Origin of the sequence: Streptomyces sp. NPDC088261, assembly GCF_044740805.1 — a bacterium.
Taxonomy (GTDB): Bacteria; Actinomycetota; Actinomycetes; order Streptomycetales; family Streptomycetaceae; genus Streptomyces.
Genome location: NZ_JBIURL010000023.1, coordinates 1 through 102,075, shown reverse-complemented (window position 1 = coordinate 102,075; position 102,075 = coordinate 1). Strand labels below are relative to the sequence as shown.

The window sequence follows — 102,075 nt, the reverse complement described above, 5'->3', positions numbered from 1 at the left end:
TCGCGGCGTCTGGTGCGTGCGATCGCAAGGCGGAGGACCCACCCCGTACCGGACGTACGGGGTGGGTCCGACAACGCCGCGAGCGCGCGTGCCGGACGCCGCGAGCCAGACCCCACTTTGCGGACACGCCCTAGGAGACTCCGCTCGGCGTCGGGGCTCCGTAAGGTGCGGTGGAACGCACGCGTGCACAGGGGGCCATATGCGTATAGCCGTGTATCTCGCGCATCCGCGGGTGGGGAGTTTCAACCACGCCGTGTTCGGCGCGGTGGTCGAGGAGTTGCGGGGGCGGGGGTGTGAGGTGTTCGCGCACGACCTCTGTGCCGAGGGGTTCGAACCGGTCATGAGGGGCGACGAGACCGGGACCGTTGAGGGGGTGCATGCGCGGGACTCGCAGGTGGCCTTGCATCGGGGGGAGGTGGCCGTCGTGGATGCCTTGGTGTTCATTCATCCGAACTGGTGGGGCATGCCGCCCGCCGTTCTCACCGGCTGGGTGCAGCGTGTGCTCGCGCCCGGGGTCGCGTACAAGCTCGGTACGGCGGAGGGGGAGCCCGCCGGGCTCCTCAAGGCCGGCAAGGCGCTGGTGCTGAACACGTCCGACACTCCCGCCGGGCGGGAGGAGAGTGAGTTCGGGGATCCGCTGCAACAGATCTGGGCGGCGTGCGTCCTGCCGTACGTGGGCGTCGCCGACGTGCGCCGGGTCGTCTTCCGTACCGTCACCGACTCGTCCGACGCGGCCCGCGCCGGCTGGCTCCGGCAGGCACGTCAGGAGGCCGCCGCGTTGTTGCTCCGGTAGGGGGCGGAATGGTCGACGTCGGTGGTTGAAGGGCCGTCGGAATCGTGTGGGCCAAATGCTCCACTTTCTCCACCGGAGGGGTGAATCGCTGGGCCATGCCGGTGATGTCGGCAATCCTTCCCCGTCCTCCTCGCGAATGTGTCGGTGTAAGGGCCCGCGACCGCGTGGGCTCCGGGACGAGATGGGGCGTGATGGGCGCAGAACGCGTCGACACCCGGCTGCTCGAACAACTCACCGAGCAGTCGCAGGACTTGAACAGTGATGCGGTGAAACTGACCCGCAGCGCGCTGGCGGACTTCGCCGGGGCGGCCGAGCCTCCGGCGCGCTGGTGGCGGCGGGGCGGGGCGTTGGCCGGGGCGATCGGGGCGGCCACGCTCCTCGGCTCCGCCCGGGCGGCCGCGGCCACCACGAAGGACGACATCATGGCGCTCCAGACGGCCGCGTCGATCGAGAACCTCGCGGTGAGCGTCTACCAGACGGCCGCCGGGCTGTCGTTCATCAAGAACGGCAACAAGACGATCGCGACGTTCATCGCCAAGACCACCCAGCAGCACCAGGCGCACGCGAAGGCCTTCAACGCCGCCGCCACCCAGGCCGGCGGCAAGGCGCAGACGGGTACGGACCCGAAGTACGCCGCCGTGGTGAAGCAGACCCTTCCCACGATCAAGAACTCCGCCGACGTGGTCAAGCTGGCCATCACGCTGGAGGACGTGGCGGCGCAGACGTACACGAAGAACGTCGGCCAGGTCAGCAGCGCCCAGCTGCGCCAGCTCTTCGCCTCCGTGGCGCCGGTCGAGGCCCAGCACCGCGCGACGCTGCTGGCCGTGCAGTCCCTGCTCGCCTCGGGTGACGACAGCCTGATCGCGATCCCGACGGACGTCGCGAAGCTGCCCGCCGCCGTCGGCACCGTCGGCATTCCCGACACCTTCTACCCGACCACCAACGCGTCGCCGATCACCGAAGGAGCCGTCAAGTGAGTACGACACAGCGCGGCTGGGAGCTGCCTCTCAGCGAGGCTCAGCTCGACCGGCTGACCAAGGACATGGACGAGGCGCATCGCGAGACGCTGCCCGCGATGCGGGCCGGTGCCGCCGCCCTCACCGAGCAGGTCAGGGACGCGGAGAGGCCCGCCGACCGGGGGCGCCGCAGCTTCCTGCTGGGCGCGGGTGGCGTCGGCGCCGCGTTCGTCCTGGCGGCGTGCTCCAGCGGCAAGGGCTCGTCCTCGTCGTCCGCGCCGACGGACCTGGACTCCCCGGCGGTCGCCGCGAAGGCGGAGACGTACACCGGGGACCTGCGGATCGTGGCCCTGGCGGTGGCGCTGGAGAACCAGGCCGTGGGCGCCTACAAGGCCACCCTCGCGGCGGCGAAGGCGGGCAAGCTCGGGACCGTGCCGCCCGCCGTGGCGAGCTTCGTCACCAAGGCGATGGCCCAGCACGCCGACCACGCCAAGGCGTGGAACGCCGTCCTGACCAACGCGGGCAAGCCCGCCATCAACAATGTGCCGCTCTCGAACCAGTCGCAGGTCACGGCCGCGCTGGGCAAGGCGAAGAACGTCGGCGAGGTGGCCTCGCTCGCCCTCCAGCTGGAGGACCAGGCCGCCGAGACGTACCTCTTCGCGACCTTCAACGTGAAGAGCCAGGGCGCGATCGAGACGGCCGCGACCATCGCGCCCGTCGAGGCGATGCACGCGGCGATCCTGCACTTCGTGCTGGGGCAGTACCCGGTGCCGGACGCGTTCCTGCCGGTGAACCAGGCGGCGAAGACCAGCCTGTTGACCGTCTAGACGGGGAGGCCGGGGCGGGTGCCGTACGGCCCGTCGCCGTCGGTCGCCGGTCGGTCGATCTTCGTGGGAGTGGTACGGGGGCGTCGGGCACGGCGTCGCGGACTCGCGGAGATCGGCCGGGCCGGGCCCGGCTCGTACCGGCTCGGGCCGGCCCGGCGCGTACCTCCGCCGCGCCCCCTCAGGCGGTGGGCGGGCCGAACCACCTCGGGAGGTGGTCGAGCAGGTCAGCCTGGTCGTCGCCCGCCCAGGCCACGTGGCCGTCCGGGCGCAACAGCACGGCGGGCACGTCGAGTTCGTCGCTCACGTCCACCACGTGGTCGACGCGGTCCGTCCAGCCCGTCACGGAGAGGCGGCCGGTCCGGTCCAGGAGCAGGCCCCGGGCGTGGTGCGTGAGGGCGTAGAGGCGGCCGGACCGCTTCAGGGTCACGTCGCGCAGGCGGCGGCCCAGGAGGGCGTTGCCTTCTTCTCCTTGGTCGTGGCCGACGTCGTGGCGGCCGTTGTAGCGGACCTCGTGGCCGACGTCGTAGCGGACATCGACCGCGGTGATCATCCCGGTGACGTACCGGTTCACCTCCTCGAAGTCCATCAGCTTCGCGAACAGCTCGCGCAGCGCGGTGGCCCCCGGGTCGGTCCCCAACAGCGTCATCTGCGCACGGGTGTTGTCCAGGACGGCGGCGCCCACCGGGTGCCGTTCGGTGTGGTAGCTGTCCAACAGCCCTTCCGGCGCCCAGCCGTTGGCCTCGGCGGCCAGCTTCCAGCCGAGGTTGAACGCGTCCTGCACTCCGAGGTTGAGGCCCTGCCCGCCGGTCGGCGGGTGGATGTGCGCCGCGTCGCCGGCCAGCAGCACCCGGCCCACCCGGTAGCGCTCGGCCTGCCGGGTCGCGTCGCCGAAGCGGGACAGCCAACGCGGTGTGTGGACACCGAAGTCGGTGCCCGCCGTGGCGCGCAGCCGCTGCTTGAACTCGTCCAGGGTCGGCGCGGCCGTACGGTCCTCCGCGACGCCTTCGGCCGGTACGACGACGCGGTACACGCCCGCCTTCCCGTCCACGTCGGGGATGACGCCGAAACGGAGTTGGGTCGTACGGACCTCCGCCACGACGGCGGCGATCGTCTCCCGGTCCTCCGTCGCCTCCATGTCGCCCAACAGCGTCTCCACCGTGGCGGGTTGGCCGGGAAAACCGACCCCGATCAGCTTGCGGACCGTACTGCGGCCGCCGTCGCAGCCGACGAGGTAGCGCGAGCGGAGGCGCGTACCGTCCGCCAGCTCGACGGTCACGCCGGGGGCGGGGCTCTCCTCGTGCCGCGTCAGCCCGACCACGTCGCTGCCGCGCCGGATCTCGGCGCCCAGTTCGAGAGCGCGCTCGGTGAGCAGCCGTACGGTGTCCGTCTGCGAGGTGGCGAGACCGTACGGGTGCGCCGTGTCCAGACCGTCCGGCCACGGCTTGTGTACGCCCCCGAAGAAGCCGCCGACCCTGAACGTCTCGCTCACCGCGAGGAACCGGTCCAACAGGCCCCGCTGGTCCAGGAGTTCGACACTGCGCGTGTGCAGGCCGCGCCCGCGCGACTGCTCGGTCGGCTCGGTCAGCCTCTCCAGTACGACCACACCCACTCCGGCCAGCCGCAACTCGCAGGCCAGCATCAGACCGGTCGGCCCGGCGCCGACCACCGTCACGTCCGTCACAAGAACCCCCAACGTCGTTGTGTTTGTTGCTGATTGGCGTCTGCGGCACGATGAGCCCCATGCCGAGCGAGCATCGACGCGGCCTACGCGTTCGCCGCGGGCGAGCGGCGTACGGGCGCGCTGCGGCAGGCCGCGTGGGCGGCGTGCCGAGCGGCCCAGGAGGCCTCCGTAGCCGCCGCAGCCGACGCGGCGCGGGCGGCGAGCCACGCGGCAGCCGCCGCGTACCTTCATCCGAAGGCGAGCGCGCACCAGGTGAAACACATTCTCGGCGCGGCGGCGCACGCGGCCCGGGCCGAGGAGCTGGCCTCCGGCGACCGCCCCCGTGTCCCCACCGAGACCCTGGAGTGGGCGCGCCTGCACGCCCCCGCCTCCGTCACCGCCGTGCTCCGCCGGCTGCCCGCCGCGTCTCCCGGAGGCGGGCGGGTGGGAGAGCTCCTGCGTGATCTGGATGCCGCTCTCCGCGCCGGTCTCCGTCCCTGAGACGCCCCCGTACCTCAGCCGCTGGTGAGGATCACCAACTGCTGCGTCGCCCGGGTCATCGCCACGTACCGGTCCACCGCCCCCTCGATCCCCCGGCCGAACTCCTCCGGATCGACCAGCACCACCAGGTCGAACTCAAGTCCCTTCGACAGCACCGGAGTCAGCGACCGGACGCGGGACGTCGCGGAGGTCGTACGGAACGTCGGATCGCCGATCACACACGCGATCCCGTCGTCGTGTTCCGCGAGCCAGCGGTCGAGGATCACGTCCCGGTCCGAGGCGGGACCGTGGACCACGGGCAGGTCACTGCTCCGGATCGACGTCGGCACGTTCGCGTCCGGCAGTACGGCCCTGATGACCGGCTCCGCCACCGCCATGATCTCTTCCGGCGTACGGTAGTTGACGCTCAGCGTGGCCAGCTTGATCCGGTCGAGCCCGACCCGCGCGAGCCGTTCCTGCCACGACTCCGTGAACCCGTGCCTGGCCTGCGCGCGGTCCCCGACGATGGTGAAGCTCCGGGACGGGCACCGCAGCAGGAGCATCTGCCATTCCGCGTCGGTGAGTTCCTGCGCCTCGTCCACCACGACATGCGCGAACGGCCCGGCGAGCACGTCCGGTTCGGCACTCGCCGGTGTGTCGCCCGACGGCGTGTTCTCGTCGATCAGGGCGTCCTGCATGTCCTTCCCGTACAGCATCGTCACCGCCCCCTCCCCGTCGTCGTCGGCGGCGAGCAGGGTGTCGACCACCTTGGCCATGTGCTCGCGTTCGGCGGCGACGGCCGCCTTGTGCCGGCGCCGGCGCAGCGACTCCTTCGGGTCGCCGAGCCGCTGCCGCGCCGCGTCCAGGAACGGCAGGTCGGACACGGTCCAGGCCTGCGGGTCCGCGCGTTGCAGCAGATGTACGTCGTCCCGGCTCAGCCAGGGAGCGCACTTGCGCAGGTACGCGGGTACGGTCCACAGGTCGCCGACCAGGTCGGTCGCTTCGAGGAGGGGCCACGCCCGGTTGAAGGCGGTGCGCAACTCCCGGTTCCGCGGAAGGGACTTGCGGAGCTGGACGGCCGACGCCTCGTCGTCGTGCTTGTCGACCAGGATCGTGAGCAGTTCCTCCCAGATCTGGTCGCGGGCGTCGTTGTGGGGAGTGCCGGGCTCGGCCGCCTCGAACGCGTCGGCCCAGTCGTCGGCGCTCAGGTGGATGTCGGACCAGTGGGTCGTGACCGTCATGCCCTGGGTGGGCGGCTCCTCGTAGAAGCGGACCGCCGTCTCGATCCCCTTCACCAGGTCCGCCGACGCCTTCAGGCGCGCCACGGCCGGGTCCGCCTCGACCGCCGCCGCGGCGCCCTCGGCGACGAGGTCCCGGAGGGTGCAGGTCTGGACGCCCTCCTCGCCCAGGCTGGGGAGGACGTCGGCGACGTACCCCAGGTACGGCTGGTGCGGCCCGACGAAGAGGACTCCGCCCCGGCGGTGACCGAGGCGCGGGTCGGAGTAGAGGAGGTACGCGGAGCGGTGCAGGGCGACGACCGTCTTCCCCGTACCGGGACCGCCGTCGACCACCAGCGCGCCGCGCGACCCCGCGCGGATGATGGCGTCCTGGTCGGCCTGGATGGTGCCGAGCACGTCGCGCATCCGGGGCGAGCGGTTGCTGCCCAGGCTGGCGATGAAGGCGGACTGGTCGTCGAGCGCGGCGTGCCCGGCGAAGCCGTTCGCCGTGAACACCTCGTCCCAGTAGTCACTGATCCGGCCCCGGGTCCAGCGGTACCTGCGGCGGCTGGCCAGGCCCATCGGGTTGGCGTGGGTGGCGCCGAAGAACGGCTCGGCGGCGGGGGAGCGCCAGTCGACGAGCAGCCGGCGCCCGGTGCTGTCGGTGAGGCCGAGCCGTCCCACGTACACGGGCTCGGGGTCGTCCGTACCGACCATGCGTCCGAGGCACAGGTCCAGGCCGAAGCGGCGCAGGGCGCGCAGGCGGGCGGTCAGCCGGTGGACCTCCGTGTCCCGGTCCATCGCGTGCCGGCCCACGCCGCCGGGCGATTTCAGCTCGGCTTCGAGGAGGGCGGAGAGCTCGGCGATCGACCGGTCGAGGCTCTCGGCGATGGCGGCGAAGTGCTGCTCGTCGGTGGCGATCAGCGCGGGGTCGGCCTTGGGGGACAGGCGGTCGGGGAGGTTGAAGGCGCTGGGGGGCGGGGGTGAGAGCGGGGACGAAGGGTCGGTCGGCGGGTGGGTCGGCGGGTCGGACGAAGGGTCGGTCGGGGGGTTGTTCACTTCAACTCCGATGTGGGGCCGCTTGCGGCCGGGCGCCCGGGGTGCGATCTGGCCCCGGCCGACGATTCTGCGGCATGACCGGGGCCTTGCCGCAAGGCCCCCCATGCGCTATAGGTTGAAAGTGGAAAGAGGTGAGTACTCCCCTTTCCCCTCCCCCCTCGGCGGGCTCTCGCGGAGCCGGCCCGTCATCGGGGGAGCCCCGGCGTCTCGGCGGTCGCCCGGCCCGGGCACTGCGCCCAGACCGTCTTTCCGTCGTCCTGGAAGCGCGTGCCCCACTCTTCGGCGAGGTTCGCGATGATGAAGAGTCCCCTGCCCGTCTCGTCCACGGTGCGGGCGTGTTTCCCATGCGGTGCGCTGGCCGCGCCGTAGCGGATCGCGTTGCCGACCAGTTCGCTAACGACCAGTTCGCTAACGACCAGCTCGGTCGTGAACGCTGCCGCCGGGCCGCCGCACGGGCGATCGGGGCGGCCTCGGGGTCGGCGGGCAGGTCCCGGGTCAGTACGCGGTCCTGGGCAGCGCCTTCGTACGGGCCAGCAGCATCAGCGCTTCGCCGGTCCTCGGCCGGGCGCCGGTGGTGAGGGCGGACGCGAGGTCGTCGCACACCTGCGGCAGGGCTCTGGTCGCGGCGGTTTCCAGGAGCGGGCGCCGCAGGCCGGACGGCGCCAGGACGTCGTCCGCGAGCGCGGCCGTACCCGTCGCCAGGGTGCTTCCTTCGGGGAGGCTGACGGTGGTCGCGGGGAAGGGGGCGTTGTCCGTCCCCGCGAGGAGGGGACCCGGTGGTACGGACAGGGTCTCCGCGCTTCCGTCGGGGAGGACCACCACCGGCTCGGGGAGGCCGGCGCGGGCCAGGGTGCAGGTCAGCTCCACCGGGTCGTAGAGGGCGACGGCGCACCCGGCGGTGAGGGGGGTGGCGGTGGTCGTGGGGTGCCACGTCGGGACCGCCAGGGGCGCCGCCGCGAGCCGGACCGCCGTGTCGTTCAGGCGGGCGAGCAGTTCGTCGGGGCCCAGATCCAGCGCCGCCAGGGTGTGGATGGCCGTCCGCAGCAACCCCACCGCGCCGGCCGCGGTGATGCCCCGCCCCACCACCTCGCCCACGATCAGCGCGGTCCGCGCGCCGGGCAGGGCGATCGCGTCGAACCACGCGCCGCCGCCCTCCGGGTCCGGAAGATGCAGGTGGGAAAGGTCCACCGTGCCCTGGGTGGTGGGCGGACTGGGCAGGAGCCTGCGCTGGACGGTCAGCGCGACCATCCACTCCCGCATGTACCGGCCGGCGTTGTCGACGCAGAGCGCGGCGTGCGCGCACACGGTGGCCGCCACCTCGGCGTCCTCCTCGTCGAAGGGTTCCTCCCCCGGGAGGCGGTAGAAACTGGCCACCCCCAGTGCCCGGCCGCGCGGCGCCAGCGGTGCCACGATCAGGGAGTGGGCGCCGGTCCGCCGGACGACCTCGGCCCGGACCGGGTCCGCGGCCGGCCACGCGCCGTCCTCGCCGATCTGCGCGAGGCGCGCCCGGAGGTCGGACAGCAGGCGGGAGAAGGGGGCGCCGGCGGGCAGCGGACGTACGTCCCCGACCGGGTAGTCCGGGTAGTCCGGGTAGTCCGGGTAGTCCGGGTAGTCCGGGTGGTCCGGGTGGTGCCGGGAACCCGCGCGCGGTCCTCCCCCGTGCGAGGGCAGAGACCCCCACGGCGGCAGAGATCCCTACCAGGGCAGAGATCCCTACCAGGGCGGGGACCCCTACCAGGGCAGGGACCCCGCCGCGTCGAAGTAGCCGCCCGTCGGGCCGTCGGCGCCGATCCGTGCCATCCGGACGATGATCTCGGCGCCCTCCTCCACGGTCTGCGTGCCCCGGTGGCCGTTCAGGTCGGTCGCGGTGAAGCCCGGCTCCACCGCGTTGATCCGGATCTCCGGGAACGCCTTGGCGTACTGCACGGTGATCATGTTGACCGCCGCCTTCGACGCCGGGTAGGCGACGCCCGGGTATCCGTACGTCGGCGTGCCCGAGGCGGCGACCAGGGTCGCGGACCCGAGGGAACTGCTGACGTTCACCACCACGGGGGCGGTGGAGCGCCTGAGCAGCGGCAGAAACGCGTGGGTGACACGTACCGTCCCGAAGACGTTCGTCTCGAACAGCGGCCGCAGGTTGTCGGCGGTCGTGTCCCCGGCGCCGATCACGGTCCCTTCGATCCCCGCGTTGTTGATCAGCACGTCCAGGCCGCCGTCGGCCTCGACGGTCTTCGCCGCGGCCTCGACGGAGGCGTCGTCGGTGATGTCGAGGAGGACGAGCCGCGCGCCCAGCCGCTCGGCCGCCCGGCGGCCCCGTTCGGCGTCCCGGCTGCCCAGGTAGACGGTGTGCCCCGCCTCGACGAGTCGGCGGGCCGTCTCAAGACCCAGCCCCTTGTTCGCTCCGGTGATCAGTGTGGTTGTCATGGATCCAGACTCCGCCGCGCCGGAGGGGACAACCAGGAGTCCCGTCTTCCTGGGACTGACGGTGCCAGGCAGATGCCCCGCGGAAGGGGTTCACTGGTGGCATGACGAGCGAGGGCGCGACCGAATTCGGGCAGGCGGTACGGCGCTGGCGCGACCGCGTCGCCCCCGACACGGCGGGGCTGCCCGCCGGCGGACACCGGCGCGCGGCCGGGCTCCGCCGCGAGGAACTGGCCCTCCTGGCCGGGATCTCCGTCGACTACGTGACCCGCCTCGAACAGGGCCGCGCCACCCACCCGTCCGCGCAGGTCGTCGAGGCGCTGGCCCGCGCGCTGCGGCTGTCGGCGGACGAGCGCGCGTACCTGTTCCGGATGGCCGGGCTCGTCCCGTCCGGGCCCGACACCGTGCCCGCGTACATCACCCCGAGCGTCCAGCGCCTGCTGGACCGGCTGGTCGGCAGTCCCGTCGGGGTGTACGACGCGGCCTGGACGCTGCTCCTCGCGAACCCGTTGTACGCGGCGCTGATGGGCGATCCGTCCGGGTGGCGCGGCCACGAACGCAACGGGGTGTGGCGCAACCTGGTCGGCCCCGGCAGCCGCGTCCGGCACACCCCGGAGGCGCGGCGGGCGTTCGAGGCGGCGCTGGTGGCGGACCTGCGGGCGACGGCGGGACGCTATCCGGCCGACCGCCAACTCCGGCGGCTGGTCGCGGAGTTGCGCGCGCGGAGCGACCGGTTCGCCGAGCTGTGGGACACGGGGGTCGTCGGCCGGCACGAGGCGGCGCGCAAGACCGTCGACCACCCGGACGTGGGTCCAGTGACGCTGGACTGCGACGTGCTCAGCGTGGCGGGCAGCGACCTGCGCCTCATGATCTACACGGCGGAACCGGGCACGGAGGACGCGGACCGGCTGGCGCTGCTGGCGGTTCTGGGGACGCAGAAGCTGGTGGGATAGCGGGAGGGGCGACGGGGTCTGGGGCGCATCTCCCGGGGGAGAAAAAACCCCTGGTCGGAGAAACCCGCACCGGTCTAAGCTCGCCGGATGACCTTGGAATGGGAACAAGTCATCGTTCACTCGGTGGATCCGGCGGCCCTGGGGCAGTGGTGGGCCGACGCTCTCGGCTGGGTCGTGGTGCACACCTCCGACGACGAGTTCGAGATCCGCCCGGCGCCCGATCGGGTTCCGGGGATTGACTTCGTCCGGATCGAGGAGCCCAAGGAGTCCAAGAGCCGGCTGCATCTCGACTTCCGGCCCGACGACCAGGACGCCGAGGTGGCCCGTCTGGTGGCTCACGGCGCGCGGCGGGTCGACATCGGTCAGGGGGAGCAGTCGTGGGTCGTCCTGGCGGATCCGGAGGGCAACGAGTTCTGCGTCCTCGGCCACCGGCGCCCGCAGGCGAGCGAGTAGGTAGGTAGGTAGGTAGGTAGGCGGGGCTCACGCCGGGACGGCGGAGGCGGCGCCCGTCGTCGGCGCCGCCTTCCCCCGTACCTCCGCCACGCACTCCGCCAGCGCGTCCCTGTCGCGGGTCAGCCAGGTGATGCGGGCCGACAGGCCCGCGACGATCAGTCCCTGTTCCTCGTAGGACCGCGGCAACCGGCGCGGGGCGCCGGTGCGTTCACGCGTACGGGCCGAGGCGGGCGCACGCTCCGTGGCCCGGATCGCCGGCGCTTCTCTGTGACCTGGATCTCCTCGGGCAACCGGACCGCTCCCCCATCCTGTTGACCAGGATGTGAAGGAACAGTCATGGACAGAGGTGCGATGGCAAGGACCGGGCGGTGACGGGGTCGACGCGGGACTTCGAGGAGTTCGTCACCGCGCGTGGGCCCCGGCTGCTGCGGGTCGCCTGGCTGCTGACGGGCGACGCGCACCTGGCGGAGGACCTGTTGCAGACGGTCCTCGCCAAGGTGTGGCCGAAGTGGCCGCGCATCGCCGACGAGAATCCGGAGGCGTACGTACGGAAGGCCCTGGTCAACACCTCGGCGTCCTGGCGCCGGCGACGCTGGCGGAGCGAGGTCCCGCACGACGACCTGCCGGAGGTGACGGCCGCCGACGTCTTCGCGGCGGTCGACCTGGAGCACTCGCTGGCGTTGGCGGTACGGCGGCTGCCGGCGCGGCAGCGGGCGGTGATCGTGCTGCGGTACTTCGAGGACCTGAGCGTCGAGGAGACGGCGAAGGTGCTCGACTGCCGGCCCGGCACGGTCAAGAGCCAGGCCGCCAAGGCGATGCGCGTGCTGCGGGAGCGGCTGGCAGTGCCCGCGTCGGTATCGGCGTCCGCGTCGGTACGGGCGTCCGCGGCGGTACCGACGTCCGCGTCGGACGAGGGCGGTGACACATGACGCGCCGACACTCTGACGGGTACGGCTCCGGCGACCGCGACGCGACTCCCCCCGTACCCGATCAGGAACACGACCTGCGGGTCCTCCTGGAGCGCGCCACCCCGCACCTCGGCGCGCCCGCCGGGCGGATGGGCCAGGTGCGCCGCCGTGTGGTGCGCCGGCGGCAGCGCCGTGCCGCGCTGGGGGCGGCCGTGACGGGCGTCGCGGCGGTGGCCGTACTGGTCACGTTCCTGCGCCCGTTCGCCCCCGACGCGTCCTCGGCCCCGCCGGCTCCCCTCGGATCGTCCCTGCGCGCCGACCCTTCCGACGGCCCGGCGCCCCCGCCCGCCCCGCACGACCCCACGTCGTCGCCCACGTCCTCCTCCGGCACCTCGCTCACCGGCTTCCCCGGCCTCGGGGTGAAACTGACCCTGTCCCCCGGGTGGCACGCGAAAAGCGTCCGGCCCAAGACGCCGTCGGCCGCCGACTTCGTCACCAATCAGCCCGTGGTGTCCCGGGACACCTGCCCGGACCTGATCACCGGTGTCTTCGCGTGCGCGCCGGTGTCCCCGCTCGGCGAGGACGGGGTGGTGATCGCCTTCCAGGAGACGAACAAGCCGCACGCCCCCCTCGGGAAGAAGACGTTCACCCTCGACAAGCCCGTCCGGGCGAGCAAGAGCTGCCAGTTGCTCGGCGGCGACCTGGAGTTCCCCGCCTGGGGCATCGCCCGCACCACCGGCGACAACAGACCGGTCGCGGTGGACGCGTTCGTCTGCCTCAAGAACGCGTCGCCGTCGACGGTCCTCGTCGTCGAGAAGTTCCTGACCCGGGCCGTCGTCTCCACGCCCGAGTCCACCCGCGCCCCGGACGGTCAGGCCGGCTGACCGGCCCCCCTCATCTCCCCTTCTGCCGTCTCCCCCTCCGCCTGCCGGCCCACCGGCCGCGAAAGGTAGCTCCACACTCATGCCCGCGATACTGTCCGCACGCCCGCACCCGCGCCCGCGCCCCCGTCCCCGCGTACGCCCCGGCCTCCACGTCCTCGCCCTCACCGCCGTCACCGCCGTCACCCTCGCCACCGTGACCGGCTGCGGCGGGACCGCCGGGGCGCGCGACCGGCCGTCCCCGCCGCCCGCCACGACCGCCGCCAAGAACGCCCCGGGGTCCCCCGCCGCCCCCACGCCCACCGCCGAGGCACTTCCCCGCGAACTGCCGGGACTCGGCCCCCGGACCCTGGCCGACGTGCCGGGAAACGCCGGCCAGGTCGTCGTGGTCACCGGCGCGGGCAAGGACTCACCGCGCTCGGACGCCGTGCTGTACGCACGCACCCCGGCCGGCTGGCGGGCCGGGGACACCTGGGCCGCGCACAACGCCCTGCGCGGCTGGACCGACCACCACCGCGCCGGTGACCTGCACTCCCCCATCGGGGTGTTCGGCCTCACCGACGCCGGCGGCCTGCTCAAGAACCCGGGCAGCAAACTCCCGTACGACCGCTCCGGCGCCTTCACCATCGGCGGGACCGGCTTCGAGGGCGAACCGCTCGCGGGCTCCTTCGACTACGTCGTCGCCATCAACTACAACCGGCAGCCGGGCCGCACACCGCTCGACTGGACGCGGCCCCTGGGCGGTTCGAGGGGAGGCGGCATCTGGTTCCACGTCGACCACGGCGGCCCGACCCACGGCTGCGTCAGCCTCTCCGAGGCGCACATGAAGGAGCTGCTGCGCACCCTCGATCCGGCCCGGCACCCCGTGGTGGTCATGGGCGACGCCGCCTCCCTGGCCCGCTGAGGCCCCCGGGCGGCCCGGCGCCGGCTCAGCGCCCCGTGAGGTGGACCGGCAGTTCGCGGTGGCCGTTGGAGATGAACGACTCCTGCGGGCGCAGCTCGGCGGCCGGTACGGCGAGGGTCAGGTCGGGGAAGCGGTCGAACAGCGCGGACAGCGCGATCTTCGCCTCCACCCGGGCCAGTTCGGCGCCGAGGCAGTAGTGCACGCCGTAGCCGAAGGCGAGGTGTTCCTTGCGGGTGGTACGGGTGACGTCGAAGATCTCCGCGTCGTCCCCGTGCACCGCCGGATCGCGGCCCATGGCACCGTAGTTCATGACGATCGGCTCGTCCTGACGGAACGTCAGACCGCTCTCCTCGTCCTCGATGTCCGTGACCGCGAACCGCATCAGCATGCTGGCGAGGGGCGCCTGGTGGCGAAGGGCCTCCTCCACGACGTCCCCCCAGGCGACCCGGCCGTCCTTCGCGCTCGCCAACTGCTCCGGGTTGTCGAGGAGATCGGTGATCGCGTGGTCGAGGAGATTGACGGTCGTCTCGTGGCCGGCGCCGATCAGGAGCAACAACGTGTCCAGCAGCTCCTGTTGGGCCAGGCCCGTACCGGTCTCGTCGTCCTTGGCGTTGACGAGGTCGCTGGTGACGTCCTCCCCCGGATGGAGCTGCTTGACGGCGACGAGGGCGGCGAGCTGCTCGTACGCCGCGACCACCCCCGCGACGGCCTCCTCCGGGGTGTGGTCGGTGGCGAACAGGCCGCCCATCGTGGTGCGGAACGCCTCGTGCATCTCCTCCGGCACCCCGAGGAGCGTGTTGACCACCCGGAGCGGCAGCAGCCAGGCGAACCGGGCGCGCAGGTCGACGTACCCCTCCGGGCCCTCGGGCAACGCGGCCAGCTCGTCCAGCAGTTCCGCGACGATGCCCTCGATCGCGGGCGTGAGCGCGCGGACCCGGCGAGCGCTGAACGCCGGGCCGATGAGCCGGCGCAGCCGGGTGTGCTCGTCGCCGTACGCGGTCAGGGCGTTGCGTACGTCCACCCACAGGCGCAGCGGCCACCCCTCGGCTATCTCCCCGCGGATGTACGCCGGCCAGTGCTGGTGCGCGTCCTTGGACACCCGGTCGTCGGTGAGGAGCCGCTTCGCGAGCGCGGTCTCGGTGACCGACCACGCCACCACCCCGCCGGGCAGCTCCACCTGGACGGCGGGGCCGCCGGCACGGAGCGCGGCGGCCTCGGCGTGGATGTCCGACGCGGCGGGGTCGATGCGGAAGGGGCAGCCTGCGGCGGGGGTGGCGGTGGGGCCGGGGGTGGGCTGGGCGTCCATCAATGCACTCCTGGGTGTGGTGCGGAGAGGGGAGCCACGGCGGTGTGGACCACGGGTAGGGCGGTCCAGCCGGAGTGGAAGGTGCCGGGCCTGCGGGTCAGGTCCTCGCGGTCGCAGGCCAGCCTGAGGTCCGGCAGACGGTCGAGCACACGCTCGACCGCGGTCTCGGTGATGATGCCCGCCAGATCGGGCGCGGGGCAGCCGTGGACACCGGCGCTGAACGCGAGGTGCGCGCGGTTGCCGGCGCGCCGGTGGGTGGCGTGGTTGAGGGCGGGGTCGGAGTTGGCGGCGGCGAAGCTGACCAGGATCGGGACGCCGGGCTCCAGCCGTACCCCTTCGTACGTCTCCGCCCTGCGCGCGTACAGCGGCGAGTAGTTGGCGAGGGGCGGGTCCTCCCAGAGGACCTGGTCCATCGCCTCGGAGACCGAGTGGACCCCTTCGTACACACTGCCGCTGAACCGCTCGTCGTCGATCATCAGCAGCAGGGCGTTGGCGATGAGGTTCGAGCTGGGGGTGGTGGCGGCGCCGACGACGAGGAGGATCTGCTGGATCATCTCGACGTCCGTCAGCTGGGCCGGGTGGGCGATCAGCCAGGAGGTCGCGTCGCTGCCGGGTTCGGCGCGCTTGAGACGGGTCAGTTCCAGGCAGGCGGTGGCGACCTCGGCGCTGGCCTCGGCCGCGTCCGCGCCGGCGTCGAAGAGCCGGCCGATCGCTTCGATGATCCTGCGGCCGAGGTCGGGCGGGCAGCCGAACAGCTCGATGAGCACCTGCATCGGCAGCGGGTCGGAGAAGTCGGCCACGAGGTCGAACTCGGGGCGCCTGGCGATCGCGTCGATGAGGGTGTCGGCGATCCGGGTCACCGTCGCCACCAGCGCGTGGGTGTCGATGAGGTCGAGGGTGTCGGTGATGGACTTGCGGAGCCGGGTGTGCGGCATGCCGTCCATCCACAGCGCGTTGTCGCGCGGCTCCATCATGGCGGCGGAGGGGGTGCCGGGAGGGACCTGCCCGGTCCGCAGCGCCACCCAGTGGCGGGGGTCCTTCGCGAACTTGTCGGGGGTGTTGCGCAGGAGGTGGAGGGCGGCGCGGTACGTGGTGGTGAGGTACCCGTACATCCCCTCGGCGATCTCGATCGGCACGATCGGGCCCTGCGCGCGGAGCTTGTCGTACGTGGCGTGCGGGTCGGCGCTGAACTCCGGGCCGTGGATGCGCGGGAGGTCGCCGAGCCCGCCGGCGGCGGCCCGCGCGGCGAACGGGCAGCCGCCGGAGGGGACGTGGATCGGGACGGAGGCCGGGGAGTCGCCGGGCGTGAGGGTGTCCGGGGCGAGGGGCACGGGCGCGGAGAGGATCGCGGATGCGGGTGCGGGTGCGGAGGCATGGGCGGTCGCGGGCCGGGTCGCGGCGGCGTCCTGGGGCGCGGGCGGGGTCGCTGGCGCGGGCGGGGTCGCGGGTGCGTCCGGGGTCGCGGTCGCGGGCGGGGTCGCTGGCGCGTCCTGGGTCGCGGTCGCGGAGGAGTCCGGGGTGACGGGCGTGCTCATCGTGCGGGCTCCGGGGTCAGGGTGAGGAGGTGGGTGACCAGTTCGACGAGGGCGTTCTTCGCGCTCGCGTGGTCGCGGGCGTCACAGATCACCAGCGGCGTCTCCGGCGCGAGGTCCATCGCGTCCCGGAGCTGGGGGAGTTCGTACGCGGGCGCGCCGTCGAAGAGGTTGACCACGACCGCGTACGGCAGGCCGAGGTCTTCCATCAGCCCCAGGACCGGGTAACTGTCCCCGAGCTTGCGGGTGTCGGCCAGCACGAGCGCGCCGAGGGCGCCGCGCGACAGGTCCGCCACGACGGACCAGAAGCGTTCCTGCCCGGGCGCCCCGAACAGGTACAGCACCAGGTCGTCGCTGAGCGAGAGCCGCCCGAAGTCCATCGCGACCGTCGTCGTGGTCTTGCCCGGCACCGCGCTGAGGTCGTCGGTGCCCTCGCTCGCGGCGGTCATCAACTCCTCGGTGAGCAGGGGGCGGATGGCCGACAACGTTTTCACGTACGTCGTCTTGCCGACCCCGAAATGGCCCGCGACCAGGATCTTGACGGCCGTCTCGTCGCCGCGCAGATGGGTGCCGGCGGCGGATTCAAAGCGCTTGGAGTCCAGCAAGGACCGCCTCCAGGATGTCTCGGTCGAGCGTCCTCGCCGTCAGGATCGTCGACCGTGTGGTGATGTGACCGCTCTCCATCAGGTCGGCGAGCACGATACGCAGCACGCTGAGCGGGAGTTCCAGGTGGCTCGCGATCTCCGCCACCGAAAGGGCGCCCTGGCCACAGAGGTTGAGCACCCCGCGCTGCTCCGGGGTGAGTTCGGCGCGGGACAGGTCGCTCTGGAGGATCATGACGAGGGTGACCGCGTCGAACGTGTTGCGGCTGGGCGCGGACCGGCCGCCCGTGACGACGTACGGGCGCACCAGGCCGCTCCCCCGGCCGCTGCCCCGGCCCTGCCGGGCCGGCGGCGTCACGAGCCGGCGCCTGTGACGACCCGCGAGGCGATCCCCAATTGCTGGCCGAGCCGGTCGACCGTCTCCTCCATCGCGTACGACACGTTCTCGACGTCCGCGTCCCCGTCGGCGGAGACCGCCAGGTAGGAGCCGTCGCCGGCGGCCATGGCGAAGAGGTAGCCGCCCCGGTACTGGATCATGGTCATCTCCCACGCCCCCTCGCAGTCGGCGAATTCGGCCGCCTCACGGCTGAGCGCCTGCATGCCGGAGACGGCGGCCGCCATCCGGTCGGCCATGTCGCGCTCGACCCCCTCGGAGGAGGCGGACATCAGACCGTCGGAGGACAGCAGGATCGCGCGGAGGGTGTGGGGGGTCCTGAGCAGCTCGTCCAGAATCCAGCCGAGGTCACCCACCTTGGAAACTGAGTTCGTCATGGGTCAGTCGTCCTCTCGTTCTGATTCCGAAGTACGGCGGTCTTGTGCGTTGCGTACGCCCCGGGCGAAGGCCCCGACGTTGCGGCTGGTGCGGACGGGGGGCGCGGGCACGGAGCGTTCCTCGGGGAGGGCGCGTGCGGTGGTACGGCGACGGCGCTGCGGGAGGCCGTCGGGGCGGAGGAGGAGTTCGTCGGGGTCGTCGGAGCTTTCCGCCCGCTCGGGCGGGTTCTTGGCGGCGGCCCTGCTCGCGCGTTCGTCCGCGCCGGGCCTCTCGGCGGACTTCCTGGCGGGCTTGTCGGCGGGCTTCTGGGCGGGCTTCTCGGCAGGCTTGTCCGCGGACTTCTCGGTGGCCTGGCCGGTGGTGGTGTCGGCGGACTTCTCGGGGGCCTTCGCCGGCCGCTCCTCGGTGTCCACCGTGACCAGCAGGGCCGACGGCAGGAAGAGCCCGGCCCGTACGCCGCCGTAGATCGACTCCTGGTCGACGGCGACCCGGAACCCGTACCGCTTCGCGAGGACCCCCACCACGGGGAAGCCGAACTTGGGCCGGCTGCCCAGCTGCGTGAGCCGGACCTCCTCCTCGCCGCTCAGCATCCGGGCCGCCGCCTCCTTCGCCTCCGGCTTGAGGCCGACGCCCGAGTCGTCGATCATCACGCTGACGCCGTTGTGCGCCTGGACGAACCAGACCTGGACGTCGGAGCCGGGCTCGGAGTGGCGGGCCGCGTTGTCGAGCAGCTCGGCGATGGCCAGCACGACGGGCTCGACCGCGCCGCTGACCACCCCGTACGCGGGCTCGCCGGTGATCTTGACGCGGTCGTAGTCACGGATCTTCGACACCCCGCCGCGGACGACGTCCAGCAGCGGCGAGTCCCGGCGCTGGCGTCCCGGCCAGGAGCCGGTCAGGACGTTCACCGCCTGGGCGCGGCGCACGAGCTGGCTGCTCGCGTGGTCGATGTCGTTGGCGTCGGCCAGGACGGCCGGGTCGTGGTGCCGGCGCAGCATCGCGTCGATCGCGTTGGTCGTGTCGTTCAACAGCCCCTGCATGGAGCGGGTCACGGTGGAGACGGCGGCCTTGGCGCCGTCCTCGGCGCGCCCGGTGGCCTGGGTGGTGACCTCGCGGAACTGCTGGAGCACCGCCTCGTGCGTGGCGAGGAACGGGGTCCCCGCCAGGTCCGGGTGGAGCGCGGGGGGCACCTCGTCGGTGTCGCGCCCCTGCCAGATGCCCCGGAGCAGCGTCGGTACGCGCGTGTGGGCCAGGTGTCTGGCCTCGGCGTCCCGGATGTCGATCTCGCGGTGGAGGGCCCGGATCCGTTCTTCGGCGCCCCGTGCGGCTCTGCGGTACCGGCGGATCAGCACCCCGGATCCGACCAGGACGACGGCGAGTATCAGCGCCCAGAAAAGCGGGTCCTGTGGGGAGGGAGTCACAGGCGGATACTACCGATCACTGTGTCGCGCATGAAGCGCGAGAGGCAGCCGGTCCCGTCATATTCCTTTGCCGCCATGCCATTTGAGTGGTCGTCACCTCACGGAGCGTCAGATCACTCGTCGGCCGAGGTGCCTCCGTACGGTGTCCTGCACCGCGAAAGGGGTCCTGCCGGACCCCCGGTCGGCCCGGCCCCCGGCCCGCCCGACCCCGGGCGGAAGCGGGCCCCGTACCGCCCTGCCGGGGCGCTCCGCCGGTGGTTCGCTGGAGGGGTGGGACTCCCGGGAGTACGGGAGAGGTACGGCACCCCGCACCGGCACCCCGCAGGCAGCACACCCCGCAGGACAGCAGGCGGCAAGCAGCAGAGAGGCAGCACCATGACCGAGCCCGCACCACGCATCACCACCCCGTTCGACGCGGAGTCCACAGCGGCCGAGGTGGTCGCCGGCACCGACCTCACCGGCCGTCGCGCGATCGTGACCGGCGCGTCCTCCGGCATCGGCGTCGAGACGGCCCGCGCCCTGGCGGGGGCGGGCGCCGAGGTGACCCTCGCGGTACGGGACGTCACGGCCGGCGAGCGGACCGCCGGCGACATCGCGTCGACCACCGGGAACAAACACCTCGCCGTCGCCCCGCTCGACCTCGCCGACCAGGGCTCGGTCGCGGCCTTCGTCGCCGCCTGGCACGGCCCGCTGGACATCCTCGTCAACAACGCGGGCGTGATGATGACACCCGAATGGCGGACGCCGGAGGGGTGGGAGATCCAGTTCGCCACCAACCACCTCGGCCACTTCGCGCTCGCCACCGGCCTGCGCCCGGCGCTCGCGGCGGGAGACCGGGCACGGGTCGTCGCGCTCAGCTCGCGCGGGCACGTACGGGCCGGGGTGGACTTCGACGACCTCCACTTCCGTACCCGGCCGTACGACCCGGTGGTCGCGTACGCCCAGTCCAAGTCGGCCGTCGTCCTCTTCGCGGTCGAGGCGAACCGGCGGTGGGCCGGGGACGGCATCACCGTCAACGCCGTGCATCCCGGCCCGATCCTGTCGAACCTGACCCGGCACATGAGCAAGGAGGACCTCGACGCGGCGGTGGCCGTGGAGGGCGCGTTCAAGACCCCGGAGCAGGGGGCGGCCACGGCCGTCCTGGTCGCGACCTCGCCGCTGGTCGAGGGCGTGGGCGGCCGGTACTTCGAGGACTGCGAAGAGGCGGTGCGGTACGTACCGGGGACGCCGCCCGGCGGGGTCGCGGACCACGCGCGCGACCCGGAGGCGGCGGCGCGGCTGTGGCAGGTGTCGCTGGACATGATCGAGTCCTCGCGGGCGTCCCGGGCGGCGTGACCTCCCGGCCGCCCCGCCGCCCGTACCGACCGCGCCCCTCCTCGCCGTACCGTCACTGGCTCCCGCCCGCCCGCCGTACGACCTTGAGCAGGTACTCCTTGCGGTCGAGCGGGTTGTGGTCCGCCCGCGACCGTACGGGGACCGCCCCCTGGACCGGCCGGTAGTGGTCGAAGGCGCACTCCAGCACGCCCTCGCCGTGCGTGAGGGTGGGCAGTCGCCGCTCCAGCTCGTGCACCCGGGCCGCCGGGATCGCACCCGACAGCAGGCACACCGCGCCCCGCGTCTCCGGCGCGTACGGTACGGCCCCGAGGCTCGTCAGGACGGGCAGGACCGGGCCGAACGCGTCGGCGGGGATCTCGAGTTCGAAGCGGTGCATCGGCTCGAACACCCCGCACCCCGCCTCCCGCAGGGCGGCGACCAGGACCAGCGGCGTCAGGTTCCGGAAGTCCCCCGACGTGCTCGACATGCTCTTGTCGAAGACGGCGTGGGCGTGGCTCTGGCGCGGGGAGTAGCCCGACCTGGTCAGGGTGACCACGCAGTCGGTGACCTGCCATCCGTACAGGCCCTGCCGCAGGGTGTCGTGGACGGTCTCCTCGATCGCCCGGATGAACGAGAAGGGCAGGGATCCCAGCTCGATCTCCCGCCGGAATACCACCCCGGAATTGACCGGCGCGGGATCCACGCGCAGTCCGATGGTGGCGAGAAAGGGGTTGATGTCCTTTCCCTTGACCTCGACCGCCTCGCCCGTCGCGAGGGGCCGTTCGATACAGACGGTGGTCGTCTCGCGGAATGCGACCTCGATACCGAAGTCGTCGGCGAGAGTGGCCTGGATGACTTCTTTCTGCACCTCGCCGTAGAGCGAGACGAGGACTTCCTGGCGTACGTCGTCCTGGCGGAGGTTGATCAGCGGGTCCTGCTCGGCGAGTTGGCCGAGCGCGACGTGCAACGCGCCCTTGTCGGCGGGGCGGGTGGGGACGACGACGGCTTCCAGTGCGGGCGGCGCGAAGATGGGGCCGGGGCCGGGGTCGCCGCCGGGGTCGCCGTCCGGGTCTCCGACCGCGTCACCGATCCGGACGTCGCCGAGCCCCCAGAGCTTGCCGATCCGTCCGGCGGTGACCTCGTCGCGGCGTTCGGCCGCGCCCTGCTCGAAGACGCTGATCGCGGTGACCTTGCCCTCGTCGTCCGCCGCGCCGCCGGCCCGTCCTCCGGCCCGTCCGAAACGCAGCCGGTCGCGCACACGCACCGTCCCGGAGAAGAGGCGTACGTACGCGATCTTCTCCCCGGCCGGCCCCCGCTCGACCTTGAAGACCGTGCCCGCGACCGGGCCGTCCGGGTCGCCGCCGGCGGGCGGCAGCAGCTCCCTGATGCCGGCGGTCAGCGCGTCCACCCCGGCGCCGGCGACGGCGGACCCGAAGTACACCGGATGCACGAGCCCCCGCCTGACCTGCGCCGCGAGGCCGTCGCGGAGACTCCCGTACGAGATCGGCGCCTCCTCGTCCACGTACGCGGCCAGGAAGGCGTCGTCGTGGTCGGCGATCACGTCGGCCAGCCGTTCCGTGAAGGCCGCGTCGCCGGGCCCGTACGGGACGAAGGCGGACGCCGGCGTGCCGAGGCCGCTCGCGCGGCCCATCGGGACGATAGCGGGGGTCAGCTTCTCGGCGAGGGCGCGCAGGACGCGGTCGTACCCCGCGCCCCGGCGGTCGGTCTTGTTGACGAAGACGAGGGTGGGAATGCGCAACCGCCGCAGCGTCCGCATGAGCACGCGCGTCTGCGCCTGCACCCCCTCGACGGCCGACACGACCAGCACCGCGCCGTCGAGCACACTGAGCACCCGCTCCACCTCGGCGATGAAATCCGGGTGGCCGGGGGTGTCGATCAGATTGACGGTGACGTCATCGAGGGCGAACGAGACGACGGCGGACTTGATCGTGATGCCACGCTGCCGTTCGAGCGCGAGGGAATCGGTCTGCGTACTGCCGTCGTCGACACTGCCGATCTCGTCGATGACACCGGCGGCGTGCAGCAGCCGCTCGGTCAGGCTCGTCTTACCGGCGTCGACATGCGCCAGAATTCCCAGGTTCAGCGTACTCACAGAGCGTCAGGTCCTCCAGGTAGACAGAAATTACCGTGGGGTGGGACTCCGACGTTCCGCGCATAATCAGCTCCTGGGTCGATTCGCTGTCGACGGGATTACAACAGAGAGCGACGGCGACCCACAACCGGTTTATCGGCCGCCGGGCCCCGTTTCCGGACGTCGTTGGCCTGGGCCTCTGCGGTCACGGCCGCCGGAACGCCCCACCCCCCGCCGGATAACCTCGACGGCATGATTGTCTGGCTGAACGGGACGTTCGGGGCGGGGAAGACGACCACGGCGAAGGAGCTGGCCGGGCTCCTCCCGCAGGCGCGGATCTTCGACTCCGAGGAGGTCGGCTCCATGCTGCGGCACGTCCTGAGTTCCGTGCCCTGCACGGACTTCCAGGAGTGGACGCCGTGGCGCGGCCTCGTCGTGGAGACCGCCGCGCAGGTGCTCGACTACGTCGGCGGGGTCCTCGTCGTCCCGCAGACGGTCCTCACGGCGGAGTACTGGGCCGAGATCCGCACCGGCCTCGCGGCCAAGGGCATTCCCGTCCACCACTTCGTCCTGCACACCGACCGCGAGACCCTGACCACCCGCATCCACACGGACACCGCGCCCGAGAGCCGGTCGGCCGCACGGTGGCGGTTCGACCACCTCACGCCGTACGAGGAGGCGCTGCCCTGGCTGCGGCGCGAGGCCACGATCCTGGACACGACCCGTGTCCCGCCGGCCGCCGTCGCGCGGACGGTCGCGGACGCCGTACGGGCGAACACCCCGCAGCCGAAGGGGGTTTGAGGGCCGCCGACCCGATCGCGTCGGTACCGGCCGCCCGACGGCGGGCTGTCAGCGTCCGTCCGCCGGCCGGCCCAACTCCCCCGGCAGCGGCAGGTGATGGACGATGTCCAGGCGCGAGACCGCCCGCGTCAGCGCCACGTACAGGCGGTGCAGTCCGCGCACCTCCGCGCCGGCGATCGCCGCCGGTTCGACCAGGACGACGTGGTCGTACTCCAGGCCCTTCGCCGCGCTCGCGGGCAGGACGGTCACCCGGGCCGTCGTCGTGCCGAGTTCGTCGGCGGTGGCCGTGTCGACGCCGGCCGACGCGAGGGCCGTACGGAGCCGGTCCGCCTCCGGGCCGTCCGCGATGACGCCCACCGACCCCTCGTGGGCGAGCGCGGCACGTACCGTACGGACCACGGCGGGCACCAGCTCGCCGACCTGACGGACCGTCAACTCGCCGTCGGACCGCAGCGATCGCGACGGCGGTACGTCGACGTCCAGCGCCCCCAGCAGCCGGTTGGCCAGCTCCACCACCGCCCCCGGCACCCGGAAACCGACGGTCAGCGGGACCACGGCGGCCTCCGGGCGGCCCAGGTGCGCGAGGAGCCGGGGCCACGAACGCGCCGCCCACGGCGTCGTGCCCTGCGCCAGGTCGCCCAGCACCGTCAGCGAACCGAACTCCGCGCGGCGCGCGATCGCGCGGCACTCCATCGGGGACAGGTCCTGCGCCTCGTCGACGACCACATGGCCGTAACCCTCGGGACGCTCGATCAGGCCCGCGAGTTCGTCCAGCAGGACGAGGTCGGCCGCCGACCAGGGCAGCGTCCTGGCCGTCCGCGCGGTCGGCACACCCCGGCGGGGACGGTGGATGGCCCGGCGCTCGGCCGGGTCGAGGACGCCGTCGCACGGCCCGCCCACCGCCTCCGGGTCCGCGAGCAGCACCGCCAGCACCTCCTCCGGGGTCGCCTTCGGCCAGACCCGGTCCAGATAGGCGGTGACGCCCCGCGACGTGCTCAACTTCCGCGCCCACAGCGCGGACTGCGGCCCCGCCCGGCGTTCCGCCTGGAGCTGGAGGGCCCGGACCGCCCGGCTGCGGACCCGCTCCCGGCCGGTCGCGTACGGCGGGGCCTCGGCCCGTACCGTGTCGACGATCTCCGCCAACTCCTGCACCCCGAGCCGCCATTGGTACGAGCCGTCCGGCACGGTGAGCAGTTCGGCGGGCGCCGACACCCTCCCGTACAGCGCCCGGTGCAGCACCTCCGCCATGCGGGCGTCGTGCTTGACGGCGGCCGCCGCGTCCGAGTCCTCCGTACGCACCGGATGGCGCGCGATCTCGTCGCGGACGGTCGACTGCCGGACGCCGATCTCGCCCAGGGCGGGCAGCACTTCGGAGATGTACGCGAGGAACGCGCGGTTGGGGCCGAGGATCAGCAGCCCGGCGCGCTGGATGCGCTGCGGGTAGGTGTAGAGCAGGTACGCGGCCCGGTGCAGGCCCACGGCGGTCTTTCCGGTGCCGGGGGCGCCCTGGACGCAGACGGAGCGGGCGAGTGCGGACCGTACCAGCTCGTCCTGCTCCGGCTGGATCGTGGCCGCGATGTCGCGCATGGGGCCGACGCGGGGGCGTTCGATCTCGCCGGTGAGGATGGCTCCTCCCGTCGCCGGGCCCGCCCCCTCCGCGGCCCGCGGCCCCGCCAGGTGCTCGTCCTCCAGGCCGGTCAGGTCCTCCGGCTCCCCCGTGCTCCACGGCGCCCAGCCGAACCGCCGCCGGACGGCGACGCCCTGGGGGTCGCTCGCGCTCGCCCGGTAGAAGGCGCGCGAGACGGGTGCGCGCCAGTCGACCACCAGGGGCGGGGCGGAGGGGTGTTCGCTGATCCGGCGGCGGCCGATGTGGTAGCTCTGCCGGCTGTGGTCACCGGCCGCCCCGTCGAAGTCGAGGCGGCCGAAGAAGAGCGGGCTGTCGGGTTCGAGGCGCAACTCCTTGGCGCGGCTGCGGAGATGGCGCCCGAGCACTTCGGCGTCGGCGCCGGACGCGAAGGCGTTCTCGCCGGTGACGACCTGCTGGGCCGCGTCGTCGACCATGCCGGTCAGGGCGGTGCGGCAGGTCTGGTGGTAGGTCCGTTCGCGGTCGAGTTCGCGGACGAGGTCGGGGTCCGGGGCGGTCATTCCACCAAGGATAACGTAACTCGGTAACATATTTTACTGAGTATCGCCCGGCCCGTCCCGCCACCCGGTGCGCAGCCGCCCGAACGCCAGCTCCGCCGCCGCGACCGCGTCCGGGTACACGGCGTCGGCGCTCTCGCCCGCGGCGACGCGGCGCCAGTTCTCCAGCGCGAGGACGCGGAGCACGGCGACGATCTGCCCCGCCGCGAGGGCGCCCTCGATCCCGCCCCCGAGCGCGGCGGCCAGCGCGGCCTCGCTGCGCTGCTGGTAGCCGTACATCCGGGCGACCAGGCTCGGCGTGCCGTACAGCAGCCGGTGGAAGGCGAGCACCTCCGGGTGGTCACTGAGCCCGGTGACGGGGTCGCGCCGGCCGAGCCCGTCGAGCACGTGCCCCCGCAGCGCGTGCAGCGGGCTCACGCCAGCGGCCCGGGCGGTCACGACGCGGGCGGGCTCGTCCTCGTGGTCGGCGAAGCGGTGGAGGGCGAGGTCTTCCTTGGTGGGGAAGTAGCGGAAGAGGGTGGGCTTGGAGACGTGGGCGGCGGCGGCGATCTCCGCGACGGAGACGCGGTCGAAGCCGTGGGTGAGGAACAGGGTGATGGCGGTGTCGGAGAGGGCCTGGTACTGGCGCGCCTTCTTGCGTTCGCGCAGGCCGGTTTCTGGGTCGTGACGCATGTGCGCGAGGCTACGCGGGTGTCCGGCGCCTCCTTCCTTGTCCTCAATCGCCGGACGGGCTTGGTTGTGGCGACTGCCCGGGGCGCGGGCGCGGCTTACTGATGTCCTCAATCGCCGGACGGGCTGGGTTTGTCGTGGTGACGGGGGGCGGGGCCTCCGGAGGTACGTATGTCCGGACTGCATGTTTTACGGCGCGTGCGAGCCCTTGTTTTGTTTGACGGTAGTCATGCGCCACAAAACACGCTTTACGTCCGGCCACACGCACCTCCTCCGACCCCACCCCCCTCACGCCGAGGGTGAACTGAACGGCCCCGCCCGCCCCGGGGGTGGTTGTGGCCCGGCACGCGGGCGCGGCTCACTTATGTCCTCGAACGCCGGGCGGGCTCGGGGTGCGTCCGGGCGGGCTGGGTCTTGGTGCCCGTTGACCGGTGCGGGTTACCGATGTCCTCAATCGCCGGACGGGCTTAAAGACCCGGGGTGGGCCGGGGTTGTTTTGGCGCGGGCCTGGAAGGGGGACGGGCAGGGGTCGTGTCCGGAACGTAAAGCGTGTTTTGTGTCGCATGGCGATCGTCAATCAATACGACCGGGTGCACGCGACGTAAAACATGCAGTGCAGGACACGACCCCTGACCGGCCCCCGGCGACAAGCCGCGCATACGCAACCCGCCCGCAGCGGGCACCACCAAGCCCGTCCGGCGATTGAGGACATCAGTAACCCGCACCCGGCACCGGGCGCGCGCGCACCATCAAGCCCGTCCGGCGATTGAGGACATCAGTAAGCCGCGCCCGCGCACCGGGCAGACGCCAAAACCCAGCCCGTCCGGCGCTTGAGGACAAAGAAGGAAGCCGCGCCCATCACCGGGGCGCAGACGCTCGTCCGGCGGTGGAGGACACCACCCCCGCCACCCCATCGAGCACGCACCGCAGCCCGAACGAAAAGTCCACGTCCGGCTCGTCCACCGCGTCCAGCACCCCCGCCTCCAACGACCGCGCCACCGAAGGAAACCGCTCCGGATCCGCGAGCCGCCGCAGCGTGCGCGCGGTGCGGGCCATCACCTCCTCCGCCGACACCCCGCTCGACTCCACCGCCGCCCCCAAGTCCGCCATCAGCGTCGCCTCGTTCCGTACGTAGCCGCTGACCAGCAGAATCACCGCGATCTTCGTCCCCTCGTCCAGCCCCGTCCCCTCCAGCGCCACCAGGCCCCGCTCCCACCACGCCACCATGTTCGGCGTCGCCGGCGGGCCCGAGCGCGGGATGCGGAGGGCCCACAGGTTCCGGTGGAACACCTCCCGCTGCGCCCACGCCCACAGCGAGAGCGCCTCGCGCCACCCCGTCCCCGGCGGCGGCGCCGCGGGCGGCGGGCCCATCGCGTCCTCCTGCATCAGCAGGTACAGCTCGTCCTTCGCGCCCACGTACCGGTACAGCGACATCGTGGACGCGCCCAACTCCTTCGCGACCCGCCCCATCGACACCGCCCCAAGCCCCTCCGCCGCCGCGATCGCGACCGCCGCGTCGACGATCCGGTCCAGGCTGAGGCCCGGCTTCGGGCCCTTCGCGGGGCGTTCCCGCAGCCCCCACGCCGCCTCGACGCTCGCGGGCAGCCCCGTGCCACCGCCGGTGTCCGTCATGGTTCCTGCCTCCCGAAGAGCCGGTACGCCCCTCCCGCTTGACGCCCATCCTAGTAATGCGTAATTCTTACGCAGTAACGCGTAAGGGTTACGCAGAAGAGGGGGAAGCGCACTCATGCGCCAGCGACACGACGACCAACCGGCCGTGGAGGCCATCGGGCTCCACAAGTCGTACGGAAGGGGGAGGGGAAGCCGCCTCCACGTCCTCCGCGGCATCGACCTCCGCGTCCCCCGCGCCGGCGTCTTCGCGCTGCTCGGGCCCAACGGCGCCGGCAAGACCACCGCCGTACGCGTCCTCGCCACGCTCACCGAGGCCGACGCCGGCACCGCGCGGGTCGCCGGGTACGACGTGGTCGCCGACCGGCGGCGCGTACGCGGCGCGATCAGCCTCACCGGTCAGTTCGCCGCCGTGGACGAGAAGCAGACCGGCGCGGAGAACCTCCGGATGACGGCCCGCCTCAGCGGCCTCTCCCGTGCCGCCGCCCGCCGCCGGGCCGGGGAGTTGCTCGACCGCTTCGACCTCGCCGACGCGGCCGGCCGCCTCGTCCGTACGTACTCAGGAGGGATGCGCCGCCGCCTCGATCTCGCGGCGGGACTCGTCGGCGAGCCCGAGGTCGTGTTCCTGGACGAGCCCACCACCGGTCTCGACCCGCGCAGCAGGCAGGAGTTGTGGCAGGTCGTGCGTGACCTCTCGGCCCGGGGCGCGACGGTCTTCCTGACCACCCAATACCTGGAGGAGGCCGACCTGTTGGCGGACCGGATCGCCGTGATGGACGCCGGGCGGCTGGTCGCGGAAGGCACGGCGGACGAGCTGAAGAGCCGTATCGCCGGACATCGGCTCGACCTCGTGCTGACGGGTCCGGCGGCGTATCTGCGCCTCGCGTCCCGGGCCGTGCACCACGCGCCGGACGCGCTGACCCTCGGACTGCCGACGGACGGCACCGCCGCGCACGTACGCCGGCTGCTCGACGAGATCGACCCCGACCGTACGGAGGTGGCGCGCTTCACCGTCCGCGGCGCCACCCTCGACGACGTCTTCCTCACCCTCACCGGCCGGACCCGGGCCCCGCGCCCCGCCGAGAGGGCCGCCCATGTCTGACACGCTGACCCAGTCCGCCGTGATGGCCGGCCGCGTCGTCCGCCTCAGCAGACGCAACACCGACGCCGTCATCACCTCGCTGATGCTCCCCGTCATGCTGATGCTGATCTTCGTCTACTTCTTCGGCGGAGCCATCGACACCGGGACGCGGTACGTGACCTACGTCGTCCCCGGCGTCCTGCTGCTCTGCGCGGGATTCGGCTCCGCCACCACCGCGGTCGGCGTGAGCGAGGACATGAAGGGCGGGATCGTCGACCGCCTCCGCTCCCTCGACGTCGGCGGCGTCCCGATGCTCGCGGGCCACGTCGCGGCGAGCACGCTCCGCAACCTCGTCTCGACCACCCTCGTCCTCGGCGTCGCCTTCCTGATCGGCTTCCGCCCCTCCGCGACCCTGCCGGGCGCCTTCGCGGCGGCCGGCCTCCTGCTCGCGTTCGTCGTGGCGGTCTCCTGGCTCTCCGCGGTGGCGGGCCTGCTCGCCAAGACCCCCGAGGCGGCGGGCGGCTTCACCTTCTTCATGATGTTCCTGCCCTACCCGAGCAGCGCGTTCGTCCCGATCGACACCATGCCCACCTGGCTCCACGCCTTCGCCGACCACCAGCCGGTCACGTCGGTGATCGAGTCCCTGCGAGGCCTCCTGCTGAACCAGCCGGTCGGCTCGGCGCCGTGGACGGCCCTGGCCTGGTGCGGGGGCATCCTGGCGGTGGCGACGGGTCTGTCGGGGGTGCTGTTCAGGGCCCGGACGGCGTGAGCGGTCCGGGGGCGGGGGGTGGAGCAGTCCGGGGCCGGAAGCGGAAGTGGTACGGCCCAGCTGCCGGGCGCCGCGCGCCGTACCGGGGCCGGAGGACACCCCCGGGCGGACTCAGAACACGTCCGGGCACCACGGGCGCCGCGCCGTGTGGAACAGGACGTCCGTGCGGGCCGCCGCGCCCGGCGTCTCCTCCGTCAGGGCGCCCAGCGCCGCCAGCGTCGTCGCCGACTCGTCGCCCAGGTACAGCGCGCCCAACTCCCTTACGTCCAGCACCACATCCGCAGACTCCGTGGTCGGCGCGCACGTCGCGCCCGCCGGGGAGGCGTCCAGGCGGAAGCGGCCGGCGGCCAGGTTCGCGGTGTCCTGGACGTCCAGGACCAGCGTGCCGGGCGCCGCGTACGTGCGGGCCTCCAGGGCGCGTACGACGTCGAGGATCCGTACCCACAGAAAGTCGGCGTGCGTGACGACCCGCGCCGCGCGCGGGTCCGGCAGGAAGCGGGTCACCAGGTCGTCCGGGCCGCGGTGGCCCGTCCTCACCGTCGCCACCCAGTCGATGGAGCAGACGAACTGCCAGAGCGCCCGCTCCGCCGCCGGCGTCAGGGCGATCAGGCCGCGCACCGACGCCGTGCACTCCGGCGTCTTCGCGTCGCCCCACGTGCCGTCCGCGGAGTACCTGACCAGGCCCTCCACTTCGCCCGCGGCCGAGCGGTACACCGCGTAGAACGACTCGACCTGGGGCACGACCCAGGCGTCCAGGCCCGTCTCCCTGCGCCACCAGCGCTCGTCGCGGTCGATCGCGCCCGGCTGGGTGACCCGGAACCGGTCGTGGAGTTCGGGGCCGATCTTCCGTACGTCGGCGAGGTCGACCAGGTCGATCCGGCCGCCGTCGTCCGGGCCGGACCTGCGGGGGTCGAGTCCGGTACGCGCCACGTCGATCGCCCACTCGGTGATCCACGTGGCGGGACCGAAGCCGAACCGCCCGTAGATCGGGTACTCCGCCGCGATCAGCGTGGCAACCGCGTCGCCGCGCTCCTTCGCCGCCGCCAGGTCCGCGCCCATCATCCGGCCGAGGAGCCCCCGCCTGCGGTGGGTCGGGGAGACGGTCACGTTCGAGATCGCGTCGGCCATGAGCGTGGCGCCGCCCACGACCGTCAGCTCCTGCGGGAACGACCGGAAGGTGGCGACGCAGCGGCCCTCGTCGAAGGCGCCCAGCGTACGGGTCAGGTCGGCGGCGGCCCGCCGCGACGCCACCACGTCGTCGGCCGAGACGGGCGGCCGCAGGAATCCGGTGTTCAGGGCGCGGTGCCAGTCGGGGAACTCGGCTTCGCTGACGGTACGGACCTCAGGGCTCATGGATCTCACGCTATGCCGTTCACCCGATCGGGTGCACGCGGTTTTGAATCGGGTGCATGTGGATCCGGATCGGGTGCGCGTGGATGTGAATCGGGTGCGCGTCGATCTGATCCGCCCAGGTCAGGACCCGTACCGCGCCCGTCAGAACGCCGCCCGCACCGACCCCACCGCCACGCCCCCGCCCAGCAGCGGCGCCCGCCCGATCCGTTCCCGTACCTCCGCCGTCACCCCCAGCAGCTCCAGCGCCCGCGCCAGGACCGGGCCCAGCGCCCGGATCCCGCCGTCGTCGATCTTGAAGGCCAGCGCGCGGCCGTCCGGCAGCGCCACCGCCTGGACCGCCTCCGCGCCCATCTTCGACAGCGCCCCCGGCACCTCCCGCATCAGCCAGGTGTCGGAGCGGCGCGTGCCCGCCACGTACTCGGGGTGCGCGCGCATCGCGTCCGCCACCCGACGCTCCGACGTGCCCGGGGCGGCGAGCACGAAGTGGCGGAAGGAACGGGCGAGACCGGTGAGGCTGATCGCCATCAGCGGGGCGCCGCAGCCGTCCGTACCGACCGCCGCGACCCGCTCGCCCGAGACCTCCTCGACCACCGTGTGGACGAGCCGCTGGAGCGGATGGTCCTGGTCCAGGTAGGTGTCGGTGGGCCAGCCGTTCAGGGCGCAGGCGGCCAGCATCGCCGCGTGTTTGCCCGAGCAGTTCATGGCCACCCGGTCGCGCACCCCGCCGGCGGCGAGAAACGTTTCTGCTTCCACCTGGTCCAGCGGCAGGTCCGGCGGCGTCCGCAGATCGGTGACGGTCAGCCCGTGCTCGGCGAGCATCGTCCGTACGAGGTCGAGGTGGAACCACTCGCCCGAATGACTCGCGGCGGCCAGCGCCAGCCGCTCGCCCGCCAGGTCCAGCCCCGCGCGCAGGACGGCGGCGGCCTGCATCGGCTTGTTGCTGGAGCGCGGGAAGACCGGGGCGCCGGGGTCGCCCAGCGCGAACTCCACACTGCCGTCCGCCGCGAGCAGCACCAGCGTCCCCCGGTGGTACCCCTCGGTGAATCCGGACCGTACGACCTCCGCGAGGACGGGCGGCGCCGCAGGGACGGCGGGGGCGGCGGGGGCGGCGCCCGGTGAGACGCCCGGCGACACGGCCGGGAAGACGACTGAGGTACCGCCCGGTGCTGTCGCCGGGGGTACGGCGCCCGGCGATACGGGGCCCGGGGATACGGCGCCCGGTGCCGCCGCCGCGGGTATGGCGCCCGGTGCGGTCGCCGGGGGTACGGCGGGGGTGTGAGACGTCATCGTCGGCCTTCCGTGACGGGTGCGGTCGGTACGGACAGGGGCGGATCCCGCCGACGCGGCCTCGTGAGCCTTCGACCGATCGGTCTTACGTCAGCAGGTCGTCCACTTGTGCTTCCCCGTCACGGTACCTGCGGGCGATCTCCCCGATGCAGTCGTCCGCCGTGCGCTGGAGCTGGTGACGGCGGCGCGAGATCTGCTGCTCGTTGCGGACCAGCCGCCCCATCGCGGTGTGCAGTTCGTCGTCCGTACGGGCTTCCAGGTCCGACAGCTCGACCTCGGCCAGCGTCTCCGCCGCCAGCAGCCGGTACTCCTCGCTGCGCGGAGTGGAAAGCGTCACATGCCGGGCGGACGAGCGGTGCCGGGAGGGCGCGTCCGCGAGGATCTCGGAGAGCCGGTCCACCACGGACGTCCCGGGCGCGCGGTCCACGACCGGTGTCTCGGGCGCGGTACGGCGGGCCAGCTCGGCCCGCAGGATGTCGATGCGCCCCTGGAGCAGCCGCCGCAGATAGCTGAGGTCGGCCTCGTCGCGCTGCGAGTCCCGGCGCAGCGCGCGCAGCTCGGGCAGGCGCAGCACGGTGAAGTCGTACGGCCGGGGGGCGGGCAGGACGCCCTCGCCGCCGGTCCGCTGGACGGGGGGCCGCCCGCCGGAGTGGCCGCCCGACTGGCCGCCGGAGTGACCGCCGGCCTGCACCGCGCCCCTGACCGGGCCGCCCGCCGCCCTGGCCGCGGGGCCGCTGCCCGTACCGCTGGTGGTGCGGGTCCTCGGTACGGGGCCGGACGGCTGCCCGGCGCCAGATGTACTCGTCACGCGTACTCCCCATCCCTCGACCGGTGCGCGAGCGCACCGCCTCCGAGCATGGTGCCACTCATGCACCTGCACGTGCGGGCACTCTGCACCCGTTCGGCCCCCGCTAGATTGGTCGTCATGCGAGCGGTGGTGCAGAGGGTCGACGGCGCGAAGGTCTCCGTGGTGACGGACGCGGGGACGGAAACCGTGGGCGAGATCATCGGTGAGGGCCTGTGTGTGCTGGTCGGAGTCACCCATGAGGACACGGCGGAGAAGGCGGGACAACTCGCCCGCAAGCTCTGGTCGCTGCGGATCCTGGAGGGCGAGAAGTCCTGTTCGGACGTGAACGCCCCGCTCCTGGTGATTTCGCAGTTCACTCTCTACGGGGACGCCCGCAAGGGACGCCGCCCGACGTGGAACGCCGCCGCGCCCGGGCCGGTGGCCGAGCCGCTGGTCGACGAGGTGGTGGCGCGGCTGCGTGAGCTGGGGGCGACGGTGGAGACGGGCCGGTTCGGGGCGGACATGCGGGTCTCGCTGACGAATCACGGCCCGTTCACGGTGCAGCTGGAGATGTGAGGGCGTAAAAGCGCAGAAGCGCGTAAAAGCGCGGAAGCGGGGGCCGCGCGGAGACGCGGTCGCTCAGACCTCCACGACCGCTTCCTGCGCCGCCGCCGTGTCCCCCGCCATCAGCTCCGCGTCCACCGGCACGTTGCGCTTGATCAGGGCCAGCGCGATCGGCCCGAGCTCGTGGTGGCGCGCCGACGTCGTGACGAAGCCCAGCTGCCGTCCCTCCGCGCCGTCCGCCGCGAGCCGGATCGGGGTGCCGTGCCCGGGCAGCAGGACCTCGCTGCCGTCCAGGTGCAGGAAGACGAGCCGCCGCGGCGGCTTCCCCAGGTTCTGGACGCGCGCGACGGTCTCCTGGCCGCGGTAGCAGCCCTTCTGGAGATGTACGGCACTGCCGATCCACCCCAGCTCGTGCGGGATCGTCCGGTGGTCGGTCTCGAAGCCGAGGCGCGGCCGGTGGTTCTCGACGCGCAGGGCCTCGTACGCGAGGATCCCGGCCAGCGGGCCGTGCGCGGCCGCGTAGGCCTCCAGGTCGGCGCGGGGCAGGAACAGGTCCCGGCCGTACACCGTCTCCCGTACGGCCGTCCCCTCGGGCACCTCGGCGATGGAACCGGCCGGCAGGTGGACGAGTGCGATGTCGTCGGTACGGTCCGCGACCTCGACCCGGTAGAAGAACTTCATCGACTCCAGGTACGCGACGAGCGCCTCGCGCGTGCCCGGTTCGACGTGCGTCCAGGTGGTCGTACCGTCGTCCACGAGGTAGAGGGCGTGCTCGATGTGGCCGTTCGCGGAGAGGACCAGCGCCTCGGTCGCCTCCCCCGGGGCCAGCTCGCTGACGTGCTGGGTGAGCAGCAGGTGCAGCCAGGCCAGCCGGTCGTCGCCGGTGATCGTGACGATCCCGCGGTGGGAGAGATCGACGAGTCCGGTGCCGTCCGCGAGCGCGCGCTGTTCTCGGAACAGGTCGCCGTAGTGGGCGGCGACCTCTTCGTCCGATCCTTCTGCGGCGACGGCTCCGGGCAGGAACAGCAAGGGGCTCTTCATACCGGTAAGCGTACGACTCGCTACGGCTCCGTGTCCGCGCCGTCGGTGCCCAGTCCGGCCGCGCAGTCGGCGCAGCGCCCGAAGATCGCGAAGTGCTTCATGTCGGTCGAGAAGCCGTGGTCCTCGCGGAGTTTCCTGGTGAAGTCGGCGGCGATCGCGACGTCCGCCTCGATCACGTTCGTACAGTCCCGGCAGACCATGTGGATGTGGTGGTGGCGGTCGGCGAGGTGGTACGTCGGAGCGCCGTGTCCCAGGTGGGTGTGGGAGACGAGGCCCAGCTCCTCCAGCAGCTCCAGGGTCCGGTAGACGGTGGAGATGTTGACGCCGGAGGCGGTTCTGCGCACCTCGCAGAGGATGTCGTCCGGGGTCGCGTGCTCCAGGGTGTCGACGGCTTCGAGGACAAGCTGGCGCTGGGGCGTCAGCCGGTAGCCGCGCTCGCGCAGGTCGCTCTTCCAGTCGGTGCTCACCACGCGACCAGTGTAGGCGGGCGGGACGCGCTTGTGGCTGGTGTGCCGACAGCCCCGTACTCCGGCGGCCCGCACCCGCTTCCCGTACCTACTTGAAGAATGCGATGCCGTCGTCCGGCAGGTCTCCGAGGTCCTTCGCCCAGGCGGCGACCTGGTCCGGGGTGACGACCTTCTTGAGGTGGGCGGACATGTACGGCCGCAGCGGCACCTCGGGCGTCGCCTTCTCGCCGACCCACATCAGGTCGCTCTTCACATAGCCGTAGAGCCGCTTGCCGCCGCTGTACGGGCCGGCGGCGGCGGTACGGGCCACCGCGTCGGTCACCAGGTCGATCTGCGGCTTCTGGTCGGCCAGCTCGCCGTACCAGATCTCCACGACACCCTGGTCGCGGACCATCACGACCTCGACCTTGCGGTCCTTGTCGATGCGCCAGAACCCGGACTCCGACTCGATGGGCCGGAGCTTGTTGCCCTCGGCGTCGAGCGCCCACGTGTGCGAGACGTACTCGACGAAGTCCCTGCCGTCGTGGCTGAACGTCACTTCCTGGCCGAAGTTGGCCTTCTCGTCCCCGGGGAAGTCGAACACGCCGACGCCCTCCCAGCGGCCGAGGAGGAAGGCGAGGGGGACGAGGTCCGGGTTCAGGTCGGACGGAATCTCGATCATGAGCGGCTCAGGCGATCTGTAGAGGGCAGAGACTGGCGGTGACAGAGGCGGTAGGGGGCGGCCTGCGGCCGGGTCCGGGATCCGGACGTCAGCGCTGGCCCTGGTACAGCTTCTTCACGGTTAGGACGGAGAAGGCGAGCACGCCGACGCAGACCAGGACCAGCAGGGCGGTGAAGACGTCCTCAAGCACGGGGTGCTCCTCGGAGAGGGGTGGGGCGGTACGGACCGGGCCCCAGCCTAATGGGTGGCCGCCCGGTCCTCTCCCCGAGGTGGGGGAGGACCGGGCCGCCGGGTGCGGGGAGCGGCGGTCCCGTCAGTTGAGCAGCTGGTCCTGGAGGATCAGCGTCTGGTGGAAGGGCACGGCGGCGGCGCGGCCCTTCTTCACCGGCCTCTCGTGGACGACGAGCGCGAGGGTGTCCCCGGCCCTGACGTACGCCTGGCGGGTCTGGGCGGAGCCGTACGGTTCGGTCTCCTCGTACGCGTACACCGACGCGTCCAGGCCCGCCCCCTCCTGGGTCCAGCTCTCGTCCAGCACGGTTTCCGGGCTGCCCTTGAGCGGGACGCCGACCTCCAGCCCCTGGTCGAGTTCGTCGGCGAGGAAGGCGGCCGTGAACGACGTCGACGGGAACGTCAGCAGGTAGACCCGGGAGGAGGTGCCGTCGGGCATGGTCCAGCCGCGCGCGGCGATGTGCCGGAGGCCGGCGTCGCGCAGGGCCACGAGGAGGTCGGACCGCTCGTTGTCGTCCAGTTCGTACTCGGACAGGAACCGCTCCTCGCTCACCCAGCCGCCGGCCAGCCTCTTGTCGGCGACGGCCCCGGCCGGGGCGGGCAGCAGGAGCGCGCGGGGGTCGGCGTGGTGGATCTCGCCCGCGTTGTTGCCGCTGAACGGGCGGGGCGCGGCGGCGGGCAGCGCGGGAAGCGAGAGCTTCGGGTACTGCCAGCGCCCGTCGCTCTTGGTCGCCAGACCGGGTACGTCCTGGCGCTCCGCGTCACTGATGCCGTACGCGATCCCGCCCCCGAGCCCGGCGAAGACGAGCACGGCGACGGTCCAGCGCGCGACGGCGCGGAGGGCACGGCGGGGCGGGCGGGGCGGGCCGGGCGGGCCGGGCGGGCTGGACGCGGGCTGCGGTGTCTCGGGCTGTGCGGCCGTCTCCGCCGGCGGGAGGGGAGCCGCCGTCTCCGCCGGGCTGTCCGTGATCTGCTCGGTCATACGTATGTCCCCGGGGATGCGATGTGGTCGAGCTGCTTCCGTACGAGATCGGCGATGGCTGCCGCGTCGAACGGCTCGGAGCCGTTGGCCACGACAGTGACCATCAGGTCCTCGTCGTACGCGACGCACTGCATCCCTTCGAGGTCGATCTTGTCGCTCTTGGGCATGAGGAAGCAGGCTGCCTTCTTGTGGCCCTTGACCGCGGGCCCCTTGCGGGTGCCGGGGCGGCCGGTCTGGGTCGTGAACCAGTCGTGGACGAACGCGCGGTTCGACATCCGTACGAGAAGGATCTCCGCCGTGACGTCGGACTCCTCCGCGGCATAGGACCGGGCGCCGATCCCCTCGACGCCCAGCTTGTCGATCTCCTTCTCGAAATCACGGCGCACGGCGCCGGACAGACCCTCCCCGACGGCCTTCATGAGGGCCGTCGCCTGCTTGGCGGTGAACTCGCCGTCGTTGCCGAACTCCCCGACGTCGGGACCGAGGACGTAACCGACCGGGACCGGCAGCAGCTTGCGGCCGAGAACGGTGTCCGTACGGCCTTCGCCCGCCCTGACGGCCGGGTCCTTGTTCTCCGACTCGTCGTCGCTGTCCTCGTGGGACCAGAGGGTGGTGGGCGCGGTCCGGTCCGCCGAGTCCACGGTCCGGCTGGTGTACGTGATCCCGCCCGCGACCGCCGCGAAGACGAGGACGGCGGGCAGCACGACCGTGACGAGGCGCCGCACGCGCCGACGGGGGGCGGGGGCAGGGGCGGACTCGGGCTCGGGCCCAGGTACGGGTACGGGGTTCGCTTCGTCGTTCACAGGCGCTCCAACTGCCGCTCGGCCAGCGTGCGGATGTCCTTCTTGCTGATCGGCTTGCTGTCGAAGAGGTTGATGTCCATCATGATGTCGCCCCGGTACGCGACCGCCCTGGCCCGGTACAACGGCAGGTAGCCGGGCTTCTCCCGCACCTTGAAGAGGAAGTAGCGGCCGTTGCCGCTGCCCTTGATCGGGTCGCCCGGGTTGCCCGCTCCGCGCTTCGAGGCGGTGTCGAGGAGCTGTCCCCGCGCGATGCCTCGGACGCCTCCGTCGTTTCTGGCCCGGAGGTGGAGGACGCCTTCGTCGGCGCCGGACCGGAACTGGATGAGATTGACCTCGCCCTGGCGGTTCTGCCCCTGCTGCCAGTCCCTCGCGGCGACCCGCCGGAAGCCCTCCTCCAGCAGGCGCTCGAACATGTAGTCCTCGCTCTCGTAGTAGAGCGCGTAGGCGGAGAGCGGGATCCAGCCGTCCTCGATCAGGCTCTCCTCGTTCTCGCGCGACCCCGCCGGCTTGCTGATCAGCAGCTTCCGCAGATCCCCGTCCCGCCTCACCTGGCTGTCCTCCTCGGCGGACAGCGCCTTCACCTTCGTCCCCGCCGGCAGCGCCTTGGCGGGGTACACCAGGCCCGGCTGCGAGAGCGGCGGGAGCGCGGTCGGCGCCCGGTCCGCCTGGATCGTGTATCCGGTCGCCGTACCCGCGACCACACCGAGCAGCGCGGCCACGCCGACGATCAGAGTCGTACGGCCACGGCGACGCGGTGGCTTCGGTTCCAAAAGAAAGTCCCCCCACACAACCTCGGGTGCGGGTTCCATCGACCCGCGCACAGAGCTGACCTGCGAAGGGACGCCCTGGTTGTGCGGCGGAAGATTACAGTTCGGCTCATGGAACCGGTGAGAACGGCACAGACCGCACAGACGACGCGGAAAACCCTTGTGATCAAAGTGACGGCGGGGGCGGACGCGCCCGAGCGCTGTTCCCAGGCGTTCACCGTGGCGGCGGTCGCCGTGGCCAGTGGGGTGCGGGTCTCGCTCTGGCTGACGGGCGAGGCCGCGTGGTTCGCCCTGCCCGGCCGGGCGGCGGAGTTCGAACTGCCGCACGCCGCGCCGCTGCCCGATCTGATCGAGTCGATCCTGTCGGCGGGGGAGATCACGCTGTGCACGCAGTGCGCGGCCCGGCGTGACATCACGCAGGCGGATGTGCTGGAGGGCGTACGGATCGCCGGGTCGCAGGTGTTCGTCAGCGAGATCATGGGGGACGGGGTGCAGGCGCTCGTCTACTGAGGGCCGTTGATCACGACGCCGTCAGTGGCGCCTCTTCGCCTTCGTCCCCAGGTCCGTCCACGAGTCGTCGTGCCCGTCGGGCTTGTTCGGCTCGTCGTTCTTCGGTGGCTCGTCCCACCAGCGGTCGTCACGGCTCCGGCTGTTGCCGACGATCGCCGCGACGGGCGGGATGACCATGGCCACCACACACATTCCGATGGCCGCCGGGATCGACCAGATCCGCACGAAGGACCAGGCGGAGACGAAGAGGATCAGGCATCCGCCCATGAGCACGAAGTAGCCGCGACGGCGTCGCGTGTACATACCTCCAGGGTACGACCGGAGGGCGCCGGGCGGGCGGGTCAGGACCGGTCGGACGCTCCCGGACGGCGCGGAGGGCCGCACCCCTTCCAGTGGCGTCCAACCCCCTGGGGCACGGCCCTCCGGCCGGTCAAATCCGTTGCGCGCGTGCGCGTCGCTCAGACCGCGATCGCGACCTCCGAGAGGCCACCCGTCTGCGCGACGACCGTGCGGTCCGCCGTGCCGCCGGGGACGAGGGCCCGTACGGTCCACGTTCCCTCGGCCGCGTAGAAGCGGAACTGTCCGGTCGCCGAGGTCGGGACCTCCGCGGTGAACTCGCCGGTCGAGTCCAGCAGCCGTACGTAACCGGTGACGGGCTGGCCGTCCTTGGTCACGGAACCCTGGATGGTGGTCTCACCGGGCTTGATCGTCGAGGCGTCGGGGCCGCCGGCCTGTGCTCCACACATACGTTCAGTCCTTACAGGTCGGGACGGATTACTTGTTGGCGCCGAGCTCGATCGGCACACCCACGAGGGAGCCGTACTCGGTCCACGAGCCGTCGTAGTTCTTGACGTTCTCGACACCGAGCAGCTCGTGCAGCACGAACCACGTCAGGGCCGAGCGCTCGCCGATACGGCAGTACGCGACGGTGTCCTTGGAGAGGTCGATCTGCTCGGCCGCGTACAGCTCCTTGAGCTCGTCGTCGGAGCGGAACGTACCGTCGTCGTTGGCGTTCTTCGACCACGGGATGTTGCGGGCGGTCGGGATGTGGCCCGGGCGCTGCGACTGCTCCTGGGGGAGGTGCGCGGGGGCGAGCAGCTTGCCGCTGAACTCGTCGGGCGAGCGCACGTCGACCAGGTTCTGCGTGCCGATCGCGGCGACGGCGTCGTCGCGGAAGGCGCGGATGGCGGTGTTCTGGGCCTTGGCCTTGTACGAGGTCTCGGCGCGCTGCGGCACGGCCTCGACCAGGTCGCGGGAGTCCAGCTCCCACTTCTTGCGGCCACCGTCGAGGAGCTTGACGGAGTCGTGGCCGTACAGCTTGAAGTACCAGTACGCGTAGGACGCGAACCAGTTGTTGTTGCCGCCGTACAGGATGACGGTGTCGTCGTTCGCGATGCCCTTGGCCGAGAGGAGCTTCTCGAAGCCCTCCTGGTCGACGAAGTCGCGGCGGACCGGGTCCTGGAGGTCGGACTTCCAGTCGATCTTGACGGCGTTCTTGATGTGGTTCTTGTCGTAGGCCGAGGTGTCCTCGTCGACCTCGACGATGACAACCTTCGGGTCGTCGATGTGGGCCTCGACCCAGTCGGCGTCTACCAGGACGTCACTGCGGCTCATGCTGTTCTCCTCCGGGGCAGTTACGGCGAGATGGTGCGAGTGGTGCCAGTGGTACGGGGAGCGGCTTCCGGGCACGGGGCGGGGAGGCCTGCGTACGGCGCGTGTGGGCCCTGGACGGCGCGCGGGGGCCCGGGGAAATGCGGGAAGATCCTTGAACTGAAAAGGCCCGCTCAGAGGGTGCGACAGAGCATGGCGGAGACGCGGCACAGGTCTACTGCCCGCCGCTTCGTGAGGTCCGCCTGTCGCTTCATGGTTCCGATCGTAGGTACGTCCTGCCGGACATGTCACCGCCGTGTCACATGGCGAGACGCGATCGCCCACCATGCGAGACAAAATCCGATGACCCCAGGAATCCCGGGGAGAACGGGATGTTCAGTCCCGCGGGGTGGTCACGTAGGCGGTGAAGGCGGTCCACGCGGTGGGCGACAGGGCGAGACTGCCGAGCCCGGTGTCCTTGGAGTCGCGGACGTGGACGGCGTCGGCGCGGGCGGCGATCTCGACGCAGTTGTCACCGCCGGTGCCGCTGTAGCTGCTCTTGAACCAATCCGGTTCGGCGGGACTCATAGCGCCTCCTCGCGCGGAACGGTCACGTACGCGGTGAAGGCGGCCCACGCGGTGGGCGAGAGAACGAGACGGCCGAGCCCGGTGTCCTTCGAGTCACGTACGAGAACGGCGTCAGCGCGGGCAGCGACCTCGACGCAGTTGTCACCGCCGCTGCCGCTGTAGCTGCTCTTGAACCAGTCCAGTTCGGTGCCGCTCATAGCGCTCCTCGCATCTGCTCCAGCAGGCTCACGGTGGCCTGGCGGCTCAGGGCCTGTGAGCGCATCTTGCCATAGCGCTGGAGCATGGAACTTACGAGTTTCGGATCCGTGAGAAGCGTGCTGCTGTCGTGGCCTTCGACATAGCCGATCCAACGATGGTCCGGCGTTTCGGCCAGGTACATCTGTCCGTCGACGCCCATGTGATCCTCCTGGCGCAGCGGCATCAGCTGTATCTCGACGTTGCGCTGGAGGGCGGCTGCCAGCAGGTGATCGATGACCGTCCTGGTCACCTCGGGACCGCCGAGACGTCTCTCCAGAAGAGCCTGTTCGATGATGAAGCTGAACGCGGTGTTCGGCCTTTCCGTCAGCAGGCGCTGCCTGGCCAGTCGCGCGGCAACCAACTGTTCGATCTCGTCCTCCGCCAGCGGCGGCAGTCGGCGCTCGAAGAGCTCCCTGACGTAGGACTCGGGCTGCAACAGGCCGGGGATCCCCCGGCACTCGTACGCGTACAGCGACACCGCCTCTTCCTCGATCCCGGCCCACTGCCGGAACCAGCTGGCCAGCCCCGCCTTGCGCGTCAGGCTGCGGCCCGCCGCCTCCAGGACCCGGCCCGCCACCGGGCCCAGGACGTCGCCGGCCCGGTCGACCAGACCCCTCGGCGGGTAGCGCTTGCCCTGCTCGATCTTGGCGATGTACGGCGCCGAGTACCGCACCAGCGGTCCGAACTCCTCCTGGGTCAGGCCCGCTTCCGCGCGCAGCGCCTTCAGCACCGCGCCGAAGGTCCTGAGGCTGTCGGACGGTTCGGCCTCGCCCCTCGCCCCGCCACCGTCACCGCTGATGTCCACCATGCCGACCGCCTCCCGCTCTCCCTGCCACCGCCGCGCGTGCAACCTGAATCATCATCATTACGAAGAGTCACCCACCCAGTCCACCGAGTGAGGCGATACAAGCGGATCTGTACTGGTGGCGTACCTGGGGGCGCGGCGGCCTCACCAGCACGCTGGGGTGCATGACAGCACCGCGTTCCCAAGCGTCCCTGTCCGTGGGCGCGTTCACGCAGCGGTTCTCCGCCACCCGGCGGGGGGCGCGGCTCGCGCGGGTTCTTGCCGCGCATCAGCTGGACGCCTGGGGCGTCCCGTACGGCTCCGAGGCGTCCGACGCCGTCGCCCTCGTGGTCGCCGAACTGGCCGCCAACGCCGTCCGGCACGGCCGCGTCCCCGGGCGGGACTTCGCGCTGCGGCTCACGTACGACGGCGGTGAGGGCCTCGTACGGGTAGAGGTGTCCGACACGCACGACGCGCTGCCCCGCCTCCGCGTGTGGGACCCGGACGCGGACGGCGGTCGGGGGCTCCGGGTGGTCGACGCCCTGGCGGTGCGCTGGGGGACGAGTGGCCGTAACGGTCCGGGGAAGACCGTGTGGGCGGTCTGCGCGCTGGCGGACCGCCTCGGGCCCGGACGATGACGGTCGGGGTCAGCCGGTGAGGGCGACGTCCGTGCCCGTGCCGGAGAAGCGGAGGCCTTCCTCCGTGGCGGTGACCTTGTCGAGCGTGATGCTCGTCGGGAGGCCGTCGATCTTGAGGTCGTACGAGTCGACCAGGCCCTTGATCTGGTCGTCCAGGCCGGGGATCGGCAGTTCGCCGACGTCGACCGCCTCGAACGTGGCGGTGTTGCCGCCCTTGAGCGCCGCCGTGCAGTAGACGGTGATGTCCTGCCCCTTGAGCGCGCCGGCCACGACGTCGGGGACGGGGATGTTCGCGCCCTCCAGGATGTCGGTCGCCGGGCCCGAGACCTTGACCTGGCCCTTGGCGGCGCGTTCGGCGCCCGCGTAGCCGATGGTCGCGCCCTTGGGCGCGGTCCTGGCGAGGTCGGCGTACGAGACGCGGGCCGAGCCGTCGGCCTCGCCGACGGTGGCGGAGGAGAAGCTGCTGTCGAACGCGACGTCCCGGAGCTTCGCGCGGACGTCGGTGACCTTGACGGTCTGGCCGTCGGCGGTGGCGTCGAGACTGCCGAGGCTGATGTCCACCTCGTCGAGCGAGGAGCCGACGACCTGGGTCAGGAACGGGAAGCCCTTGATGGAGACCGTGGGGGTGGAGCTGAGCCCCTGACTCGTCCGGAGTTTGTCGGCGACCTGCCCTTGGGCGAAGTACACGGCGGCGCGGTCCGCGGCGACGAACAGCCCTCCGAAGATCACGACGAGTATCAGCAGTATTCGCAGTGCGCGCATTGCTCGGTTTCCCCCACCCTGATGGTGCTCTGTTCGATTCCGGCCCCCCTGACGACGGTGAGCGTAACCCCCGTCCGGAAGCGCTCTCACCGGAGGGACCGACGCGGGGCCGGGGCGGACGGTTCCCGACGGGGCCGTCCGCGGGCGGGAGTTGGCCTGCGGTACACAGCGGGCGCACAGGTGGGGCACAGGTGGGGGTGAGGGGGGGCCGGCCCGGTGGCGCCGGGCGACGCGCCCCCCGCCTCCGGGCCGGCGGCCCCCCACCGCCTGTGCCCCGGTCCCTCCCCCGGCTCAGGACAGCGCGCGGCCCAGCAGGTAGACCGCCGGGGCGGCGGCGGTGAGGGGGAGGGCGACGCCTGCCGTCATGTGGACGAAGCGCGACGGGTAGTCGTAACTCGCCGCGCGCAGGCCGATCAGCGCGCAGACCCCCGCGCCGAGGCCGAGCAGCGCGCCCTTCGCGCCGAGGTCCGTCAGCCCGCCCGCCACGACGCCGGCGCCGGTCGCCGCCAGCAGGGCCACCACGACGGAGACCACGCCGGGCAGCGGCAGCGCACGCGCGACCGTCGCCACGGCGACCGCGATCGCGCCGACGACGACGGCGTCCGGGACGGCAGCGAGATGTCCGGTGGCCAGGATGGCGAGCGCGGCGGAGGCGACGGTGGCCATCAGGCCCTGCATCCGCTCGTCGGCGCCCGCGTGGCTGCGGAGCTGGAGGACGAGCGTGAGCAGCACCCAGATGCCGAGCGTGCCGAGGATCGCGGCGGGGCCGTTCTCCTTGCCGACGGTGAGGAGGACGACGTCGGAGACCAGCCCGCCGAGGAACGCGAGCGCGATGCCCTGCCGGGCCGGCCACATGCCGTTGAGCCGGAACCATCCGGCGGCGGTGACGGCCTGGAGCAGGACGAGCGGGACGAGCAGCGCGTACGGGCCGAGGGCGGCGCCGCCGGCGAGGAGCAGCCCGAGCACCGCGGTGAGCCCTGCGGGCTGCATGCCGGGCGGAATGATGGGCGACCGCCCCTCGGCGCGGGCGCGCTGGGCGTCGGTGATGCGGGCGTTGCCCATAGTGGTGGGCGGGCTGTACCCGTCGGCGACGGAAGCGCCCTGGGGCGCGCCCTGCCCGAACGCGTCGAAGGCCCCACCCTGCGGGGGCGCGGCGGCGCGCGCGGACGCGGCGGGATACCCGGCGACCCCGGGTTGCCCCCCGGCCCCGGGGAACCCAGCGCCCCCGGCACGGCCCCCGGCCCCGGGGTACCCAGCGCCCCCGGACTGCCCAGCGCCCCCGGGAAGCCCCGCGGCTCCGGCGGGCCCGGTGTGTGCCGCGGCCCCCCCGGGGTACCCAGCACCCCCGGGATGTCCCGCACCCCCGGCGGGCTCGGCGTGTGCCCCGGACCCGGCATATCCGTTGGACCCCACGTGCCCACCGGCCCCTGCGTGAGCCCCGGGCTGAGCGTGAGCCCCGGGCTGCCCGTATCCGTCGGACCCCGGGTATCCGGGAGACACCCCGCGCCCGTTGGAACCCGCAGACCCGGCATGCGCCGCAGGCCCGGTATGGGCGGCCCCGGGCTGCCCGTATCCGTCGGACCCCGGGTGCGCGGGAGATCCCGTGGGCCCCGTGGGCCCTGTCTGCGCGGCGGAGCCCCCGTGGGCGTGGGGACCCGCAGGTGCGGCAGACCCAGCGTGAGCCGCAGGCTCGACGTATCCGTCAGGCCCTCGGTATCCGTCAGGCCCCGCCTGTCCGGGAGAGACCCCACGCCCATCGGAACCCACATGACCGGCAGACCCCGCGTGAGCCTCCGGTCCGGCGTATCCGTCAGGCCCCGTATACGCGCCGGACCCCGTCCGCCCATCAGGCCCCGCCTGTCCGGGAGACACCCCGCGTCCGCTGGAACCAGCAGGCCCCACGTATCCGTCGGGCCCCGGGTACGCGGCAGAGCCCGTCCGCCCGGGAGACACCCCGTGTCCGTTCGACCCCGCGTGCTCAGCAGGACCCGCGTGGGCCCCCGGCCTCGCGTATCCGTCAAGCCCTGCCCGCGCGGGAGAACCCGCTTGCGCCCCGTATCCGGCGGATGCCCCCTGGCCGCCCGCCTGCGGCACAGGCGGTACGTAGCCGTTGGGGGTTCCGTGCGTCGGCGACGGGCCGTGTGCGTTCGGGCCCGGTGCGTTCGGGCCCGGGTGGGCGCCGGGGGCCGCGTGGGCTCCGGGGCCGGTGGGGCCCTGGTGTGCGCCCGGGTCGGTGGGGCCTCCGTGTGCGCCCGGGGTCGGGGGGCCGTAGCCCTCCGCGCCCTGCGCGGGAGTCGCAGGCCCCGGGGCCTGGCGGCGCCGGCGGCGGCCCTGGGGCTCGTGCGAGGGCGGCGCTGTGATGTCCGGGGTCTCCGGGGTATCCGGGGTCTCCGGGGGCAAGGGGTACGCGCCTTGCGGCGGCAGGTACGCCGTGTCCGCGGCGGGCTGCTGGGGCCGTACGTGCGGCTGGTACTGCGTGTCCCACGTCTGGCCCTGCCAGGTCTGCGACGACGGTTCCGCCGACGCGGGTCCCACCTGCCGCGGTTCGGCCCAGCCCTCGCCCTGGCCCTGGCTCTGGCCATGCCCCTGTCCCTGGCCATGCCCCCAGCCCTCGCCCTGCGGAGGCGGCGGCGACGCCTGGTCCCCGAGCCCGGCACCGTACGAGTTGCCCGCCGGCGCCTGGTCCCCGAGCCCGGCACCGTACGAGTTCCCCGTCGGTGCCCGGTCCCCGTACCCCGGCCGGTGCGGCTCCTGTGGGTACGGGTGGCCGTACTGGTCGTACCCCGGTCCGTACGGGTTCTGCTGATCGTCGCTCATGCTGTGCGGTTCACCCTCCTGCGAACGGCGGGAGCACCTCGACCGTGCCGCCCTCGGCAAGCCGTACGGTCTCATGCCCGCGGGTGCCCACGGGGGCGCCGTCCACCAGGAACGAGCACCGCCGGAGCACCAGGGCCAGCTCGCCCGGGTGGTTCAGCCGGGCCGCCTCAAGCGCTTCCGCCAGGTTGTCGGCGGTGTACGGCTCCTCCGCCGTCCCCGCCGCGGCCTTCGCCGCCGCCCAGTAGCGAATCGTTCCCGCTGCCATGAACGGTCCTCCCTTCCCGGTCGTGTGCCGGCCCGTCCGGCCGGTCGTGTGCCGGCCCGTCCGGCCGGTCGTGTGCCGGCCCGTCCGGCCGGTCGTGTGCCGGCCCGTCCGGCCCTCCGTGCCCGTCCGCCCACCATGTCCGTCCGGCCCTCCATGATGGACGAACCCCCTCACCGCTCCGGCACCAGCCACCCCGCGATACGCCCCAGCAGCGCCTCGTCCGCCGCGTTCTCCGCGTGACCCATGCCACGCTCCACCCACAGCTCCGCCGCGCCCGCCGCCGCCAGCATGTGCGGGTGGTCCAGCGGGAAGTACGGATCGCGGTCGCCGTGCACGAGCAGCAGCGGGGTCGGGGCGATCAGGGGGACCGCTTCGGTCGGAGACAGGGGTACGGGGTCCCAGTCCCGGTCATGGATACGGGTACGGAAGCCCACGCGTCCCACGAACCGCCCCGCCGGCCGCGTCACCACCCAGTGCAGGCGGCGCATCGGAGCCGTACCCCGGTAATACCAGCGAGCGGGCGCACTGACGGAGACCACCGCGTCCGGCTCCGCTTCGATGCGCCCCCCGTGCCGCGCTCCGTGCAGCGCCGCGTGACGCAGCACCACCGAGCCGCCCATCGAGAAGCCCACCGTGACCACCCGCGTATGGCCGAGCGAGCGGGCCCACTCCACCGCCGCGGCCACGTCCAGCACCTCGCGGTCGCCGACCGTCGACCGGCCACCGGACGCCCCGTGCCCCCGGAAGGAGAACGTCACCACGGCCGCCCGGCGTGCGAAGACCCGGGCCGCGCGGCGGATCGCGGGCCGTTCGAGTGACCCGGTGAAGCCGTGCGCCACCACGATCGCCGTGCCCCCGGACCCCTCATGATCCGCGGTCGAATCCTGGGGGAAACCCGCTGTACACGGCTCGTACATCGCGTCAAGAGGCACCCCGTCGGCCGTCCTGAGGACCGTGCGCACGGCCCCCGGAGCGGTCGGGGTATCTGATGAACTGCGGTATCGACCCTCTTCCAAGGCGCACATGTGGGCTATTCTGCTGCGAAGAGGATCCGGGCAACGTAGCCCCCGGGTCCTTTTGCGTTTCCCGATCGTTGTTACAGACAGATGTCACAGGGTGACGAACGCAGCATTACGAACACCGCTCGAAGAACACGCACCACCAGCAGTGCCGCATACGTCCTCGCAGGGACCGAGGAGGAACCGACGTAATGGGCAAGCGAACCGTGTACGACCCCAGCATCACCCCGCACGAAGCCCGGTACGAAGCCGGGTACGAAACCAGCTCCACCGGGGCAGGTGAGCCGCGATGAGTTCTCTGCTGCTCCTGACCAACGCCCTCCAGCCGTCGACGGAGGTGCTTCCCGCCCTCGGACTGCTGCTCCACAACGTGCGGGTCGCCCCCGCCGAAGGCCCCGCTCTCGTCGACACCCCGGGTGCCGACGTCATCCTGATCGACGGCCGCCGCGACCTCCCGCAGGTGCGCTCGCTCTGCCAGCTGCTCCGCTCCACGGGACCGGGCTGCCCGCTGCTCCTCGTCGTGACGGAGGGCGGCCTCGCGGCCGTCACCGCGGACTGGGGCATCGACGACGTCCTGCTCGACACGGCGGGTCCCGCCGAGGTCGAGGCCCGGCTGCGCCTCGCGATGGGCCGCCAGCAGATCTCCGCCGACGACTCCCCGATGGAGATCCGCAACGGTGACCTGTCGGTGGACGAGGCCACCTACAGCGCGAAGCTCAAGGGCCGGGTCCTGGACCTGACCTTCAAGGAGTTCGAGCTGCTCAAGTACCTCGCGCAGCACCCCGGCCGGGTCTTCACCCGCGCCCAGCTGCTCCAAGAGGTGTGGGGGTACGACTACTTCGGCGGTACGCGGACGGTCGACGTCCACGTACGGCGCCTGCGGGCCAAGCTCGGCCCCGAGCACGAGTCGCTGATCGGGACCGTACGCAACGTGGGTTACCGCTTCGTCACCCCGGAGAAGGTCGAACGGGCCGCCGAGGAGGCCAAGGCGAAAGCCACCGCCGCCCTGAGCGGGGCCCGTACGGACGCCCGTACCGACGCCCGTACGGACAGCGGCGCGGAGACCTCCGCCGACCACCGCCGGGACCGTCGTGCCGAGGAGCCGCGGCACAACGGAACGGCCGGCGGAACGGTCAACGGGACCCCCAACGGGACCGCCGACGCGCGCTATGCCGAGAGGGAAGCTGCCGGACGGCCTGCCAAGAGGTAGGTCACCACGCGTAGACTGCCGCGCGTGGCCAAGGTGACGCGGGACGATGTGGCACGACTGGCGGGGACCTCGACCGCGGTCGTCAGCTATGTCATCAACAACGGACCCCGGCCGGTCGCCCCGGCCACGCGCGAGCGGGTACAAGCCGCGATCACGGAACTGGGATACCGGCCCGACCGGGTGGCGCAGGCCATGGCCTCACGGCGGACCGATCTCATAGGGATGATCGTGCCCGACGCCCGGCAGCCCTTCTTCGCGGAGATGGCGCACGCGGTCGAACAGGCCGCGGCCGAGCGCGGGAAGATGGTGCTGGTCGGCAACTCGGACTACCGCGACGAGCGTGAGGTCCACTACCTGCGGGCCTTCCTCGGCATGCGGGTCTCCGGCCTGATCCTGGTCAGCCAGGGCCCGAGCGAACGCGCGGCGGCCGAGGTCGAGGCGTGGGAGGCGCGGGTCGTCCTGCTGCACGAGCGCCCCGAGTCGCTGGACGACGTCGCCGTCGTCACGGACGACATCGGCGGCGCCCAGCTCGCCACCCGCCATCTGCTGGAGCACGGGCATCCGTACGTCGCCTGCCTCGGCGGCATGGAGGACACCCCGGCCGTCGGCGACCCGGTGGCCGACCATGTCGAGGGCTGGCGCCGGGCGATGCTGGAGGCCGGCCGCTCGGTGGAGGGCCGGCTCTTCCAGGCGCCGTACAACCGCTACGACGCCTACCAGGTCGCGCTGGGGCTGCTGGCGGGCCCCGACCGGCCGCCGGCGATCTTCTGCTCCACCGACGACCAGGCGATCGGCGTGCTGCGCGCGGCCCGCGAACTGCGCCTGGACGTGCCGGGCGAGCTGGCGGTGGCGGGCTTTGACGACGTCAAGGAGGCGGGGCTCACCGATCCCCCGCTGACGACGGTGTCGTCCGACCGTCCCGCGATGGCGCGGGCGGCGGTGGACCTGGTGCTGGACGAGGGGCTGCGGTTGGCGGGGTCGCGCCGGGAACGGGTGAAGCAGTTCCCGTCGGCGCTGATCGTGCGCCGGTCGTGCGGTTGCTCGTAGAGCCGGAGATCCCGCCGGTCCCGATGCCGTAGGGGCTGCGGACTTTATATCGGGCATACAGGGTTCTGTCGGGCTTCTCACAGGCTCCTCAGCCCGTTCTCATCTGGGGCCACGACAGTCATATGCATGACGAACTACTGGGGCCGCACCGGCGGCGAGGACAGCGAAGAGCACCAGCCCCAGGGAGCGTTCGGGGACCCCGCGTTCCCCCCTCCTCCCCCGTATCAGCCCAGCGTTCCCGCTCATCACGGCCACGGCGGCCAGGGCGGCCACGGGGGCACCCCCGCCGCGCGCCGGCTGCGCGGTCCGGTCGGACTGCTCGCGGCGGTGGCGGTCGCCGCGGCCGTGGTCGGCGGCGGTACGGCGGGCCTGGTCGAGCACTACTCCGGGGACAACACCACGAGCACCACCTCCACGACCGTCAGCGGCGCGAGCGTCTCGCAGAGCAGCCTCGGCACCGTGGCCGGCGTGGCCAAGGCGGTGTCCCCCGCGATCGTCGAGATCAACGCCACCTCCGACGCGGGTGAGGCGACCGGCTCCGGCGTGGTCCTCACCCCCGACGGCGAGATCGTCACCAACAACCACGTCATCGCCGACGCCTCCTCGGTCAAGGTCCGGCTCACGGACGGCACGTCGTACACGGCGCGGGTCGTCGGCGCCGACCCCGCGAAGGACCTCGCCCTGATCAAACTGGACGGCGCGAGCGGCCTGAAGACGGCCACACTCGGCGACTCCTCCCAGGTCAAGGTGGGTGACGAGGTCGTGGCGATCGGCTCGCCCGAGGGGCTGTCCGGGACGGTGACGAGCGGGATCGTCTCCGCGCTCGACCGGGACGTGACCGTACCGAAGGAGACCGACCAGAGCCAGCAGCGGCAACAGCAGGACCAGGGCGGCGGCTGGCCGTTCCAGTTCGGCGGACAGCAGTTCAACGGGGACACCGGGGACTCGACCACCACGTACAAGGCGATCCAGACCGACGCGTCGCTCAACCCGGGCAACTCCGGTGGCGCGCTGATCAACATGCGGGGCCAGATCATCGGCATCAACTCGGCGATCTTCGCCTCCGGCTCCGGCACGAGCAGCTCGGAGGCGGGCAACGTGGGCCTCGGCTTCGCGATCCCGGTCGACACCGTGAAGGCGGACCTGGCGAGCCTGCGGGACGGCGGCACCAACTGACGACCGCGGCGGCCACCGCGGTCGCACCACATACGCCACCCAGACAGGGGGCCGTGCGACGCTGGTAGCAGCCCTGCCCCCGTCCCCCGCCCCTCCTGCCGGAAGAAGCGACATGAGTCCCGCCGAAGGCGATCCCCAGCGGATCCTGATCGTCGACGACGAGCCCGCCGTGCGCGAGGCTCTCCAGCGGAGCCTCGCGTTCGACGGCTACGGGACCGAGGTCGCCGTGGACGGTTTCGACGCGCTCGCCAAGGCCGCCGCCTACGCACCCGACCTGATCGTCCTCGACATCCAGATGCCGCGCATGGACGGCCTCACCGCCGCCCGCCGCCTCCGGGCCGGCGGCTCCACGGTCCCCATCCTGATGCTGACCGCGCGCGACACCGTCGGCGACCGGGTCACCGGTCTCGACGCGGGCGCGGACGACTACCTGGTCAAGCCGTTCGAGCTGGACGAGCTGTTCGCGCGGATCCGCGCGCTGCTGCGGCGCAGCTCGTACGCGGCGGCCACCGAGGGGGTCGCCGAGGAGGACGTCCTCGCCTTCGCCGACCTGCGGATGGACCTGACGACCCGTGAAGTCACGCGCGGCACACGGCGCGTGGAGCTGACCCGTACCGAATTCACCCTCCTGGAGATGTTCCTCACGCACCCGAGACAGGTGCTCACCCGCGAGCAGATCCTCAAGGCCGTGTGGGGCTTCGACTTCGAGCCGAGCTCCAACTCCCTTGATGTGTACGTGATGTACCTGCGGCGCAAGACGGAGAGCGGCGGCGAACCGCGCCTCGTCCACACCGTGCGGGGAGTGGGGTACGCCCTGCGGGCCGAGGTCGCCGCGGGCGGTCAGGAGTGATCTCTCCGGTACGCCGGTTCCGGGCGCTGCCGATGCGCTCGCGGCTGGCCCTCCTGGTGGCGACCGCGGTGGCGGTGGCGGTCGCGGCGGTGGCGGCGGCCTGCTGGCTGCTGACGCGGGCGCAGTTGCAGAGCGAGCTGGACAACTCGCTGGAGAACACCAGCGTGTCCCAGCTGACGGCGACCGCGACGGACGCCGTCAACAACTGCCTCGACGGGACGGACGCGGAGGCTGCGGCCAACCCCGGCGGTTTCGCCAACTTCCAGGTGGTTCTCGCGGACGGCCAGCGGTGTGTCGCGCGGGGCTCGGAACCGGTCAAGGTCCACGCGTCGGACAAGGCCGTGGCGGACAGCCCGGTCCGGGAGACCTCGCTCCACGACAGCACGACCGACAAGGGTGCGGCGGTACGGGTCTACACCCAGCAGGGTGCGATCCGGCTGCCCGCCCCGCCCGGCGTCCAGCCCGTCGTGGCCAAGGTCGCCGTGTCCGTGTCCCGCCCCCTCAGCGAGATCGACAACTCCCTCAACCGGCTCGCCCTCCTGCTCGCCGCCGTCGCCGGCGTCGGGGTGATCGGGGCGGGCGCGGCCGGGCTGTGGGTGGCGCGCGCGGGGCTGCGGCCCGTCGACGGGCTGATCGGGACGGTCGAGCACATCGCCCAGACCGAGGACCTCACCGTCCGGATCCCGGTGGAGGGCGACGACGAGATCGCCCGGCTGTCCCAGGCCTTCAACTCCATGACGGCGGCGCTCGCGTCGTCCCGCGAACGGCAGTCCCAGCTGATCGCCGACGCGGGCCACGAGCTGCGGACGCCGCTCACCTCGCTCCGTACGAACATCGAACTCCTCGCGCGCAGCGACGAGACGGGCCGGGCGATCCCGCCCGACGACCGCAGGGCGCTGATGGCGTCCGTCAAGGCGCAGATGACGGAACTGGCGGCGCTCATCGGGGACCTCCAGGAGTTGTCCAGGCCCGACGCGACCGACCCCGGCCCGCTCCAGGTCGTCGCGCTGCACGACGTCGTGCGGAGCGCGCTCGATCGCGCCCGGCTGCGCGGCCCGGACCTGACGATCGACGCGCGGCTGTCGTCCTGGTACGTACGGGCCGAACCGGCGGCGCTGGAGCGGGCGGTGGTCAACGTCCTGGACAACGCGGTGAAGTTCAGCCCGCCGGGCGGGACCGTCCGGGTCGCGCTGGACGAGCACGGCGCGCTGACCGTACGCGACCACGGGCCCGGCATCCCGGAAGAAGACCTGCCGCACGTCTTCGAGCGCTTCTGGCGCTCCCCGTCGGCCCGCGCGCTGCCGGGCTCGGGTCTCGGTCTGTCGATCGTGGCGCGTACGGTCCAGCAGACGGGCGGCGACATCACGCTGCGCCCGGCGGAGGGCGGCGGGACGGTGGCGACGATCCGCATCCCGGGGGCGAGGACGCCGCCGCCCGGGATGCGGTAGGAGTGCCGCCCGCTCAGCCGTTGTGGCGGAGCAGGGACTCGACCAGGCCGGGCCGGGTGGCGGGGAAGTCCAGCGGTACGATCCCCAGCCCGCGCCAGCCGGCCGCTCCCGCGCTGTCGAGGAGCGTGTGGACCTGGGGGTTGAGGCGGTCGGAGTTCCAGCGGGGCGGGAGCAGGGCGGCGGTGCTGACGTAGTTGACGAACAGCTTGCCCGGCTGCGCGACGGCCTTGCGGAAGTGCGCCTCGATCCGGGAGTACTTGGCGATGGGCTCCGCCCCGTAGTCGTCCTGGATGTCGAACAACGCGCCGTCCCCGTACCGGAGTCCGGGCAGTCCGCCGTTGTCGGCGAGCAGCACGACCCGGCCGCGCGCCTCGCCGAGCGTGGGCAGCCCGTCGCCGATGCGGAAGAGGGAACGCCAGCCCTTGCCGTCGAGGTAGGTGTCGAAGATGCGGCGGAACGTCTCGTTGCTCTCCTCGGAGTACTCCTGCTTGACGCGCATCAGGATGGTCTCGGAGGGGTGGGCGCGGAGGAAGTCGCGGCAGGGGTTCAGGACGTCGTCGAAGTTCAGGTTCTGGTAGTACGCGGCGTGGTGGATGGTGAACGCGCCCTCGAACGCCCGGCAGCGGATGTCCAGGAACCGGACGCCGCTGGCCAACTGCTCGGCGATGCTGGTGGTTTGGCAGGCGACGTACAGACCGCCCACGCGGGCACCGGAGTTGTGGGTCCCGGGGATGGTGAGGGACGGGAACCGGGTCGCGTCCGGGAAGCCGCCCATCCAGTCCTGCGGGGCGAGGGCCCGCGGGGCGAGGGCCGGCGCGGGAGCCGGCGCGGCGACGGCGGCGTCGGCCGGGGCGGTCCCGACGAGGGCGGTTCCGGACAGGGCGAGAGCACCGGCGAGGAAGCCGCGGCGGGTGGGGAGGGACGAGGTCATGTGGGGGATGCCTCCGGGTCGTCGGGCGGGAACGGCCCTCGGATTATGACCTGTCCACGTCACACGCAGAAGGCGGCCGCCGCACGTCAGCCGAAACGCCCGGCGACGTAGTCGGCGGTGCGCTCGTCCTCCGGGGTGCCGAAGATCTTCCCGGTCGGCCCGTGTTCGACGATGCCCCCGGGCGTGCCCTGCTCGGCCAGGAAGAACGCGCACTGCTGCGAGACGCGGGCGGCCTGCTGCATGTTGTGGGTGACGATGACGACCGTGATGTGGTGCGCCAGGTCGTGGATCGTCTCCTCGACCCGGCGGGTGGAGGTCGGGTCCAGCGCGGAGCAGGGCTCGTCCATCAGCAGCACGCGCGGGCGTACGGCCAGGGCGCGGGCGATGCACAGACGCTGCTGCTGCCCGCCGGAGAGGGCGCCGCCCGGCTGGCGGAGGCGGTCACGGACCTCCTTCCACAGGCCGGCCCGGGTGAGGGACTCCTCGACCAGCAGGTCCTTCTCGCCCCGCGAGGCGCGGACGCCGGTGAGGCGCAGACCCGCGACGACGTTGTCGTAGATGGACATGGCCGGGAAGGGGTTGGGCTTCTGGAAGACCATGCCGATGTCGCGGCGCGCGTCGGTGAGGCGGCGGCCCGGCGCGTAGATGTCCTGGCCCTCGAAGAGCACCTCGCCGCCGAGCTGGGCGGACGGGATCAGCTCGTGCATGCGGTTGAGGGTGCGCAGGAACGTCGACTTGCCGCAGCCGGAGGGGCCGATGAGCGCGGTGACCTCGCCGGCGGGCATGGTGAGGGAGACGCGTTCCAGCACCTTGTGGGTGCCGAACCAGGCGGAGACGGACCGGGCTTCGAGTGTGGCGGGGGCGGCCGGGGCCTGGCTCGCGTTCGTGCCCGTGGTCGTGGTGGTGCTCGCGGGCGCGGTGGTGGTCTCGATCGTGGGCAGGACGACCGTGTCGGTCGTGGCGGAGTGGGGTGCGGCGGTGTCGGTCACGGCGGATACCTCGTGGTCAGAGAAGGTTGGGGAGCAGGTGGGTGACCTGGGCGGCGACCTGGAGTCCCAGGACGGCCACGACGGGGGCGCACACGATCCAGGTCTGGTGCCGGCCCCAGCGGTGCCACGCCCAGACGGCGGCGATCGCGACGACCACCAGCGCCTGGAGCCACATCACCAGCTCCCACGGGACGCCGTCGCCGCTCGCGAGCGGCTGCTCGGAGCCGGGGATCGAGCCGGGCACGATGGTGGCGGCGGGGGTCACGGCGACGGCGGACACCTGCTCGGCGTCGACGCGCAGGACACCGGCCGGCAGGAAGGCGCTACCGGTCGCGGTGACCAGCACCAGCCGCCCCTTGCCCTGGGCGAGTGTCGGCGGCGCGGGGTCCCCCGCCACCCGTACGTCGGTGACGCGGTACGAGGCCCTGCCCTGCCCGGTCGTGGCGGTGAGGGTGTCGCCGGGTTCGAGCGTACGGAGATCGCCGAAGGGCCCGCCGTACGCGGCGGCCCGGCCGAAGATCACGCTGGTGCCCGCCTGTCCGGGCATCGGGGTGTCCCGGCGGTGGCCGGGCCCGTCACTCAGGACCCGCGAGTCGGTGCCCTCCAGCACGGCCACGCGGCGGAGGTGGAGCTTGGGGATGTCGAGGAGCGCGACCGGGGTGCCGGGGGTCAGCAGGTGTCCCCCGGCGTCGGTCTGGGCGACCGGCGAGGTGCCCTCGGCGAGGGACGCCCGCAGCGTGTCGAACGCCGACTGCTGGGCGGCCCGGTACTGGAGGGGGCTGATCAGGAGCAGCTGGACGGTCAGCCCCAGCAGGAGGGCGGCGAGGGTGAGCAGCGCGCCCCGGGCCAGGTGCCGGGCCGGGGGAACGCGCGGGACGCGAGGCGGCGTCGCGGCCGGTGTCGTACGGGGCGGGGCTTCCGCCCCCGGCGGGCGGGGCGGGGACTGTACGGCGACCGTCACGGCGGCCTGCCTCCTTAGCGGGCGGTGCTCCGGTGGATGGTGAACTGGCTTATCGGGCTGGCGAGTTGATGGGGTGCGCCGGGGAGGCCGGGCGGGCCTCCCCGGCGCGGTGGGTCACTTGGACGTGAGCGTGAAGTTCGCGCCGTCGCGGGGGAGCGTCGTGGACGTGCCGGTGTAGCGCGCGTGCAGCGTGTGCTTGCCGGCGCGCAGGACCGGCAGGGTCACGACGACCTTGCCGTCCTTGAGGGTGCCGGTCGCCAGGACCTTGGTGCCCTCGCGGATCTCGACCTTGCCGGTGGGGACGATGCCCGTGGCCTTGACCGTGGCGGTCACCTTCGCCTTGGCGGTGTGGCTCACCGTCGTCGGGTGGGAGACGGTCACCGTCGGCGTGGTCTTGGCCACCGTCAGCTTCACGCTGGCCGAGGACGCGCTGAGGGTGCTGCTGCCCGCGTAGGCCACCGACAGGGTGTGCGTGGCGACCGAGAGGCGGTTGGAGACCGCGACGGAGACCTTGCCGTTGACGACGGTGCCCGTGCCGAGGACCTTCGTGCCCTCGGAGACCGTGACCTTGCCGGTCGGGGAGACCGCGTGGGTGTCGGTGATGGTGACGGCGACCTTCGGGGTGACGCCGTAGGCGACCTTCGCGGCGGTGGCCGCGGTCTTGCTGACGAACTTGACCGGCGTGGTGACCGTGGCCGGGGCGCCGCCGCCGATCAGGTTGTTGGCCGTGACCTTGGCCGTGTACTTCGCGGCCTTCAGACCGGTGAACTCGAACGCCTTCGTCGTGGCGGGGAAGTCCTTGTTCTGGACGACCGCTCCGTCGACGTCGGTGAGCACCACGCGGTAGTCGGTGACCGGCAGTCCGGTCGCCGCCGGGGCGGTCCAGGAGACCTTGAGGCTCCCGTCGCCGGTGACGGCCTTCGTCACCGGGGTGCCCGGCAGGGCGGAGGAGACGGAACTGTCCTCCAGGCCGCCGAACTTGGCGTGCTTGGTGGGGCTGATGGAGCCGTTGTACGGCTCGTTCACGAAGCCGAACTTGGCGATGACGCCCTCGGCGTCGTCCGAGGCGAGCTTCGCCTCGTGGGTGCCGCTGGTGACGAAGACGTCGAACAGCGCCTTGTCGTAGAAGACGCTGGTCGGGTCGATGGCCCGGCTGGGGACGACGTTGTAGACGTCACGGCCGAAGGTCGCGTCGTTGTAGAAGTCCGTGGCGGGGGTCAGCTTGCCGTCCGTCTTCACCGCGACCGGGGAGGTGAAGGTCACGTTGCCGGGGAGCTGGAGGCTGGCCAGGTAGGCGCCGCCCGTGACCGCGGTCCTGCTGTGGTCGGGCGCGATGCCGTTGTTCTGCGCGATCCAGCTGGCCACGGAGAAGGGCACGAGGTCGCCGTTGTTCTTGACGGCGTCGTCGGCCTGGTTCTCCTGGACGACGGTGGCGATCCGGTCGACCGTGCTGTCGTCCGGGACGTTGATCGCGGCGAGGAAGAACTTCCGCGTGCCCGAACCGCCCTGCGGGATGAAGGGCTTGACCTGCTGGCCGTTCACCTGGGTGAGGACACCCGAGTAGATGTCGTGCAGCTGGGCGATGGTGAGGTTCTGGAGCGCCGAGCCCTTGACCGCCACGCCGACCGCGTCCCGGGCGAACGGGATGTAGGTGAGGCTGGTGCCGGAGACGCCGGGGCCGCCGGAGGAGCGGGCGAAGTCGACCTGGCCCTTGATGACGTCGGTGGTGCCCTGGAAGGGGATGCCGACGAGGGAGTCGGTGAGGGCGGTACGGCCCTTGCCCGAACCGTTGGGGCGCAGGAAGGGCGAGCCGCCCTTGCGGGTGGTGATCTTCGAGGTGGTGGAGAGAGTGCCGGGCTCGATCGCGTCGTACGAGGCGAGGCCCGCGTCGCCCGACTTCACGGCCGTACCGGCGTAGTCCGTACCGTTCACGATGTCGCCGGCCAGGGCGTTCAGGACGTCCTGCGTGGTGTCGGAACCGACGCCGACCAGCGTGCGGAAGGTGCCCGCGGGCGTGGGGTCGGCGGACGCCGGGCTCGCCAGGGCGAGGCCACCGGCCACGACGGCGGCGGCGACGGCCGTCGCGGTGAGGCGGATTCTGCGCATGGTGTTTCTCCTGCTGAGGACGGTGTGACGGGGTTGGTGCGGGGTTTCTGGCAAGGTGGAGCGAGCCGTCCGTCCCGACTTCCTCTCGGGGCGGACGGCGGTCTGTGGGACGCGTCAGGGACGCGGGTGCGGCCGCAGCCGTTCGGGCAGGGCCGCGCGCAGCCGCTCCGGGAGCGCCAGGCGGGGCAGGACGGTGACGCTCCGGCCGCCGGGGAGCGGCAGGCGCAGGGGCAGACGGATCCGGGACCCGCCCGCGAAGGGCGCTCCGGCGGCGGCAGCGGCGCCGAGGGCGGCGCCGATCGGGACCGCGTACCGCAGGGAGTTGGCGGGATCGGCCGGGGTGAAGCCGTTGGCGGTGGTACGGACGGCCGCGCCGCCGTCGAACGACGGGGCCGCGCTGGGGGCGGGGCTGCCCTTGCCGGTGGTGCCCGCGGGAGCGGCGCCGGCGCTTCCGCCGCCGGGGGTTCCGCCGTCGGCGCTGTCACCGCCGGGCGCTCCGAGGCCGCCCGAGGTGCCCGTGTCCGTACCGGAGCCCGTACCGTCACCGCCGCCGCCCGTGCCCGCGCCCTTGCCGGGGCCTTCGGACGAGGACGGCTTCCACGCCGCGATCTCGGCGGCGGCGGCGCGGGCCTGGGTCCGCAGGGGGCCGGGCAGCGGCGCGTACCCCGGAGGCAGGTCGCCCGGGTCGGTGCCGCTGCTCTGCCCGGCGCCCGCCGCGTACGTCAGCAGCGCCGCGTAGTCCTTGCGCGCCGCCGCCTTCAGCTCGGCCGGGCGCACCGCGCCGTACACGAGCTGGGCGAGCGGGTACGCGTCGGGCGCGGTCACCCTGGCCGGATCGATGACCCGTACGGCGTCGCCGGTCGCGCTCGCCGCGGCGGCGGTCAGCGCGCCCGTGGTGGGGGCGGTGAACTTGCCCGCCGCGTTGAGCAGTCGGGCGCTCTGGAGGCTGTAGCGGGCGGCCGAGGCCGCGTCCGTCACGGAGATCACGAAGCGGGAGCCGACGATCTGCGGACCCACGCTCTTGTAGGCGGGCGGTACGGCGAGCGCGTCCCAGTTGGACTTCCACAGGGTGTCGGCGCGCCGGGTGTTCAGGGCGCCGGCGTGCATGTCGTCCACGTAGGGGTGGAAGTCCGTCATGCACTGCTTGCCATCGGGGCCGAGGCCGTCGGGGACCAGGCACCACGGGTCGCTCTTGGGGAAGTCGTCACGGGCCAGGTCGAAGGCGAAGCCGGTGGGGTTCACGTCCGCGCTGGTGCTGAAGTACGGGTTGACGCGCATCCCCCACTGGTCGGGGACGCCGGACAGGAACGCGCGGGCGTCGTTGTCCGCGGCGATCCAGTTCCACACCGTGCGGGCCGTGTCGGAGTGGCCGAGCGCGGTGATCAGGTCCGTGTCCGTCGCCGGGGTCTCGGCGACGGAGAGGTGGGCGAACTCGGGGTTCAGGGCGAGGAAGTCGGGGTCGCTCACCAGGCCGGCCGGGTTGCCGGTCAGCCACTCGTACCCCTGGGCGGCGTGGAGTTCCGGCGCGCCACCACCGGTGGACGTGCTGGTGACCGCGCCCCATACGGAGCTGCGGTACGACTCCGTGAGCAGCTTGGCGACCAGCCGGGGGGTGAGGTCGAGGGAGCGCACCTTGGTGCCCGACACCTTCTGGGCGGACTCCGGTGCGCCCGCCTTCGCCCGGCGCTCGATGGTGAAGCCGATGACGGCGCCGGACAGCGCGACGGGGGCGTAGGCGGTGGGGCCCTCCGGCGCGGTGGTCCCGGGGTCGTCGCCGAGGGCGCGGGTGGTGAAGGCGAGTCCGGAGGAACCGTCGCGGGAGAGCCGCCCCCGGGCGTCGGGCTCGCCCATCTCGGTGTAGCCGTAGACGGTGCCGGAGGGGCAGAGGGCCGCCTGCCAGCTCGTCATGGCGTCGGCGGCCAACTCGCTGCCGTTGGTGGGGCGTTCGTCGGCGCCCAGGGCGCAGTTGGAGGCGACCGAGTTGAAGCCGAGCTTGATCGCGACCCGGTTCTTCCAGTTCGTGGAGGAGACCGGGGATCCGGCGTTGACCTGGGTGGTGTCGGCGTACGGCTTGCCGTCGAGGTCCAGGTGGCCCTGCGGGACGATCACCAGCCAGCAGGAACGGGGCTTGGTGGCGCCGCTCTTGGTGACGGGGGCGCCGCAGCCGAGGTGCGGGGCCTCGTTGGCGGTCTGCACCTCGAAGTACTCCTGCCCGCTCCCGTCGGAGCTGGTGCGGGCGAAGTCCACCTCGTTGGTGGTGTTGTAGTTGAACAGCGGGTTGTTCTGGGTGTTGGTGGCGACGACCGTGCCGTCGACGGACTTGAACGGCACCTCGCCCTGGCCGTTGGCGCCGTCCAGGCCGTAACGGTCGTCCTGCCCGTAGTTCGTGGGTTCCGCGGTGTAGGTGACGGCCCGGGTGTCGTCGTAGGCGTTGCCGGGCCAGCCGCTGCGGTTGGTGGTGGGCGAGGCGCCGTACTGGCACTGGGTACGGGAGGGGCCCGGGTTGCCCTTGACCGTCCCGTCGTCGTCGCCCCAGCACTGCATGATCTGGACGAAGTCGGTGTTGAACAGGGCCCCGGCGAACCGGGTGGGCGTCCCGCCGGTCCACGACACGGAGACGGCCTGATTGGTGAGGTGCGTGGTCTGGCTGACCGTGAACCGCATGTCCTTGAACTCGCCGCGCCCGGACACGGTCACGGCGGAGCCCGTGACGGCGGCGGCCGGCTGGGCGGTCTGGGCCACGACGGCGCCAAGGAGCGCGCCGATCAGGGCCCCGGCCGCCAGGCGCAGGGTGGTGCGGCGGAAACGGCGGAGCTGGCGGAACTCTCCGAGTCTTCTCAGAGCTGAGGTCTTCACGAGGCCGGGCCCTTCCGGGAGGCGAGCGTGCGGGAGATGACGGAGGGGAGCAGCACCAGGCCCAGCAGGACCAGCGCGGTCAGCAGCACCAGGGTCTGCGCGCCGCCCCAGCCGCCGCGGCCGGCCACGGTGACCGGTTCGGCGAGGTTCACGGCCCCGGCGGCGCCGCCCGACGCGGTCTCGCCGCCGGCTCCGCCGTCCCCGGAGGCGAGCACCTGCCCGGTGTCCGGGTCGACGGCCGGCTTCCCGGCGCCGCCCCCCGTGCCGCCCGCGCCGCCGGCCCCGGCGCCCGTACCGCCGGTCGCGGCACCGCCGCCGGAGTCCGTACCACCGGCGCCACCGGTCGTGCCGCCCGTGCCACCACCGCCCGTGCCACCACCGCCCGTGCCACCGCCGCCCGTGCCACCGCCGGCCGCCCCGCCGGAGGCGGCGGAGCCGCCCGTACCGCCCGAGCCGCTGCCGCCGCCCGAGCCGGTCTTCGCACCGCCGCTGCCGGTGGTGCAGGCCGTGGCGCCCTTCTTGTCGCACGCGCTCGGGTACGGGGCCGTCTTCGCGAGGCGGTTGGTGCCGTCGGCGCTGAACGTCGGGTTGTTGCACTTCTTGATGTCGACGGTCTGCGTCTTGACGCCCGGGATCTTGCGGATCTGCTCGAAGCCGGCCTTCACCAGGTTGATCGGCAGGGGTGAGTACCCGAGCTGCTCGGCCTGTTGCTGCCCCTGGCACATGAAGTAGTAGGAGAAGGCGCCGAGCGTCTTGCCCTTGGCCTCGGTGAACGTGCCCTGGGCCTTGAGCGGCAGGACCATGTACGAGTAGCTGGACAGCGGGTAGTTGCGCTTGTCGCTGTCGTTGTAGACGCCTTCGAGCTTCTGCGTGAGGTAGTCGGGGGAGCTCTTGTTGGTGTTGATGCGCGCCTGGAGGAGCGAGACGGCGACGTTCTGGGCGGTCGGCTCGGTGTAGTACCCGGCGTGGTTCAGCACCTTGGCGACCGGGAAGTGCGCGTTGATGGCGTACGAGTAGTTGACGTAGCCGATCGCGCCCTCGCCGTACCCCTGCGCCACGTACCCCGCGACCCCGAGGTCGCCGGACTGGGCGATCATGCCGGAGACGGTCGGGTAGTACGAGGTCTGGCCGCAGGCTCCCGAGCGGCCGACCTTCGCACAGTACGCCTTCCACAGGGCGGCGTGCTGGTTGGCCATCCACAGGGTGAACTGGGCGGTGGAGCCCGAGCCGTCGGACCGTACGACGGGGACGATCTGGCGGTGCGGCAGTTTCATGCCGGGGTTGTCGGCGGCGATGACGGGGTCGTCCCAGTAGGAGATGGCCCGGGTGAAGATCTTGGTGACCACGTCGCCGGACAGCCGCAGGTTGGTGACCCGCTTGCCGCCGATGGTCAGGTGGTACATGAACACCGTGCCGCCCGCCACGATCGGCATGTACGCGTATGTGCCGGAGGCGGGGTTCTCGGCGGCGGACCCGTCCGTCGGGTGGGTCTGGAAGGGGATGTCGGAGACCGCGAAGTCGACCGTGCCGTTGAGGAACTGGCGGCGGCCGTCGGAGGAGCCCGTACCGGAGTAGCTGATCCGCATGCCGTACTGGTTGACGTCACGCCGCCACTCGTCGACGGCGTTCTCGGCCCAGGTGGAACCGGCCCCGGCGATCGGGGTGTAGCTCTCCGAGGCGGCGTCCGCCGGTGCCAGGGGCCCCAGCAGGACCGAGACGAGCACGCCGAACACCGCTGTCAGGGTGAGCCGGGCGCGGGAGGTGAAGTGGCTGGGCATCAGTCGTTCACTCCGAATGCGGGTGCGGAAGCGGGGGTGGACGCGGAATCGGATACGGGTACGGGGGCGGCCTCCGCGAAACGGCGGACGTCCCGGCGGGAGGCGCGGGCGGTCCTGCGGGCCTGGCGCCTGGTCTGCCGGCCGGGGCCCCGGCCGCCGAGGACGCGGGCCACCGCGAAGAGGATCAGGACCAGGGCCATCAGGACGGCGGCGGCGCCGAACCCGCGCGCGATCATGGTGGGTTCGGGGGACTTCACGAAGGAGAAGACCGCGAGCGGCAGCGACACCATCGGGCCCGACGTCGGATCGGCGTTGAGGGCGGCGGTGAACCCGGCCGTGAGGAGCACCGGGGAGGTCTCGCCGATCCCGCGCGCGGTCCCCAGGATCACGGCGGTGGCCAGTCCCGAGCGGGCGGTCGGCAGGATGACGTGCCACACGGTCCGCATGCGCGGCGCGCCCAGCGCCTCGGCGGCCTCGGTGAGGTTGCCGGGGACCAGGCGCAGGACGACGTCGGCCGCGCGGATGACGATCGGCAGCATCATGACGCTGATCGCGAACCCGGCCGCCAGACCGGACTTCTGGAGTCCGAGGCCGAGGATCCAGATCGCGTACACCATCAGGCCCGCGACGATGGACGGCAGCGCGGTCATCGCCTCGACGATGGTGCGGACGAAGCGCGCGAAGCGGCCGGTGACCTGGTTGAGGTAGACCGCGCAGGCCAGGCCGAGCGGGACGGTGATGGCGAGCGCGATGGTGATCATGATGAGCGTGCCGAGCATCGCGTGGGCGATACCGCCGTTGGTCAGCGGGTCCAGCGGGCCCGCCGCCTGCATGTCCTGGGTGAAGAAGTTGAGGTGCGGCAGGGCCTCGCGGCCCCGGTAGAGGGTGAAGCCGACCACCATGACCAGCGCGAGGAACATCAGGCCCGCGGCCGACCACAGCACCACGGTCATCACCCGGTCCCGCACCGCCGGGCCGTCCTCCTCCAGTCCGGTGAGCACCGCGTAGACGCAGAGGAACACCAGGTAGGCGACGACGGCGAAGCCCAGCGCGCCGGAGAGCGGGGCGAGTTCGCCGAAGAGCAGGACCGCGACGCACACCCCGGCGGCGGCGGCCCCCGCCAGGGCGAGCACACCGTTGCGGGTGACGCCGCCGATGCGGCGGGGCACGTCCTCGGTGAAGGGAGCGGCCTCGGGGTCCGGCGGAGGGGTCCGTACGGCCGCCGGGGTCTTTTCCAGGACGGTCATGTCAGCCCTCGCTCTGGGCGCCGGAACGGGACCGGGCGACGATCGAAGAGGCGGTGAAGTTGACCGCCAGGGTGAGCAGGAAGAGCGCCAGGCCCGCCGCCATCAGCGCGGACATCCCGAAGTCGGAGGCGTCTCCGTAGTGCAGGGCGATCAGTGAGGAGACGGAGTTCGCGCCGGTCTGGAGGATGTGGGGCTGGATGGTGAAGACCGGGGAGATGATCAGGTAGACGGCGATGGTCTCGCCGAGGGCCCGGCCCAGGCCCAGCATCGTCCCGCCGATGATGCCGCCCTTGCCGTACGGGACGACCACGGCGCGGATCACTCCCCAGCGGGTGGAGCCGAGCGCGTACGCCCCCTCCCGTTCGCCGGCGGGGGCCTGGGAGAAGACCTCGCGCATCACCGAGCACATGATCGGCGCGACCATCAGCGCGACCACGATGCCGGCGATGAAGGACGAGGCGGTGTAGACGCTGGCGGTGGCGAGCGGCTCGCCCTCCACCACACCGTCCACCTTGAAGAACGGAATCCAGCCGAACCAGGTGGACAGCCAGCGCGACAGACCGATCACGTGCTGCTGGAAGAAGAACAGGCCCCAGAGCCCGTAGACGACGGACGGCACGGCGGCCATCAGGTCGACCAGCGCGATCAGCGTCCTGCGGAGTCTGACCGGCGCGACGTCGGCGATGAACAGGGCGGTTCCCAGCGCCAGCGGTACGGCCACCACCACCGCGACGGCGGCGATCAGCAGCGTCCCGGTCAGGACGGCGGCGATGCCGAACTTGTGGACGTCCGGCTGCCATTGGGCCGTGGTGAGGAAGGAGAAGCCGGTGGCGCGCAGCGCCTGCGCCGCCCTCACCATGAGGAACAGCCCGACCGCCGCCATGATCGCGAGGACCACGACACCCGCCGCGGTCAACTGCCAGCGGAAGACCCGGTCCCCGAGCCCCCGGGCCGCGTCGAGCCGCCGCGGCACGTCGTCGTCCGACGGTCTGCCAGATATGTCCGACCCCGCTGCTGCGGTAGCCATCTCCGAACCCCCCACCTGGGTGCCACACGGGACGCGTGATTAAAAAAGCGCATGGACGCGACCAAACGGGCAGCGCGCTGACCCAGATCTAATGGCTCGATCATGTCGTCCCTCGCTCACACATGTGAGCAGAACGCGAACACGAGATGGTCATACGGTGCAGAAGACGGGGGTGACGGATCGACAAAACTGCCTCAAGCAGACGTAATTACACTCCCACTTTGGGATTCACCTTCACGAACTGCACACAGAATCATGGTGAATTCCGGCCACACATGTCCAAGGGCGCGTCAAGCGCACGTCACGACACGCAAAAGGGGCGGTGGGCCGTCTTCCGGCCACCGCCCCTTCCTCGCGCGGGTGCTGCTACCTGATGACGGTGATGCGGTTCGCCGCCGGCGGGGCCAGCGGGGCCGTCGGCGTCGAGTTCGCCGTCAGGTACGCGTTGAGCAGGTCCAGGTCGGCCGGGCCGACCAGCTTGTTCGTGCCCTGGCCCAGCGCCGCGAAGCCGTCGCCGCCGCCGCCCAGGAACTCGTTCATCGCGACGCGGTAGGTCTTCGCCGGGTCGATCGGCGCGCCGTTCAGCCGTATCGAGTCGGTGACGACCCGGGCCGCGCCCGTCTTCGTCATGTCCAGGGTGTACGTGAGGTTGTGCGACACCTGGAGGATCTTCGGCGAGGCCTCGTTGGACCCGCTGACCTGCTGCTGGAGCGCGGTGATCAGCTGGGTGCCGGTCAGGTCCAGGGCGTTCATCAGGTTGGTGAACGGCTGGACCGTGAAGGCCTCCCCGTACGTCACCACCCCGTCGCCCTCCGAGCCCGACGCCTTGTAGACCAGGTCGCCGCGGATGCCGCCCGGGTTCATGAGGGCGAGCTGGGCGCCGCCCTTCTCGGGCGCCGCCATCCCGGCGAGCTGCGCGTCCGCGATGACGTCACCGAGGGGCGACTCCGGCGTCGTGGCGCCACGGCCGTTGATGTCCGCGGAGATGTAGCCCTGCGGGGTGCCCGCGACCGGTCCGGCCAGCGTGGTCCAGTCCGTGATGAGCTTGGTCAGGTCCGCGGCCTTGGGCTGGTCCCGGGTGACGACGTGGTTCGCCGAGGTGACCGCCGTACGGACGATGTCGTTCGTCCTGCGGTCGTAGGTCAGCGTGGTGTCCGTGTAGAGCTTGCCGAACGACGACGCCGAGGTGACCATGCGCGGCTTGCCCGCCGGGTCGGGGATCGTGCAGACGTACGCGTTGTGCGTGTGACCGGTGACCAGCGCGTCGACCTTGGGCGTGATGCCCTTCGCGATGTCGACGATCGGGCCGGAGAGCCCGCCGCCGGCGGCCGGGCTGTCGCAGTCGTAGTTGTACGACGAGGAGGCGGGCAGCCCGCCCTCGTGGATCAGCGCGACGATGGACTTGACGCCCTGCCGGTCCAGTTCCTTGGCGTACTTGTTGACCGTCTCGATCTCGTCGTGGAACTTGAGCCCCTTGACGCCCTCGGCGGTCACGATGTTCGGGGTGCCCTCCAGGGTCACCCCGATGAAGCCGACCTTGACGCCGTTCTTCTTCCAGATGGTGTACGGCTTGAGGATCGGCTTGCCGGTCTTCTCCGACGTGACGTTCGCGGCGAGGTACGGGAAGTCCGCGCCCTTGAACTTGCGCCCCTTCTCGTAACAGCCGGCCGTCGGGTGGCAGCCGCCGTTCTGGAGGCGGGCCAGTTCGGCCGCGCCCTCGTCGAACTCGTGGTTCCCGACGCTCGTCACGTCGAGGTCGATCTTGTTGAGCGCCTCGATGGTCGGCTCGTCGTGGAAGAGCCCGGACAGCAGCGGGCTCGCGCCGACCAGGTCGCCGGCGGCGGCGGTGATGGAGTAGGGGTGGCCCTTGCGCGCGGTGCGCAGCGAGCTCGCCAGGTACTCGACACCGCCCGCCGGGACGGCCTTGACCGTACCGTCGGCCTGCTTCTCGTTGACGTTGCCCGCGGAGCCCGCCGGCGGCTCCAGGTTGCCGTGCAGGTCGTTGAAGGACAGCAGTTGGAGGTCCACGGTGCTCGGCTTGTGGTGGCTGTGGCTGCCGTGGCCGCTGTGCTTGCCGCCGCCGTGCCCTTGGCTCTGGGCGGCGGCCGGCATCGCGGCGACCAGCGCGCCGACGGTGGCCAGGCCGGCGGCGGCGACGAGAACCCGCCGGGCCGCACGGTTCTTCTGCGGTGTCGCTGACATCGCTCCCCTTGTGAGTACAACATGCGAAATCTGTGGGTGATTGCGAGGCGCAGCCTACGATTTACGCGCGTAGCGCGACAGGGTTCGGGGGTTACGAGCAGGTTGCGGCTACGGGTGCCGGTGACGCGCGCGGCCTCGCCGTACCCTCGACCCATGAGTGAAGCAGCAGCCCGTGGGCCCGCCCGGCAGATCCAGACCCTAGACGCGCTCACCCCCGAGCAGGCCGAGGACGTCCTCGGCCTGCTCGCGGCGGCCGCCGCCTCGGACGCCGTGCAGGCCGTCTCCGAACAGGGCAGGCTCCAGTTGCGCGGCGGACACCGCGAGGGCGTACGGCACTTCCTGCTCACCGTCGGCGACGAACTGACCGGGTACGCGCAGCTGGAGGACACCGATCCGGTGGAGGCGCCGGCCGCCGAGCTGGTCGTCCACCCGGAGCGCCGGGGCCGGGGGCACGGCCGGGCGCTGGGCACGGCGCTGCTCACCGCGTCGGGCAAGCGGCTGCGGGCATGGGCGCACGGCGGGAAGTCGGCGGCCCGGCACCTGGCCCAGGTGCTCGGCCTGTCCCTCTTCCGGGAACTGCGTCAGCTGCGACGGCCGTTGAAGCCGCTGGGCATCCCGGAGGCGGCCCTGCCGGCCGGGGTGAGCGTCCGTACCTTCGTGCCGGGGCAGGACGACTCCGCCTGGCTCGCGGTGAACGCGGCCGCCTTCGCCCACCACCCGGAGCAGGGCGGGCTGACGCAGCGGGACCTGGACGACCGGAAGGCCGAGCCGTGGTTCGACCCGGAGGGCTTCTTCCTGGCCGAGCGGGACGGCGAACTGGTCGGCTTCCACTGGACGAAGGTGCACGACGAGGAACGCCTGGGCGAGGTGTACGTGGTCGGCATCAGGCCCGACGCGCAGGGCAGCGGCCTCGGCAGGGCGCTGACCGCGATCGGCCTGCGGCACCTCGCGGAGGCGGGGCTGCCGACGGCGATGCTGTACGTGGACGCGGACAACACGGCGGCGGTGACGGTGTACGAGCGGCTGGGCTTCGTCACGCACGAGGTGGACCTGATGTACCGCACGGAGTCCTGACCGTATTCACAACGTCTTGAACCACCCCCGAGGGGACGGTGTTTGACACCGTCCCCTCTTCTGCGGGAGGCTTTCACTACTTCCTTAGTGAAAGGGTGTTGCGCGGTGATCGAGTACCGCATCGACCGCAGGAGCGGGGTGGCCACGTACCTCCAGATCGTCCAGCAGACCAAACAGGCCCTGCGCCTGGGCCTGTTGGAACCGGGCGACCAACTGCCCACCGCCCGCGAGGTCGTGGAGGCCACCGCCGTCAACCCGAACACCGTGCTCAAGGCCTACCGCGAGCTGGAACGCGAAGGGCTGGCCGAAGGGCGGCGCGGCCTCGGCACCTTCGTCCGGGGCACCCTCGGCCGGGGCACGGCCGACAGCGCCCTGCGGGCGGAGCTGGCCGCGTGGACGGAGCGGGCCCGCGGTGAGGGCCTGGACCGGGACGACGTGACCGCGCTGGTCACCGCCGTACTGGACAAGACCTTCCCGGCGGACGGCGGCGCCGGGAACGGCGGCGCCCGCGGCAGCACCCGTACCGAACAGAACGCACCGGACAAAACCCAGGGGGACCACGCATGACAGTGACAGCGCTGGAGGTCACGGACCTCGGCAAGGCGTACAGACGGTTCGGGAGGCGCGGCACGCGGCGGTGGGCGCTGCGGGGCTGTTCCTTCCGGCTCCCCGCCGGCCGCGTCTGCGCCCTCGTCGGCCCCAACGGCGCCGGCAAGTCCACGCTCCTCGCCGCGGCGGCCGGCCTGCTCGCCCCCACCGAGGGCGGGCTCCGCGTCCTCGGCACCGACCCGGCGACCGCCCGCCCGCGCCTCGCGTACGTGGCCCAGGACAAACCGCTCTACCCGCAGCTGACCATCGGCCAGACCCTGCGCCTGGGCCGGGAGCTCAACCCGGAGCACTGGGACCAGGAGGCGGCCGAGCGGATCGTCGCGGGCGGCGGCCTGGACCACGGTCTGCGCGTCCGTACGCTCTCCGGCGGCCAGCGCACCCGGGTCGCCCTCGCGCTCGCCCTGGGCAAACGCCCCGACCTGCTGCTCCTGGACGAGCCGATGGCCGACCTCGACCCGCTCGCCCGCCACCAGCTGATGGGCGCGCTGCTGGGCAGCGCGGCGACCCACGGCACGACCGTGCTGATCTCCTCCCACATCCTCACGGAGCTGGAGGACGCCTGCGACTACCTGCTGCTGGTCGACGGCGGCCGGATCCGGCTCGGCGGCGAGATCGAGGACATCCTGAACGCGCACACCATGATCACGGGCCCCGCCCGCGGCCTGGCCCCGCACACCGTGGTCGAGTCCCGCACGACCGGGCGCGGCCTCACCGCCCTGATCAGGCCGGACGGCCCGGTGGACGACGCGTGGGACACCCGCGTCCCGTCCCTGGAGGAGCTGCTCCTCGCCCACCTGCGCTCCCCGGAAGCCCCGTCCCTGCTGACCCCGAGCGCGGAAGCGCGGATCCTTACGGAGGTGGCGGCGTGAGGACGCTCGCACCGCGCGGCCCCCTGTGGGTCGCGACCCGGCTGCACCGGCGCGCCCTGTGGGCGGGGGCCGGTTTCCTGGTCCTGGCCGTCGCGGCGCTGCTCTACCAGCGGCTCCACGCGGCGAGCGTCGCCGACGCGTTCTCGGCCACCGGCTGCTCCGTCGACACCAGGTCGATCCGCTGCGGCGACCCGGTCCGTACGTACCTGAACGCGGAGCTCGTCTTCCAGCGCTGGCTCACCTACCTGAGGATGTTCCTGCTCGTCCTGCCCGGCGTCGTCGGCGCCTTCGTCGCGGGCCCGGTGATCGCCCGGGAGCTGGAATCGGGGACGTACAAACTGGCCTGGAGCCAGTCCGTCACCCCCGCCCGGTGGCTCGCCGCGAAGCTGGCCGTACCGCTGGTGTGCACGGTGGCCGCCGTCTCCGTACTCCTGGGCCTCCACCGCTGGGCCGTGGCGACCGGTCCCGACGACCACTACGGGGACTTCTGGTACAGCTCGTTCCGCGACATCGGCATCGGTCCCACCGCCCTCGCGTACGCCGTACTGGGCGTCGCGCTCGGCGCCGTCACCGGGCTGCTGGTACGGCGGACCGTCGTCGCGCTGGCCGCCACCGCGCTCGCCATGGGCGCGGTCGTGCTGGTCCTCCACGAATGGCTGCGCCCCTTCCTGTGGCCGGTCCTCACCGACACCACCCCCATCCGGCGGGCGGCCGACGACTGGGTGGTGCAGGAGGGAGTCATCACGGCGGCCGGGGAGCGGATCACCCGGGAGGAGTGCTTCGCCTACGGGTGGCGGGTCTCCCCGTGCGAGAAGCGGCCGGAAGGCGCCGTCAACTTCGTCGACTACCACCCCGCCTCCCACCTCTGGCCCCTCCAGCTGGTAGAAACCGGAATCGTCCTGGCCCTCGCGGCGGCAGCCGCCCTCGTCGCGTTCCGCGTCCTGCGGCGCCTGCACGCCTGACCGGCTCCTGACCACACCCGCCCCAGGAGCACCGGAGAGCACCAGCGATCACCGGTCATCACCGGTCATCACCGGAAAACGCTCCCCGGGGAGCGGTCACCGCCCCCGGGGAGCCCCGTCCCGCTTCCCTGCACGTCATGTCGCCGTTACCGCCCATTCAGACGTGCTTGCGACGCTCTCCCAATGCAGCCCGCTGTACCCCCCACGCCGAACGGCAGGTTCCGCCTCGCCCCCGCGCTCTCCGACGCGCCCGTCACCCCTTCCGCGCGGAAGAATGGGGACATGAGCGAGCAGCCCGAGGTCCCGGTCCAGCACCACCAGCCGTCGGTCGGCTTCCTAGCCGCCCACCGGCCCCACACCGTCGCCGCCAACGTGTCCGATCTGGAACCCGATCTCGACGCGGATCTCGACGCGTACGAGGAGGACAGCGATCACGGCGGCGCGGAACTCCCCCAGGGCCGGTTCCTCGACCGTGAGCGCAGCTGGCTGGCCTTCAACGAACGGGTCCTGGAGCTCGCCGAGGATCCGGCGACCCCGCTCCTCGAACGGGCTAATTTCCTCGCCATTTTCGCGTCGAACCTGGACGAGTTCTTCATGGTCAGGGTCGCCGGGCTGAAACGGCGCATCGCCACCGGCGTCGCCACCCGCTCCGCGTCCGGCCTCCAGCCGCGCGAAGTGCTCGACCTGATCTGGACCCGCTCCCGCGAGCTGATGGCGCGGCACGCCGCCTGCTACCAGCAGGACATCGCCCCGGCCCTGGCCGACGAGGGCATCCACGTCATCCGCTGGCCCGAGCTGACCGAGAAGGAGCAGGCGCGCCTCTTCACGCTCTTCCGCCAGCAGATCTTCCCGGTCCTCACCCCGCTCGCCGTGGACCCGGCCCACCCCTTCCCGTACATCTCCGGCCTGTCGCTGAACCTGGCCGTGGTCGTACGGAACCCGGTCAGCGGCCACCGCCACTTCGCCCGCGTCAAGGTGCCGCCGCTGCTGGCCCGCTTCCTGGAGGCCTCGCCCTCGCGGTACGTGCCGCTGGAGGACGTGATCGCCGCCCACCTGGAGGAGCTGTTCCCCGGGATGGAGGTGCTGGCGCACCACATGTTCCGGGTCACGCGCAACGAGGACCTGGAGGTCGAGGAGGACGACGCCGAGAACCTCCTCAAGGCGCTGGAGAAGGAGCTGATGCGGCGCCGCTTCGGGCCGCCGGTGCGCCTGGAGGTCGAGGAGTCCATCGACCCGTACGTCATGGACCTGCTCGTCCGTGAGCTGAAGGTGCAGGACTCCGAGGTCTACCCGCTGCCCGGGCCGCTGGACCTGACCGCGCTCTTCGGGATCTCGGCGCTGGACCGGCCCGAGCTGAAGTTCCCCAAGTTCATCGCGGGCACGCACCGCGACCTCGCCGAGGTGGAGTCCGCGTCCGCGCCGGACATCTTCGCCGCCCTGCGCGAGCGCGACGTCCTGCTGCACCACCCGTACGACTCGTTCTCGACGTCCGTCCAGGCGTTCCTGGAGCAGGCGGCGGCCGACCCCGACGTCCTCGCCATCAAGCAGACGCTCTACCGGACCTCCGGCGACTCCCCGATAGTCGACGCCCTGATCGACGCCGCCGAGTCGGGCAAGCAGGTCCTCGTCCTGGTCGAGATCAAGGCCCGCTTCGACGAGCAGGCCAACATCAAGTGGGCGCGCAAGCTGGAAGAGGCCGGCTGCCACGTCGTGTACGGCCTGGTCGGGCTCAAGACGCACTGCAAGCTCTCCCTGGTGGTACGCCAGGAGGGCGAGACCCTGCGCCGCTACAGCCACGTCGGCACGGGCAACTACCACCCGAAGACGGCCCGGCTGTACGAGGACCTCGGCCTGCTCACGGCCGACCCGCAGGTCGGGGCGGACCTCTCCGACCTCTTCAACCGGCTGTCCGGCTACTCCCGCAGGGAGACCTACCGGCGGCTGCTGGTCGCCCCGAAGTCCCTGCGCGACGGGCTGGTCACCCGGATCAACAAGGAGGCCGCGCACCACCGCGCCGGCCGCCCCGCCTACGTCCGTATCAAGGTCAACTCGCTGGTCGACGAAGCGATCATCGACGCCTGCTACCGGGCGTCCCAGGCCGGGGTCCCGGTCGACGTGTGGGTGCGGGGCATCTGTGCCATCCGCCCCGGCGTCCCCGGGCTCTCCGAGAACATCCGGGTCCGCTCGATCCTGGGCCGGTTCCTGGAGCACTCCCGCGTCTTCGCCTTCGGCAACGGGGGCGAGCCCGAGGTCTGGCTCGGCAGCGCGGACATGATGCACCGCAACCTCGACCGCCGTATCGAAGCGCTGGTACGGGTCACCGACCCGGCGCACCGCGCGTCCATCACCCGGCTGCTGGAGACCGGAATGTCCGACACCACCTCCTCCTGGCACCTGGGCGCGGACGGCAACTGGACCCGGCACGCCACGGACGCCGAGGGCCAGCCGTTGCGGCACGTACAGGAAATGCTCATAGACGCCCGGAGGCGCCGGCGTGCAGCACCATGAAGTCGACACCGTGCCCGGCACGGCCCTGAGCCCCGCACGGGGCACGGACCGGGCCGCGGACCGGCTGACGGCGGGCGAGATCCTGGCCGGGTACCTCCACACCCGGGCGGGTGATTTCCTGCGCAGTCTGCGGCTCTACAGCGAGAGCGGCTCGGACACCGCCGCCGCCGAACAGGCCGCGGCGGCGCTGCGCGGCTCCGCCCGGCGGATCGGCGGCAGCCTGCACACGTTCCGGCCGCTGCTCGACCCGGCCTGGGCCGACCAGCTGCGGACGGAGCTGGGCTGGCTGTCCGGCACGCTCGCCCAGGAGCACGCGTGCACCGCGCGGCTGCACCGGCTCCTCACCGCGCTGGGCCGGCTCTCGGGCGCGGCCGCCGTGCCCGCCGTACGGACCGCGGACCCCGGTCCGGCGGCCCGCGCGGCCGGGCCGCTGACCGTCGGGGCGTCGCGCGCGGGCGCCCTGCTGGAGCGCCAGCTGACGCTCGCGCGGACCCGGTCCCACTCGGCGGCGCTCCAGGCGCTCGGCTCGTCGCGCTTCCACGCGGTGGCCGACGCCGTGGCCGTCCTCGCGTCCGAGGCGCCGCTGGCGCCGCTCGCCGCCGCCCCGGCGGTCGAGGTGCTCGCGGGGCCCGGCGAGGTCACCGAGCGGCAGCTGCTGGACGCGGTGTCCGCGCTGCCGCTGGCGCGCGCGGCGCACCCGTACAACGCGGAGGCGCTGGTGCACGGGCTGGCGACGGCGTCCGAGGGCGAGGCGCAGGACGCGCCCTGGCACCAGGTGCGCCAGCTGCTGCGGCTGCACCGGTACGCCCAGGAGGTGTGGTGCGCGGCCGGCGCCCCCGACCCAGTGCTGGCGGCGGCCGGCCGGACCCTGGACCGGCACCGCGACGCGGCGGAGGCGGCGGCCGCCGCTGCGAACGCGGCGCGCACGCCCCGTATCGCCCCCGCGACGGCGTACGCCCTCGGCGTCCTGCACGCCGACCAGCGCCACGAGGTCGAGGCGTCGCGCTTCGCGTTCCAGCAGGTGTGGCAGGGAGCGGGGGCGGCGGTATGAGCGGAGGCAGCGGTACGAGCGGCGACAACGACCCGCACGACCTCATCCGCGCGGCGGGCTGTGTGCTCTGGCGCCGGGCGTCGTACGGCGACGGCGGTACGGAGATCTGCCTGGTCCACCGCCCCAAGTACGACGACTGGTCCCACCCCAAGGGCAAGCTCAAGCACGCCGAGGAGCCCCTGGCGGCGGCCCTGCGCGAGGTCCTGGAGGAGACGGGCCACCACTGCGCCCCGGGAGAGCGGCTCGGTACGGTCCGCTACCTGGTGAACGGGCGCCCCAAGCGCGTCGACTACTGGGCGGCCGAGGCCACCGGCGGCGCGTTCGCGCCGAACGACGAGGTCGACCGCGTCCTCTGGCTCACCCCCGCCGCGGCCCGCGGCCGCCTGACCCAGCCCCGGGACCGCCTGCTGGTGGACGCGCTGCTGAACGCGTCCATCTGAGGGGCGCGCGGGGGCGCGTACGGCCCGGCTGTCCCAGCCGTCTCCCGAGGACACGGGGGCACGCCGTCACGCCCTGTGAAACAAGCCGCACCAGGCCGCCCGCCATGGTTCACCTTCCGTTCACCCTCCCCCGTCGGCGGCTTCACCTGTTCTGCCTACTTTCGGCCTTACACGGTGACCGGCCCAGCGCCGCACCACCCACCACACCGACGCACGCCGCCGTCACACCACCATCGGGCCGGCGGCTCTTGGAAGGAATCACCCGAAGTGAAGCTTTTGCGCAAGAACGGGCTGCGCGCCACCGCGCTCGGTGCCCTCGCCGTCTCCGGCGCCCTGGTTCTCACGGCGTGCGGATCGGACGACAACAGCGACGGCACCGCCACTCCGACGGCGAAGACCACCGCCGCGTCGAACGCCGTCTGCGGCGACGCCAAGGGCCAGCTGCTCGCGTCCGGTTCGAGCGCGCAGAAGAACGCCGTGGACCTCTGGGTCAAGGGCTTCATGGCCGCCTGCCCCGACATCCAGGTCAACTACAAGTCCTCCTCCTCCGGTGAGGGCATCGTCGCCTTCAACCAGGGCACCGTCGGCTTCGCCGGTTCGGACTCGCCGCTGAAGCCCGAAGAGGTCGCCGACTCGAAGAAGATCTGCACCGGCGGCCAGGGCATCGCCCTGCCGATGGTCGGCGGACCGATCGCGATCGGCTTCCACCTGGAGGGTGTGGACAGCCTCGTCCTCGACGCCCCCACGCTGGCCAAGATCTTCGACACGAAGATCAAGAACTGGGACGACGCGGCCATCAAGGCGCTCAACCCGGGCGTCAAGCTCCCGAACAAGGCGATCCAGCCGTTCCACCGCTCCGAGGACTCCGGCACCACGCAGAACCTCGGTAAGTACCTGGCCGCCACGGCCAGCGACGACTGGAAGTACGAGCCCGAGAAGAAGTGGCCGGCCCCCGGTGGCCAGGCCGCGTCCGGCTCCGCGGGTGTCGCCACCCAGGTCAAGCAGGTCGACGGCTCGATCGGTTACTTCGAGCTCTCGTACGCCACCTCGCAGTCCATCTCCACGGTGAAGATCGACACGGGCGCCAGCGCCCCCGTCGAGGCCACCTCGGAGAACGCGTCGAAGGCCATCGCCGCCGCCAAGATCGCCGGCACCGGCAAGGACCTGGCGCTCGACCTCGACTACGCCACCAAGGCCGAGGGTGCCTACCCGATCGTCCTGGTCACGTACGAGATCGCCTGCGACAAGGGCAACAAGGCCGCCACGCTCCCCGCGGTCAAGGCCTTCCTGAACTACACGGCGGGCGACGAGGGCCAGAAGCTGCTCTCGGGCGCCGGCTACGCGCCGATCCCGGCCGAGATCAACGCCAAGGTCCGCGAGACGGTCGCCTCCCTCTCGTAGTCCTCGCTCCACAGGTGGCGGTGGCCGGCCCGGCGCACCCCTCCGGGCCGGCCACCTGCCCACCCCTCTCCATCCGGTGCACCGCCGCCAGGGGAACCGCGTCCGCGTCTCCCCCACACAGACCGGAAAGACATGGCTTCCACCACACCGATTGACGTTCCCCCGCCCGCCCCGCCGGTCAAGGGCCCCTCGGGCACCTCCACCGGCCGCGCGGGCGACAAGATCTTCTCGGGCCTCTCGAAGGGCTCGGGCATTCTGCTGCTCGTCGTCATGGCGGCGATCGCGGGATTCCTCACGTACCGCGCGGTCATCGCCATTTCGAAGGACGAGGGCAACTTCCTCACCACCTTCGACTGGAACCCCTCGGCGAACCCGCCGGTCTTCGGCATCGCCGTCCTGCTCGTCGGTACGATCGTCAGCTCGATCATCGCGATGGTCATCGCCGTCCCGATCGCCGTCGGCATCGCGCTCTTCATCTCGCACTACGCGCCGCGCAGGCTGGCCGCGCCCCTCGCGTACGTGGTGGACCTGCTCGCCGCGGTCCCCTCGATCGTCTACGGCATCTGGGGCGCCCTCTTCCTCGTGCCGTACCTCGACGGGCTGAACCTCTGGCTCGACCACTACTTCGCCTGGACCTACGTCTTCGACCAGACGCAGCCCGGTGTCGCCAGGAACATGCTCACCGTCGGCATCCTGCTGGCGATCATGATCCTGCCGATCGTGACCAGCGTCAGCCGGGAGGTCTTCCTCCAGGTCCCGAAGATGAACGAGGAGGCCGCCCTCGCCCTGGGCGCCACCCGCTGGGAGGTCATCCGGCTGTCGGTCCTGCCGTTCGGACGCTCCGGTGTGATCTCCGCGTCGATGCTGGGACTCGGCCGCGCGCTCGGTGAGACCATCGCCGTCGCCACGGTCCTCTCCCCGAGCTACCTCATCTCGCTGCACGTGCTCGACCCGGGCGGTGGCACCTTCGCCCAGAACATCGTCGCCAAGTTCGACGAGGCCAACGAGCTGGGGCGGGACGCCCTGATCGCCTCGGGCCTGGTGCTGTTCATCCTCACCCTGCTGGTCAACGGCGCGGCCCGGCTCATCATCGCCCGCCGCAAGGAGTACTCGGGGGCCAACGCATGAGCCACGCAGCCGTACAGGAAAAGCCGGCCCCCGTGCCGCCGCAGAAGGGCAAGGGCAGCCTGACCGGCCGCTCGCTCCCCCGCTGGGCCCCCGCCGGCTTCGCCGCCGCCGCGATCCTCATCGGCGCCGGCATCGGCGCCGCCGCCGGCCTCGACAGCAAGGTCCAGTGGGGCCTGATCGCCGTCGTGGCCTTCCTGGTCATCTCGTACACCGTCACCACGTCGGTCGAGAACAAGCGCCAGGCCAAGGACCGCCTCGCCACCAGCGTGGTGTGGGTGTGCTTCGTCCTCGCCATCATCCCGCTGTTCTCGCTGCTCTGGATCACGGTCAGCCGCGGTGTGAAGGTGCTCGACGGGTACTTCCTGACCCACTCCATGGCCGGGGTCCCCAGCTTCGAGAAGGGTGGCGGTGTCTACCACGCCATCATCGGCACGCTGGAGCAGGTCGGGATCGCCACGGTCATCGCCGTACCGCTCGGCCTGCTGACCGCCGTCTACCTGGTGGAGTACGGCAAGGGCGCGCTGGCCAAGGCGGTGACGTTCTTCGTGGACGTCATGACGGGCATCCCGTCCATCGTCGCCGGTCTGTTCATCCTGTCGATCATGCTCATAGCCGGCCTCCAGCCCGCGGGCTACCTGGGCTCGCTCGCCCTGACGATCCTGATGCTCCCCGTCGTGGTCCGTTCCACGGAGGAGATGCTCAAGCTCGTCCCGAACGAGCTGCGCGAGGCCGCGCTGGCGCTCGGCGTACCGAAGTGGCGCGTGATCCTCAAGATCGTGCTGCCGACCGCCATCGGCGGGATCACCACCGGTGTGATGCTGGCCATCGCCCGTATCGCCGGTGAGACCGCCCCGATCATCCTGCTCGTCTTCGGCAACCAGCTGATCAACTCGAACCCGTTCGAGGGTGCTCAGTCGTCGCTGCCCTTCTACATCTACGAGCAGTACAAGGTCGGCAGCGACGCGTCGTACGACCGTGCCTGGGCGGCGGCGCTGGTGCTGATCGCCTTTGTCATGATCCTCAACCTGGTGGCTCGCGGGATCGCCCGCTGGAAGGCACCGAAGACCGGCCGATGAGGCCCGCCATCCGGCTCCGCCGCGCGGGGCCTCGGCTCGGAAAGAAGCAGTGATCCACATGGCCAAGCGAATCGACGTCAGCGGACTCTCCGCCTACTACGGCTCCCACCGGGCGATCGACGACATCTCCATGACCGTCGAGCCCCGCTCCGTGACGGCCTTCATCGGCCCGTCCGGCTGCGGCAAGTCCACCTTCCTGCGCACCCTGAACCGCATGCACGAGGTCACCCCCGGCGGCCGCGTCGAGGGCAAGGTGCTGCTGGACGACGAGAACCTGTACGCGTCCAACGTCGACCCGGTCGCCGTGCGCCGTACGGTCGGCATGGTCTTCCAGCGCCCCAACCCCTTCCCGACGATGTCGATCTTCGACAACGTCGCGGCCGGCCTGCGGCTCAACAGCAGGTACGGCAAGAAGGAGCTGTCGGACGTCGTCGAGAAGTCCCTCAAGGGCGCGAACCTCTGGAACGAGGTCAAGGACCGCCTGAACAAGCCCGGTTCCGGCCTCTCCGGCGGCCAGCAGCAGCGTCTGTGCATCGCCCGCGCGATCGCGGTCGAGCCGGAGGTCCTGCTGATGGACGAGCCGTGCTCGGCCCTCGACCCGATCTCGACGCTCGCGATCGAGGACCTGATCGGGGAGCTGAAGGAGCGCTTCACGATCGTGATAGTCACGCACAACATGCAGCAGGCGGCGCGCGTCTCGGACCGTACGGCGTTCTTCAACCTCGCGGCCGTGGGTCAGCCCGGCAAGCTCATCGAGATCGACGAGACCGAGCGGATCTTCTCCAACCCGTCCGTGCAGGCCACCGAGGACTACATCTCGGGCCGCTTCGGATAAGGCGTCCTGCGGTGCTGCATGGCGGTGCCACCGCAAGACGAAGGGCCCGCCCCCTCCGGGGGGCGGGCCCTTTCACGTCGCGAGACCGTCTCAAGCCGGTCCGCGTCCTCAAGCCCGTCCGGCGATTGAGGACAAGTCTTCAACGGCGTCAGCCGAACGCCAGGTTCACGATCCAGAAGCTCACCGCGGCCACCAGCCCCGCCGCCGGCATCGTGATGAACCACCCCAGGATGATGTTCTTCGCGACACCCCACCGCACCGCGTTGACCCGCTTCGTCGCGCCGACGCCCATGATCGCCGAGGTGATCACGTGCGTCGTGGAGATCGGGGCGTGAAACAGAAACGCCGAGCCGAACATGATCGACGCGCCGGTCGTCTCCGCCGCGAATCCCTGCGGCGGGTCCAGCTCGATGATCTTGCGGCCCAGCGTTCGCATGATGCGCCAGCCACCCGCGTACGTACCGAGGGACAGCATCAGCGCGCAGACAATCTTGACCCACACCGGGATCGGATCCCCGGGGCCCTCCACATCGGCGATGACCAGCGCCATCACCACGATGCCCATCGTCTTCTGCGCGTCCTGGAGCCCGTGCCCGAGCGCCATCGCGGCGGCAGAGACGGTCTGGGCTATCCGGAAACCGCGTTTGGCCTTGTGCGGGTTGGACTTGCGGAACATCCACATGATCGCGACCATCACCAGATAGCCGACCACCAGACCGACGACGGGCGACACGAACATCGGGATGACGATCTTCTCCAGCACCCCGGACCAGATCACCTCCGTACCGCCGGCGAGCGCGGCGCCCACCAGGCCGCCGAACAGCGCGTGGGACGAGGACGACGGCAGGCCGAAGTACCAGGTGACCAGGTTCCACACGATCGCCCCGACCAGCGCGGCGAAGAGGATGCCCATCCCCCGGTCGCCGTGCGGCGTGGCGATCAGGCCCTCGCTGACGGTCTTGGCGATGCCCTGCCCGAGGAACGCGCCGGCGAGGTTCATCACGGCGGCCATGGCGAGGGCGGCGCGGGGCGTCAGCGCGCGGGTGGACACCGAGGTCGCGATGGCGTTCGCGGAGTCGTGAAAACCGTTCGTGTACGTGAATCCGAGCGCGACACCGATGGTCATGATCAGGGCGAACGTGTCCACGTGGGTCAGGACTCCTTGACCGTGATGGTCTCCACGGTGTTCGCGACGTGCTCGAACGCGTCGGCGGCCTCTTCAAGCACGTCGACGATCTGCTTGAGCTTGAGCACCTCCATCGCGTCGTACTTGCCGTTGAAGAGGTGGGCCAGCAGTTTGCGGTGAATCTGGTCGGCCTGGTTCTCCAGGCGGTTGACCTCGATCCAGTACTCGGTGAGGTTGTTCATCGTGCGCAGATGCGGCATCGCCTCGGCGGTCAGCTCGGCGGCCCGGTTGAGGACCTCGATCTGCTGCTCGACACCCTTGGGCAGTTCCTCGATGTTGTAGAGGACGACGAGGTCGACCGCCTCCTCCATGAAGTCCATGATGTCGTCGAGCTGGGACGCGAGGTTGTAGATGTCCTCGCGGTCGAAGGGCGTGATGAAGGAGGAGTTCAGCTGGTGGAAGATCGCGTGGGTGGCGTCGTCTCCCGCGTGCTCCGCCGCCCTCATGCGCTCCGCGATCTCGGCTCTGGCGGAGGAATCCGCCCCGAGGAGTTCCATCAGGAGCTTGGAGCCCGTGACGATGTTGTCCGCGGACGCGGCGAACATGTCGTAGAAGCTCGTCTCCCTGGGGGTCAGACGAAAGCGCACCTGGGATCCTCGGGTTACATGGAATTCGGTCAGGGTGATGCTAGGCGCAACATCCGGCCACGGCTAACCGGCAATCCGTCCCAGTGTCGCCCATCGGGCATGACGCTCGGCACAGGGCCCTGCCCCAAGGCTCACGGAGGGGTACCATATACCCACGTGGGGTATATAACCCCGTATCGGACATCACACCGATCTCACATCGGACAACCCACCGGACGACCCTCCGGACATCCCTACGGGAGGACGCGATGACGACCACCGAGGCGGCCGGCGCCGCGACGAGCGAAGCGCCCTCCGAGCCCACCTCCACCCCGGCCGGTACGCCCGTCACCGACCACGACCGGGGGATCCACGGGTACCACCACCAGAAGGCCGAGCACCTCAAGCGGCTGCGCAGGATCGAGGGCCAGATCCGCGGCCTCCAGCGCCTCGTGGACGAGGACGTCTACTGCATCGACATACTGACCCAGGTCTCGGCCTCCACCAAGGCCCTCCAGTCCTTCGCGCTCCAGCTGCTGGAGGAGCACCTGCGGCACTGCGTGGCGGACGCGGCGGTCAAGGGCGGGGACGAGGTCGACGCGAAGGTGGCGGAGGCGACGAAGGCGATCGCCCGCTTGCTCCGTACCTGACACGGCCGGCACCGGCCGGCACCTCGGCCCGCGTCTCAGTCGCGGCGGCACCCCGAGCGGCCTTCGGGCTGCCGGGGCACCCCCGGGCGGGCGCGGGCCACGTTCAGTACTTCGTCGATACGGTCGGAGCTGAGGCGCTCCCCGTCGGCGGCGGACGCGGCGATCATCAGCTCTCCGCACAACTCGATCTCGGCGAGGGCCACGTGGTCCTGGACGGTCGTCGTACGCAACGAAGCCACGTGCTGTCACCTCTTCCGCGGGCGCCGACTTCCAGGTCGTCTGCCCCCAGGGTAAGGACCGGAACCCGCCGCGCGCATGGCACGTCCGGACCATTTCCGCCCTGGTCTTCCCCCGACGTGTCTTGATCCTCCGGGACTATGTCCCGATCTTTCCCGCGAAGATGTCGGCGGCCGGGGGCAGCCGCACGGACACCTCGGAGCCGAAGGCGTACAGCAGCGTGGTCGAGGCGACGTCGACCGTGCGGCCCTGGTTGAGATAGCTGAACCGGTGCCTGACCTTGCGCAACCGGCCCTCGTCGTCCAGATACGCGTCGAAGGGGACGACGTCCTTGGCGAACCCTTTCGCCGCGGCGGTCAGCGCGCCGCGCGCGTACGGCGACGCCACCTTCGCGGCCTCGCCGATGTCGGTCACCCCCCGGTAGTGCCACACACGAGTCCCGGCCAGATCCTGCGACCCGACAAAGGTCACATTCCGGGCCGCGCGCAGCAGTTCGGCGGCGGTCAGCGGATCCGTCGCCCCGCCGGTGACCAGATTCCCGTCCTCCAGCGTCGTCGCGTCGACCCTGACCCACTTGTCGGCGGGCACGCCCGCGCCCCGGTTCTTCATGTAGAGGGCGGCGGGGGCGACCAGTTCGGTGATGGGACGGTGCTCGCTCGCGCCCGCCGGGTCCTTCGGCAGGACGACCCTGAGCCGCCCGATCCGCTCCGCGTAGTTGTAGCCGCCCTCGCCCCTGATGGTCACCCGGGTCCCGCCGGCCGCCATCTCCATGGACGTACGGGCCCTGGAACTCCCCGACGCGAGCAGGACGTCGGCGGCCTCCCGCACCACCCGGGGCCCGCCGGCCGGCCGGTCGTCGGCCGTGGCCCCCACCTCGCCGGAACACCCGGTCGCGGCCACGACACCCGCCACGGTCACGGCCGCGAACGCCGCTCCCCTGCGTCCCTGCTGCTGCGCCACCATCGCCCGCCAACCCCCAACGCCTTACCGCCGCTTGTCCGAAGCCCGCCCCCACCCGCCTAACGACGTTCTTCGTTGCCCGTCACGCCAGTACGGTGGAGGAGTGAGCGAGCACAACACTTCCGGCCCTCCCCTCACCTCCCCCCACACCACCTCGACCGTGGAACGCGGCTCGTTCTGCCTGGCCCGCTGCACCTGCGGCTGGTCGGGCCCGGCCCGGCGCTCGCGCGACCGGGCCAGGACGGACGCGGAGTCCCACAAGACGGCGGATTGACCTCACCCGGCCGCACCTGACCTCTCCTGATCTCCCCTGGCCTCGTCTGACCTCTCCCGACCTCGCCTGACCTCTTCCGATTGACCGGCCTCCTGATTGACCGGCCCTCCCGGGGGAAAACGGACCCGAGTCGCGGAACCCGGTGGCCTCTACAACCGTCCCGTTCAGCGGGACGCCTTCCACGCGATCCCGGGGTCACCCTCAGGAGGACGTCAGATGGAACGGCGCACACTGCTCACGGCCGCGGCCGCCCTGGCCACCGCCGGTGTCACGGCCGCCTGTTCCGGCGGTGACACGTCACCGGCGGGCGCCGGAGGCCCCCGGAGGAACGCGTCGTCCGGCGCGCCCGGTTCGACCCCCGCCGGGAAGCCCACGACGGGCACCACGACGGGCACCACGGCAGGCGCCCCCAGCTGGGGCGCCCTCGCGAAAGGGCTTGACGGCGATCTCGTACGGCCCGGCGACGCGTCCTACGCGACCGCGCGCCAGCTCTACAACACCCGCTACGACAGCCTGAAGCCCGCGGCCGTCGCCTATGTGGCGGGCGAGGACGACATCAAGGAGTGCCTCGCCTTCGCCCGTACCCATCACACACCCGTCTCCATCCGCGGCGGCGGCCACTCGTACGCGGGCTGGTCCAGCGGCAACGGCCGGCTGGTCATCGACATCTCGAAGCTCGACTCGCTCGGCCACGCCGCCTCGGACGGCGTGATCGGCGCCGGTGCCCGGCTGGCGGACGTCTACCGGACCCTCGCCGCCCGGGGCCGTACGATCCCCGCCGGGTCCTGCCCGACCGTCGGCGTCTCCGGTCTGACCCTCGGCGGCGGACACGGCGTCGCGGCCCGCGCGTACGGACTGACCTGCGACAGCCTCATGTCCGCCACGCTCATCACGGCGGACGGCAAGCGCCTCACCGCCGACGCCGAGCAGAACAAGGACCTGTTCTGGGCGCTGCGCGGCGCCGGGAACGGCAACTTCGGGGTGGTCACCGAGCTGCGCTTCCGTACGCATCCGGCGCCGGCGACCGTCGTCGCGTTCGTGAGCTGGCCATGGTCGAAGGCCGAGACCGTGCTGGACGCCTGGCAGAAGTGGGGCCCCGACCAGCCCGACGAGATCTGGTCGTCCCTCCACGTCGCCGCGGGCCCCGGCGGCGGCACCCCGACTATCTCCCTGTCCGCGTTCTCCCTGGGCACCGAGTCGGACCTCAAGAACGCCCTCGACCGGCTGGCCGACGGCCCGGGCGGCCCCGGCCCCGCCCGCTCGTTCTCGACCCGGCGCCGGGGGTACGAGGAGGCGATGCTCGTGTACGCGGGTTGCTCGGGCTTTACCGAGGAGCAGTGCCACCTGCCGGGCACCACGCCCGGGCGCGACAAGAACGGCGCGCTCCAGCGGGAGACGTACGCGGCCGCCTCCGACTTCTACGACCGCGCGCTCTCGCCGGCCGGGCTGCGGGCCCTGGTCTCCGCCACGGAACGGTTCACCACGATCTCGGCCGCCCAGGGCGGAGGCGGCGGTTCCATAGCGCTGACCGCGCTCGGCGGGGCGGTCAACCGGGTGAGCCCGCTCTCGACGGCGTTCGTGCACCGGCGCTCGCGGGTGCTGGCTCAGTACATCGGCGCGTGGCAGCCGGGGACCGCCGGCACGGCCCAGCGGGCGTGGCTGAAAAACACCCATGCGTCGATGCGGCGGTACGCGTCGGGCGCGGCGTACCAGAACTACATCGACCCGACGCTGACGGACTGGCGGAAGGCCTACTACGGCCAGGCGGCGGACAAGCTTGCGCGCCTGAAGGGGACGTATGACCCGGAACGGCTGTTCGACTTCCCGCAGGCGCTGTAGCGGGGAGCGGTCGGGCCGCCGTCCTGGGACGGCGGCCGTACGTTCCGTCAGGGGCACCTCCTAGGACACGCCCCGGGACACCCCCTAGCCCGTACGGACCACCGAGGTGGCCGAGCGGGCGTCCGGGGGTTCGCCTGTATCCATGGATCGATACGGACCCCGCTCGGCCGCGCTCGCCACGGCCGCCGCTCTCCTCCTCGCGCTCGGAGCGAGCGCCGCCGCGGCCGTGGACAAGCCGACGGAGCCGGGGACGCTCACGCTCATCAAGACGGCGGTCGGCGACGTGGTCGCGGACAAGAAGGGCAATCCGCTGTACGTTCGCGCGGCGGACAAGCCCAACGTCTCGGGGTGCACGGGCGCGTGTGCGAAGTCCTGGCCGGCGGCGCTCGGCTCCCCGAAGAAGGCCAAGAACGTGACCGCGCGGACGTCCACGACCAAGAAGGACGCACCGGGCAGCGACGAGCGGCAGACCGTCCTCGACACGCACCCGCTGTACTACTTCAAGAACGACCTGCCGAACCGGCCGAGGGGTCAGAACGTGCCGGGCTTCAGCCTCATCGCGGGCAACGGCAGGCCGCTGTCGGAGCCGAAGACGTCCCCCACGCGGTCCGCGAAGCCCAGCCGGTCCTCCTCCCCGGGGACCTCCGCCGGCGTGATCGCGAGCGCGACGGCGAGGGTGCCGGCTCCGGCGCGGATCGCGACGCCGACCGGTACGAGGCCGCCGCTCATGAAGCCGAAGGACGTGACGGCGACACCGACGGTGAAGCCCAAGCCCAAGCCGACGAAGACGGCGACGAAGACGGCGACGAGGAAACCGGCCGTCACCACCCCGCCCGCCCCCCGGAGAACGACCGCTCCGCCCCCGGCCACCCGCTCCCGTACCGCGACCCCGGCCCGGCCCGCCACGACCACGCCGGCCGTGGTCACGTCCGCCCCGGTGACCACCCGTACCGCCTCCGCCTCCGCCTCCGCCTCCGCCTCCGTCGGCGTCCTCCAGGTCACCCCGTCGGGCGGGGCACGCGGCGGCGCGGACCACCCGGTCGCGGTGGACTCCGCGGCGGCGCAGGGCCCGTCGAGAGCCGTCTCGCTGGCCCTCGCCGCCGCCACGACCCTGGTGGCGGGCGTCGCCTGCGCGGCCCTGCTGATGCGCGCCCGGCGCCGGTCGAGGGACGGCCGGCACTGACCGGAACCGGGACCGGCCGGGCCGCCGCGCCGGGGCGGGCGGTGGACGTGACGGTCAAGGTGCTCTTCGGGCTGGCGGCCCTGGGTGCGGTGGCGACCGTCGTACTGGCGGTCCTCCCCGAGCGGCCGGCGCCCGCGCGCCGCCCCTCACCGGCGGCCGCGGAACCGCGCGCGGTCCACGTCGCCGACCCGCACTCCGCTCCCGTACGGCTGCGCATCCCGGCCCTGCGGGTCAGCGCGGCGGTCATGCCGCTCTCGCTCGACGAGACCAGGACGCTGGACGCGCCGAGCTTCCGGCACGCGATGAAGGTCGGCTGGTACGCCCTGGGCCCGCGCCCCGGCGAACGCGGCCCGGCCGTGCTGGTGGGCCACCGGGACGCCCCGGCGAACCCCGGGACCGTCCCGGTCAGGAACGGGCGCGACAACATCCGTAACGCCGTCTTCGCCAAGCTGGGGCGGCTGCGGGCGGGGGACCGGGTGGAGGCGGAGCTGGGGGACGGGCGGCGGGTGCGGTTCCGGGTGACGGCGGTGGACACGTACCGGACGGCGAAGTTCCCCACCGCCCGGGTGTACGGCCCGGTGCCGGGCCCCGAGCTGCGGCTGATCACCTGCGGGGGCGTCATCGACGCGGACGGGCACTGGGACTCGAACGTGGTGGTGAGCGCGGTGGCGGAGACGGGCCGCCGACCCGGCAGCGCGGTGGCGGAGACGGGCCGCCGACCCGGATGAACCGGATGACCCGGATGACCCGGTTCGGACCGCCGGTCGGTACGGGCTCAGGCCGCCAGGTTGTTGTCGTCGGGCCGCGGCTCGGGCATCCCGAGCGGCCGGGTCCCGCCGACGGCGGCGCCCGCGATCAGGTCGGCCTCGCGCGCGGCCCTGGCCCGTACCACCCACCCGGCGTGCCGGGAGCGGGAGACCGCCGACACGAGCGGGGTCAGCAGGGCGAGGGCGAGCGGGGTGAGCAGCAGCGCGACGGCCGTACCGAGCGCGAAGCCGCCGATGACGTCGGTCGGGTAGTGGACGCCCATGTAGACGCGGCAGAAGCCTTCGAGCAGGGCCAGCCCGAGGGCGGCGAAGCCGAACCCGCGGTGGGCGACGAAGACGGCGGCGGCGATGGCCATCGCCATCGTGGCGTGGTCGCTGACGAAGGAGAAGTCGGTCTTGCCGTCGACCAGGACGTCCAGGCCCTTGTGGTCGAGGAACGGGCGCGGCCGTTCGACGAACCCGCGGATCGGGATGTTGACGAGGACGGCGAACCCGGCGGCGAGCGGCGCCCAGACGAGCCCGGCGACCGCCGTCACGGAGTCCTCGGCGGACCCGCGCCCGCGGACGCTCCACCAGCAGGCCAGGACCACCAGGACGAGCGCGAGCATGATCCCGTACTCACCGACGAACTCCATGACGCCGTCGAACCACGACGGAGCGTCCTTGGCCAGCCCGTTGATGTCGTAGAGCAGGCTGACGTCTGGGTTCGACCCATCCAGTACGAGTCCAGCCATCTGCTGCGGCCCCTTGCCTTGTTCGCCATGACACCTGCCGCGGCGCGCCGGACCGCGCGCCGCCTCCACCAACCCTCGTGGTCAGTAAGGAACATGCTGCGTGATCAAGAGCGCAGCTGTTGCCCATGGAACGGCCTGTTCACGCAGTACGTTCCACTCTCCACCGAACGATCACCATGACGTTATCGAAGAGTGACACGTCGTCGCAGTTCAGGGGGGTGACGGGAGGGATAGTTCCGGCCATTCGGCGACCGCCGAATGGCCCTGGCGGGGGTTCCGCCCGGGCGGAAACAACGCCTGCGGGACGGGTCGTACCGTACCCCTCCCCGCCCCTCGCTCAGACGGAGGGGCGGTCGGGGGGCAGGTTGGTCGGCAGGGACTTGGCGCCGTCCTCGGTGACCCGGGTCGCGCCGAAGTAGTCCGGCTTGTCGATCTTGTCGAACCGGATGACGGCGCCGGTGTAGGGCGCGTTGATCATGTATCCGCCGCCGACGTACAGCCCGACGTGGTGGATGGCCCGCGAGTTGGTCAGATCTTCGGAGAAGAAGACGAGATCACCGGGGAGCAGTTCGTTCCGGGCGGGGTGCTCGCCCGCGTTGTACTGGTCGTTGGCCACACGCGGCAGCTCGATCCCGACCGTACGGTACGCGGCCTGCGTCAGCCCGGAACAGTCGAACCGCCCTCCCTGGGCGGCCGTGCCGTTCCCGCCCCAGAGGTAGGGCGTACCGAGCTTCTGCTGGGCGAAGTAGATCGCCCCGGCGGCCTGCCGGGAGGGCTCGACCCGCCCCACGGGCGCCGCGAAGCTCTTCTCCAGGGTCCGGATGATCTTGACGTAGTTCTGCGTCTCCCGGTACGGCGGCACGCCCCTGTACTTGATGACGGCGTACGCGCCCGCGTTGTAGGAGGCGAGCATGTTGTTCGTCGGATCGCCGGGCACGTCCTTGACGTAATCAGCCAATTCACAGTCGTACGAGGCGGCGGACGGAATCGCGTCCTTCGGGTCCCAGATGTCCCGATCCCCGTCCTTGTCCCCGTCGATCCCGTGCGCGGCCCAGGTGCCGGGGATGAACTGCCCGATGCCCCGGGCGTCGGCCGGGCTCTGGGCGGAGGGGTTCCAACCGCTCTCCTGGTACAGCTGCGCGGCGAGGAGGGCGGGGTTGATGGCGGGGCAGAGGTTGCCCCACTGCTCCACGAGCGGCTGGTACGCGGCCGGCACGGCCCCCTTGGCGAGCCCGACGGTCCCACCGCTCCCCCCGGCGAGCCCGGCGGCGGCGGAGTAGGTCCCGACGACGAGCAACGCGACGAAGGCCATCCCCGACCCACCGACGGCGGACGCGACGAGCCATGCCTTACGCACCGTCAAAACACCCTTCGCGTCAGGGCCGCTGTCCGGACCAGTGTAGGCGGGGAGGGCTCGGATCAGGGGGTGGACGGCGAGGAGGCCGGAAGAGGATCCCGCGATGACCAGAAGTGGTCGTGGATGTCGGGGGGCGGAAGGGGCCCGCGTGAGTACGTAGGACCGTCCGGTCGTGCCCTGGGCGGTGAAACCTCGGACCTGGCGAAGCACGGAGTGGTGACACTCAGGAAGAACTGCCCTTCGTGCCCGACGGCCACGCTCATCCGGAAGTCTTCCGGAGTCGCCGCGTAGATCGCGGGGAGCTCCTCGTCGGCATCGACACTGGTGATCTTGTAACCTCGCTTCTTCCAGTGCCGCTCCACCACCCCCAGCAGGCTCCCGCGCCTGACCGCCGACACCTTCGTCATGACCGTGGCACGTCGAGTGGCTGTCCCGGTTGCGGTCGAATTGGTGTCGCCGCAGGCTCTCTCGGTCGCGGCATCGTGCGCCCATGTCAACGGCGGCTGAACGGCCGCGAATGTGTCGAGGAGGATCGCGTCCGCCGCGTCCGCGCCTTCTTGCATATTCATGGCCACCTTCATGTCACCGTCCTTCTTGTGCGATTCGAACGAGCCGCATCCCGCGAGAGCGACGGCCAACAGCAGAACGGTGAGAGACCGCCGTCTCATCGAGGCTCCTGGGTCTTGATTCGTTCACCGTGACCGGCAACAATTTTCGCGATGTTCCTGGCCGATTCCTCGTCCACATCCGGATTGAAGTAATTGGTGTGCGCGTCGACGCCTCCTATGTCCGCGATCGGCCGTGGGCCGTCCGCCACCCGGAACCTCCGCGCGCCGAAGGCTTCGTGCGCCGGATCGGTCCCGTACCAGATCTCCCGGTCGTCCGCCTGCGCGTCCTGCGCGAAGTACGCCGCCGCGCCGCCCCCGAAGCCTCCGACCACGGCCCCCACCGGGCCGCCCATCGCCGCGCCCACCACGGCCCCGCTCATCGCACCCGTCGCCATGCCGCGTGCCTCGATCTTGGCGGGCATGGCGGTGACCGGGTCGTTCTCCGCCGCGCCGACGTAGACGTGGTCCCGGCCCACACCCAGCTCGTCGGCGGATCGCGCGCCGGTCCCGGGGCTGCCCAGAAGGATGATGTCGTCAGCGCCCGGAACACCCCCGGGCCTCTGCGCGGCCTGACCGACGGTGAGTGAGCCGTACGAGTGTCCGATGGCAGTCACATGCGGATCGCCGGTCTGGTTGGTCGCCGAGATGCCGGACATGAACTCGTTGTACGCGACCGCCCCGGTCTCCGCGCGATCAGCGAACATCACCTCAGTGTTGCCGGCGACATTGTCGGCCGGGAGCTGCGGCGCGTCATATCCCAGCCAGACCAGCGCGGCACTCGACGGGTCGTACTTCTGCGCCCCCAGGGCGATATCACGGGCCCGCTTCACATCATTCTCCGCGAACTCCTTGTCCAACGCCGTTCCCAGGCCCGGCACGTAGGCGGAGACGTTCCGGGCCGTGTCCGGATTCCCGAAGGACACGATCGCGCGACCGTTTCCCTCGTCACCGATCCCCAGCAGGTACATGGGCGGCAGCAACGGGTCCGGGAACCGCAACTGCCGGTCGATCTCCCGCAACCCCGCCAGCCGCGTCCGCGACCCCTCGTCGTCCAGCCCCTCCAGCTTCCCCATCAACAACTGCAAGTTGTCCCGGTTCGCCGCGTCCCGCGCCACCGCCGGGATCCCGTCCAGATTCCCGATCACGTCCGGGTAGACCGCCAGGTACTCCTCGCGCCGCTCCCGCGTCAGGCCGTCCCACCACGCCTTGCGTTCCGCCGGCGAGGCGTCCTCCGGGATCGCGGCCCGGAGATAGCCGTCCGCCGCGCCCCGTACCGCCGTCGCGTCGCCGTACGCGTCCGTCCACGTCGCGGCCGAGACCTTGAGGCCCTCCTGCGCCGTCAACTTCCGCAGCGTGGCCGCGTATCGCTCATCAATCCCCCGCGCCTCGCGCAGCGCCCGTCCCACGCGGTCCACGACGTCCTGGGCCTTCGCCTCGTTCGGGTTCACGCTCCCGTACGCCGACGGCACCGCCGCGAACGGCTCCGCCCCGCTCCCCGCGATCCGCCCGCCCGGCACCGGCCGGCCCGTCGACCAGTTCTCGCCCGCCTCGGGATAACTGACCCCGCCGTCCGGGTGCACGGTGAACCCCAGCGCCCGCGCGTCCTCCAGGGCCTCCCGCAACGCCCGCTGCGGGCCCCGCAGTTCGTGGGCGAGGCTGTTGAGCGCCGTACGGACAAGACCGCACTCGGTATGGACGTACTGGAAGTTACGGCTCAGATCCCGCAGCCGTACGACGGCCGCCCGCGCCGCCTCGCCCCGCTGCGAGTCCCGGATGCCGGTGAGCAGCTGCCGGTCGACGCGGTCGCGCGCCGCGTCGGCGCGGTTGCTCGCCCGCCCCCAGCCGTCGGCGGCGTCCTCCAGCTCGGAACACCGCACCTCGCGCAACTGGGCCCAGGTCAGCCCGCCACTCACCGCCCATCACCGAGGCCGAGACCGGGGCCGTAGCCGGACGCGAAACCCGAGCCCGCCCCGGCCCCAGCACCCACCCCCACCCCCGCGAGCGCCGCCCGCACCTCCGCGTCGCTCTCGCCCAGGTCCCTCGCGACCGCCCGCAGGCTGCCCGCGAGGCTCCCGCACTCCGCCGCGGCCGTGTCGATCCGCCGCTCCCACGACGTACGTACCGTCCGCAGGACGTCCGCGACCGCCAGGCCCTCCGTACCGCCCGCCAACCCCGCGTGCGCGGCGGCGAATTCGGGCCGGACCTGGCCCAGGTGGGTGCGCAGCGCCTCGGCCGCGCCCGCCGCCCCGGTCCAGGGCCCCGCGCTGTGCCGTACATCGGCCCCCACCTCGGCTCCACCGCCGGCACCCGCACCCCCACCGGTCCCCGCCGTCCCCGCCGTCCCCGCCGTCCCCGCCATCCCGCTCGCCCCTGTCCCGCAGTGCCGCCGCCCGCGCCCGCTCCCGGTCCGGGAAGCCGGCGGATATCGAGGGATATCGACGGCACTTTCCCAAAGCGGGACACGGGGCAATCGCGCGTCAGGACGGCGTCGGGGGGCCTCCACGTACACCGGAGACGCCTGCGGGCACAGGGATCGGCGGGGCGGACGGACACCGCGACAGCCCGGCCAAGTTCACCCGTACGGAACAAGGAAAGCCGAGACGGGAAGGCGACCCCCTACCCCTTCCGCCCCACTCCCCCGAACATCGCCACCTCGTCCGGCAGCCCCTCGCCGCCCGGCCCCGACCCGGCCCCCGCCACCGGCCGCCAGCGCGAGCACGACACCACCCCGGGCTCCAGCAGCTCCAGCCCGTCGAAGTAGCGGAGCAGCTGCTCCGGGGTGCGCTGGGTCAGCCGAGGCGTGCCGTTCTCGTTCCAGAAGGCGACCGCCGCGTCCACGTCCGGCATCGCCGGGCTCGTGATCGTGTGGGACAGCACCAGATGACTGCCGGCGGGCAGCGCGTCCATGAGGCGGCGCACCAGGCCGTACGACTCCTCGTCGTCCTCGATGAAGATGACGACGCCCAGCAGGATGAGCGCCACGGGCTCGCTGAGATCGAGCGTCCGCGAGGCGCGCTCCAGGATGGCGTCGACGTCGCGGAGGTCGGCGTCGAGGTAGTCCGTCCTCCCCTCGGGCGAGCTGGTCAGCAGCGCCCGCGCGTGGGCGAGGACGAGCGGGTCGTTGTCGACGTACACGATCCGGGACTCCGGGGCCACGCGCTGCGCGACCTCGTGGGTGTTGTCGGCGCTCGGCAGGCCGGTGCCTACGTCCAGGAACTGTCTGATGCCCACGTCCCTGGTCAGATGTTCGACGGACCGGCCGAGGAACTGACGGTCGGCCAGCGCGTAGTCCCCGATGCCCGGGTGCAGCTTCCTGATCTGGTCGCCGGCCTCCCGGTCGACGAGGTAGTTGTCCTTGCCGCCGGTCCAGTAGTTCCAGATACGGGCGGTGTGGGGCCGGGTCGTGTCGATCCTGGCCAGAATCCGCTGGGTGTCGGCGAGGGAAGCGGCGGAAGGGTCCGCGTCGGGGGCGGAAGCGGCGTCGTCGCGCGATTCGTCTTGGGTCACAGACGCCTTCCTAGCCCAACCCGGCACCGTCGCAACAGACCTGATCGCGCCCCAGCTCCGCGCAATACCTCCACCGCTCCCCCACCGGCCCCTCACGGCGCCGCACCCCCGCAAGAGTGGACCAACGACAGTCATTGCCCGGAGTCACGCCCCGTGATACACAGAGTAACCGATTGCGTACGTGTTGAGCCGGTCCGCACCAGGTCAGGGGGCCGGGACCGGTCATATGTGCGGGCATCGGGTAAAGAGAGCCGCCAAGCGGCATACGAGGGCGGTTCCATCAGCGAAGATAGAGCGTGACCCGTGCCATGGGGCCCGGGCGGCGAACGACCCAACAGGGGCGGTGAGTTACATGTACCTGGCGGCTGAAAAGGGCGACATCACCACCATCATCGGTGGTATCGCCCCGGACTGGGGACCCTTCGGAACACTCGGGAACGAGGCCCGGGTGATGATCGAGGTCGTGATGGCGGTGGCCATCCTGCTCTGTCTCGGCATCGCGATCTGGGGCGCGGCGAAGCAGCGCATCGGGGCGACGGCGCTCAGGGACACGTTCAGCGCGGAACAGGGCAAGGGCCTGATCGTCGCGGGGCTGACCGGCGTCTTCATCATCGGGTCGCTGGGCACGCTCTTCACGATCGTGTACGGGATGGCCGTCTGATCCCGGCCGTTCCCGCGGCCGGCGCTCCCGCCTGCCGACCCGGACGGCCGAGCGCGCTCGGTCCCACCCGTTCGGCCGTTCCGACGGACCCGTCACCCCGTTCCTCCGTCCGTCCTTTCCTCCGGTCCCTCCGGTGCGTACCAGGCGTGCGCCCGGTGCGCCCTCCACACCACCCGTCCGTCGCGCCCACCGGCTGAGGTTGCGTCTCCCTGATGTCGAGTCACCACACCGCGCCCGCGCGGGAACCAGCACGGCTACCGTCGTACCACGCGGACCACGCGGACCCGCGCACGGCTGAGGGGGCTTTCGCGGCATGAGCTTCGGTGACGAGCACGGCTACGGCGACCCCGCACGTTCCGCCGCCCGTACGGACGACGGCTTCGGCGGTACGGGCCAGACGCGCACGCGGCTGCCCGACGCCAGGGGCGGCGACGGCTACGGCGGCGGCAGACGCCCCGCGCGCAGTTCACGCTCCCTCATCATGGTCGTGGGCGTCGTGGTCCTCCTGCTCGCGGCCATCGTCTTCGCGAACCGCGGCGGCGGCGAGGACCCGACCCCGGGCGCGGGCGCCCCCGACGGCGCGTCGAACCCGACGGCGGCGACGGGCGTGAAGCCGGTGACGGGCAAGAACGGCACCATCCCGTCGGGCTTCGCGAGGGACGAGCAGGGGGCGGCGAGCGCGGCGGCGAACTACGCGGTGGCGCTGGGGTCGGACGGGATGTACTACAAGGTCCAGCGCGACGCGATCGTGGACGCCGTGTACGCACCCGCGGTGGCGATCGCGCGCCGGGGCGATCTCGACAAGGTCTATTCGAACGCGGACTTCCTCACCAGCATCGGCCTGGGTGTGGACGGCAGGCCGCCGGCCGGGATGACGTTCATCTCCCGTACGAACCCGGTCGGCTCAAAGGTCGAGAAGTTCGGCGCCGACAGTGCGACCGTCTCGGTCTGGTATTCGGCTCTCTTCGGCATGGCGGGCGAAGGCTCGACCAACCCGGTGTCCGAGAGCTGGTTCACGAACACCTTCGAGCTCACGTGGGTCGACGGCGACTGGAAAGTCAGCGACTTCACGCAGAAGGACGGCCCCGTACCGGTCGGCAGGGACCAAGCGGCCTCCAGCGCGCAGGAAATGGCCGACGCCGTGCAACAGTTCGGAGGGTTCACCTATGCCCGCTAACCGCGCCCGCGCCCTTTCGATCGGCGCTCTGGTGACCGGTCTCCAGACGGCCGCCGTGCTGCTGGCGACCCGCGCCGCCGCCGCGCCCACGCCCACCCCCACCCCCACCCCCAGCGCGACCAACAACGCCTGCGACCTCATCCGAGGCCCCGCACGCAGCTACTGCGACAACGGCGAGACCCGGCGCGGGCTCGCCCCCACCGACCCCGCCGACGCCCTCGACCCCCTCTCCTCCCTCGCCCGAGGCTGCGCCGAGTCCGCCTCCTGGGTCGTCGAGAAGCTCTCCGGCGCCGTCGAGGAGACCGCCGACGTCGACTTCACCAACCAGGCCTTCCTCGCCCGGTACGCCATCGTCTTCGCCGCCGCCAGCGTCCTCACCCTCGTCCTGTGGCTCTTCGCCGTCGCCAAGCGCGCCATCCGCGGCGTCCCGTTCACCACCGCCGTCTCCGAGGCCGTCGGCTTCCTCTGGCTGGCCGTCCTCGCCTCCGCCTTCACGCCCCTGATCCTCTACACCGTCGTCTCCGCCACCGACGGCGTCACCGAGGTCATCGCCGCCGGCACCGGCAAGCAGACCGACGTCTTCTTCGGGTCGTTCTCCGAGGCCCTCACCAAGGGCACCGACATCGGCGGCGGCCCCATCATGCTCATCGTCGTCTCCCTCGTGACGATCCTCGCCGCCGGCGTCCTCTTCATGGAGTTGTTCATCCGCGCCGTCCTGCTCTACGTCGGCGCCCTCCTCGGCGTCATCGTCTACGCCGGACTCGTCGACAAGAACATGTGGGGCCACGTCCGCCGCTGGGCCGGCATCATGATCGCCGTCATCCTCGTCAAACCCGTCATCGTGATCGTCCTCAGCCTCGCCGGCGCCCTCTCCTCCGAGAGCGGCCCCGACTCCTTCTCTGCCGTCGTCACCGGCCTGGCGATCATCCTGCTCGCGATCTTCGCGTCCGCCATGATCTACCGCTTCGTCCCCGGCTTCGGCGACGAGATCGCCGCCTCCCGCGACAACCGCAAGCAGGCCACCGACGGCTCCCGCGCCGCCGCCGCCATCAGCTCCCCCGCCGCCCTCGTCTCCCAGGGCATCAAGACCCACAGCAGCCGCAACAACGGCGACGGCTCGGGCGGCGGCGGAGGCGGCCGGTCGCAGAATTCCATCTCCGGCGGCGTCGCCGCGCACAGCACCCGCCCGTCCTCCGGAGGCGGCGGAGGCGGGGGAGGCGGCGGACATGTCCCCTCCGCCGCGCCCCCGCCCCGTACCGGCGGCGGCCCCACCACCGGCACCCCGCACAGCTCACGCAACACCGGTAACAACAGCACTGGAGGGGGAGGGCGTTGACGACCCAGGCCCACCCGATCGCACCACGCCGCACGTATCTCATCGGCCGCGCCCGGCCCAACGCGATCGTCGGCAAGAACCGCGAGACCGGCGAGATCGCGCTCATCATCGCCGGCGCGTTCCTCGGCATGATGTGCGGCCTGCTCGTCCCGGTCCTGTCCCTGCGGATCGTGACGCTGATGGGCTTCCCGCTCATCGCCCTGGCCGCCGTGTATGTGCCGTACAAGCACCGCACGTTCTACAAGTGGTTCGAGATCAACCGCAGCTTCAAACGGACCCTCCGCAACGGCACGACGTACCGTTCCGCCGCCATGGAGTCCGGTACGAGCCTCGACGGCCGCGAGGTCGAGATCGGCCCGCCCCCCGGCATCGGCCGCATCAACTGGCTCGCGGCGCCCTTCGGCCCCGACGAGATCGCCGTCCTGCTGCACGCCGACCGCCGCACCGTCACCGCCGCCATCGAGATCGAGGGCCCCGGCGTCGGCCTGCGCGACAGCGAGGACCAGGAAGCCCTCGTCGACCGCTTCGGCACCCTCCTCAAGCACGTCGCCAACGGCGACGGCTTCGTCACCCGCATCCAGATGCTCGCCCGTACACTCCCCGCCGACCCCGACGCCCACGCCAAGGACGTCGCCCAGCGTGGCGACAACGCGTCCCCCGGCTGGCTCCAGGAGTCGTACGACCAGCTCCAGTCGATGGTCTCCACCTCCAGCGAGCAGCACCGCGCCTACCTCGTCGCCTGCATGCACTTCACCCGCGAACTGGCCGCCGAGGCCCAGGCCATGGCCCGCGCCGCCCGCCACGCCTCCGGGACCCGCAAGCTCGACAAGGACGCCGGCCTCGCCGTCGTCATGGCCCGCGAGCTGACCGACATCTGCGCCCGCCTCGCCGAGGCCGACATCCGGGTACGCCAGCCCCTCGGCCAGGGCCGCCTCGCCTCCCTCGTGCACTCGATGTACGACCCCGACCACCCCATCGACCACATCCAGGCCATGACGAAACGGAACGCCTGGCCGGCCGAGCTGGACGCGATGGAGCCCACGTACCTCCAGGCCAAGACCCGCGAGTCCTCGACCCGCGCCCCCTGGTGCCACTCCACCGCCTGGGTGAAGGAATGGCCGATGACCCCGGTCGGCGTGAACTTCCTCGCCCCGCTCCTCGTCCACACCCCGGACGTCATCCGTACGGTCTCCGTGACCATGGACCTGGAGCCCACCGAGGTCGCCATCGAGCGGATGCTGACGGAGAAGACCAACGACGACGCGGAGGCGAGCCGCGCCGCCAAGATGAACCGCACCGTCGACCCGCGCGACATCGCCGCCCACGGCAGGCTCGACCAGCGGGGTGAAGATCTCGCCAGCGGTGCGGCGGGGGTGAACCTCGTCGGGTACATCACAGTGTCGTCCAGGTCGCCCGAGGCCCTGGCCAGGGACAAGCGGACCATCAGGGCCTCGGCCGGCAAGTCGTACCTCAAGCTGGAGTGGTGCGACCGCGAGCACCACCGTGCCTTCGTGAACACCCTCCCGTTCGCGACCGGCATCCGCCGCTGACCGCCGCCGACCCGAGCACCCTGACCCGTAACCCGTAACCCGTGATCAGTAAGCCGCGAGCCGTAAGCCGTAAGCCCGCAGACGCCGTGCAGAACCCGTAGACGCCGAACAGAAAGGGGCCTGTGGTGCGAGATCCGCTGTCCATCCTCACGGAAGCCTTCACCAGTTTCCTCTTCGGGGCGGTGGAGACGACCCGCTTGCCGGTCCGTACCTCCACGGGCCAGGCCCAGGCCGTCTACCTGCCCACCGCCGCCCCCGGCCTCGGCGACTCCGGCGTGATCATCGGCCGCGAGGTCTACAGCGGCAAGGGCTACATCTACGACCCCTTCCAGCTGTACGGGCAACAGCTCCCCGCCCCCCACTGGCTGGTGCTCGGCGAGTCCGGCAACGGCAAGTCCGCGCTGGAGAAGACGTACGTCCTGCGCCAGCTGCGGTTCCGCGACCGCCAGGTCGTCGTCCTGGACGCCCAGGGTGAGGACGGCGCCGGCGAGTGGAACCTCATCGCCCAGCAGCTGGGTATAACCCCCATCCGTCTCGACGCCATGGCGGCCCTGGACGACGGGATCCGCCTCAACCCGCTCGACCCGGCCATCACCACGACCGGGCAGCTCGCCCTGCTCCGTACGATCATCGAAGTCGCCATGGGCCACGGCCTGGACGAACGTTCCGGCTTCGCCCTCAAGGTCGCGCACGCCTACGTCAACGAGACGATCGTCGAGCGACAGCCCGTCCTGATGGACATCGTCGAACAACTGCGCCACCCCGAGCCGGAGTCGGCGGAGGCGATGAACGTCGACATAGACGACGTACGGGCCTGGGGCCTGGACGTCGCACTGGTCCTGGACCGGCTGGTCGACGGTGACCTGCGGGGCATGTTCGACGGACCGACGTCCATCGGCATCGACCTCGACGCGCCCCTGATCGTCTTCGACCTCTCGCACATCGACCGCAACTCGATCGCCATGCCGATCCTGATGGCGATCGTCGGCGTCTGGCTGGAGCACACCTGGATCCGCCCCGACCGCAGGAAGCGCATCTTCCTGGTCGAGGAGGCCTGGCACATCATCAACTCCCCCTTCGTGGCCCAGCTGTTCCAGCGCCTGCTCAAGTTCGGCCGCCGTCTCGGCCTGTCGTTCGTGGCGGTGGTCCACCACCTCTCCGACGTCGTGGACGGCGCGGCGGCACGGGAGGCCGCCGCGATCCTCAAGATGGCCTCCACCCGCACGATCTACGCCCAGAAGGCCGACGAGGCGAGAGCCACGGGCCTGGTCCTCGGACTGCCCCGGTGGGCGGTGGAGATCATCCCCACGCTCACCCCCGGCATCGCGGTCTGGGACGTGAACGGCAACGTCCAGGTCGTCAAGCACCTGGTGACGGAGGCCGAACGCCCCCTGGTCTTCACCGACCGCGCCATGACGGAGAACTCCCAGGCCTCGGACGCCGCCGACGCCCTGGAGGCGGCCGGGCTGCCCGAGGACGTACGGGCCGCGGACTGGGAGGCGGAGCAGCGTGCGGCGCTCCTGGAGCGACAACGGCAGTTGAACGAGTCCTCCGAGTCGACGGTGGCGTGACATGGAGCGCCACCAGGGCGACGGCAGGCAGCAGGGCCGCCAAGGAGGCGTCCCCGACGGGCTGTTGGTGGGCCTGCTGGCCTTCCTGCTCGGGTTCTCGCTGGCTGACCTGGTCGGCGACCGGCTTCGCGGGCCTGTTCGCCCACGGCGGCTGGCCGGACCACGTCACCTTCGCCCGTACGCCCCTGGCGCTACGGCAGTTGGCGACGGCACCGCACGACCTGCCGGCCGCCTGGCCCGACACCCCGCCGGGGCAGCTCTCCGGATACGGCCTGTTCTGGGGGCTGTTGATCAGCCAGCTGATGGTGCTCACCGTGCTGACGGTGTTCGTGCTGGGCGTCGTGACGCGCTGGCGGGCGGTACGGTCCCGGCGCCGCGAGCAGTTGCGGTACGAACGGGAGACGGCGGCTGCGCGGGAGCGCGAACACCCTCCGCTGCCGCACCAGCCGCTCCCCAGGGACGCGATGCCGTACGAGCCGGGCCCCGGGCCGGGCAGGGGCGCGGGAGCGCCCGTAGCGGCCGCGTACGGCCCCGCCGGGGCCCAGCACCCGCGATCACCCGCACCGGCCGTCGAGGACACCCGCCCGCTCATGGCGACGGAATCGGTGCCGGCTCCGGCATCAGGGTCCGTACCGGTGCCGGTGCCGGTGCCGGTACCCGCGTCCGCGCCCCTCTCCGTACCCGCGCCCGTCCCCGGCACGGCTCCACGCGTCGTGTACGGCACCTCCCGCACCCGCCGCCCCACCGCCGTCCAGGCCGTGCTGGACGCCGAGGGCCCGGCGCTCGTCGTGACCTCAGACCCCGGGGTCTGGGCCGAGACCAAGGACGCGCGGGCCAAGCTCGGCCCCGTCCTCGTCTACGACCCCGGCCACCTCTGCGACACCCCGGCCCGCCTCCACTGGTCCCCGGCCGCCGGCTGCGAGCACGCCGACACCGCCACCGCCCGCGCGGCCGCGCTCCTGTCCCCCGTCCGCCCGCGCGCCCTCCTCGACACGGCCATGGCCGACACCGCGGAGACCCTCCTGCGCTGCTGGCTGCACGCCGCGGCGGTGGACGCGCGGCCGTTCAAGCAGGTGCACCGCTGGGCGCAGGGCGCGGGCGCCCACGAGGCCGTACGCATCCTCCGTACGCACCCCAGAGCCGCCTCCGGCCTCGCGGGGCTGCTGGAGTCGGCCCTCACCTCGCACCCCGAACGCCGCGAGGTGGCGCAACAGTTGACGGCCCGTACGCTGGCGTCCCTTTCCTCGATCCACATCCGTGAGGCCTGCACACCCAACCGAACGGATTCCCTCACGTTGGATTCTTTCGCAGACGAGGGGGGCACGCTCTACGTGGTGGGTGAGCCCATCGAGGATCCCCGCTCCCGCCCCGGCGCGATGCCTCTGCTCACCGCACTCACCACACACGTGGTCGAGCACGGCCGCCGCATGGCCGCACGGTCATCTGACGGTCGGCTCGACCCACCAATGTCCCTCGTCCTGGACGACGTGGCGGCGGTCGCGCCTCTGCCGCTGCTGCCCGAGCTGCTGTCCACGGGCCAGGAGCGCGGCCTGCCGACGCTCGCCCTGCTCCGCTCCAGGGAACAGGCACGGGACCGCTGGCCGCACCAGGATCTCCCTGACTGACCGTACGACGACGGCGTCACCCGGCGGCGTCAGCCGGCGGCGGGACGGACCACCGCCATCTCCTGTTCCTTCGCCGACGGATCGGGCGCGAACGGCACCAGCACGCCGGTCGGTTCGAATCCCAGCCGCCGGTACACCGCACGCGCCCGGCTGTTGCTCTCGTGTACGTGGAGCCTGACGCGTTCCAGCCGCGGTTCCTCCAGCGACCACGCCCAGTCGAGCGCCGCTTCGACCAGCCCGTCGATGAGCCCGCCGCCGCGCTGCCCGGGGCGCACGAAGACCCCGACGAGATGCCCCTGGGGCCGCTCGATGGTGGTGCCGAAGAAGTCGGTCAGGCCGGCCGGTTCGATCAGCAGCCCGACAGTCCCCGACCAGGACCCGTCGGGGGCCTCGGCGACGAACAGCTGGGCCCCGCCGCCTTCGACGACACCCGCCGCGCGCTCCTGCCAGAAGGAGTCGGGCCGCTGGGAAGCCTGTTCGTACGTGTCCAGGAAGGCGATCGACGCCGCCGGGTCCTGGAGCGCGACCAGCCGCAGTTCCCTGACCTCGGCCCATTCGTCGGCCCGTACCGCTCGTATCACATGGTTCACGCATCGATCATATGGGCCCGGAACGCAGAAATGCCCTGTACCAGAAGGTACAGGGCATTCCCACGATCAAAGATTGTTCGGCGGCGTCCTACTCTCCCACAGGGTCCCCCCTGCAGTACCATCG

99 protein-coding genes are annotated in these 102,075 nt (G+C 71.9%); 43 read left to right on the top strand and 56 right to left on the bottom strand.

The annotated features are described in order from the left end of the window. Window positions 1–199 precede the first annotated feature (199 nt). The 3 genes from ACIODU_RS31070 to ACIODU_RS31060 all read left to right on the top strand — a co-directional run bounded on the left by ACIODU_RS31070 (window position 200) and on the right by ACIODU_RS31060 (window position 2,576). Window positions 200–793, top strand: coding sequence for an NAD(P)H-dependent oxidoreductase (locus tag ACIODU_RS31070; protein WP_401771935.1), 594 nt, complete (start codon window positions 200–202; stop codon window positions 791–793). A gap of 191 nt (window positions 794–984) precedes the next feature. Further along, window positions 985–1,770, top strand: a complete 786-nt coding sequence (locus ACIODU_RS31065; protein WP_356431666.1) for a ferritin-like domain-containing protein — start codon at window positions 985–987, stop codon at window positions 1,768–1,770. Next, window positions 1,767–2,576 carry a ferritin-like domain-containing protein gene (locus ACIODU_RS31060; RefSeq protein WP_356431668.1) on the top strand — a complete coding sequence of 270 codons (810 nt, stop codon included), beginning with the start codon at window positions 1,767–1,769 and terminating at the stop codon, window positions 2,574–2,576. Before ACIODU_RS31065 ends, ACIODU_RS31060 begins: the two co-directional genes overlap by 4 nt. Before the next feature lie 178 nt (window positions 2,577–2,754). Here ACIODU_RS31060 and ACIODU_RS31055 read toward each other — a convergent pair whose 3' ends face one another. Continuing rightward, the gene (locus ACIODU_RS31055) at window positions 2,755–4,257 is read right to left on the bottom strand and encodes an FAD-dependent monooxygenase (protein ID WP_401771933.1); all 1,503 of its coding nucleotides are present in this window, start codon (window positions 4,255–4,257) and stop codon (window positions 2,755–2,757) included. A 252-nt stretch (window positions 4,258–4,509) separates the two neighbouring features. Between ACIODU_RS31055 and ACIODU_RS31050 the strand changes: the two genes are divergently transcribed. Next, on the top strand, window positions 4,510–4,737 hold the full coding sequence (locus ACIODU_RS31050) for a hypothetical protein (protein WP_401771931.1): 228 nt from the start codon (window positions 4,510–4,512) through the stop codon (window positions 4,735–4,737). A 14-nt stretch (window positions 4,738–4,751) separates the two neighbouring features. Here ACIODU_RS31050 and helR read toward each other — a convergent pair whose 3' ends face one another. The 4 genes from helR to ACIODU_RS31030 all read right to left on the bottom strand — a co-directional run bounded on the left by helR (window position 4,752) and on the right by ACIODU_RS31030 (window position 9,416). After that, window positions 4,752–6,992 (bottom strand): RNA polymerase recycling motor ATPase HelR, encoded by a 2,241-nt coding sequence (gene helR, locus ACIODU_RS31045; protein ID WP_401771928.1) that lies wholly within the window; start codon window positions 6,990–6,992, stop codon window positions 4,752–4,754. Window positions 6,993–7,177: 185 nt separating this feature from the next. After that, entirely contained in the window at window positions 7,178–7,318 is a 141-nt protein-coding gene (locus ACIODU_RS31040) for an ATP-binding protein (RefSeq protein ID WP_401771925.1), read from the bottom strand. A gap of 169 nt (window positions 7,319–7,487) precedes the next feature. Next, entirely contained in the window at window positions 7,488–8,483 is a 996-nt protein-coding gene (locus ACIODU_RS31035; protein ID WP_401771947.1) for a PP2C family protein-serine/threonine phosphatase, read from the bottom strand. A gap of 240 nt (window positions 8,484–8,723) precedes the next feature. Next, complete coding sequence (locus tag ACIODU_RS31030) at window positions 8,724–9,416, bottom strand: SDR family oxidoreductase (protein ID WP_401771923.1); 693 nt, start codon at window positions 9,414–9,416, stop codon at window positions 8,724–8,726. A gap of 101 nt (window positions 9,417–9,517) precedes the next feature. On the opposite strand from ACIODU_RS31030, the gene ACIODU_RS31025 reads away from it, so the two are divergent. After that, window positions 9,518–10,366: a helix-turn-helix domain-containing protein gene (locus tag ACIODU_RS31025; protein WP_401771920.1), complete on the top strand. Its 849-nt coding sequence runs from the start codon at window positions 9,518–9,520 to the stop codon at window positions 10,364–10,366. Between the two features lie 87 nt (window positions 10,367–10,453). Next, window positions 10,454–10,819, top strand: coding sequence for a VOC family protein (locus tag ACIODU_RS31020; RefSeq protein ID WP_356431678.1), 366 nt, complete (start codon window positions 10,454–10,456; stop codon window positions 10,817–10,819). Between the two features lie 27 nt (window positions 10,820–10,846). Here ACIODU_RS31020 and ACIODU_RS31015 read toward each other — a convergent pair whose 3' ends face one another. Beyond that, window positions 10,847–11,005, bottom strand: coding sequence for a hypothetical protein (locus tag ACIODU_RS31015; protein WP_401771917.1), 159 nt, complete (start codon window positions 11,003–11,005; stop codon window positions 10,847–10,849). A gap of 182 nt (window positions 11,006–11,187) precedes the next feature. Here ACIODU_RS31015 and ACIODU_RS31010 point away from each other — a divergent pair, with 182 nt between their 5' ends. The 3 genes from ACIODU_RS31010 (at window position 11,188) to ACIODU_RS31000 (ending at window position 13,512) form a co-directional block, all read left to right on the top strand. Next, the gene (locus ACIODU_RS31010) at window positions 11,188–11,748 is read left to right on the top strand and encodes a SigE family RNA polymerase sigma factor (RefSeq protein ID WP_401771915.1); all 561 of its coding nucleotides are present in this window, start codon (window positions 11,188–11,190) and stop codon (window positions 11,746–11,748) included. Then, a complete protein-coding gene (locus ACIODU_RS31005; protein ID WP_401771912.1) occupies window positions 11,745–12,611 on the top strand; it encodes a hypothetical protein in 867 nt (288 codons plus the stop codon). Before ACIODU_RS31010 ends, ACIODU_RS31005 begins: the two co-directional genes overlap by 4 nt. A gap of 79 nt (window positions 12,612–12,690) precedes the next feature. Beyond that, a complete protein-coding gene (locus ACIODU_RS31000) occupies window positions 12,691–13,512 on the top strand; it encodes a L,D-transpeptidase family protein (protein ID WP_401771910.1) in 822 nt (273 codons plus the stop codon). 25 nt (window positions 13,513–13,537) lie between these two features. Here the strand turns inward: ACIODU_RS31000 and ACIODU_RS30995 are convergent, their stop codons facing one another. The 6 genes from ACIODU_RS30995 to ACIODU_RS30970 are packed head-to-tail and all read right to left on the bottom strand — an operon-like array spanning window position 13,538 to window position 19,145. Beyond that, on the bottom strand, window positions 13,538–14,818 hold the full coding sequence (locus ACIODU_RS30995; RefSeq protein ID WP_401771907.1) for a cytochrome P450: 1,281 nt from the start codon (window positions 14,816–14,818) through the stop codon (window positions 13,538–13,540). Further along, window positions 14,818–16,353 carry a cytochrome P450 gene (locus tag ACIODU_RS30990; RefSeq protein ID WP_401771904.1) on the bottom strand — a complete coding sequence of 512 codons (1,536 nt, stop codon included), beginning with the start codon at window positions 16,351–16,353 and terminating at the stop codon, window positions 14,818–14,820. Before ACIODU_RS30990 ends, ACIODU_RS30995 begins: the two co-directional genes overlap by 1 nt. After that, the gene (locus tag ACIODU_RS30985) at window positions 16,350–16,952 is read right to left on the bottom strand and encodes a GTP-binding protein (RefSeq protein ID WP_401771944.1); all 603 of its coding nucleotides are present in this window, start codon (window positions 16,950–16,952) and stop codon (window positions 16,350–16,352) included. The genes ACIODU_RS30990 and ACIODU_RS30985 overlap by 4 nt, the downstream gene beginning before the upstream one ends. After that, a complete protein-coding gene (locus ACIODU_RS30980; RefSeq protein ID WP_356431693.1) occupies window positions 16,933–17,310 on the bottom strand; it encodes a DUF742 domain-containing protein in 378 nt (125 codons plus the stop codon). The genes ACIODU_RS30985 and ACIODU_RS30980 overlap by 20 nt, the downstream gene beginning before the upstream one ends. Beyond that, entirely contained in the window at window positions 17,307–17,723 is a 417-nt protein-coding gene (locus ACIODU_RS30975; RefSeq protein WP_161309034.1) for a roadblock/LC7 domain-containing protein, read from the bottom strand. The genes ACIODU_RS30980 and ACIODU_RS30975 overlap by 4 nt, the downstream gene beginning before the upstream one ends. A gap of 3 nt (window positions 17,724–17,726) precedes the next feature. Continuing rightward, a complete protein-coding gene (locus ACIODU_RS30970) occupies window positions 17,727–19,145 on the bottom strand; it encodes an ATP-binding protein (protein ID WP_401771900.1) in 1,419 nt (472 codons plus the stop codon). 375 nt (window positions 19,146–19,520) lie between these two features. Here ACIODU_RS30970 and ACIODU_RS30965 point away from each other — a divergent pair, with 375 nt between their 5' ends. Beyond that, window positions 19,521–20,480, top strand: coding sequence for an SDR family NAD(P)-dependent oxidoreductase (locus ACIODU_RS30965; protein ID WP_401771898.1), 960 nt, complete (start codon window positions 19,521–19,523; stop codon window positions 20,478–20,480). 52 nt (window positions 20,481–20,532) lie between these two features. On the opposite strand, the gene ACIODU_RS30960 is transcribed toward ACIODU_RS30965, so the two are convergent. Next, a complete protein-coding gene (locus ACIODU_RS30960) occupies window positions 20,533–22,572 on the bottom strand; it encodes a GTP-binding protein (RefSeq protein ID WP_401771895.1) in 2,040 nt (679 codons plus the stop codon). Between the two features lie 231 nt (window positions 22,573–22,803). Between ACIODU_RS30960 and ACIODU_RS30955 the strand changes: the two genes are divergently transcribed. After that, window positions 22,804–23,352: an AAA family ATPase gene (locus ACIODU_RS30955; RefSeq protein WP_401771892.1), complete on the top strand. Its 549-nt coding sequence runs from the start codon at window positions 22,804–22,806 to the stop codon at window positions 23,350–23,352. 48 nt (window positions 23,353–23,400) lie between these two features. Here ACIODU_RS30955 and ACIODU_RS30950 read toward each other — a convergent pair whose 3' ends face one another. From ACIODU_RS30950 to ACIODU_RS30940, 3 genes are all read right to left on the bottom strand, one after another. Next, entirely contained in the window at window positions 23,401–25,497 is a 2,097-nt protein-coding gene (locus ACIODU_RS30950) for a HelD family protein (RefSeq protein WP_401771890.1), read from the bottom strand. A 33-nt stretch (window positions 25,498–25,530) separates the two neighbouring features. Further along, window positions 25,531–26,166 carry a TetR/AcrR family transcriptional regulator gene (locus tag ACIODU_RS30945; protein WP_401771888.1) on the bottom strand — a complete coding sequence of 212 codons (636 nt, stop codon included), beginning with the start codon at window positions 26,164–26,166 and terminating at the stop codon, window positions 25,531–25,533. 855 nt (window positions 26,167–27,021) lie between these two features. Beyond that, window positions 27,022–27,795: a TetR/AcrR family transcriptional regulator C-terminal domain-containing protein gene (locus tag ACIODU_RS30940; RefSeq protein ID WP_401771886.1), complete on the bottom strand. Its 774-nt coding sequence runs from the start codon at window positions 27,793–27,795 to the stop codon at window positions 27,022–27,024. Window positions 27,796–27,910: 115 nt separating this feature from the next. Between ACIODU_RS30940 and ACIODU_RS30935 the strand changes: the two genes are divergently transcribed. Both ACIODU_RS30935 and ACIODU_RS30930 read left to right on the top strand, forming a co-directional pair. Continuing rightward, window positions 27,911–28,894 carry an ATP-binding cassette domain-containing protein gene (locus tag ACIODU_RS30935; RefSeq protein WP_401771883.1) on the top strand — a complete coding sequence of 328 codons (984 nt, stop codon included), beginning with the start codon at window positions 27,911–27,913 and terminating at the stop codon, window positions 28,892–28,894. Further along, window positions 28,887–29,642 (top strand): ABC transporter permease, encoded by a 756-nt coding sequence (locus ACIODU_RS30930; RefSeq protein ID WP_401771880.1) that lies wholly within the window; start codon window positions 28,887–28,889, stop codon window positions 29,640–29,642. Before ACIODU_RS30935 ends, ACIODU_RS30930 begins: the two co-directional genes overlap by 8 nt. Window positions 29,643–29,753: 111 nt before the next feature. Here the strand turns inward: ACIODU_RS30930 and ACIODU_RS30925 are convergent, their stop codons facing one another. From ACIODU_RS30925 to ACIODU_RS30915, 3 genes are all read right to left on the bottom strand, one after another. After that, entirely contained in the window at window positions 29,754–30,995 is a 1,242-nt protein-coding gene (locus tag ACIODU_RS30925; protein ID WP_401771878.1) for a GNAT family N-acetyltransferase, read from the bottom strand. A 141-nt stretch (window positions 30,996–31,136) separates the two neighbouring features. After that, the gene (locus ACIODU_RS30920; protein WP_401771875.1) at window positions 31,137–32,282 is read right to left on the bottom strand and encodes an asparaginase; all 1,146 of its coding nucleotides are present in this window, start codon (window positions 32,280–32,282) and stop codon (window positions 31,137–31,139) included. Between the two features lie 85 nt (window positions 32,283–32,367). Then, window positions 32,368–33,090, bottom strand: a complete 723-nt coding sequence (locus ACIODU_RS30915) for an ABC transporter substrate-binding protein (RefSeq protein ID WP_401771872.1) — start codon at window positions 33,088–33,090, stop codon at window positions 32,368–32,370. Between the two features lie 117 nt (window positions 33,091–33,207). Between ACIODU_RS30915 and dtd the strand changes: the two genes are divergently transcribed. Continuing rightward, the gene (dtd, locus tag ACIODU_RS30910; RefSeq protein ID WP_356429258.1) at window positions 33,208–33,645 is read left to right on the top strand and encodes a D-aminoacyl-tRNA deacylase; all 438 of its coding nucleotides are present in this window, start codon (window positions 33,208–33,210) and stop codon (window positions 33,643–33,645) included. A gap of 63 nt (window positions 33,646–33,708) precedes the next feature. Here the strand turns inward: dtd and ACIODU_RS30905 are convergent, their stop codons facing one another. From ACIODU_RS30905 to ACIODU_RS30880, 6 genes are all read right to left on the bottom strand, one after another. Continuing rightward, window positions 33,709–34,674, bottom strand: a complete 966-nt coding sequence (locus ACIODU_RS30905; protein WP_401771870.1) for a YgfZ/GcvT domain-containing protein — start codon at window positions 34,672–34,674, stop codon at window positions 33,709–33,711. Between the two features lie 20 nt (window positions 34,675–34,694). Then, the gene (locus ACIODU_RS30900) at window positions 34,695–35,144 is read right to left on the bottom strand and encodes a transcriptional repressor (RefSeq protein ID WP_356429264.1); all 450 of its coding nucleotides are present in this window, start codon (window positions 35,142–35,144) and stop codon (window positions 34,695–34,697) included. 85 nt (window positions 35,145–35,229) lie between these two features. Next, window positions 35,230–35,802 carry an FABP family protein gene (locus tag ACIODU_RS30895; protein WP_401771868.1) on the bottom strand — a complete coding sequence of 191 codons (573 nt, stop codon included), beginning with the start codon at window positions 35,800–35,802 and terminating at the stop codon, window positions 35,230–35,232. Window positions 35,803–36,115: 313 nt separating this feature from the next. After that, on the bottom strand, window positions 36,116–37,012 hold the full coding sequence (locus ACIODU_RS30890; protein WP_401771866.1) for a hypothetical protein: 897 nt from the start codon (window positions 37,010–37,012) through the stop codon (window positions 36,116–36,118). Continuing rightward, complete coding sequence (locus tag ACIODU_RS30885; protein WP_401771863.1) at window positions 37,009–37,815, bottom strand: hypothetical protein; 807 nt, start codon at window positions 37,813–37,815, stop codon at window positions 37,009–37,011. Before ACIODU_RS30885 ends, ACIODU_RS30890 begins: the two co-directional genes overlap by 4 nt. Next, window positions 37,812–38,585 (bottom strand): hypothetical protein, encoded by a 774-nt coding sequence (locus tag ACIODU_RS30880; RefSeq protein WP_401771861.1) that lies wholly within the window; start codon window positions 38,583–38,585, stop codon window positions 37,812–37,814. The genes ACIODU_RS30885 and ACIODU_RS30880 overlap by 4 nt, the downstream gene beginning before the upstream one ends. A gap of 108 nt (window positions 38,586–38,693) precedes the next feature. On the opposite strand from ACIODU_RS30880, the gene ACIODU_RS30875 reads away from it, so the two are divergent. Beyond that, entirely contained in the window at window positions 38,694–39,092 is a 399-nt protein-coding gene (locus tag ACIODU_RS30875; protein WP_401771859.1) for a DsrE family protein, read from the top strand. Between the two features lie 21 nt (window positions 39,093–39,113). On the opposite strand, the gene ACIODU_RS30870 is transcribed toward ACIODU_RS30875, so the two are convergent. The 7 genes from ACIODU_RS30870 to ACIODU_RS30840 all read right to left on the bottom strand — a co-directional run bounded on the left by ACIODU_RS30870 (window position 39,114) and on the right by ACIODU_RS30840 (window position 42,315). Next, window positions 39,114–39,395 carry a DUF3099 domain-containing protein gene (locus tag ACIODU_RS30870; RefSeq protein ID WP_356429279.1) on the bottom strand — a complete coding sequence of 94 codons (282 nt, stop codon included), beginning with the start codon at window positions 39,393–39,395 and terminating at the stop codon, window positions 39,114–39,116. Window positions 39,396–39,550: 155 nt separating this feature from the next. Further along, window positions 39,551–39,838 carry a DUF1416 domain-containing protein gene (locus ACIODU_RS30865; protein WP_161309662.1) on the bottom strand — a complete coding sequence of 96 codons (288 nt, stop codon included), beginning with the start codon at window positions 39,836–39,838 and terminating at the stop codon, window positions 39,551–39,553. A gap of 28 nt (window positions 39,839–39,866) precedes the next feature. Then, window positions 39,867–40,706 carry a sulfurtransferase gene (locus tag ACIODU_RS30860; protein WP_356429282.1) on the bottom strand — a complete coding sequence of 280 codons (840 nt, stop codon included), beginning with the start codon at window positions 40,704–40,706 and terminating at the stop codon, window positions 39,867–39,869. Between the two features lie 170 nt (window positions 40,707–40,876). Beyond that, the gene (locus ACIODU_RS30855) at window positions 40,877–40,957 is read right to left on the bottom strand and encodes a putative leader peptide (RefSeq protein WP_356429407.1); all 81 of its coding nucleotides are present in this window, start codon (window positions 40,955–40,957) and stop codon (window positions 40,877–40,879) included. A gap of 121 nt (window positions 40,958–41,078) precedes the next feature. Then, window positions 41,079–41,270: a DUF397 domain-containing protein gene (locus tag ACIODU_RS30850; protein ID WP_401771855.1), complete on the bottom strand. Its 192-nt coding sequence runs from the start codon at window positions 41,268–41,270 to the stop codon at window positions 41,079–41,081. After that, window positions 41,267–41,467, bottom strand: a complete 201-nt coding sequence (locus ACIODU_RS30845; protein WP_401771854.1) for a DUF397 domain-containing protein — start codon at window positions 41,465–41,467, stop codon at window positions 41,267–41,269. Before ACIODU_RS30845 ends, ACIODU_RS30850 begins: the two co-directional genes overlap by 4 nt. After that, window positions 41,464–42,315 (bottom strand): helix-turn-helix domain-containing protein, encoded by an 852-nt coding sequence (locus tag ACIODU_RS30840; RefSeq protein WP_401771852.1) that lies wholly within the window; start codon window positions 42,313–42,315, stop codon window positions 41,464–41,466. The genes ACIODU_RS30845 and ACIODU_RS30840 overlap by 4 nt, the downstream gene beginning before the upstream one ends. A gap of 161 nt (window positions 42,316–42,476) precedes the next feature. Here ACIODU_RS30840 and ACIODU_RS30835 point away from each other — a divergent pair, with 161 nt between their 5' ends. Further along, window positions 42,477–42,929 carry an ATP-binding protein gene (locus tag ACIODU_RS30835; protein WP_401771849.1) on the top strand — a complete coding sequence of 151 codons (453 nt, stop codon included), beginning with the start codon at window positions 42,477–42,479 and terminating at the stop codon, window positions 42,927–42,929. Window positions 42,930–42,938: 9 nt separating this feature from the next. Here ACIODU_RS30835 and ACIODU_RS30830 read toward each other — a convergent pair whose 3' ends face one another. The 4 genes from ACIODU_RS30830 to ACIODU_RS30815 form a co-directional block, all read right to left on the bottom strand. After that, on the bottom strand, window positions 42,939–43,691 hold the full coding sequence (locus tag ACIODU_RS30830; protein WP_401771847.1) for a DUF2993 domain-containing protein: 753 nt from the start codon (window positions 43,689–43,691) through the stop codon (window positions 42,939–42,941). 291 nt (window positions 43,692–43,982) lie between these two features. Then, window positions 43,983–45,191 (bottom strand): hypothetical protein, encoded by a 1,209-nt coding sequence (locus ACIODU_RS30825; protein WP_401771845.1) that lies wholly within the window; start codon window positions 45,189–45,191, stop codon window positions 43,983–43,985. A 1,327-nt stretch (window positions 45,192–46,518) separates the two neighbouring features. Continuing rightward, complete coding sequence (locus ACIODU_RS30820) at window positions 46,519–46,773, bottom strand: MoaD/ThiS family protein (RefSeq protein ID WP_401771843.1); 255 nt, start codon at window positions 46,771–46,773, stop codon at window positions 46,519–46,521. A 170-nt stretch (window positions 46,774–46,943) separates the two neighbouring features. Beyond that, a complete protein-coding gene (locus ACIODU_RS30815) occupies window positions 46,944–47,798 on the bottom strand; it encodes an alpha/beta hydrolase (protein ID WP_401771841.1) in 855 nt (284 codons plus the stop codon). Window positions 47,799–48,081: 283 nt separating this feature from the next. On the opposite strand from ACIODU_RS30815, the gene ACIODU_RS30810 reads away from it, so the two are divergent. From ACIODU_RS30810 to ACIODU_RS30790, 5 genes are all read left to right on the top strand, one after another. Then, complete coding sequence (locus ACIODU_RS30810; protein WP_401771839.1) at window positions 48,082–49,002, top strand: response regulator transcription factor; 921 nt, start codon at window positions 48,082–48,084, stop codon at window positions 49,000–49,002. A 24-nt stretch (window positions 49,003–49,026) separates the two neighbouring features. Further along, the gene (locus ACIODU_RS30805) at window positions 49,027–50,049 is read left to right on the top strand and encodes a LacI family DNA-binding transcriptional regulator (RefSeq protein ID WP_356429317.1); all 1,023 of its coding nucleotides are present in this window, start codon (window positions 49,027–49,029) and stop codon (window positions 50,047–50,049) included. A gap of 126 nt (window positions 50,050–50,175) precedes the next feature. After that, the gene (locus ACIODU_RS30800; RefSeq protein ID WP_401771835.1) at window positions 50,176–51,225 is read left to right on the top strand and encodes a S1C family serine protease; all 1,050 of its coding nucleotides are present in this window, start codon (window positions 50,176–50,178) and stop codon (window positions 51,223–51,225) included. Between the two features lie 112 nt (window positions 51,226–51,337). Next, on the top strand, window positions 51,338–52,075 hold the full coding sequence (locus ACIODU_RS30795) for a response regulator transcription factor (protein WP_401771832.1): 738 nt from the start codon (window positions 51,338–51,340) through the stop codon (window positions 52,073–52,075). 32 nt (window positions 52,076–52,107) lie between these two features. Continuing rightward, window positions 52,108–53,523, top strand: coding sequence for a sensor histidine kinase (locus ACIODU_RS30790; RefSeq protein WP_401771942.1), 1,416 nt, complete (start codon window positions 52,108–52,110; stop codon window positions 53,521–53,523). A 13-nt stretch (window positions 53,524–53,536) separates the two neighbouring features. On the opposite strand, the gene ACIODU_RS30785 is transcribed toward ACIODU_RS30790, so the two are convergent. From ACIODU_RS30785 to ACIODU_RS30745, 9 genes are all read right to left on the bottom strand, one after another. Further along, window positions 53,537–54,454, bottom strand: a complete 918-nt coding sequence (locus ACIODU_RS30785) for a phosphatidylinositol-specific phospholipase C (RefSeq protein WP_401771830.1) — start codon at window positions 54,452–54,454, stop codon at window positions 53,537–53,539. A gap of 86 nt (window positions 54,455–54,540) precedes the next feature. After that, complete coding sequence (locus tag ACIODU_RS30780; protein ID WP_345943723.1) at window positions 54,541–55,263, bottom strand: phosphate ABC transporter ATP-binding protein; 723 nt, start codon at window positions 55,261–55,263, stop codon at window positions 54,541–54,543. A gap of 196 nt (window positions 55,264–55,459) precedes the next feature. Then, on the bottom strand, window positions 55,460–56,404 hold the full coding sequence (locus ACIODU_RS30775; protein WP_401771828.1) for a sortase: 945 nt from the start codon (window positions 56,402–56,404) through the stop codon (window positions 55,460–55,462). A 114-nt stretch (window positions 56,405–56,518) separates the two neighbouring features. Next, the gene (locus ACIODU_RS30770; RefSeq protein ID WP_401771825.1) at window positions 56,519–58,510 is read right to left on the bottom strand and encodes an Ig-like domain repeat protein; all 1,992 of its coding nucleotides are present in this window, start codon (window positions 58,508–58,510) and stop codon (window positions 56,519–56,521) included. Between the two features lie 114 nt (window positions 58,511–58,624). Beyond that, the gene (locus ACIODU_RS30765; protein WP_401771822.1) at window positions 58,625–61,366 is read right to left on the bottom strand and encodes a hypothetical protein; all 2,742 of its coding nucleotides are present in this window, start codon (window positions 61,364–61,366) and stop codon (window positions 58,625–58,627) included. Then, window positions 61,363–63,144 (bottom strand): phosphate ABC transporter substrate-binding protein PstS, encoded by a 1,782-nt coding sequence (gene pstS / locus ACIODU_RS30760; RefSeq protein WP_401771820.1) that lies wholly within the window; start codon window positions 63,142–63,144, stop codon window positions 61,363–61,365. Before pstS (ACIODU_RS30760) ends, ACIODU_RS30765 begins: the two co-directional genes overlap by 4 nt. Further along, complete coding sequence (pstA, locus tag ACIODU_RS30755; RefSeq protein WP_401771817.1) at window positions 63,144–64,391, bottom strand: phosphate ABC transporter permease PstA; 1,248 nt, start codon at window positions 64,389–64,391, stop codon at window positions 63,144–63,146. The genes pstS (ACIODU_RS30760) and pstA (ACIODU_RS30755) overlap by 1 nt, the downstream gene beginning before the upstream one ends. A gap of 1 nt (window position 64,392) precedes the next feature. Next, complete coding sequence (gene pstC / locus ACIODU_RS30750; protein ID WP_401771814.1) at window positions 64,393–65,418, bottom strand: phosphate ABC transporter permease subunit PstC; 1,026 nt, start codon at window positions 65,416–65,418, stop codon at window positions 64,393–64,395. 366 nt (window positions 65,419–65,784) lie between these two features. After that, complete coding sequence (locus ACIODU_RS30745; protein WP_401771812.1) at window positions 65,785–67,620, bottom strand: bifunctional metallophosphatase/5'-nucleotidase; 1,836 nt, start codon at window positions 67,618–67,620, stop codon at window positions 65,785–65,787. A 153-nt stretch (window positions 67,621–67,773) separates the two neighbouring features. Here ACIODU_RS30745 and mshD point away from each other — a divergent pair, with 153 nt between their 5' ends. The 11 genes from mshD to pstB all read left to right on the top strand — a co-directional run bounded on the left by mshD (window position 67,774) and on the right by pstB (window position 79,573). Next, the gene (mshD, locus tag ACIODU_RS30740) at window positions 67,774–68,694 is read left to right on the top strand and encodes a mycothiol synthase (protein ID WP_401771809.1); all 921 of its coding nucleotides are present in this window, start codon (window positions 67,774–67,776) and stop codon (window positions 68,692–68,694) included. Between the two features lie 105 nt (window positions 68,695–68,799). Then, on the top strand, window positions 68,800–69,261 hold the full coding sequence (locus ACIODU_RS30735; RefSeq protein ID WP_401771806.1) for a GntR family transcriptional regulator: 462 nt from the start codon (window positions 68,800–68,802) through the stop codon (window positions 69,259–69,261). Further along, window positions 69,258–70,172 carry an ABC transporter ATP-binding protein gene (locus ACIODU_RS30730; RefSeq protein ID WP_401771803.1) on the top strand — a complete coding sequence of 305 codons (915 nt, stop codon included), beginning with the start codon at window positions 69,258–69,260 and terminating at the stop codon, window positions 70,170–70,172. Before ACIODU_RS30735 ends, ACIODU_RS30730 begins: the two co-directional genes overlap by 4 nt. Then, window positions 70,169–71,134, top strand: coding sequence for an ABC transporter permease (locus tag ACIODU_RS30725; protein WP_401771801.1), 966 nt, complete (start codon window positions 70,169–70,171; stop codon window positions 71,132–71,134). Before ACIODU_RS30730 ends, ACIODU_RS30725 begins: the two co-directional genes overlap by 4 nt. A gap of 282 nt (window positions 71,135–71,416) precedes the next feature. Next, entirely contained in the window at window positions 71,417–73,642 is a 2,226-nt protein-coding gene (locus tag ACIODU_RS30720) for an RNA degradosome polyphosphate kinase (protein ID WP_401771798.1), read from the top strand. A 25-nt stretch (window positions 73,643–73,667) separates the two neighbouring features. Next, window positions 73,668–74,693: a CHAD domain-containing protein gene (locus ACIODU_RS30715; protein ID WP_356429415.1), complete on the top strand. Its 1,026-nt coding sequence runs from the start codon at window positions 73,668–73,670 to the stop codon at window positions 74,691–74,693. Beyond that, entirely contained in the window at window positions 74,690–75,133 is a 444-nt protein-coding gene (locus tag ACIODU_RS30710; RefSeq protein ID WP_356429355.1) for an NUDIX hydrolase, read from the top strand. Before ACIODU_RS30715 ends, ACIODU_RS30710 begins: the two co-directional genes overlap by 4 nt. 267 nt (window positions 75,134–75,400) lie before the next feature. After that, the gene (gene pstS, locus ACIODU_RS30705; protein WP_401771796.1) at window positions 75,401–76,534 is read left to right on the top strand and encodes a phosphate ABC transporter substrate-binding protein PstS; all 1,134 of its coding nucleotides are present in this window, start codon (window positions 75,401–75,403) and stop codon (window positions 76,532–76,534) included. Between the two features lie 132 nt (window positions 76,535–76,666). Next, window positions 76,667–77,662, top strand: coding sequence for a phosphate ABC transporter permease subunit PstC (gene pstC / locus ACIODU_RS30700; protein WP_356429360.1), 996 nt, complete (start codon window positions 76,667–76,669; stop codon window positions 77,660–77,662). Further along, on the top strand, window positions 77,659–78,738 hold the full coding sequence (gene pstA, locus ACIODU_RS30695) for a phosphate ABC transporter permease PstA (RefSeq protein WP_356429361.1): 1,080 nt from the start codon (window positions 77,659–77,661) through the stop codon (window positions 78,736–78,738). Before pstC (ACIODU_RS30700) ends, pstA (ACIODU_RS30695) begins: the two co-directional genes overlap by 4 nt. A gap of 58 nt (window positions 78,739–78,796) precedes the next feature. After that, complete coding sequence (gene pstB, locus ACIODU_RS30690; protein ID WP_356429364.1) at window positions 78,797–79,573, top strand: phosphate ABC transporter ATP-binding protein PstB; 777 nt, start codon at window positions 78,797–78,799, stop codon at window positions 79,571–79,573. A 148-nt stretch (window positions 79,574–79,721) separates the two neighbouring features. Here the strand turns inward: pstB and ACIODU_RS30685 are convergent, their stop codons facing one another. Beyond that, complete coding sequence (locus ACIODU_RS30685) at window positions 79,722–80,720, bottom strand: inorganic phosphate transporter (RefSeq protein ID WP_161309203.1); 999 nt, start codon at window positions 80,718–80,720, stop codon at window positions 79,722–79,724. 5 nt (window positions 80,721–80,725) lie between these two features. Further along, complete coding sequence (locus tag ACIODU_RS30680) at window positions 80,726–81,346, bottom strand: DUF47 family protein (RefSeq protein WP_327235855.1); 621 nt, start codon at window positions 81,344–81,346, stop codon at window positions 80,726–80,728. Between the two features lie 248 nt (window positions 81,347–81,594). Here ACIODU_RS30680 and ACIODU_RS30675 point away from each other — a divergent pair, with 248 nt between their 5' ends. Continuing rightward, entirely contained in the window at window positions 81,595–81,975 is a 381-nt protein-coding gene (locus tag ACIODU_RS30675; protein WP_327235854.1) for a metal-sensitive transcriptional regulator, read from the top strand. A gap of 35 nt (window positions 81,976–82,010) precedes the next feature. Here the strand turns inward: ACIODU_RS30675 and ACIODU_RS30670 are convergent, their stop codons facing one another. Together ACIODU_RS30670 and ACIODU_RS30665 are read right to left on the bottom strand one after the other, a co-directional pair. Next, on the bottom strand, window positions 82,011–82,214 hold the full coding sequence (locus tag ACIODU_RS30670; protein WP_161309206.1) for a hypothetical protein: 204 nt from the start codon (window positions 82,212–82,214) through the stop codon (window positions 82,011–82,013). Window positions 82,215–82,350: 136 nt separating this feature from the next. Then, window positions 82,351–83,175, bottom strand: coding sequence for a hypothetical protein (locus ACIODU_RS30665; protein ID WP_356429369.1), 825 nt, complete (start codon window positions 83,173–83,175; stop codon window positions 82,351–82,353). Between the two features lie 100 nt (window positions 83,176–83,275). Here ACIODU_RS30665 and ACIODU_RS30660 point away from each other — a divergent pair, with 100 nt between their 5' ends. The 4 genes from ACIODU_RS30660 (at window position 83,276) to ACIODU_RS30645 (ending at window position 87,196) form a co-directional block, all read left to right on the top strand. Then, window positions 83,276–83,446, top strand: a complete 171-nt coding sequence (locus tag ACIODU_RS30660) for a hypothetical protein (protein ID WP_401771790.1) — start codon at window positions 83,276–83,278, stop codon at window positions 83,444–83,446. A 216-nt stretch (window positions 83,447–83,662) separates the two neighbouring features. Further along, complete coding sequence (locus tag ACIODU_RS30655; RefSeq protein ID WP_401771788.1) at window positions 83,663–85,285, top strand: FAD-binding protein; 1,623 nt, start codon at window positions 83,663–83,665, stop codon at window positions 85,283–85,285. Between the two features lie 142 nt (window positions 85,286–85,427). Continuing rightward, a complete protein-coding gene (locus tag ACIODU_RS30650; protein ID WP_401771786.1) occupies window positions 85,428–86,468 on the top strand; it encodes a hypothetical protein in 1,041 nt (346 codons plus the stop codon). Between the two features lie 47 nt (window positions 86,469–86,515). Continuing rightward, window positions 86,516–87,196, top strand: a complete 681-nt coding sequence (locus ACIODU_RS30645) for a sortase domain-bontaining protein (protein WP_401771784.1) — start codon at window positions 86,516–86,518, stop codon at window positions 87,194–87,196. 47 nt (window positions 87,197–87,243) lie between these two features. Here the strand turns inward: ACIODU_RS30645 and ACIODU_RS30640 are convergent, their stop codons facing one another. From ACIODU_RS30640 to ACIODU_RS30615, 6 genes are all read right to left on the bottom strand, one after another. Next, window positions 87,244–87,969, bottom strand: coding sequence for a phosphatase PAP2 family protein (locus ACIODU_RS30640; protein WP_401771781.1), 726 nt, complete (start codon window positions 87,967–87,969; stop codon window positions 87,244–87,246). A gap of 337 nt (window positions 87,970–88,306) precedes the next feature. Beyond that, a complete protein-coding gene (locus ACIODU_RS30635) occupies window positions 88,307–89,281 on the bottom strand; it encodes a bifunctional lytic transglycosylase/C40 family peptidase (RefSeq protein WP_356429418.1) in 975 nt (324 codons plus the stop codon). Window positions 89,282–89,388: 107 nt separating this feature from the next. Continuing rightward, window positions 89,389–89,994, bottom strand: a complete 606-nt coding sequence (locus ACIODU_RS30630; RefSeq protein WP_401771779.1) for a hypothetical protein — start codon at window positions 89,992–89,994, stop codon at window positions 89,389–89,391. Beyond that, window positions 89,991–91,847: an alpha/beta hydrolase gene (locus ACIODU_RS30625; RefSeq protein WP_401771778.1), complete on the bottom strand. Its 1,857-nt coding sequence runs from the start codon at window positions 91,845–91,847 to the stop codon at window positions 89,991–89,993. The genes ACIODU_RS30630 and ACIODU_RS30625 overlap by 4 nt, the downstream gene beginning before the upstream one ends. Beyond that, the gene (locus ACIODU_RS30620; protein ID WP_401771775.1) at window positions 91,844–92,221 is read right to left on the bottom strand and encodes a hypothetical protein; all 378 of its coding nucleotides are present in this window, start codon (window positions 92,219–92,221) and stop codon (window positions 91,844–91,846) included. The genes ACIODU_RS30625 and ACIODU_RS30620 overlap by 4 nt, the downstream gene beginning before the upstream one ends. Before the next feature lie 329 nt (window positions 92,222–92,550). Continuing rightward, window positions 92,551–93,357 carry an SAM-dependent methyltransferase gene (locus tag ACIODU_RS30615; RefSeq protein ID WP_401771939.1) on the bottom strand — a complete coding sequence of 269 codons (807 nt, stop codon included), beginning with the start codon at window positions 93,355–93,357 and terminating at the stop codon, window positions 92,551–92,553. 436 nt (window positions 93,358–93,793) lie between these two features. On the opposite strand from ACIODU_RS30615, the gene ACIODU_RS30610 reads away from it, so the two are divergent. The 6 genes from ACIODU_RS30610 to ACIODU_RS30585 all read left to right on the top strand — a co-directional run bounded on the left by ACIODU_RS30610 (window position 93,794) and on the right by ACIODU_RS30585 (window position 101,361). Beyond that, complete coding sequence (locus tag ACIODU_RS30610; RefSeq protein ID WP_161312217.1) at window positions 93,794–94,102, top strand: hypothetical protein; 309 nt, start codon at window positions 93,794–93,796, stop codon at window positions 94,100–94,102. A gap of 313 nt (window positions 94,103–94,415) precedes the next feature. Continuing rightward, window positions 94,416–95,279: a hypothetical protein gene (locus ACIODU_RS30605; RefSeq protein WP_401771773.1), complete on the top strand. Its 864-nt coding sequence runs from the start codon at window positions 94,416–94,418 to the stop codon at window positions 95,277–95,279. After that, the gene (locus tag ACIODU_RS30600) at window positions 95,269–96,615 is read left to right on the top strand and encodes a hypothetical protein (RefSeq protein ID WP_401771770.1); all 1,347 of its coding nucleotides are present in this window, start codon (window positions 95,269–95,271) and stop codon (window positions 96,613–96,615) included. Before ACIODU_RS30605 ends, ACIODU_RS30600 begins: the two co-directional genes overlap by 11 nt. Then, entirely contained in the window at window positions 96,612–98,165 is a 1,554-nt protein-coding gene (locus ACIODU_RS30595; RefSeq protein WP_161307804.1) for an SCO6880 family protein, read from the top strand. The genes ACIODU_RS30600 and ACIODU_RS30595 overlap by 4 nt, the downstream gene beginning before the upstream one ends. 125 nt (window positions 98,166–98,290) lie before the next feature. Then, on the top strand, window positions 98,291–99,736 hold the full coding sequence (locus ACIODU_RS30590) for an ATP-binding protein (RefSeq protein ID WP_161307805.1): 1,446 nt from the start codon (window positions 98,291–98,293) through the stop codon (window positions 99,734–99,736). Then, window positions 99,733–101,361, top strand: coding sequence for a type VI secretion protein (locus ACIODU_RS30585; protein ID WP_401771767.1), 1,629 nt, complete (start codon window positions 99,733–99,735; stop codon window positions 101,359–101,361). The genes ACIODU_RS30590 and ACIODU_RS30585 overlap by 4 nt, the downstream gene beginning before the upstream one ends. Before the next feature lie 29 nt (window positions 101,362–101,390). Here the strand turns inward: ACIODU_RS30585 and ACIODU_RS30580 are convergent, their stop codons facing one another. Beyond that, window positions 101,391–101,951, bottom strand: a complete 561-nt coding sequence (locus tag ACIODU_RS30580; protein WP_401771765.1) for a GNAT family N-acetyltransferase — start codon at window positions 101,949–101,951, stop codon at window positions 101,391–101,393. Window positions 101,952–102,075: the final 124 nt, after the last annotated feature.

What these genes read in the sequence shown, in the direction of transcription:
- ACIODU_RS31070 (WP_401771935.1), top strand. Translation starts at nt 200, where the DNA reads ATGCGTATAGCCGTGTATCTCGCGCATCCGCGGGTGGGGAGTTTCAAC.
- ACIODU_RS31065 (WP_356431666.1), top strand. Translation starts at nt 985, where the DNA reads ATGGGCGCAGAACGCGTCGACACCCGGCTGCTCGAACAACTCACCGAG.
- ACIODU_RS31030 (WP_401771923.1), bottom strand. Translation starts at nt 9,416, where the DNA reads ATGACAACCACACTGATCACCGGAGCGAACAAGGGGCTGGGTCTTGAG.
- ACIODU_RS31025 (WP_401771920.1), top strand. Translation starts at nt 9,518, where the DNA reads ATGACGAGCGAGGGCGCGACCGAATTCGGGCAGGCGGTACGGCGCTGG.
- ACIODU_RS31020 (WP_356431678.1), top strand. Translation starts at nt 10,454, where the DNA reads ATGACCTTGGAATGGGAACAAGTCATCGTTCACTCGGTGGATCCGGCG.
- ACIODU_RS31005 (WP_401771912.1), top strand. Translation starts at nt 11,745, where the DNA reads ATGACGCGCCGACACTCTGACGGGTACGGCTCCGGCGACCGCGACGCG.
- ACIODU_RS31000 (WP_401771910.1), top strand. Translation starts at nt 12,691, where the DNA reads ATGCCCGCGATACTGTCCGCACGCCCGCACCCGCGCCCGCGCCCCCGT.
- ACIODU_RS30995 (WP_401771907.1), bottom strand. Translation starts at nt 14,818, where the DNA reads ATGGACGCCCAGCCCACCCCCGGCCCCACCGCCACCCCCGCCGCAGGC.
- ACIODU_RS30990 (WP_401771904.1), bottom strand. Translation starts at nt 16,353, where the DNA reads ATGAGCACGCCCGTCACCCCGGACTCCTCCGCGACCGCGACCCAGGAC.
- ACIODU_RS30975 (WP_161309034.1), bottom strand. Translation starts at nt 17,723, where the DNA reads ATGACGAACTCAGTTTCCAAGGTGGGTGACCTCGGCTGGATTCTGGAC.
- ACIODU_RS30965 (WP_401771898.1), top strand. Translation starts at nt 19,521, where the DNA reads ATGACCGAGCCCGCACCACGCATCACCACCCCGTTCGACGCGGAGTCC.
- ACIODU_RS30955 (WP_401771892.1), top strand. Translation starts at nt 22,804, where the DNA reads ATGATTGTCTGGCTGAACGGGACGTTCGGGGCGGGGAAGACGACCACG.
- ACIODU_RS30950 (WP_401771890.1), bottom strand. Translation starts at nt 25,497, where the DNA reads ATGACCGCCCCGGACCCCGACCTCGTCCGCGAACTCGACCGCGAACGG.
- ACIODU_RS30945 (WP_401771888.1), bottom strand. Translation starts at nt 26,166, where the DNA reads ATGCGTCACGACCCAGAAACCGGCCTGCGCGAACGCAAGAAGGCGCGC.
- ACIODU_RS30940 (WP_401771886.1), bottom strand. Translation starts at nt 27,795, where the DNA reads ATGACGGACACCGGCGGTGGCACGGGGCTGCCCGCGAGCGTCGAGGCG.
- ACIODU_RS30935 (WP_401771883.1), top strand. Translation starts at nt 27,911, where the DNA reads ATGCGCCAGCGACACGACGACCAACCGGCCGTGGAGGCCATCGGGCTC.
- ACIODU_RS30930 (WP_401771880.1), top strand. Translation starts at nt 28,887, where the DNA reads ATGTCTGACACGCTGACCCAGTCCGCCGTGATGGCCGGCCGCGTCGTC.
- ACIODU_RS30925 (WP_401771878.1), bottom strand. Translation starts at nt 30,995, where the DNA reads ATGAGCCCTGAGGTCCGTACCGTCAGCGAAGCCGAGTTCCCCGACTGG.
- ACIODU_RS30920 (WP_401771875.1), bottom strand. Translation starts at nt 32,282, where the DNA reads ATGACGTCTCACACCCCCGCCGTACCCCCGGCGACCGCACCGGGCGCC.
- dtd (WP_356429258.1), top strand. Translation starts at nt 33,208, where the DNA reads ATGCGAGCGGTGGTGCAGAGGGTCGACGGCGCGAAGGTCTCCGTGGTG.
- ACIODU_RS30905 (WP_401771870.1), bottom strand. Translation starts at nt 34,674, where the DNA reads ATGAAGAGCCCCTTGCTGTTCCTGCCCGGAGCCGTCGCCGCAGAAGGA.
- ACIODU_RS30895 (WP_401771868.1), bottom strand. Translation starts at nt 35,802, where the DNA reads ATGATCGAGATTCCGTCCGACCTGAACCCGGACCTCGTCCCCCTCGCC.
- ACIODU_RS30890 (WP_401771866.1), bottom strand. Translation starts at nt 37,012, where the DNA reads ATGACCGAGCAGATCACGGACAGCCCGGCGGAGACGGCGGCTCCCCTC.
- ACIODU_RS30875 (WP_401771859.1), top strand. Translation starts at nt 38,694, where the DNA reads ATGGAACCGGTGAGAACGGCACAGACCGCACAGACGACGCGGAAAACC.
- ACIODU_RS30870 (WP_356429279.1), bottom strand. Translation starts at nt 39,395, where the DNA reads ATGTACACGCGACGCCGTCGCGGCTACTTCGTGCTCATGGGCGGATGC.
- ACIODU_RS30865 (WP_161309662.1), bottom strand. Translation starts at nt 39,838, where the DNA reads ATGTGTGGAGCACAGGCCGGCGGCCCCGACGCCTCGACGATCAAGCCC.
- ACIODU_RS30860 (WP_356429282.1), bottom strand. Translation starts at nt 40,706, where the DNA reads ATGAGCCGCAGTGACGTCCTGGTAGACGCCGACTGGGTCGAGGCCCAC.
- ACIODU_RS30855 (WP_356429407.1), bottom strand. Translation starts at nt 40,957, where the DNA reads ATGAAGCGACAGGCGGACCTCACGAAGCGGCGGGCAGTAGACCTGTGC.
- ACIODU_RS30850 (WP_401771855.1), bottom strand. Translation starts at nt 41,270, where the DNA reads ATGAGTCCCGCCGAACCGGATTGGTTCAAGAGCAGCTACAGCGGCACC.
- ACIODU_RS30845 (WP_401771854.1), bottom strand. Translation starts at nt 41,467, where the DNA reads ATGAGCGGCACCGAACTGGACTGGTTCAAGAGCAGCTACAGCGGCAGC.
- ACIODU_RS30840 (WP_401771852.1), bottom strand. Translation starts at nt 42,315, where the DNA reads ATGGTGGACATCAGCGGTGACGGTGGCGGGGCGAGGGGCGAGGCCGAA.
- ACIODU_RS30835 (WP_401771849.1), top strand. Translation starts at nt 42,477, where the DNA reads ATGACAGCACCGCGTTCCCAAGCGTCCCTGTCCGTGGGCGCGTTCACG.
- ACIODU_RS30830 (WP_401771847.1), bottom strand. Translation starts at nt 43,691, where the DNA reads ATGCGCGCACTGCGAATACTGCTGATACTCGTCGTGATCTTCGGAGGG.
- ACIODU_RS30820 (WP_401771843.1), bottom strand. Translation starts at nt 46,773, where the DNA reads ATGGCAGCGGGAACGATTCGCTACTGGGCGGCGGCGAAGGCCGCGGCG.
- ACIODU_RS30815 (WP_401771841.1), bottom strand. Translation starts at nt 47,798, where the DNA reads ATGTGCGCCTTGGAAGAGGGTCGATACCGCAGTTCATCAGATACCCCG.
- ACIODU_RS30810 (WP_401771839.1), top strand. Translation starts at nt 48,082, where the DNA reads ATGAGTTCTCTGCTGCTCCTGACCAACGCCCTCCAGCCGTCGACGGAG.
- ACIODU_RS30800 (WP_401771835.1), top strand. Translation starts at nt 50,176, where the DNA reads ATGACGAACTACTGGGGCCGCACCGGCGGCGAGGACAGCGAAGAGCAC.
- ACIODU_RS30795 (WP_401771832.1), top strand. Translation starts at nt 51,338, where the DNA reads ATGAGTCCCGCCGAAGGCGATCCCCAGCGGATCCTGATCGTCGACGAC.
- ACIODU_RS30790 (WP_401771942.1), top strand. Translation starts at nt 52,108, where the DNA reads ATGCGCTCGCGGCTGGCCCTCCTGGTGGCGACCGCGGTGGCGGTGGCG.
- ACIODU_RS30785 (WP_401771830.1), bottom strand. Translation starts at nt 54,454, where the DNA reads ATGACCTCGTCCCTCCCCACCCGCCGCGGCTTCCTCGCCGGTGCTCTC.
- ACIODU_RS30770 (WP_401771825.1), bottom strand. Translation starts at nt 58,510, where the DNA reads ATGCGCAGAATCCGCCTCACCGCGACGGCCGTCGCCGCCGCCGTCGTG.
- pstS (WP_401771820.1), bottom strand. Translation starts at nt 63,144, where the DNA reads ATGCCCAGCCACTTCACCTCCCGCGCCCGGCTCACCCTGACAGCGGTG.
- pstA (WP_401771817.1), bottom strand. Translation starts at nt 64,391, where the DNA reads ATGACCGTCCTGGAAAAGACCCCGGCGGCCGTACGGACCCCTCCGCCG.
- pstC (WP_401771814.1), bottom strand. Translation starts at nt 65,418, where the DNA reads ATGGCTACCGCAGCAGCGGGGTCGGACATATCTGGCAGACCGTCGGAC.
- ACIODU_RS30745 (WP_401771812.1), bottom strand. Translation starts at nt 67,620, where the DNA reads ATGTCAGCGACACCGCAGAAGAACCGTGCGGCCCGGCGGGTTCTCGTC.
- mshD (WP_401771809.1), top strand. Translation starts at nt 67,774, where the DNA reads ATGAGTGAAGCAGCAGCCCGTGGGCCCGCCCGGCAGATCCAGACCCTA.
- ACIODU_RS30730 (WP_401771803.1), top strand. Translation starts at nt 69,258, where the DNA reads ATGACAGTGACAGCGCTGGAGGTCACGGACCTCGGCAAGGCGTACAGA.
- ACIODU_RS30720 (WP_401771798.1), top strand. Translation starts at nt 71,417, where the DNA reads ATGAGCGAGCAGCCCGAGGTCCCGGTCCAGCACCACCAGCCGTCGGTC.
- ACIODU_RS30710 (WP_356429355.1), top strand. Translation starts at nt 74,690, where the DNA reads ATGAGCGGAGGCAGCGGTACGAGCGGCGACAACGACCCGCACGACCTC.
- pstC (WP_356429360.1), top strand. Translation starts at nt 76,667, where the DNA reads ATGGCTTCCACCACACCGATTGACGTTCCCCCGCCCGCCCCGCCGGTC.
- pstA (WP_356429361.1), top strand. Translation starts at nt 77,659, where the DNA reads ATGAGCCACGCAGCCGTACAGGAAAAGCCGGCCCCCGTGCCGCCGCAG.
- pstB (WP_356429364.1), top strand. Translation starts at nt 78,797, where the DNA reads ATGGCCAAGCGAATCGACGTCAGCGGACTCTCCGCCTACTACGGCTCC.
- ACIODU_RS30675 (WP_327235854.1), top strand. Translation starts at nt 81,595, where the DNA reads ATGACGACCACCGAGGCGGCCGGCGCCGCGACGAGCGAAGCGCCCTCC.
- ACIODU_RS30665 (WP_356429369.1), bottom strand. Translation starts at nt 83,175, where the DNA reads ATGGTGGCGCAGCAGCAGGGACGCAGGGGAGCGGCGTTCGCGGCCGTG.
- ACIODU_RS30655 (WP_401771788.1), top strand. Translation starts at nt 83,663, where the DNA reads ATGGAACGGCGCACACTGCTCACGGCCGCGGCCGCCCTGGCCACCGCC.
- ACIODU_RS30650 (WP_401771786.1), top strand. Translation starts at nt 85,428, where the DNA reads ATGGATCGATACGGACCCCGCTCGGCCGCGCTCGCCACGGCCGCCGCT.
- ACIODU_RS30640 (WP_401771781.1), bottom strand. Translation starts at nt 87,969, where the DNA reads ATGGCTGGACTCGTACTGGATGGGTCGAACCCAGACGTCAGCCTGCTC.
- ACIODU_RS30635 (WP_356429418.1), bottom strand. Translation starts at nt 89,281, where the DNA reads ATGGCCTTCGTCGCGTTGCTCGTCGTCGGGACCTACTCCGCCGCCGCC.
- ACIODU_RS30630 (WP_401771779.1), bottom strand. Translation starts at nt 89,994, where the DNA reads ATGAGACGGCGGTCTCTCACCGTTCTGCTGTTGGCCGTCGCTCTCGCG.
- ACIODU_RS30610 (WP_161312217.1), top strand. Translation starts at nt 93,794, where the DNA reads ATGTACCTGGCGGCTGAAAAGGGCGACATCACCACCATCATCGGTGGT.
- ACIODU_RS30605 (WP_401771773.1), top strand. Translation starts at nt 94,416, where the DNA reads ATGAGCTTCGGTGACGAGCACGGCTACGGCGACCCCGCACGTTCCGCC.
- ACIODU_RS30600 (WP_401771770.1), top strand. Translation starts at nt 95,269, where the DNA reads ATGCCCGCTAACCGCGCCCGCGCCCTTTCGATCGGCGCTCTGGTGACC.